The organism is Cryobacterium arcticum (assembly GCF_001679725.1).
Lineage (GTDB): Bacteria > Actinomycetota > Actinomycetes > Actinomycetales > Microbacteriaceae > Cryobacterium > Cryobacterium arcticum_A.
The window spans coordinates 2,182,521-2,296,309 of sequence record NZ_CP016282.1 but is presented as its reverse complement, the minus strand read 5'-3'; the positions used below and the strand labels follow the sequence as shown (position 1 = coordinate 2,296,309).

Annotated in this window: 109 protein-coding genes, 5 tRNA genes and 1 riboswitch (2 of these 115 cut by a window edge); of the genes, 76 read left to right on the top strand and 38 right to left on the bottom strand. The window is 69.1% G+C overall.

The genetic code is table 11. The features are described 5' to 3' along the window. Nucleotides 1-590: the 3' portion of an alpha-glucan family phosphorylase gene (glgP, locus tag PA27867_RS10325; RefSeq protein ID WP_066599631.1), read on the top strand. It extends 2,011 nt beyond the left edge of the window; only the last 590 of its 2,601 coding nucleotides appear in the window; its start codon lies off the left edge, out of view; it ends in the stop codon at nt 588-590. A 21-nt stretch (nt 591-611) separates the two neighbouring features. Here glgP and PA27867_RS10320 read toward each other — a convergent pair whose 3' ends face one another. The 3 genes from PA27867_RS10320 to glgX are packed head-to-tail and all read right to left on the bottom strand — an operon-like array spanning nt 612 to nt 4,137. Further along, nucleotides 612-1,583: a GGDEF domain-containing protein gene (locus PA27867_RS10320; protein WP_066596090.1), complete on the bottom strand. Its 972-nt coding sequence runs from the start codon at nt 1,581-1,583 to the stop codon at nt 612-614. 14 nt (nt 1,584-1,597) lie between these two features. Beyond that, nucleotides 1,598-2,083 carry a Cys-tRNA(Pro) deacylase gene (gene ybaK / locus PA27867_RS10315; RefSeq protein WP_066596087.1) on the bottom strand — a complete coding sequence of 162 codons (486 nt, stop codon included), beginning with the start codon at nt 2,081-2,083 and terminating at the stop codon, nt 1,598-1,600. Beyond that, entirely contained in the window at nt 2,080-4,137 is a 2,058-nt protein-coding gene (glgX, locus tag PA27867_RS10310) for a glycogen debranching protein GlgX (protein WP_066596086.1), read from the bottom strand. The genes ybaK and glgX overlap by 4 nt, the downstream gene beginning before the upstream one ends. A gap of 88 nt (nt 4,138-4,225) precedes the next feature. On the opposite strand from glgX, the gene PA27867_RS10305 reads away from it, so the two are divergent. The 12 genes from PA27867_RS10305 (at nt 4,226) to PA27867_RS10250 (ending at nt 18,575) form a co-directional block, all read left to right on the top strand. After that, the gene (locus PA27867_RS10305) at nt 4,226-5,419 is read left to right on the top strand and encodes a cysteine desulfurase family protein (RefSeq protein WP_066596085.1); all 1,194 of its coding nucleotides are present in this window, start codon (nt 4,226-4,228) and stop codon (nt 5,417-5,419) included. Between the two features lie 3 nt (nt 5,420-5,422). Next, complete coding sequence (gene mnmA, locus PA27867_RS10300) at nt 5,423-6,622, top strand: tRNA 2-thiouridine(34) synthase MnmA (RefSeq protein ID WP_208857250.1); 1,200 nt, start codon at nt 5,423-5,425, stop codon at nt 6,620-6,622. Then, the gene (gene ligA, locus PA27867_RS10295) at nt 6,615-8,894 is read left to right on the top strand and encodes an NAD-dependent DNA ligase LigA (RefSeq protein WP_066596083.1); all 2,280 of its coding nucleotides are present in this window, start codon (nt 6,615-6,617) and stop codon (nt 8,892-8,894) included. The genes mnmA and ligA overlap by 8 nt, the downstream gene beginning before the upstream one ends. A gap of 59 nt (nt 8,895-8,953) precedes the next feature. Next, nucleotides 8,954-9,541, top strand: a complete 588-nt coding sequence (locus PA27867_RS10290) for a winged helix-turn-helix domain-containing protein (protein ID WP_066596079.1) — start codon at nt 8,954-8,956, stop codon at nt 9,539-9,541. 9 nt (nt 9,542-9,550) lie between these two features. Next, entirely contained in the window at nt 9,551-10,876 is a 1,326-nt protein-coding gene (locus PA27867_RS10285) for an MFS transporter (protein ID WP_066596078.1), read from the top strand. 48 nt (nt 10,877-10,924) lie between these two features. Further along, a complete protein-coding gene (locus tag PA27867_RS10280; RefSeq protein WP_066596076.1) occupies nt 10,925-11,926 on the top strand; it encodes an NAD-dependent epimerase/dehydratase family protein in 1,002 nt (333 codons plus the stop codon). A 335-nt stretch (nt 11,927-12,261) separates the two neighbouring features. Continuing rightward, the gene (locus PA27867_RS10275) at nt 12,262-13,740 is read left to right on the top strand and encodes an alpha/beta hydrolase (protein WP_157109179.1); all 1,479 of its coding nucleotides are present in this window, start codon (nt 12,262-12,264) and stop codon (nt 13,738-13,740) included. Between the two features lie 36 nt (nt 13,741-13,776). Next, nucleotides 13,777-14,073: an Asp-tRNA(Asn)/Glu-tRNA(Gln) amidotransferase subunit GatC gene (gene gatC, locus PA27867_RS10270; protein ID WP_066596071.1), complete on the top strand. Its 297-nt coding sequence runs from the start codon at nt 13,777-13,779 to the stop codon at nt 14,071-14,073. A gap of 5 nt (nt 14,074-14,078) precedes the next feature. Further along, nucleotides 14,079-15,626, top strand: coding sequence for an Asp-tRNA(Asn)/Glu-tRNA(Gln) amidotransferase subunit GatA (gatA, locus tag PA27867_RS10265; protein WP_066596069.1), 1,548 nt, complete (start codon nt 14,079-14,081; stop codon nt 15,624-15,626). After that, nucleotides 15,626-17,158, top strand: a complete 1,533-nt coding sequence (gene gatB, locus PA27867_RS10260) for an Asp-tRNA(Asn)/Glu-tRNA(Gln) amidotransferase subunit GatB (protein ID WP_066596067.1) — start codon at nt 15,626-15,628, stop codon at nt 17,156-17,158. The genes gatA and gatB overlap by 1 nt, the downstream gene beginning before the upstream one ends. Then, a complete protein-coding gene (locus tag PA27867_RS10255; protein ID WP_066596066.1) occupies nt 17,158-17,469 on the top strand; it encodes a hypothetical protein in 312 nt (103 codons plus the stop codon). The genes gatB and PA27867_RS10255 overlap by 1 nt, the downstream gene beginning before the upstream one ends. Continuing rightward, nucleotides 17,466-18,575: a VIT1/CCC1 transporter family protein gene (locus PA27867_RS10250; protein WP_066596064.1), complete on the top strand. Its 1,110-nt coding sequence runs from the start codon at nt 17,466-17,468 to the stop codon at nt 18,573-18,575. Before PA27867_RS10255 ends, PA27867_RS10250 begins: the two co-directional genes overlap by 4 nt. Before the next feature lie 25 nt (nt 18,576-18,600). On the opposite strand, the gene PA27867_RS10245 is transcribed toward PA27867_RS10250, so the two are convergent. After that, entirely contained in the window at nt 18,601-19,239 is a 639-nt protein-coding gene (locus PA27867_RS10245; protein ID WP_236900683.1) for a TIGR03086 family metal-binding protein, read from the bottom strand. A gap of 122 nt (nt 19,240-19,361) precedes the next feature. After that, nucleotides 19,362-19,766: a DUF3566 domain-containing protein gene (locus tag PA27867_RS10240; protein ID WP_066596060.1), complete on the bottom strand. Its 405-nt coding sequence runs from the start codon at nt 19,764-19,766 to the stop codon at nt 19,362-19,364. Nucleotides 19,767-20,108: 342 nt separating this feature from the next. Between PA27867_RS10240 and PA27867_RS10235 the strand changes: the two genes are divergently transcribed. The 9 genes from PA27867_RS10235 (at nt 20,109) to PA27867_RS10195 (ending at nt 28,011) form a co-directional block, all read left to right on the top strand. Continuing rightward, nucleotides 20,109-21,137 carry an LLM class flavin-dependent oxidoreductase gene (locus tag PA27867_RS10235; RefSeq protein ID WP_066596059.1) on the top strand — a complete coding sequence of 343 codons (1,029 nt, stop codon included), beginning with the start codon at nt 20,109-20,111 and terminating at the stop codon, nt 21,135-21,137. A gap of 31 nt (nt 21,138-21,168) precedes the next feature. Then, the gene (locus PA27867_RS10230) at nt 21,169-21,792 is read left to right on the top strand and encodes a hypothetical protein (RefSeq protein ID WP_066596057.1); all 624 of its coding nucleotides are present in this window, start codon (nt 21,169-21,171) and stop codon (nt 21,790-21,792) included. A gap of 87 nt (nt 21,793-21,879) precedes the next feature. Further along, a complete protein-coding gene (locus tag PA27867_RS10225; protein ID WP_066596055.1) occupies nt 21,880-23,172 on the top strand; it encodes a DNA polymerase IV in 1,293 nt (430 codons plus the stop codon). A 115-nt stretch (nt 23,173-23,287) separates the two neighbouring features. Next, nucleotides 23,288-23,617, top strand: coding sequence for a hypothetical protein (locus PA27867_RS10220; RefSeq protein ID WP_066596054.1), 330 nt, complete (start codon nt 23,288-23,290; stop codon nt 23,615-23,617). 78 nt (nt 23,618-23,695) lie between these two features. Continuing rightward, nucleotides 23,696-23,806: riboswitch (TPP riboswitch) on the top strand. A 31-nt stretch (nt 23,807-23,837) separates the two neighbouring features. Next, the gene (locus tag PA27867_RS10215) at nt 23,838-24,596 is read left to right on the top strand and encodes an ECF transporter S component (RefSeq protein ID WP_157109178.1); all 759 of its coding nucleotides are present in this window, start codon (nt 23,838-23,840) and stop codon (nt 24,594-24,596) included. Between the two features lie 10 nt (nt 24,597-24,606). Next, a complete protein-coding gene (locus PA27867_RS10210) occupies nt 24,607-26,247 on the top strand; it encodes an ABC transporter ATP-binding protein (RefSeq protein WP_084020969.1) in 1,641 nt (546 codons plus the stop codon). Beyond that, nucleotides 26,244-27,038 carry an energy-coupling factor transporter transmembrane component T family protein gene (locus tag PA27867_RS10205; protein WP_066596041.1) on the top strand — a complete coding sequence of 265 codons (795 nt, stop codon included), beginning with the start codon at nt 26,244-26,246 and terminating at the stop codon, nt 27,036-27,038. The genes PA27867_RS10210 and PA27867_RS10205 overlap by 4 nt, the downstream gene beginning before the upstream one ends. After that, nucleotides 27,025-27,726 (top strand): ATP-binding protein, encoded by a 702-nt coding sequence (locus tag PA27867_RS10200; protein WP_167550834.1) that lies wholly within the window; start codon nt 27,025-27,027, stop codon nt 27,724-27,726. The genes PA27867_RS10205 and PA27867_RS10200 overlap by 14 nt, the downstream gene beginning before the upstream one ends. Nucleotides 27,727-27,735: 9 nt before the next feature. Further along, complete coding sequence (locus PA27867_RS10195) at nt 27,736-28,011, top strand: hypothetical protein (protein ID WP_066596032.1); 276 nt, start codon at nt 27,736-27,738, stop codon at nt 28,009-28,011. Between the two features lie 147 nt (nt 28,012-28,158). Here the strand turns inward: PA27867_RS10195 and PA27867_RS10190 are convergent, their stop codons facing one another. The 4 genes from PA27867_RS10190 to orn all read right to left on the bottom strand — a co-directional run bounded on the left by PA27867_RS10190 (nt 28,159) and on the right by orn (nt 30,643). Continuing rightward, a complete protein-coding gene (locus PA27867_RS10190; RefSeq protein ID WP_084020967.1) occupies nt 28,159-29,463 on the bottom strand; it encodes a D-alanyl-D-alanine carboxypeptidase family protein in 1,305 nt (434 codons plus the stop codon). Between the two features lie 22 nt (nt 29,464-29,485). Beyond that, a complete protein-coding gene (locus PA27867_RS10185) occupies nt 29,486-29,836 on the bottom strand; it encodes a metallopeptidase family protein (protein ID WP_066596026.1) in 351 nt (116 codons plus the stop codon). A gap of 65 nt (nt 29,837-29,901) precedes the next feature. Beyond that, nucleotides 29,902-29,977, bottom strand: a tRNA-His gene (locus PA27867_RS10180). 45 nt (nt 29,978-30,022) lie between these two features. Beyond that, nucleotides 30,023-30,643 carry an oligoribonuclease gene (gene orn, locus PA27867_RS10175; protein WP_066596024.1) on the bottom strand — a complete coding sequence of 207 codons (621 nt, stop codon included), beginning with the start codon at nt 30,641-30,643 and terminating at the stop codon, nt 30,023-30,025. Nucleotides 30,644-30,706: 63 nt separating this feature from the next. Between orn and PA27867_RS10170 the strand changes: the two genes are divergently transcribed. The 4 genes from PA27867_RS10170 (at nt 30,707) to nadE (ending at nt 32,294) form a co-directional block, all read left to right on the top strand. Continuing rightward, on the top strand, nt 30,707-30,925 hold the full coding sequence (locus tag PA27867_RS10170; RefSeq protein ID WP_066596021.1) for an SCO4848 family membrane protein: 219 nt from the start codon (nt 30,707-30,709) through the stop codon (nt 30,923-30,925). A 9-nt stretch (nt 30,926-30,934) separates the two neighbouring features. Beyond that, nucleotides 30,935-31,195 carry a thioredoxin family protein gene (locus PA27867_RS10165; protein WP_066596019.1) on the top strand — a complete coding sequence of 87 codons (261 nt, stop codon included), beginning with the start codon at nt 30,935-30,937 and terminating at the stop codon, nt 31,193-31,195. A gap of 64 nt (nt 31,196-31,259) precedes the next feature. Beyond that, nucleotides 31,260-31,332: transfer RNA gene (locus PA27867_RS10160), tRNA-Arg, on the top strand. Nucleotides 31,333-31,472: 140 nt separating this feature from the next. Then, a complete protein-coding gene (nadE, locus tag PA27867_RS10155; protein WP_066596017.1) occupies nt 31,473-32,294 on the top strand; it encodes an ammonia-dependent NAD(+) synthetase in 822 nt (273 codons plus the stop codon). A gap of 71 nt (nt 32,295-32,365) precedes the next feature. Here nadE and PA27867_RS10150 read toward each other — a convergent pair whose 3' ends face one another. From PA27867_RS10150 to mgrA, 4 genes are all read right to left on the bottom strand, one after another. Continuing rightward, nucleotides 32,366-33,046, bottom strand: coding sequence for a hypothetical protein (locus PA27867_RS10150; RefSeq protein ID WP_066596015.1), 681 nt, complete (start codon nt 33,044-33,046; stop codon nt 32,366-32,368). A gap of 129 nt (nt 33,047-33,175) precedes the next feature. Next, the gene (locus tag PA27867_RS10145; RefSeq protein WP_084020963.1) at nt 33,176-34,063 is read right to left on the bottom strand and encodes an EI24 domain-containing protein; all 888 of its coding nucleotides are present in this window, start codon (nt 34,061-34,063) and stop codon (nt 33,176-33,178) included. Between the two features lie 57 nt (nt 34,064-34,120). Continuing rightward, nucleotides 34,121-34,276, bottom strand: a complete 156-nt coding sequence (locus PA27867_RS20605) for a hypothetical protein (protein ID WP_236900682.1) — start codon at nt 34,274-34,276, stop codon at nt 34,121-34,123. Between the two features lie 200 nt (nt 34,277-34,476). Next, nucleotides 34,477-35,484: an L-glyceraldehyde 3-phosphate reductase gene (mgrA, locus tag PA27867_RS10135; RefSeq protein ID WP_066596014.1), complete on the bottom strand. Its 1,008-nt coding sequence runs from the start codon at nt 35,482-35,484 to the stop codon at nt 34,477-34,479. Between the two features lie 196 nt (nt 35,485-35,680). Here mgrA and ssb point away from each other — a divergent pair, with 196 nt between their 5' ends. Genes ssb through PA27867_RS10115 form a run of 4 tightly spaced genes read left to right on the top strand, consistent with a single transcriptional unit; the run spans nt 35,681 to nt 39,068 of the window. Beyond that, on the top strand, nt 35,681-36,208 hold the full coding sequence (gene ssb, locus PA27867_RS10130; RefSeq protein WP_066596010.1) for a single-stranded DNA-binding protein: 528 nt from the start codon (nt 35,681-35,683) through the stop codon (nt 36,206-36,208). A 46-nt stretch (nt 36,209-36,254) separates the two neighbouring features. Further along, nucleotides 36,255-36,848, top strand: a complete 594-nt coding sequence (locus PA27867_RS10125; RefSeq protein ID WP_236900681.1) for a DUF6993 domain-containing protein — start codon at nt 36,255-36,257, stop codon at nt 36,846-36,848. 5 nt (nt 36,849-36,853) lie between these two features. Further along, nucleotides 36,854-38,536, top strand: a complete 1,683-nt coding sequence (gene ettA, locus PA27867_RS10120) for an energy-dependent translational throttle protein EttA (protein ID WP_066596009.1) — start codon at nt 36,854-36,856, stop codon at nt 38,534-38,536. A 7-nt stretch (nt 38,537-38,543) separates the two neighbouring features. Beyond that, nucleotides 38,544-39,068 (top strand): acyl-CoA thioesterase, encoded by a 525-nt coding sequence (locus tag PA27867_RS10115; protein WP_066596008.1) that lies wholly within the window; start codon nt 38,544-38,546, stop codon nt 39,066-39,068. A gap of 10 nt (nt 39,069-39,078) precedes the next feature. Here PA27867_RS10115 and PA27867_RS10110 read toward each other — a convergent pair whose 3' ends face one another. Next, entirely contained in the window at nt 39,079-39,504 is a 426-nt protein-coding gene (locus PA27867_RS10110) for a ubiquinol-cytochrome c reductase iron-sulfur subunit (protein ID WP_066596007.1), read from the bottom strand. 35 nt (nt 39,505-39,539) lie between these two features. Further along, a complete protein-coding gene (locus PA27867_RS10105) occupies nt 39,540-40,415 on the bottom strand; it encodes an acyl-CoA thioesterase (RefSeq protein WP_066596005.1) in 876 nt (291 codons plus the stop codon). 63 nt (nt 40,416-40,478) lie between these two features. Here PA27867_RS10105 and PA27867_RS10100 point away from each other — a divergent pair, with 63 nt between their 5' ends. After that, the gene (locus tag PA27867_RS10100) at nt 40,479-41,156 is read left to right on the top strand and encodes a hypothetical protein (protein ID WP_066596003.1); all 678 of its coding nucleotides are present in this window, start codon (nt 40,479-40,481) and stop codon (nt 41,154-41,156) included. Nucleotides 41,157-41,245: 89 nt separating this feature from the next. On the opposite strand, the gene PA27867_RS10095 is transcribed toward PA27867_RS10100, so the two are convergent. From PA27867_RS10095 to PA27867_RS10065, 7 genes are all read right to left on the bottom strand, one after another. Further along, complete coding sequence (locus PA27867_RS10095) at nt 41,246-42,949, bottom strand: FAD-binding dehydrogenase (protein WP_066596001.1); 1,704 nt, start codon at nt 42,947-42,949, stop codon at nt 41,246-41,248. Between the two features lie 62 nt (nt 42,950-43,011). Further along, nucleotides 43,012-43,515 (bottom strand): globin, encoded by a 504-nt coding sequence (locus tag PA27867_RS10090; protein ID WP_084020961.1) that lies wholly within the window; start codon nt 43,513-43,515, stop codon nt 43,012-43,014. Further along, complete coding sequence (locus PA27867_RS10085) at nt 43,508-44,899, bottom strand: mechanosensitive ion channel domain-containing protein (RefSeq protein WP_236900680.1); 1,392 nt, start codon at nt 44,897-44,899, stop codon at nt 43,508-43,510. Before PA27867_RS10085 ends, PA27867_RS10090 begins: the two co-directional genes overlap by 8 nt. Before the next feature lie 170 nt (nt 44,900-45,069). Beyond that, nucleotides 45,070-47,613, bottom strand: a complete 2,544-nt coding sequence (pepN, locus tag PA27867_RS10080) for an aminopeptidase N (RefSeq protein ID WP_066595998.1) — start codon at nt 47,611-47,613, stop codon at nt 45,070-45,072. A gap of 155 nt (nt 47,614-47,768) precedes the next feature. Next, complete coding sequence (locus tag PA27867_RS10075; protein WP_236900679.1) at nt 47,769-48,506, bottom strand: exonuclease domain-containing protein; 738 nt, start codon at nt 48,504-48,506, stop codon at nt 47,769-47,771. A gap of 144 nt (nt 48,507-48,650) precedes the next feature. Further along, entirely contained in the window at nt 48,651-50,213 is a 1,563-nt protein-coding gene (locus PA27867_RS10070; RefSeq protein WP_084020959.1) for an SDR family NAD(P)-dependent oxidoreductase, read from the bottom strand. Nucleotides 50,214-50,355: 142 nt separating this feature from the next. Continuing rightward, a complete protein-coding gene (locus PA27867_RS10065; protein WP_084020957.1) occupies nt 50,356-51,933 on the bottom strand; it encodes an MFS transporter in 1,578 nt (525 codons plus the stop codon). Between the two features lie 284 nt (nt 51,934-52,217). Here PA27867_RS10065 and PA27867_RS10060 point away from each other — a divergent pair, with 284 nt between their 5' ends. The 9 genes from PA27867_RS10060 (at nt 52,218) to PA27867_RS10020 (ending at nt 61,669) form a co-directional block, all read left to right on the top strand. Further along, nucleotides 52,218-52,844, top strand: a complete 627-nt coding sequence (locus PA27867_RS10060) for a DsbA family protein (RefSeq protein ID WP_066595992.1) — start codon at nt 52,218-52,220, stop codon at nt 52,842-52,844. A 56-nt stretch (nt 52,845-52,900) separates the two neighbouring features. Next, nucleotides 52,901-53,389, top strand: a complete 489-nt coding sequence (locus PA27867_RS10055) for a ribose-5-phosphate isomerase (RefSeq protein WP_066595984.1) — start codon at nt 52,901-52,903, stop codon at nt 53,387-53,389. Between the two features lie 67 nt (nt 53,390-53,456). Continuing rightward, the gene (locus PA27867_RS10050; protein ID WP_066595975.1) at nt 53,457-54,503 is read left to right on the top strand and encodes an Fpg/Nei family DNA glycosylase; all 1,047 of its coding nucleotides are present in this window, start codon (nt 53,457-53,459) and stop codon (nt 54,501-54,503) included. A 48-nt stretch (nt 54,504-54,551) separates the two neighbouring features. After that, a complete protein-coding gene (locus tag PA27867_RS10045; protein ID WP_066595974.1) occupies nt 54,552-55,256 on the top strand; it encodes an FMN-binding negative transcriptional regulator in 705 nt (234 codons plus the stop codon). Then, nucleotides 55,253-56,734 carry an amidohydrolase gene (locus PA27867_RS10040; protein WP_066595972.1) on the top strand — a complete coding sequence of 494 codons (1,482 nt, stop codon included), beginning with the start codon at nt 55,253-55,255 and terminating at the stop codon, nt 56,732-56,734. Before PA27867_RS10045 ends, PA27867_RS10040 begins: the two co-directional genes overlap by 4 nt. Nucleotides 56,735-57,192: 458 nt before the next feature. Next, complete coding sequence (locus PA27867_RS10035) at nt 57,193-58,761, top strand: sensor histidine kinase (protein ID WP_084020955.1); 1,569 nt, start codon at nt 57,193-57,195, stop codon at nt 58,759-58,761. A gap of 62 nt (nt 58,762-58,823) precedes the next feature. Beyond that, nucleotides 58,824-59,504, top strand: a complete 681-nt coding sequence (locus tag PA27867_RS10030; RefSeq protein WP_066595970.1) for a response regulator transcription factor — start codon at nt 58,824-58,826, stop codon at nt 59,502-59,504. Between the two features lie 221 nt (nt 59,505-59,725). Next, nucleotides 59,726-60,712 (top strand): L-lactate dehydrogenase, encoded by a 987-nt coding sequence (locus tag PA27867_RS10025; protein ID WP_066595968.1) that lies wholly within the window; start codon nt 59,726-59,728, stop codon nt 60,710-60,712. A gap of 3 nt (nt 60,713-60,715) precedes the next feature. Beyond that, complete coding sequence (locus tag PA27867_RS10020) at nt 60,716-61,669, top strand: oxidoreductase (protein WP_066595960.1); 954 nt, start codon at nt 60,716-60,718, stop codon at nt 61,667-61,669. A gap of 425 nt (nt 61,670-62,094) precedes the next feature. Here PA27867_RS10020 and PA27867_RS10015 read toward each other — a convergent pair. Continuing rightward, nucleotides 62,095-62,168 (bottom strand) — tRNA-Gly (locus tag PA27867_RS10015). A 218-nt stretch (nt 62,169-62,386) separates the two neighbouring features. Here PA27867_RS10015 and PA27867_RS10010 point away from each other — a divergent pair. The 7 genes from PA27867_RS10010 to PA27867_RS09980 all read left to right on the top strand — a co-directional run bounded on the left by PA27867_RS10010 (nt 62,387) and on the right by PA27867_RS09980 (nt 68,742). Further along, nucleotides 62,387-62,463 (top strand) — tRNA-Pro (locus tag PA27867_RS10010). Nucleotides 62,464-62,516: 53 nt separating this feature from the next. Beyond that, nucleotides 62,517-63,905, top strand: coding sequence for a trigger factor (gene tig / locus PA27867_RS10005; protein WP_066595957.1), 1,389 nt, complete (start codon nt 62,517-62,519; stop codon nt 63,903-63,905). Between the two features lie 161 nt (nt 63,906-64,066). Continuing rightward, on the top strand, nt 64,067-64,666 hold the full coding sequence (locus tag PA27867_RS10000) for an ATP-dependent Clp protease proteolytic subunit (protein ID WP_066595953.1): 600 nt from the start codon (nt 64,067-64,069) through the stop codon (nt 64,664-64,666). Nucleotides 64,667-64,678: 12 nt separating this feature from the next. Next, entirely contained in the window at nt 64,679-65,365 is a 687-nt protein-coding gene (locus PA27867_RS09995; RefSeq protein ID WP_420480671.1) for an ATP-dependent Clp protease proteolytic subunit, read from the top strand. 155 nt (nt 65,366-65,520) lie between these two features. Further along, the gene (gene clpX, locus PA27867_RS09990; protein ID WP_066595934.1) at nt 65,521-66,801 is read left to right on the top strand and encodes an ATP-dependent Clp protease ATP-binding subunit ClpX; all 1,281 of its coding nucleotides are present in this window, start codon (nt 65,521-65,523) and stop codon (nt 66,799-66,801) included. Nucleotides 66,802-66,949: 148 nt separating this feature from the next. Then, complete coding sequence (locus PA27867_RS09985) at nt 66,950-67,627, top strand: GntR family transcriptional regulator (RefSeq protein WP_066595931.1); 678 nt, start codon at nt 66,950-66,952, stop codon at nt 67,625-67,627. Nucleotides 67,628-67,719: 92 nt separating this feature from the next. Continuing rightward, the gene (locus PA27867_RS09980) at nt 67,720-68,742 is read left to right on the top strand and encodes a 1-aminocyclopropane-1-carboxylate deaminase (protein ID WP_066595927.1); all 1,023 of its coding nucleotides are present in this window, start codon (nt 67,720-67,722) and stop codon (nt 68,740-68,742) included. Between the two features lie 56 nt (nt 68,743-68,798). Here the strand turns inward: PA27867_RS09980 and PA27867_RS09975 are convergent, their stop codons facing one another. Next, the gene (locus PA27867_RS09975) at nt 68,799-70,844 is read right to left on the bottom strand and encodes a M3 family metallopeptidase (RefSeq protein ID WP_066595924.1); all 2,046 of its coding nucleotides are present in this window, start codon (nt 70,842-70,844) and stop codon (nt 68,799-68,801) included. 108 nt (nt 70,845-70,952) lie between these two features. Here PA27867_RS09975 and PA27867_RS09970 point away from each other — a divergent pair, with 108 nt between their 5' ends. From PA27867_RS09970 to PA27867_RS09960, 3 genes are read left to right on the top strand one after another with little or no spacing between them, the layout of a single operon-like run. Beyond that, a complete protein-coding gene (locus PA27867_RS09970) occupies nt 70,953-71,783 on the top strand; it encodes a class I SAM-dependent methyltransferase (RefSeq protein WP_066595922.1) in 831 nt (276 codons plus the stop codon). Between the two features lie 37 nt (nt 71,784-71,820). Then, entirely contained in the window at nt 71,821-73,257 is a 1,437-nt protein-coding gene (locus PA27867_RS09965; RefSeq protein ID WP_066595919.1) for a class I adenylate-forming enzyme family protein, read from the top strand. After that, complete coding sequence (locus tag PA27867_RS09960; RefSeq protein WP_236900678.1) at nt 73,238-74,542, top strand: thiolase family protein; 1,305 nt, start codon at nt 73,238-73,240, stop codon at nt 74,540-74,542. The genes PA27867_RS09965 and PA27867_RS09960 overlap by 20 nt, the downstream gene beginning before the upstream one ends. An 85-nt stretch (nt 74,543-74,627) precedes the next feature. On the opposite strand, the gene PA27867_RS09955 is transcribed toward PA27867_RS09960, so the two are convergent. From PA27867_RS09955 to PA27867_RS09940, 4 genes are all read right to left on the bottom strand, one after another. Then, complete coding sequence (locus PA27867_RS09955; RefSeq protein ID WP_066595913.1) at nt 74,628-74,894, bottom strand: hypothetical protein; 267 nt, start codon at nt 74,892-74,894, stop codon at nt 74,628-74,630. A gap of 1 nt (nt 74,895) precedes the next feature. Then, entirely contained in the window at nt 74,896-75,342 is a 447-nt protein-coding gene (locus tag PA27867_RS09950) for a GNAT family N-acetyltransferase (RefSeq protein WP_066595911.1), read from the bottom strand. Between the two features lie 9 nt (nt 75,343-75,351). Then, nucleotides 75,352-77,934 (bottom strand): valine--tRNA ligase, encoded by a 2,583-nt coding sequence (gene valS, locus PA27867_RS09945; RefSeq protein ID WP_066595909.1) that lies wholly within the window; start codon nt 77,932-77,934, stop codon nt 75,352-75,354. A gap of 205 nt (nt 77,935-78,139) precedes the next feature. After that, nucleotides 78,140-79,648 carry an HNH endonuclease signature motif containing protein gene (locus PA27867_RS09940; RefSeq protein ID WP_066595901.1) on the bottom strand — a complete coding sequence of 503 codons (1,509 nt, stop codon included), beginning with the start codon at nt 79,646-79,648 and terminating at the stop codon, nt 78,140-78,142. A 188-nt stretch (nt 79,649-79,836) separates the two neighbouring features. Here PA27867_RS09940 and PA27867_RS21185 point away from each other — a divergent pair, with 188 nt between their 5' ends. Then, a complete protein-coding gene (locus PA27867_RS21185) occupies nt 79,837-80,574 on the top strand; it encodes a TetR/AcrR family transcriptional regulator (RefSeq protein WP_167550833.1) in 738 nt (245 codons plus the stop codon). Here PA27867_RS21185 and PA27867_RS09930 read toward each other — a convergent pair. The 4 genes from PA27867_RS09930 to PA27867_RS09915 are packed head-to-tail and all read right to left on the bottom strand — an operon-like array spanning nt 80,571 to nt 85,901. Next, nucleotides 80,571-82,337 carry a dipeptide ABC transporter ATP-binding protein gene (locus PA27867_RS09930; protein WP_236900677.1) on the bottom strand — a complete coding sequence of 589 codons (1,767 nt, stop codon included), beginning with the start codon at nt 82,335-82,337 and terminating at the stop codon, nt 80,571-80,573. The two genes, PA27867_RS21185 and PA27867_RS09930, sit on opposite strands and share 4 nt — an antisense overlap. Next, nucleotides 82,334-83,230, bottom strand: coding sequence for an ABC transporter permease (locus PA27867_RS09925; RefSeq protein WP_157109172.1), 897 nt, complete (start codon nt 83,228-83,230; stop codon nt 82,334-82,336). Before PA27867_RS09925 ends, PA27867_RS09930 begins: the two co-directional genes overlap by 4 nt. Continuing rightward, nucleotides 83,227-84,237: an ABC transporter permease gene (locus PA27867_RS09920; protein WP_084021407.1), complete on the bottom strand. Its 1,011-nt coding sequence runs from the start codon at nt 84,235-84,237 to the stop codon at nt 83,227-83,229. The genes PA27867_RS09925 and PA27867_RS09920 overlap by 4 nt, the downstream gene beginning before the upstream one ends. Next, nucleotides 84,222-85,901, bottom strand: a complete 1,680-nt coding sequence (locus PA27867_RS09915; protein WP_084020953.1) for an ABC transporter substrate-binding protein — start codon at nt 85,899-85,901, stop codon at nt 84,222-84,224. Before PA27867_RS09915 ends, PA27867_RS09920 begins: the two co-directional genes overlap by 16 nt. Before the next feature lie 165 nt (nt 85,902-86,066). On the opposite strand from PA27867_RS09915, the gene PA27867_RS09910 reads away from it, so the two are divergent. From PA27867_RS09910 to ndk, 5 genes are all read left to right on the top strand, one after another. Further along, nucleotides 86,067-86,681: a TetR/AcrR family transcriptional regulator gene (locus tag PA27867_RS09910; protein ID WP_066595898.1), complete on the top strand. Its 615-nt coding sequence runs from the start codon at nt 86,067-86,069 to the stop codon at nt 86,679-86,681. A gap of 270 nt (nt 86,682-86,951) precedes the next feature. Then, nucleotides 86,952-90,377 (top strand): isoleucine--tRNA ligase, encoded by a 3,426-nt coding sequence (gene ileS, locus PA27867_RS09905; protein WP_066595896.1) that lies wholly within the window; start codon nt 86,952-86,954, stop codon nt 90,375-90,377. Further along, nucleotides 90,370-91,740, top strand: coding sequence for a bifunctional folylpolyglutamate synthase/dihydrofolate synthase (locus PA27867_RS09900; RefSeq protein WP_066595893.1), 1,371 nt, complete (start codon nt 90,370-90,372; stop codon nt 91,738-91,740). Before ileS ends, PA27867_RS09900 begins: the two co-directional genes overlap by 8 nt. Continuing rightward, complete coding sequence (locus tag PA27867_RS09895) at nt 91,737-92,084, top strand: DUF4233 domain-containing protein (RefSeq protein WP_236900676.1); 348 nt, start codon at nt 91,737-91,739, stop codon at nt 92,082-92,084. Before PA27867_RS09900 ends, PA27867_RS09895 begins: the two co-directional genes overlap by 4 nt. Before the next feature lie 65 nt (nt 92,085-92,149). Beyond that, complete coding sequence (gene ndk, locus PA27867_RS09890; protein WP_066595890.1) at nt 92,150-92,569, top strand: nucleoside-diphosphate kinase; 420 nt, start codon at nt 92,150-92,152, stop codon at nt 92,567-92,569. A gap of 100 nt (nt 92,570-92,669) precedes the next feature. Here ndk and PA27867_RS09885 read toward each other — a convergent pair whose 3' ends face one another. After that, entirely contained in the window at nt 92,670-93,269 is a 600-nt protein-coding gene (locus PA27867_RS09885) for a vitamin K epoxide reductase family protein (protein ID WP_208857249.1), read from the bottom strand. A gap of 279 nt (nt 93,270-93,548) precedes the next feature. On the opposite strand from PA27867_RS09885, the gene PA27867_RS09880 reads away from it, so the two are divergent. The 4 genes from PA27867_RS09880 (at nt 93,549) to PA27867_RS09865 (ending at nt 99,719) form a co-directional block, all read left to right on the top strand. Beyond that, nucleotides 93,549-96,287 (top strand): Rne/Rng family ribonuclease, encoded by a 2,739-nt coding sequence (locus PA27867_RS09880; RefSeq protein ID WP_084020951.1) that lies wholly within the window; start codon nt 93,549-93,551, stop codon nt 96,285-96,287. Between the two features lie 124 nt (nt 96,288-96,411). Next, nucleotides 96,412-97,452, top strand: coding sequence for a permease (locus tag PA27867_RS09875; protein ID WP_066595887.1), 1,041 nt, complete (start codon nt 96,412-96,414; stop codon nt 97,450-97,452). A gap of 22 nt (nt 97,453-97,474) precedes the next feature. Then, a complete protein-coding gene (locus PA27867_RS09870; RefSeq protein WP_084020949.1) occupies nt 97,475-98,293 on the top strand; it encodes a TIGR03943 family putative permease subunit in 819 nt (272 codons plus the stop codon). Continuing rightward, nucleotides 98,283-99,719, top strand: a complete 1,437-nt coding sequence (locus PA27867_RS09865) for a hypothetical protein (RefSeq protein WP_066595884.1) — start codon at nt 98,283-98,285, stop codon at nt 99,717-99,719. The genes PA27867_RS09870 and PA27867_RS09865 overlap by 11 nt, the downstream gene beginning before the upstream one ends. Before the next feature lie 7 nt (nt 99,720-99,726). Here PA27867_RS09865 and PA27867_RS09860 read toward each other — a convergent pair whose 3' ends face one another. Next, nucleotides 99,727-100,017 carry a DUF4031 domain-containing protein gene (locus PA27867_RS09860; RefSeq protein WP_066599584.1) on the bottom strand — a complete coding sequence of 97 codons (291 nt, stop codon included), beginning with the start codon at nt 100,015-100,017 and terminating at the stop codon, nt 99,727-99,729. 238 nt (nt 100,018-100,255) lie between these two features. On the opposite strand from PA27867_RS09860, the gene rplU reads away from it, so the two are divergent. From rplU to PA27867_RS09810, 10 genes are all read left to right on the top strand, one after another. Then, entirely contained in the window at nt 100,256-100,564 is a 309-nt protein-coding gene (gene rplU / locus PA27867_RS09855) for a 50S ribosomal protein L21 (protein WP_066595881.1), read from the top strand. A 19-nt stretch (nt 100,565-100,583) separates the two neighbouring features. Beyond that, nucleotides 100,584-100,841, top strand: a complete 258-nt coding sequence (gene rpmA, locus PA27867_RS09850; protein WP_066595878.1) for a 50S ribosomal protein L27 — start codon at nt 100,584-100,586, stop codon at nt 100,839-100,841. An 84-nt stretch (nt 100,842-100,925) separates the two neighbouring features. Then, nucleotides 100,926-102,509 carry a GTPase ObgE gene (gene obgE / locus PA27867_RS09845; RefSeq protein WP_066595875.1) on the top strand — a complete coding sequence of 528 codons (1,584 nt, stop codon included), beginning with the start codon at nt 100,926-100,928 and terminating at the stop codon, nt 102,507-102,509. Nucleotides 102,510-102,544: 35 nt separating this feature from the next. Further along, nucleotides 102,545-103,354 (top strand): glutamate 5-kinase, encoded by an 810-nt coding sequence (gene proB / locus PA27867_RS09840; RefSeq protein ID WP_066599581.1) that lies wholly within the window; start codon nt 102,545-102,547, stop codon nt 103,352-103,354. A 75-nt stretch (nt 103,355-103,429) separates the two neighbouring features. Next, complete coding sequence (locus PA27867_RS09835) at nt 103,430-104,722, top strand: glutamate-5-semialdehyde dehydrogenase (RefSeq protein ID WP_084021405.1); 1,293 nt, start codon at nt 103,430-103,432, stop codon at nt 104,720-104,722. Nucleotides 104,723-104,859: 137 nt separating this feature from the next. Further along, nucleotides 104,860-105,066: a hypothetical protein gene (locus PA27867_RS09830; protein WP_066595868.1), complete on the top strand. Its 207-nt coding sequence runs from the start codon at nt 104,860-104,862 to the stop codon at nt 105,064-105,066. Nucleotides 105,067-105,080: 14 nt separating this feature from the next. Continuing rightward, nucleotides 105,081-105,674 carry a nicotinate-nucleotide adenylyltransferase gene (gene nadD / locus PA27867_RS09825; RefSeq protein WP_157109171.1) on the top strand — a complete coding sequence of 198 codons (594 nt, stop codon included), beginning with the start codon at nt 105,081-105,083 and terminating at the stop codon, nt 105,672-105,674. After that, entirely contained in the window at nt 105,671-106,672 is a 1,002-nt protein-coding gene (locus tag PA27867_RS09820) for a hypothetical protein (protein ID WP_157109170.1), read from the top strand. Before nadD ends, PA27867_RS09820 begins: the two co-directional genes overlap by 4 nt. Nucleotides 106,673-106,755: 83 nt before the next feature. Next, nucleotides 106,756-107,199 (top strand): ribosome silencing factor, encoded by a 444-nt coding sequence (gene rsfS, locus PA27867_RS09815; RefSeq protein WP_084020945.1) that lies wholly within the window; start codon nt 106,756-106,758, stop codon nt 107,197-107,199. Nucleotides 107,200-107,272: 73 nt separating this feature from the next. After that, nucleotides 107,273-107,345 (top strand) — tRNA-Ala (locus tag PA27867_RS09810). 179 nt (nt 107,346-107,524) lie between these two features. On the opposite strand, the gene PA27867_RS09805 is transcribed toward PA27867_RS09810, so the two are convergent. Together PA27867_RS09805 and PA27867_RS09800 are read right to left on the bottom strand one after the other, a co-directional pair. Further along, complete coding sequence (locus PA27867_RS09805) at nt 107,525-108,346, bottom strand: PspA/IM30 family protein (RefSeq protein ID WP_066595858.1); 822 nt, start codon at nt 108,344-108,346, stop codon at nt 107,525-107,527. Beyond that, complete coding sequence (locus tag PA27867_RS09800) at nt 108,343-108,963, bottom strand: hypothetical protein (RefSeq protein ID WP_066595849.1); 621 nt, start codon at nt 108,961-108,963, stop codon at nt 108,343-108,345. Before PA27867_RS09800 ends, PA27867_RS09805 begins: the two co-directional genes overlap by 4 nt. A gap of 138 nt (nt 108,964-109,101) precedes the next feature. On the opposite strand from PA27867_RS09800, the gene PA27867_RS09795 reads away from it, so the two are divergent. The 6 genes from PA27867_RS09795 to PA27867_RS09770 all read left to right on the top strand — a co-directional run bounded on the left by PA27867_RS09795 (nt 109,102) and on the right by PA27867_RS09770 (nt 113,006). Continuing rightward, nucleotides 109,102-109,452: a zinc ribbon domain-containing protein YjdM gene (locus PA27867_RS09795; RefSeq protein WP_066599576.1), complete on the top strand. Its 351-nt coding sequence runs from the start codon at nt 109,102-109,104 to the stop codon at nt 109,450-109,452. Between the two features lie 56 nt (nt 109,453-109,508). Next, entirely contained in the window at nt 109,509-110,024 is a 516-nt protein-coding gene (locus tag PA27867_RS09790) for an SOUL family heme-binding protein (protein ID WP_066595846.1), read from the top strand. 22 nt (nt 110,025-110,046) lie between these two features. After that, nucleotides 110,047-110,457, top strand: coding sequence for a YchJ family protein (locus PA27867_RS09785; protein WP_257783048.1), 411 nt, complete (start codon nt 110,047-110,049; stop codon nt 110,455-110,457). A gap of 56 nt (nt 110,458-110,513) precedes the next feature. Then, nucleotides 110,514-111,182, top strand: coding sequence for a response regulator transcription factor (locus tag PA27867_RS09780; protein ID WP_208857248.1), 669 nt, complete (start codon nt 110,514-110,516; stop codon nt 111,180-111,182). 47 nt (nt 111,183-111,229) lie between these two features. Continuing rightward, nucleotides 111,230-112,531 (top strand): sensor histidine kinase, encoded by a 1,302-nt coding sequence (locus PA27867_RS09775; protein WP_157109169.1) that lies wholly within the window; start codon nt 111,230-111,232, stop codon nt 112,529-112,531. 205 nt (nt 112,532-112,736) lie between these two features. Then, a complete protein-coding gene (locus PA27867_RS09770; protein ID WP_157109168.1) occupies nt 112,737-113,006 on the top strand; it encodes a hypothetical protein in 270 nt (89 codons plus the stop codon). Between the two features lie 52 nt (nt 113,007-113,058). Here PA27867_RS09770 and PA27867_RS09765 read toward each other — a convergent pair whose 3' ends face one another. Further along, nucleotides 113,059-113,433: a hypothetical protein gene (locus PA27867_RS09765; RefSeq protein WP_066595830.1), complete on the bottom strand. Its 375-nt coding sequence runs from the start codon at nt 113,431-113,433 to the stop codon at nt 113,059-113,061. 129 nt (nt 113,434-113,562) lie between these two features. Then, nucleotides 113,563-113,789, bottom strand: partial view of a trans-sulfuration enzyme family protein gene (locus PA27867_RS09760; RefSeq protein WP_066595825.1) — the 3' portion only. Its footprint extends 976 nt past the window's final position; only the last 227 of its 1,203 coding nucleotides appear in the window; the start codon falls outside the window, past its right edge; it ends in the stop codon at nt 113,563-113,565.

The window sequence follows — 113,789 nt, the reverse complement described above, 5'->3', positions numbered from 1 at the left end:
CCGATGGGGTGCCCGAACGCTGGGTGGCGAACATCCGCCAGACCCTCGCAGGGCTCTCGCCCGAACTGAACGCCGGGCGGATGGTGCGCGAGTACGTGGAGAAGCTCTACCGCCCTGCCGGCGTCTCCGAAGCGCGGCTCTCGGCGAACGACTACCGGGCGGCGCGCGAGCTCGCAGCGTGGAAGAGCCGCATCACCGCCGCGTGGCCCGGGGTGAGCGTCGCGCACGTGGAGTCCGGCGGCGTCGCCACGGTTCCGCAGGTGGGCGACGAACTGCACCTGCGTGCCCACGTGCAGCTGAACGGGCTCGCGCCCGACGACGTGACGGTGCAGGTGGTCTACGGCCGGAGCCTCGGCGGCGACGACCTGACCGATGTGAGCACCCAGGCGCTCGAGCCGATCGACGACGTGCAGGGCCAGGACGCGCTCGCGGATGCGACGGGAAGCCCCGCCTCCGGCATGCCGACGCTGTTCACCGGCACCGTGGAACTCGATCGGGCGGGCGGGTTCGGCTACACCGTGCGGGTCGTGCCACGCAACGACCTGCTGATCAGCCCGGCCGAGATGGGCCTCGTCGCCGTCGCGAGCTGAGCCGGAAGGGGCGCGCCGGGCTTACCGGCGTGCCTTCTTGGTCGCGTAGAGGTCCTTGTCGGCACGTTCCATGAGCAACTCGGCGGTGTCCCCGGGCTCTGCGGCCGCGAGGCCGAATGACCAGGTGTCACCCGTGAGCGGGCGGAGCCGGTCCAGCACCTCGCACGCGCCGGCCGGGTCGATCGCGGGCAGCAGGAGCAGGAACTCGTCACCGCCGACCCGGGCAATGGTGTCGAACGGCCGGAACTGGCTGCGGACCGCGCGCACGAGGTCCACCAGGATCCGGTCTCCGGCCGCGTGGCCGTGCACGTCGTTGACCTGTTTGAAGTTGTCCAGGTCCAACAGCACCAGAACGAGGGGTTGCTGCGTGCGCAGCGCCCTGGCCAGTTCCTGATCGATCCGGGCCGGCAGCCCCGAACGGTTCAGCGCGCCCGTGAGAGGGTCGGTGCGGATCTCGTGGTCGAGCTTGGACCGGAGGTGGCCTGCTGCCTCGAGGCAGAACACCGACGCCAGAGCGAGGTTGACCCAGGTGGGGAGCAGAAACGGGTGGGGAGCCAGCACCACGGCGACGCCCGAGAGAACCAGGGCCAGCGCGACGATCAGACGCGCAAGCGGCCGGGCGAAGAACCAGCCGACGTAGCACGCGAGCATGGGATACAGCACGAGATTGTTGACCGACTTGAGCCCCTGGTCGGAGGTGAACATCTGCAAGGCGGTCACGGCGACGAAGGCGAAGCAGGCCGCCACGGCGATCCAGCGGGGGAATCGCTCGGCCACGGCCACCGGGAGCAGCGCGACCACACAGGCGATCAGGGTCCACGCCCAGGTCCAGTCGGTGCCGAGAGTGTCCGGGGACGGGTTGGCCGCATCGAGAACGCCGCTGAGGGCAACGACCAGGGCTGCCGCGCTGCTCACCGACGCGAACGGGGTGGTGTGGCCGCGCCAGGCCCTCCACCGGTCGAGCAGGGCGGCAGGGCGGGTCAGGGGGATCATCCTCACAGGGTGCGCTATCGGCCGATGGGAGCCAGGATTGCGTCCGTGGCGCTGACCAGGTCGGCGGGGGACAGCTCGAGGTCCAGGCCTCGGCGCCCACCGGAGACGAAGACGGTGTCGAACAGCTCGGCCGTCTCGTCGATCACAGTGCGCAGGCTGGTCTTCTGCCCGATCGGGCTGATGCCGCCCAGAACGTAGCCGGTCTTCCGTTCCGCGGTTTTCGGATCAGCCATGACGGCCCGCTTCGCGCCGACCGCCGAGGCCAGCGCCTTGAGGTCGAGCTGGCCGGAGACGGGAACCACCGCCACGACCAGCGTCCCGTCCGCGTCGGCCACCAGCGTCTTGAACACCTGGTCGGGGTCGAGCCGCAGCTTTTCGGCCGCCTCGTGTCCGTAGCCGGATGCGGCGGGGTCGTGGGCGTACTGGTGCGCGGTGAACCGGAGACCCAGCTGCAGCAACAGGGCCGTGGCCGGCGTGCCAGCGGCATCCGGTCTGGTCATGCCTGGGCGCCCTCGGCTCTGAGCAGCAGCATCGAGGTGCCCCCCACGGTGAGCCGGGCGCCCGGAGCGTAGGAGCTCACCACCTCACGGATATCGTCGTGACTGGAGTCCCAGAGCACGGTGTAGCCGGAGACACCGGTGTGCAGCGGCAGTGTCACCTCGACCGGGGTTTCCAGACCGTGCACGATGAGGAGGATCCGGTTGAAGTCCTCGTGCTCCGGGGTGCTCGCCGCGAGGTACTGCAGGGTGCGCTCGCGGGGCGAGTTCCAGTCGCTCTCCGACATCGACGCCCCGGCGGCGTTGTACCAGTCCATTTGGCTGGCGCTCGGGGTGGTCTGACCGGTGCGGCCGAACCGCACGGGGCGCAGGGCCGGGTTCTCCCGGCGGAGGGCGAGAAGCTGCCGGGTGACCCGGTGCAGGTCCTGCTGCCAGTCGTCGAAGTCCCAGTCCAGCCAGGTGAGCTCACTGTCGTGACAGTAGGCGTTGTTGTTTCCGCGCTGGCTGCGGCCGAACTCGTCGCCGGCGGTCAGCATCGGGACCCCGGCGGAGAGCAGCAGGGTGCCGAGCAGGTTGCGCATCGCGCGACGCCGGGTGGCGAGCACCGTGACGTCCCTGGTCGGGCCCTCGACGCCGTGGTTGAAGGAGTTGTTGTCGTTGGTGCCGTCGCGGTTGGACTCGCCGTTGCCCACGTTGTGCTTGACGTCGTACGCGGTGAGGTCAGCCATGGTGAAGCCGTCGTGTGCGGTGATGAAGTTGAGCGACGCGAGCGGGCCGCGCTCCAGGGAGAAGGTATTGGCCGACCCGGCGAGCCGGGAGGCGAAGCGGCCGATACCGCTGTCCGAGGTGGCATTGCGCCGGACCGCGGCGACATCGGTCAGCCAGAAGGAACGCATCCGGTCCCGGTAGCGGTCGTTCCACTCCGACCACCCGGACGGGAAGTTGCCGGTCTGCCAGCCGCCCATGCCGACGTCCCAGGGTTCGGCGATGAGCTTCACCCCGGCCAGCGCCGGGTCGTCCCTGATGGCGGTCAGCAGGGGGTGGTCCGGCGTGTAGTGCACGTCGCCGTTGCGACCGAGGGTTGCGGCCAGGTCGAACCTGAAACCGTCGATCTGAACCTCGTTGGCCCAGTAGCGCAGCGAGTCCAGCACCAGCCGCATCGGCACCTCGTGGCCGAAGTTGACGGTGTTGCCGCACCCGGTGACGTCGATGTAGTGGCCCTGGGCGTTCTGCCGGTAGTACGTGGCGTTGTCGATGCCCCGCAGACTGGAGACCGGTCCGGCCGGCCCCTCCTCCGCCGTGTGGTTGTAGACCACATCGAGGATGACCTCCAGGCCGGCCTCGTGCAGCAGCTTGACCATGCCCTTGAATTCCCGCAACACGGCCTCGGGGCCCTCGGACTGCGACGCCTGCGTGGCGTAGTCGGCGTGCGGGGTGAAGAAGTTGAAGGTGTTGTAGCCCCAGTAGTTGGACAGGCCCTGCTTGATCAGGCGCTGCTCGGACACGAACGACTGCACGGGCAGCAGCTCGACGGCCGTGACGCCGAGGTTCTTGAGGTACGCGATGGTGCTCTCGTGGGCCAGGCCGGCGTAGGTGCCGCGCAACTCGGCGGGCATCGCCGGGCTGAGCTTGCTGAGCCCGCGCACGTGGGCCTCGTAGACCACGGTGTGGTCGAGCGGCGTGTTCGGCTTCACCGCACCGGCCCAGTCGAAGCCGCCGTCGACCATGGTGGACTGCCACTGGTCGGGGCCCACCCGGGCGAGGCCCCGCGCATAGGGGTCGACCAGGGTCTTCTCGGGGTGGAACGCGTGGGTGGGGCCGGCCGGACCGGTGACCCGGATGCCGTAACGCCGCCCCGGCGTGAGAGTGCGGGTGCGGCCCACCCACACATTGTGGCTGTCGCGCACCATGGCCACCGTGCGCACGATCCAGTTGGGATCGGTGTGGTCGAAGATGCACAACTCGATGGATTCGGCGTGTTCGGACCAGACGCGGAGTTCGCCCCCGTTGCTCGTAGCGCGGACGCCCAGGTTGCGGAGGGAGTCTGCTGGAGTCATGAGTTCTAGAGTAATGAGTGCGGGCAGTCAGTTCAGACCAGCCCGCCTGCCCGGCTCAGGGCCCGACGACCCGTAGGGAGGCCACCACATGTCCGTCTATCTCGACCACGCTGCGACGGCGCCCATGCTCCCCGCCGCCATCACCGCCTACGCCGAGGCCATGGCCGTCGTGGGCAACCCCGCATCGATCCACAGCCAGGGCCAGAATGCCAAGCGGATGCTCGAGGAGGCCCGCGAGCAGGTCGCGGCGAGTGTGCGCTCCGACCCCATCGAGGTGGTCTTCACCGGCAGCGGCACCGAAGCGGTGAACCTCGGCATCAAGGGGCTGTACTGGGCCCGCGCCCCGCGCACCCGCATCCTCGTGCCCGGGGGCGAGCACCACGCCACGGTCGACACCGTGGACTGGCTCGTCCAGCAGGAGGGCGCGCGCGTGGAATGGATCCCGCTGGACATCCTCGGACGCATCGACCTCACGGCCCTCGCCGCCGCCATCGCAACGAACCCCGAGGACGTGGCCCTGGTCACCCTTCTCGCGGCCAACAACGAGGTGGGCACGCTGCAGCCGGTCGAGGAGGTGGCGGCGCTCGCCGCGGCCCACGGGATCCCGGTGCACGTCGACGCGATCTCGGCTTACGGGCACGTGCCGATCGACTTCGCCGGCCTGCACGCGACCGGGGTCTCCGCGCTCAGCGTCTCGGCCCACAAGATCGGCGGCCCCGTCGGCATCGGCGCCCTCGTGCTCTCCCGTGCGGCCACTGTTGTGCCCCTCATCCACGGCGGCGGCCAGCAACGGCAGGTGCGTAGCGGCACCCAGGACGTGGCGGCCGCGGTGTCCTTCGCCGTGGCGGCCACGGCCATGACCGGAGAACTCGCCGCCGAGAACCGCCGTCTGGCCGCGCTGCGCGACAGGGTCATCGCCGGTGTGCTCGAGGCGGTGCCCTCCGCCGTGTACAACGGCGACCCCGACCCCGCGGGCCGGCTTCCCGGCAACGCCCATTTCACCTTCCCCGGCTGCGAGGGCGACTCACTGCTCTTCCTGCTCGACGTCGCCGGGGTGTCGGTGTCCACCGGCTCGGCCTGCCAGGCGGGCATCCCTGAGCCCTCGCACGTGCTGCGCGCCATGGGGCGCACCGAGGCCGAGGCCCGCAGCGCCCTGCGGATCACGCTCGGCCGCACGTCGACGCAGGCCGACGTCGACGCCCTGCTGGCGGCGCTGCCGGCAGCCTGGTCGCAGGCGATCGGCGCGGGAATGGCCGACTCGGCGCCGCGTGCGTACACTTAACCAGTGAAGATTCTGGCAGCAATGAGTGGTGGGGTGGATTCCGCCGTGGCCGCAGCCCGCGCGGTCGAGGCAGGGCACGAGGTGGTCGGGGTGCACCTGGCCCTCAGCCGGATGCCCGGCACGCTCCGCACCGGCAGCCGCGGCTGCTGCACGGTCGAGGACTCGATGGACGCGCAACGCGCGGCGAACATCATCGGCATCCCGTACTACGTGTGGGACTTCTCGGAGCGGTTCAAGCTCGACGTCGTCGATGACTTCATCAACGAGTACGCTGCCGGCCGCACGCCCAACCCCTGCATGCGCTGCAACGAGAAGATCAAGTTCGCCGCGCTGCTCGAAAAGGCCATCGCGCTCGGCTTCGACGCCGTCTGCACCGGCCACTACGCGTCGATCGTGACGGATGCCGACGGCAACCGCGAACTCCACCGCGCCAGTGCCTGGGCCAAGGACCAGTCCTACGTGCTCGGTGTGCTCACCAAGGAGCAGCTCGCGCACTCGATGTTCCCGCTGGGCGCCACTCCTTCCAAGGCCGAGGTGCGCGCCGAGGCCGCCGAACGCGGCTTCTCGGTGGCGAACAAGCCCGACTCCTACGACATCTGCTTCATCCCCGACGGCGACACCCGCGGCTGGCTCGGCGAGCGGGTCGCCCCGGCGACCGGCGACATCCTGGACCGCGAGGGCAACAAGCTCGGCCAGCACGAGGGTGCCGTGGCGTTCACCGTGGGCCAGCGCAAGGGCCTGTCGATCGGCACGCCCGCCGCAGACGGCAAGCCGCGTTTCGTGCTCGAGGTGCGCCCGATCACGAACACCGTCGTTGTGGGACCCAAGGAAGCCCTGGCCATCAAGGAGATCGCCGGCACCAAGTTCACGTGGGCCGGGCGGGCACCCGAGCACCCCGAGATCGAATTCGCCTGCGACGTGCAGATCCGCGCCCACGCCGACCCCGAGCCAGCGGTGGCCCAGGTGATCAGCGTTCCGGCCGACCCCGCCGCGACCCCGCCGGTCGAGGCGCACACCGAGCTCCGCATCCTGCCCACCCTGCCGCTGACGGGCGTGGCGCCGGGCCAGACCGCCGTCGTCTACGTGGGCACCCGGGTGCTCGGCCAGTGCACGATCGACCGCACCGTCAGCGCCGTGCCGGTCCCAGCAAGCGACGCCGTTGCAGGCACGGTTCCCGCCGACTCCGCTTCGGTCGATGCCTGACGCCACCGGAGCGTCACCCGCGGCCGCGCTGGCCGCGGCCGGCCAGGAGGCGTCGAGCCTGACCACCCGCATCCTCGAGGCGCGCGACGCCTACTACGAGCGCAACGAGGTGGTCATCTCCGACGCCGAGTACGACGGCCTGATTCACCGCCTCGAAGAACTCGAACGGCTCTTCCCCGAACTCGCCAGCCAGGACAGCCCCACCCAGACCGTGGGCGGCCGCGCCGAGACCACCCTGTTCGACCCTGTGGAGCACGCCGAGCGGATGCTCAGCCTCGACAACGTGTTCTCCCTTGAGGAATTCGAGGCCTGGGCGGCCAAGGTGGAGCGCGACGCCGGACGCCGGGTGCACTACCTCTGCGAACTCAAGATCGACGGCCTGGCGATCAACCTCCGCTACGAGAACGGGGTGCTCATCAGTGCCGCCACCCGCGGCGACGGGGTGGTCGGCGAGGACGTCACCGAGAACATCCGCCTCGTGCCGGGCATCCCGGCACGCCTGAGCGGCACCGGGCACCCGCCGCTGATGGAGGTGCGCGGCGAGGTGTTCTTCCCCGTCGAGTCGTTCCGTGAGCTCAACGCCGCCCAGAGCGCCGCCGGCGAGCGGGTCTTCGCCAACCCCCGGAACGCCGCCAGTGGGTCGCTCCGCCAGAAGGCCGAGAGCAAGAACGCCGACCAGCTCGCCCTGATGAAGGCCCGGCTCGGCCGGCTGCGGATGCTCGTGCACGGCATCGGCGCCTGGCAGCAGCCCGGCGCGGACTCTCAATCCGGGGTTTACGCCCTGCTCGCCGGCTGGGGCCTGCCCACCAGCCCCCACTTCAAGGTCGTCGCCGAGGCGGGCGAGGCATCCGCTTTCATCGAGTACTTCGGTGAACACCGTGGCAGCGTCGAGCACGAGATCGACGGCATCGTGATCAAGGTCGACGAGCTCGCGCTGCACGACGAACTCGGCGCCACCAACCGGGCTCCGCGCTGGGCGATCGCCTACAAGTACCCGCCGGAGCAGGTGAACACCAAGCTGCTCGACATCGTCGTGAGCGTCGGCCGCACCGGCCGGGCCACCCCGTTCGCCGTGATGGAACCCGTGCGGGTCGCCGGGTCCGTGGTACGCCAGGCCACCCTGCACAACCAGGACGTCGTCAAGGCCAAGGGCGTCCTCATCGGTGACACCGTCGTGCTGCGGAAGGCCGGCGACGTGATCCCCGAGGTCCTCGGCCCGGTGGTGGAACTGCGCGACGGCACCGAACGCGAGTTCGTGATGCCCACAGAGTGCCCGGTCTGCGGCACCCCGCTCAGGGCTGCCAAGGAAGGCGACATCGACCTGCGCTGCCCCAACGCCCGCAGCTGCCCCGCCCAGGTGCGAGGCCGGGTCGAGCACATCGGATCCCGCGGCGCTCTGGACATCGAGGTGCTCGGTGAGGTCACCGCGGCCGCGCTCACCCAGCCGACCGTGCCGGAGACCCCGCCGCTGGACACCGAGGCGGGCCTGTTCGAGCTCACCATCGACGATCTGCTGCCGATCAGCGTGGTCGTGCGCGACGCCGAGACCGGTCTGCCCCGCGAAGACGAGGACGGCACGGCGCGCCAGCGCACCCCGTTCCGCCGCAACCCCACGGCGGCCGAGAAGAAGGCCGGCCTTGAAGGTCCGCAGCCGTCCTCCAACGCCGTGAAGCTCATCGCCGAGATCGAGCTGGCCAAGACCAAACCCTTGGCTCGGATCCTGGTGGCGCTGAACATCCGGCACGTCGGACCGGTGGCCGCCAGGGCCCTTGCCACGCATTTCGGGTCGCTGGACGCCATCCGCGCCGCCAGCCGGGAGGAACTCGCCGAGGTCGACGGGGTCGGCGGAATCATCGCCGACGCCGTGATCGACTGGTTCGACGTGGACTGGCACCGCGAGATCGTGGAACGGTGGGCCGCGGCCGGCGTGCAGTTCGCGACGCCCGGGCATCCGGGCCCAGGCGCCGCAGCCGCGGCCGGGGGAGTGCTCACCGGGCTGACCGTCGTCGCAACCGGGTCGCTCGAGGGCTTCACCCGCGAGGGCGCCTCAGAGGCGATCATCGCCGCCGGCGGAAAGAACGCGTCGAGCGTGTCGAAGAAGACCGACTTCGTGGCCGCGGGCCCGGGTGCCGGCTCCAAGCTGGCCAAGGCCGAGGCACTCGGGGTGCGCATCATCGACGCCGACGAGTTCCGGATCCTGCTCGAACAGGGCCCGGCCGGGCTACCGGAACCGGTAGCTACCGTGACCGGACCGGAGGCCGACGCCGGCTAGTCCGGACGAAGTGCACAACAAGTGTTGCGCAAGAAGTCTTGTTGATATAGCGTCGGGGCATGACACCCCGTGACGACCGGCGCACAACGCTCACCTCAGCCGCCTCGATGCGCGTGCTCGCGCATCCCACCAGGCTGCGGCTGCTGGGGCTACTGCGGGAACGCGGCGCTCAGACCGCCGCCCAGCTCGGCGACGTGATCGACGAGGCGCCCGGCACCATCAGCTACCACCTGGGCAAACTCGCCTCGAGCGGCCTGATCGAGCCCGCCGAGGCGCAGAGCACCGACCAGCGCGAACGCTGGTGGCAGGCGACGACGCCGCTGACAAGCTGGGAACCCGCGGACCTCCTGGGCGACCCCGACACCCTCGCCGCGTCGTCCGCGCTGCAGAAGTCGATCGCCCAGGCCTATGCGGCCCGCTTCACCGAGTACATCGACACGGCGGCCACCCTGCCCAAGGAGTGGGTTGCGGCCGGCGCAAGCGGCGACCGCAGCCTGCGGCTCACCGCCGACGAACTGGCGACCATGCGCGGCGAACTCGAGGAGTTCGTGGACCGATGGCTGGACACGAGCGCCGCCCACGACCCGGCGGCCGCCGACGGCGCCGAGCCTGTGGTGCTGGTGTATCAGGCCTACCGGCGCCCCTGAGAGGTCGCCGTGACCTTCACAGACGCCCCGGCCCGAGGCCGTGGCGCGAGGAGCTCGCTTGTCGCGCTGCTGTCCGCGCACGCGATCTCCCAGACCGGCAACGTCGTCACCGCGTTCGCCGTGCCGTTCTATGTGCTGGGCCGGGGCGGATCGGGCGTGGAGGTGGGCCTCGCGGCCTTCTTCGCCACCGCCCCTGTCGTCCTCGGCGGGGTCCTCGGCGGGGTCGTCGTCGACAGGGTCGGTCACCGCAGGGCCGCGATCGCCGCGGACGTGGCCAGCGGCGTCACCGTGCTGGCCATCCCGGTGCTGGCCCTCACCGTTGGCCTGCCGTTCTGGGCGCTGCTGGCCCTCGTGTTCGCCGCCGGGCTGCTCGACACCCCTGGACAGACCGCCAGGCGGGTGATGCTGCCCGGCCTGTCGATGCGGGCGGGCGCACGGTTGGAGCAGAGCGTGGGGCTGCTGGACGGGTCTGAGCGATTCGCGAAGCTCATCGGGGCATCCGTCGCCGGGCTCCTCGTGGCGGTGCTGGGCCCGGTCGCCGCCCTCTTCGTGAACGCCGCGACCTTCCTGGTCTCGGCCGTGCTGACCTGGAAGGGTGTGGCCCCGATCCGGGACGTGCTCCTGCCCGGCTCCGACGCTGCCGGTACCGACGCCGCCGGCTCCGGCCCTGGCGGCGTCCCGCGGCGCACGTCGTACTGGGCTGACCTGGCCGAGGGCTTCCGGTTCGTGGTCGCCGACCCGCTCATGCGACTGGTCGTGGGCCTGGTGTTGGCCACCAACCTTCTGGACGCGGCTCGCGGGTCGACCCTACTGCCCCTGTACGCGAACGACCGGCTCGGCGGCGCGGCCGCGTTGGGGCTGCTGGTGGCCGTGATGGGCGGATGCGCGCTGATCGGCAACATCGCCTTCGGCTTCGTCGCGCACCGGGTGCCCCGCCGGGTGACCTTCGCACTCTGCTTCGCGCTGGCCGGCGGCCCCTCGAGCGCCGCATTCGCGTTCGGCGCACCGTTACCGGTGCTGGTGGCCCTGACGGCCCTCTCCGGGTTGGCCGCCGGCGCCATCAACCCGATCCTCGGCACCGTGGAGCTCGAACGGATTCCGGAGCAGCTCCGCGGCCGGGTGTTCGGCCTGATCAACGCCGGCGCCTGGGCCGGTGTGCCGTTCGGCGCCCTGCTCGGCGGCATAGCCGGGGACACCATCGGCCTCCCGCTGGCCTTCGGCATCGTCGCCGTGCTCTACACGATGATCACCCTGAGCCCGCTCACGGGCGGGACCTGGCGGCAGATGGAACGTGGGGCCGCCGCGGTCGACCGGGTACCGGCGGCGCTGTGCTGAGCGCGAACAGCGCTTGCCGCACCCGCGATGGTTCGGTTAGCTGGCCCCATGCGATTCCTCATCCTGGGCGGAACGGCCTGGCTCGGCGGCACCATCGCGACGGCCGCGCGGCATCACGGACACCAGGTCACCTGCCTGGCCCGGGGCGAGACCGGCAGCGCGCCCGACGGCGTCCGGTTCGTGACCGGAGACCGCACCCGGCCGGACGCCTATGACTCCGTGACCGCCGAAGACTGGGATGTGGTCGTGGACGTGTCGCGGCAGCCCGGCCAGGTCGCCTCCGCGGTCGCCGCGCTGCAAGAGCGGGCCGGCTCGTACACCTTCGTGTCGTCGGGCAATGTCTACGCGGAGACGGCGACGCCGGGCGGGCTCGAATCGGCCGAACTGGTCGGCGCCCTTGCCGCCGATGTGATGGAGGACATGGAGAGCTACGGCGAAGCCAAGGTTGCGTGCGAGCAGCGCGTGCTCGAGGGTTTCGGCACCGAACGCTCCCTGATCCTGCGCTCCGGGCTGATCGGCGGCCCGGGCGACATCTCCGACCGGTCCGGCTACTGGCCGGCCCGGTTCGCGCAACCTGCCACCGCCGATGGGAGCGTCCTGGTGCCCGATGTGCCCGGCCTGCTCACCCAGTTGCTCGATGTGCGGGACCTCGCCGAGTGGATCGTGGATGCGGCCGAGGACGGCACGCGCGGGGTGTACAACGTGGCGGGGGAGACCGTGTCGCTCGTCGAGTACCTCGCCGTGGCCCGGTTCGTCGCCGGCCACACCGCACGCGTCGTGGGCGTCGACCCGCACTGGCTGCTGGAACACGAGGTCGAGCCCTGGTCGGGGCCCCGGTCACTGCCGTTGTGGTTGCCGCTGCCCGAGTACGCCGGCTTCAGCGCCCGCGACACCTCCGCGGCGCGGAACGCCGGACTGGTCACCCGCCCCCTGGCCGACACCCTCGCCGACACCCTGCGTTGGGAACGACAGCGAGTGATCAACGGCCCCCGCCGGGCCGGCCTCTCCGACGCCGACGAGGTGGCGCTGTTGGCCGCCCTGGCGGCCTGACCCGCGCTCCGGCGCCGCGCAACCCGCCCCGTTCCGGACGAATGGTCCCGGCACGCCGGGACCATGTGTCCGCATGACGGGCTCCCTTCCTGACCCCCACGTGCGGCCCCTGGACGGCCACGGGCGCGGCGAAGACGGCCGCCGGAAATATGCCGGAAATATGGGCGGGCGAATTGCGGATGAATTCGCCCCGATGGCCCTGATTGAGGGGCATTCGAGCCCCTCACCACTCGCTAGGCTGAGATCGCGAGACTCGCCAGTGACGCTGGGTCTGTTCGCTACTAATCGTTCGGGAGGGGACGGGACACGTCGTGCTGTTCGAGGCCGCTGCACTGGTGACTGCCTCGCTCGCCCTGGTCGGGGTGGGCGGGACCGCAGCCGTGCCCGAATACTCCGCGATCGGCGCCTCCGCACTCGGGTCGCCCGCACTCGGTTCGTCCGAGTTCGGCGCCTCCGACCTCGGTGTGCAGGAGGCCGTCGCCGCACGCCTCTCCGACCGTCAGGGAGATGTCGGGTCGGCGCCGTTATGGGCCCAACTCGAGGTGCAGTCCGCCGCGTCGGTCGATATCGACCTGACCACCCTGCGCTCGATGACGGGGCCGAACCTGCTCGTCGGCATGTCCCAGTTGCCCCTCGCGGACCTGGCCACCTTCGCGGCCGACTTCCCCACCCACATCGACGCGCTCCTGGCCGCCCCACCACAGGCCGCCGTCGTGACGGCGTGGTGGACCATGCTGGACTCCACCCAGCGGGCCACCCTCACGGCCGCGACGCCGCAGCTCGTCGGGAACCTCGACGGCGTGCCCCTTGCGCAACGGAGCCGGGCGAACGAGAGCTTCCTCCGCGACTCGCTGGCCGAAGCCGAACGTGCCCTGGACGGCGTCCTGTCCGCCACCGAACGCAGCCGGCTGTCCAGCCAGGTGGCCATGCTCAACCAGGTGGCCGAGGCACTGCACGCCAGCGAGGACGGGCCCAAGCGCAGCCTGGTCCTGCTCGACACCACGGGATCCGGCCGGGCCGCCATCGCGCTGGGCAACCCCGACACCGCCGACTACATCGGCTACCTCGTGCCCGGCATGAACTATCAGGTGGAACCCCAGATCGTGAACTGGACCACCGTGGCCGACGACCTCTACCGCGAGCAGGCCGCCGTGCTGGCCGACGGCGCTGCCGAGCGCACCACCCCGGCACCCACCGTCGTGACTGCATCGGTGCTCCTCGGCGTCGCATCCGCCGTCGCATCCGTGTCGCCGGCCGCCGCCCCGGCCGCCGCACCCACGATCGCCACGATCGCGTGGATCGGTTACGAGGCGCCCGACCTGTTCTCCGTCGGCGGCCTCGACCGGGCCGAGGCCGGTGCGAACTTCCTCGAAACCTCCTGGGCCGGTGTGCGCGCCACCCGCGGAGGCGATCAGCCGTTCGTGTCCGTGTTCGCGCACTCGTACGGGTCGACGGTGGCCCTCCTCGCCCTGGCGAACGGGTCGGTCGAGGTGGACGCCCTCGTCGTGGTCGGTTCCCCGGGCAGCGCGATCCAGTCCGCGGCCAAGCTCAAGGTGACCGGCGAGAACGTCTTCGTCGGCAAGGCCGACTGGGACCCGGCCGTGAACTCGGCGTTCTTCGGCAGCGACCCCGGCGCCGCGTCCTACGGCGCCCGGGTGCTCGGCGTGCGCGGCGGCACCGACGCTCGCACCGGCAAAACGCTGGCCGGATCGCTCGGCCACAACGACTATTTCACCCCCGGCAGCGAGTCACTGCACAACATGGCATTGATCGGCACGGACAACGCGGAACTGGCCACCGACGACATTGAATAGAATTGAGACTTCTGCTTCGAATTACTTGGGAGTCTCATGTCTGAAATCACGGCCGAGCAGGTGGCCCATCTGGCCAACCTCGCCCGGATCGACCTCAGCTCGGCTGAAATCGATCGCCTGACGATCGAACTCGGTCAGATCGTCGACTCCGTCGCCAAGGTCGCCCAGGTCGCCACCCCCGACGTGCCGGCGACCAGCCACCCGATGCCCCTGACGAACGTCTTCCGTGACGACGTCGTGGTGCCCTCGCTCACGGTCGACCAGGCGCTGTCCGGCGCCCCCGACCGCGCCGGCGACAAATTCCGGGTGCCCGCCATCCTGGACGAGGAGTAACCCACGTGACCAACCTCATCAACCAGACCGCCGCCGCCCTGGCCGCCCTGCTCGCCGACGGCTCGGTCAGTTCCGTCGACGTCACCCGCGCGCACCTCGACCACATCGACGCCGTCGAACCCGACGTGCACGCGTTCCTGCACGTGGCCCGCGACGCTGCCCTGGCCACCGCCGCCCGGGTAGATGCCCGCCGTGCGGCCGGCGAGAAGCTCGGGCCCCTGGCCGGCGTGCCGATCGCCATCAAGGACGTGCTCGCCACCCTCGACATGCCCTCCACCGCCGGATCGAAGATCCTCGAAGGCTGGATCCCGCCGTACGACGCCACCGTCGTCAAGCGCATCCGCGACGCCGACCTCATTCCCCTGGGCAAGACCAACATGGACGAGTTCGCGATGGGCTCCTCCACCGAACACTCCGCCTACGGCCCCACCCACAACCCCTGGGACCTCGACCGGATCCCCGGCGGCTCCGGCGGCGGCTCGGCCGCGGCCGTCGCCGCCTTCGAGGCGCCCCTCGCACTCGGCAGCGACACCGGCGGGTCCATCCGCCAGCCCGCCGCCGTCACCGGATCCGTCGGCGTCAAGCCCACCTATGGCGGGGTGTCCCGCTACGGCGCGATCGCTCTGGCCTCCTCGCTCGACCAGGTCGGCCCCGTCACCCGCACGGTGCTCGACGCCGCGCTGCTGCACGACGTGATCGGCGGCCACGACCCGCTCGACTCCACCTCCCTCACGGATGCCTGGCCGTCCATGACCGCCGCGGCCCAGGCTGGCCTGAAGGACGGCGCCCTGAAGGGCGTGCGTGTCGGCGTGATCAAGGAGCTCAACGGCGCCGGCTTCCAGGCCGGGGTCAAGCAGCGCTTCGAGGAGACCCTGGCGCTGCTCTCCGCCGCCGGCGCCATCGTCAGCGAGGTGAGCGCCCCGAACTTCGAGTACGCGGTCTCGGCCTACTACCTGATCCTGCCGGCCGAGGCGTCCAGCAACCTGGCCCGCTTCGACTCGGTGCGCTTCGGCATCCGCGTCAACCCGGAAGACGGCCCGCTCACCAGCGAGCGCGTCATGGCCGCCACCCGCGACGCCGGATTCGGCGACGAGGTCAAGCGCCGCATCATCCTGGGCACCTACGCTCTCAGCGCCGGCTACTACGACGCCTACTACGGCAGCGCCCAGAAGGTGCGCACGCTCATCCAGCGTGACTTCGCCGCCGCGTTCGACCAGGTCGACCTGCTCGTCTCACCGACCGCGCCGACCACGGCGTTCAAGTTCGGCGAGAAGATGGACGACCCGATGGCGATGTACCTCAACGACATCACCACCATCCCGGCCAACCTCGCCGGCATCCCCGGCATGAGCCTGCCGATGGGCCTCGCGCCCGAAGACGGCCTGCCCGTCGGCCTGCAGGTGATGGCCCCCGCCCGCGCGGATGCCCGCCTGTACACGTTCGGCGCCGCCGTCGAGCAGCTGCTCGAGGCGCAGTGGGGGCACACCCTGCTCAGCCAGGCGCCCCAGCTGGCCCACACCGAAATGTTCGCAACCGAAGGGGGCGCCGTCTGATGGCGAAAGCCGAATTGATGGACTACGACAAGGCCCTCGAACTGTTCGAGCCGGTGCTCGGCTTCGAGGTGCACGTCGAACTCAACACCAAGACCAAGATGTTCTGCGGCTGCGCCAACGAGTTCGGCTCCGGCGCCAACACCAACACCTGCCCCACCTGCCTCGGCCTGCCCGGCGGGCTGCCGCAGGTGAACCGCCAGGCCATCGAATCGTCGATCCGCTTGGGGCTGGCGCTCGGCTGCGAGATCGCCGAGACCAGCCGGTTCGCCCGCAAGAACTACTTCTACCCCGACACCGCGAAGAACTTCCAGACCTCGCAGTACGACGAGCCGATCGCGTTCAACGGCCAGCTCACCATCGAACTGGAGAGCGGCCGCCAGGTCACGGTCGACATCGAGCGCGCCCACATGGAGGACGACGCCGGCAAGCTCACCCACATGGGCGGCGCGGCCGGACGCATCCAGGGCGCCGACTACTCGCTGGTGGATTACAACCGCGGCGGCGTGCCGCTGGTGGAGATCGTCACCCAGATGATCGAGGGCGCCGAAGCCGACGCCCCGGAGATCGGCAAGACCTACGTCGCCGCCATCCGTGAGATCGTCAAGGCGCTCGGCGTCTCCAACGCGCGCATGGAAGAGGGCAACGTGCGCTGCGACGCGAACGTGTCCCTCCGCCCGCGCGGCTCGAACATCCTCGGCACCCGCACCGAGACCAAGAACGTCAACTCGCTGCGCAGCGTCGAACGCGCCGTGCGTTACGAGATCCAGCGCCAGGCGGCGCTGCTCACCGCTGGCGGCACGATCACACAGGAGACCCGGCACTGGCACGAGGACACCGGCGTCACCTCCGCCGGCCGGCCCAAGAGCGACGCCGACGACTACCGCTACTTCCCCGAGCCCGACCTGGTGCCCGTCGCCCCGTCACGCGCCTGGGTCGAAGAGCTGCGCGCCACCCTGCCCGAGCCGCCCGCGGCCCGCCGCAAGCGCCTGCAGGCCGACTGGGGTTTCGTGAACCTCGAGTTCCAGGACGTCGTCAACTCCGACCTCCTCGACGTTCTGGAGGCCACCATTGCCGCCGGCGCGCCCGCCCAGGCCGCCCGCAAATGGTGGACCGGCGAGATCGCCCGCCTGGCCAACGCCGCCGGCGTCTCCGCCGAGAGCCTGGTCACTCCCGTGCAGGTCGCCGCGCTGATCGAGCTGATCACCGACGGCACCCTCACCGACCGCCTGGCGCGCCAGGTGCTCGAGGGCGTCATCGCGGGGGAGGGCACGCCCAGCGAGGTCGTCGCCAGCCGGGGACTCGCCGTCGTGAGCGATGACGGACCCCTCGTCATCGCCATCGACGAGGCGCTCGCCTCGCAGCCCGACGTGCTCGCCAAGATCCGCGACGGCAAGGTTCAAGCCGCCGGCGCTGTCATCGGCGCGGTCATGAAGGCCATGCGCGGCCAGGCGGATGCCGCCAGGGTGCGCGAACTCGTGCTCGAACGAGCCGTGTCGACATCGGCCGAGTCCGCACAGGAGCCGGCCGAATAATGGCCCTTTTCAAGCGCCGCCCGGTGGACGCCCCCGACACGACGGGGGCGGCCGCCGCGTTCGGCGTCGGCATGCAGGTCGTGGTGCGGCTGGACCGCAGCCGCTACCCGGACTCGATGATCGAGGACCCGGTCGGGGTCATCACCGCGCCGGGCGAACTGGTCGGCTCGGCCCTCTACGCCCCCGTCGTGGGTCGAGAAGCCATCTGGGTCGTGCACTTCGAGGAACCGTTCTGGGGCCTCGACGGCTCCGGCCCGCACGAATCGGCCCGGGTCTCCCAGCGCTCCCTCGAGCTGGCACCGCAGTCATGATCGCCGTAGCGGATTCCAACCAGCCGCGCGACGCCGACATCCGCCGCTGGCGTCAGTACCTCGCCGACGAGCAGGCCGAGGCGGCCGTGTACCGCGACCTTGCCGGTCGCCGCAGCGGCGAGGAACGCGAGATCTTGCTGGCCCTGGCCGAGGCCGAGGGCCGGCACGAGGAGCACTGGCGCCAGCTGCTCGGCGACCGGGTGGGCTCGCCGAAGAAGGGTGCGCTGCGCACCCGCATCCTCGGTCTCCTGGCTCGCCGATTCGGGTCGGTCTTCGTTCTCGCGCTCGCTCAGCGGGCCGAGGCCCGCTCGCCGTACGACGGGGATGCCGACGCCACGAGCGCCATGGCCGCCGACGAGCGCATCCACGAAGAGGTCGTCCGCGGACTGGCCGCTCGGGGCCGTCAACGCCTGTCCGGCACTTTCCGGGCCGCCGTGTTCGGCGTCAACGACGGCCTGGTGAGCAACCTGGCCCTCGTGCTGGGCATCGGAGCCACCGGTGTGCCCGCCGCGACCATCCTGTTCACCGGTATCGCGGGCCTGCTCGCCGGGGCGCTGTCGATGGGTGCGGGGGAGTATGTTTCGGTACGGTCCCAACGCGAGCTCCTGGACGCGTCCACGCCCAATCCGGCCACCCGGAGCGTGCTCTCGCACCTCGACGTGGCCGCGAACGAGCTCACCCTCGTCTACCGTGCGCAAGGCATGACCGCGGCGGAGGCCGAGGTGCACGCCCGCGAGGTGTTGCGCACCGTGGCGATCGCCACAGACGCGCTCGACCTGAGCAAGCTCACGGTGGCCACCGAGCCGGAAATCGACGAGCACGAGGCCATCGGCACGGGCATGGGCGCCGCGGTGTCGAGCTTCTGCTTCTTTGCCTCCGGTGCGCTCCTTCCGGTGCTGCCGTATCTGTTCGGGATGCAGGGCATCGCCGCGATCATCGTCGCTGCCGTGCTGGTGGGCCTGGCCCTGTTGGCCACAGGGGCCGTCGTCGGCCTGCTCTCCGGCGGTCCGCCGCTCAAGCGTGCGCTACGCCAGCTGGCCATCGGCTTCGGGGCCGCCGGCGTCACCTACCTGCTCGGCCTGCTCTTCGGCACCTCCATCGGCTAGCGCTCCGCCGGTCGCGGCGTGTCCGTCAGCGGCGGTCGTCGCGCCCGGTGAGGGCCAGGAGGCGCGACTGCAGGGGTGCGTCCTCGGGCATCGGAACGGGCGAGTCGAACAGGCCGCTGGCTTCCAGGGCGTCGCGCTGCGGTTCGAAGACCGTCCAGACCGCGCCGACCAGGGTGTGGTCCAGACCCTCGTCGGCGTCAGTGGCCCTGGCCAGGTCCCAGGAGTGGATCGTCACGTCGGACACCTGCTCGCGCAGGTAGTCCAGCACCGTGACGGTGTCGTAGGAGAGCTGCACCGGGGCGTCCGCCGGCGCATCCTGCCAGGCCTGGGTGGCGCGTGCCGAGTAGGTGTGCCACTCCGCGGCCAGGTCGTCGCCGAGCGGTTCGACCTGACGCCTGGCCTCGGCGAGGGTGAGACCGGCCAGGAGCGGCGGAATCCATTGCTGCTCCTGCACGACGTGGCGTACAAGGTCGCCCACATTCCATTCGACGTCCGGGGTCGGGGCGCTCCAGTCGTCGATGGCGGCCACGCGCACGCTGAATTCATGATGGGCCTGCTTCTGCAGGGCGAACCAGTCGATGTCGGCTGTGCCCGGTGACGCGTCCGTCATGGCCGTCGAGGATGCGGTTGTGCCGTCGGTGTCGGTTTCTGAGTTTGTAGTCACTGTGTCTGTGGTCACGCAGGTCTCAATTCTGTGCTGGTCACGCGTCATCCGCCGAGAACTGATCGTCTCTGTGGGTCTAACGACATCGTGGCCGCGGGCATTCCTCCCCGGACGGGCGGATGCTACGGGTTGCGGAACCCGGTCAGGGTACCGCCGGTGGCGCGCACGCTGAGGTTGAACAAGACCGCGTAGATAGCGCCGGAAGCTGTCACCAGCACAGTGTTGAGCACCACGACGGCGGCGGCGAAACCCGCCACCGTGTTGCCGTCAAGGATCACGCTGAGGTTGAGTGTCTTCGTCGTGAGGTCCTCATACGAAGAGGTGAGGGTCTTCACCACGTCGGCGTCGCCCAGCAACTGGGCGACGCCGAAGATGAACGCCACCGTCACGAGATTCAGGCATACCGAGACCACCAGGGCGAGTTTGGTGCTGGACCACACCCCGATATGGGCGAGGGTCAGCTGCATCTGACGCGTTGGCGTGCCGTGCTCCGCCTTGCGCGCGAGCTTCTCGGCCACGTCGGTCACCGGGTCACCGCGCCCAGCGCCTCGGTCCGGCCCGGCCGTGTCCCCCCGGACCACGCCCGTCCCCCATCCGGCTGAGTTCCCCCGAACTGACCGTCGCCGGACCGTGCACCCCCGAGTAGCTCTGTTCCCCTGGCTTCCGAGCCGTACCGCTGCATAATTCCCCCGAATCGGTTATCCCCTTAGCTATGAATGTCCGGCAGGTGCGGATTCGTCTCACCCGCCCTCAGAAACTTTTTCCGTCGATTCGGCGTGCATCACCCGTGCCGCCCGGACCGGACAATAGATTCGTGAGTGATGCAGCGCCGCAAGGGCGCCGCCGTCCCCGGTTGAGATGAGGAACCCATGTCCGGTGCCATTGCCGTGATGCAGCCACGCGACCTGCCCGCCGCGAGTTTCGTGCCCTTCGCCCGGCGCGCGGAGGAACTCGGTTTCGACGAGATCTGGGTCGTCGAGGACTGCTTCTTCCGCGGCGGAATCGCCCAGGCAGCAGTGATCCTCGCCGCCACCAGCACAATCGTCGTGGGCATCGGTATCATGCCCGCCGCGGCTCGCAACCCTGTGTTCGCGACCCTGGAGGTCTCGACCCTCGCCGAACTCTTCCCCGGCCGGTTGCGGGTGGGCGTGGGCCACGGCATGCCCGGCTGGATGAAACAGGCCGGCATCTGGCCGGCGAGCCCCCTGGGCATGCTCGCCGAGAATCTCGACATGATGCGCGCCCTCCTGCGCGGCGCGAGCGTGACCGAGTCCGGCCACTACACCCGGGCGGATGCCGTGAGCCTGGCCGGGCCGCCGGCGAGCGTTCCGCCGGTCCTCGCGGGGGTGCGCGGACCCAAGTCGCTCGCCCTGGCGGGCGGGGCCGCCGACGGAGTGGTGCTGGCCGAACCCGTCACCCCCGAATACCTGGGAGAGGCCCTGGCTGCCCTCGACGCCGGGCACACTGCCGAGCCGTCCGCTTTCGGCTTTCCCGGCATCCGCCCGCCGGCTCCGGCGCCGACGGCACGGCACGTGGTCGCCTACAACATGGCCGCGGTCGACGAAGACCCAGGGCGGGCCAGGGACGCGGTGCGGGCGGCACTCGAGTGGATCGGGGAGCCGGACTGGGCTCCCCACATCCGGGTGCTTCCCTTTGCCGCCGAGTTCACGGCCCTGCGGGCGTCGAGCCCCAGCCGCGGCGAGTTCGCCCGTGCCCTGCCGGACTCCTGGGTCGACCAGCTGGCCGTCGTCGGCACCCCCGCGGCCGCGCGCCGCCGGATCGACGAGCTGCACGCGGCCGGGGCGACGAGCGTCGTCTTGATCCCGGCCGGCGACGACCCTGTGAATGCGCTGGAGTCGCTGTCCGCGGTCCTGTCCGCGGACCCGGCCGACGCCTAGGCTGGGGAACCCGCACAGAAGGAGAACGCACATGGGATTCCTCGATCGCCTCTTGGGCCGCCCCGAAGAGCCCGAACAGCCCCGGCGCAACACAGCCCCGGGCGGCACGGCAGCACCTCGCCGCACCGAGGATGAGATCGCGGTGGAACGCTATCGGTACCTCCTGCGCACTGCACCGCCGGAGACCATCGAACAGGTGCACACCGAGGCGTTCAGCAAGCTCACCGACGAACAACGTGACCTGCTCTTCCGCCAGCTCACGGACAACGCCATGGAGGGCGAGCGCCCTGCCAATGCAGAACCGGCCACCCTGGCGAAGTCCGCCACCCGTGCCGAGCTGCGCCAGCCCGGCACCCTGGACCGCGCCTTCGGCGGCGACCAGCCCGGCGGCCGCCAGGGCCCGGGCTTCGGCAGCATGCTCGGCGCCTCCCTGCTCGGCACTGTGGCCGGATACGTCGTGGGCTCGGCCCTGGTCAGCACCTTCCTTCCCGACGCCGGCGGCGAAGCGGATGCTTCCGCCGACGCGGGATCCGAGGACTCATCCGGTGACTCCGGTGCCGACGCATCCGCTGACCCGGGTTCCGACGCCGGCGGGGACTCCGGCGGCTTCGGTGACTTCGGCGGCGGCGACTTCGGCGGCGACTTCGGCTTCTGACCAACGTTCGGCCCCGTCCGGCCGCGCAGCCGTTATTATCGAAGGTAGTTTCGAACTCGCGGCCTGGGCGGCAGAAAGGTACGCTGCATGAGCAAGCAGGACGGCAGTGACCGGCAGACGACGGGGATCGACGTCGATGACAGCACGGCCACCATGCTGCACATCGACATGGATGCGTTCTTCGCCTCCGTCGAGCTGCTCGACCACCCCGAGCTCGCCCACCTGCCCGTCATCGTGGGTCACCGTTCCGGCCGCTCGGTGGTGACGGCGGCGAACTATGTGGCCCGCAAGTACGGCGTCAACTCCGCCATGCCCATGGCGGTCGCCCTGCGCCGTTGCCCGGCCGCCGTGGTCCTCGAACCGCACATGAGCCGCTACGCGGAGGTGTCCAGGCAGGTGATGGGCATCTTCGCGGACATGACCCCGCTGGTCGAGCCGCTCAGTATCGACGAGGCCTTCCTCGACGTCGCCGGCGCCCGCCGCCTGCACGGGTCGCCCGCCGAGATCGCGCAGAAGATCCGAGCCCGGGTGTTCGCCGAGACCGGGTTGACCTGCTCGGTGGGAGCCGCCTCCACGAAGTTCGTGGCCAAACTGGCCTCCGGCCGGGCCAAGCCCGACGGCCTGCTGGTGATTCCCGCCGACGACACGATCGGGTTCCTGCATCCGTTGCCCGTCGGAGCACTCTGGGGCGTCGGTGCCACGACCGAGCAGGCCCTGCTGGCGCTCGGGCTCCGCCACGTGCGCGACATCGCCCACGCCTCCCGCGAGACGCTCGAACGCGCCGTCGGGGTGGCCGGCGCGCAGAAGCTGCACGACCTGTCCTGGGGCATCGACCACCGCTCGATCAACCTGGAGCGCGAGGAGAAGAGCATCGGGCACGAGGTCACCTTCGAGCACGACGTGACGGATGTCGCCCGGTTGCGCAGCGAACTGCTGCGGCAGTCGGACGCCGTGGCCGCGAAACTCCGCGGCAATGGTCTCGTCGCGCGCACCGTGGTGCTCAAGCTGCGGTACGCGGACTTCAGCACCGTGACCCGCTCCCGCACCCTCGCCGACCCCACCAACGTGGGCCGGCGCATCTACGAGGAGGTCGCCGCGAGCTTCGATGTGCTCGCCGCGCGGGGCATCCGGGTGCGCCTCATCGGGGTTCGTGCCGAGCAGCTGGGCAACGGCGACGGGTCCGGGCTCGGCCTCTGGGACGACGACGATGATTGGCGGGAGGCCGAACTGGCCGTCGACACCGTCACCGCGCGCTTCGGCCGGGGCATCGTGCGCCCGGCCTCCCAACTGGGCGGGGGCAGCGCGCCGAAACGGGACGTGCACCCGTTCGGCACCCCGGATGCCGGACCCGCGAGCCGGCCGGATCAGAACCGGCCGTGACCTGCGGGCGTCACATCCGTCCGTGACATCCGGGCGTGACATCCGGCCGTGACATCCGGCCCGGCGCGGCGGGCTGGTCCTGACCGGTTCGGGGGAGTGGGGGTAGCCTTTCAGCATGACTAATCTCGCCTTGAAGCTCGCAGAAAACGCTCGGTACATCGGTGTGCGGTCGGCCTACGGAGACCCCGTGCAGATCGAGGGCGTCACGATAGTGCCCGTCGCCCTCGTGCAGTACGGCTTCGGCGGCGGTGGCGAGGGCGACGACGCCGAGGGCGCGGCGGGCGGCGGCGGCGGCGGCATGGCCATCCCGATCGGCGCCTATGTGAAGTCGGGCGGGGCCGCCCGGTTCGAGCCGAACGTGATCTCCCTGCTTGCCGTCGGCATCCCCTTCGTGTGGGTGAGCGGCAAGGCCATCGCGCGCATCATCCGCGCGCTCAAGCGCTAAGCCAGGGCCGGCACGGCCCGCGCGGGGGAGCGGAGACCGCCTCCCGCCGCTTCGCCGTGCCCGCAGCCGGTCTATACTCGAATCGAACACGGGAGTCCGGTGAACCGGGCTGAGAGGAAGCTACTTCAGCTTCGACCGTCGAACCTGATCTGGATCATGCCAGCGCAGGGAGGCTTCTCAATCCCGTGCCCTGTATTCATCTACGGAAAGGGCACGACCAGTGCATGCATCAACCAAACGTCTGACCGCGTCGACACCCCGCACGCCTCGGGTGCTGAAATGGCGCGTCGTGGACATCGTCGTGGCCAGCGTCATCGGCGTCGCCAGTGGCGTCATCTTCTGGGCGTGGGGACTGGCCTGGTCGCCGCTCAGCGCCCTGCTCGCCTTCACCCCCGGCCTGGAGGGACTGCTCGCCGGCGGCTGGCTGTTCGCCGGCGTTCTCGGCGGACTGATCATCCGTAAGCCCGGAGCGGCCGTCTACACCGAGGTCGTCGCGGCGGTCGTCTCCATGCTGATCGGAACCCAGTGGGGATTCTCGACGCTGATCTGGGGCATCATCGAAGGACTCGGGGCCGAGATCGTCCTCGCGCTCTTCCTCTACGCGAACTGGCGGCTGGGCGTGGCCCTGCTGGCCGGCGCCGGCGCCGGCGTGGCGGTCGGCCTGCTGGACACGACCTTCACGAGCTATGCCGCCCTCGACGTCGGCTACAAGGCCGTCTACATCGTGTCCGCCGTCGTGTCGGGCACCGTGCTCGCGGGCCTGCTGTCCTGGCTTGCCGTGCGGGGATTGGCCCGCACGGGCGCGCTCAGCCGGTTCGCGGCCGGTCGGGAGGCGAGCCGGGTCGGCCAGACGGGCCAGAACCCGTCTGGCCAGAACCCGTCTGGCCAGCACCCGTCTGGCCAGGACCCGTCTGGCCAGGACGGGCCTGGCGAGAGCGCTCTGCGGCAGACCGAGACCCCGTCGCAGACCACGCGGTGAGGGTGGGCGGATGCCTGCTCCGACGCCGCGGGATGAGCGCGTGACCGGCGCGAGGGTCACGGCCTCCGGCTGGGGCTGGCGGCACGCCGGACGCAGCCGGCCGGCGGTCTCCGGACTCGATCTTGACATCCGCCCCGGCGAGCGAGTACTCGTACTCGGACCCAGCGGGGCCGGCAAGAGCACCCTGATGCACGCCCTGGCCGGGGTGCTCGGTGACGACGAAGACGGCGACGAGACCGGCGAGCTGCTCATCGACGGCATCCGGCCGCGTCAGGCGCGCGGCCGGGTCGGTCTCGTGCTGCAAGACCCCGACTCGCAGGTGGTCCTGGCCCGCGTCGGCGACGATGTCGCGTTCGGCTGCGAGAACCTGGGTGTGCCCAGGACCGAGATCTGGCCGCGGGTCACGCAGGCCCTCGACGAGGTCGGGCTGGACCTGCCGCTGCGGCATCCGACCAGCGCGCTCAGCGGCGGCCAGAAACAGCGGCTGGCCCTGGCCGGGGTGCTCGCCATGCGACCGGGCCTGGTGCTGCTCGACGAACCGACCGCGAACCTCGACCCCGCCGGCGTCGTGGAGGTGCGCGATGCCGTGCACCGTTCGGTGCAGGCCTCGGGCGCGACCCTCATCGTGATCGAGCACCGGGTGGCGGTCTGGCAGGACATCGTCGATCGCATCATCGTGCTCGACCCGGCCGGCGGTATCTTGGCCGATGGGCCCACCTCCTCGGTGCTCACGGCGGAGGGCGCCAGGCTGGCGGCCGCGGGAGTGTGGATCCCGCGTTTCCCGCCCGCTCGTCCCCAACGGCGCCCGCTGCCCGAGCGCACCGGCGAGGTGCTCCTCAGCACCGCCGGTCTCGCTGTGGGACGGGTGCCCTTTGCCCGCCGGCACCCCATGGTGGCGGCCGAAGGGATCGACCTCGACGTGACGGCGGGCACCGCGACGGCGATCACCGGGCCCAACGGTGTTGGAAAGTCCACGCTCGCGTTGACCCTGGCCGGGCTCCTGGCACCGGCCGGGGGACAGCTCACCGCCACGGCCGCCCTGACGGCAGTCGCCGCAGGCGGCCCCGTGCGCGCAGCCGGACGCGGACCCCGGCGCGGAAGCATCCCGGGTGCCGACCCGCACTCGTGGCGCTCCCGTGACCTCCTCGAACGCATCGGCACTGTGTTCCAGGATCCTGAACACCAGTTCCTGGCCGGATCCGTGCGGGACGAACTCGCCATCGGCCCGCGCGCCCTCGGCCTCGGCGACGCCGCCGTGGCCGACCGCGTCGACGGCCTCCTCGACCGGTTGCGCCTTGAGCACCTCGCCGATGCCAACCCCTTCACTCTGTCCGGCGGCGAAAAGCGCCGGCTGTCGGTGGCGACAGTGCTGGCCACACGGCCCCGGCTCCTGATCCTGGACGAACCCACCTTCGGACAGGACTCCCGCACCTGGTCGGAACTGGTGCGGCTGCTTGCCGAACTCCTTGACACGGGCACGGCCGTGGTCGCCGTCACCCACGACGACCACTTCGTCGACGCCCTCGCGGATGCCCGGTTCGTGATGGCGCCCGCAGCCGGCCCCGCATCGGCCGGCGCAATCTCGACCGGCACGATCGTGCCCGCATCCGCTGCGACGCCGACGACGCCGGCCGAGACGGGCGCGCCATGAGCATGATGACCCCCGAGATCCGTCCCAGTGCCATCGCCCGGGTGAACCCGGTCGCCAAACTCGCCGTGGCCCTCCTGATCAGCTGTGCGTTGATGCTCTCCATCGACTGGGTGTCGGCGGCGACGGCGCTGCTGCTGGAGGCCGTGCTGCTGGCCTGGTGCGGGTTGAACGCCCGGCAATTCTGGTTGCGCACCGCCCCGGTCTGGATCGCCGCTCCCTTCGGGATGCTCACCACGGTGCTCTACGGGCAGGATTCCGGTGCGGTGCTGTGGGGCGCCGGCCTCGTCACGATCACCGAGGGGTCGGTTGCGCTCGGACTCGCGATCGGTCTGCGGGTGCTGGCCATCGGCATCCCGGGCATTGTGCTGCTCGCCACGACCGACCCGACCGACCTCGCCGACGGGCTGGCGCAGGTAGTGCGCCTGCCCGCACGATTCGTGCTCGGCGCCCTGGCCGGCCTGCGGCTCGTGGGCATGTTCATCGACGACTGGCACTCGCTCGCCCTGGCCCGACGGGCCAGAGGGGTGGGCGACGGCGGCGGACTGCGCGGCCGGGCACGCCGGTTTGCCGGCTTGGCGTTCGCCCTGCTGGTGCTGTCGGTGCGCCGGGGCAGCAAACTCGCCACGGCCATGGAGGCCAGGGGCTTCGGCAGTGACGAACCGCGCAGCTGGGCTCGGGAGTCGGTCTTCGGCCGCCGTGATGTCGTGGTCGTGGCCCTGGGCCTCACCATCGCCGCCGCGGCGATCTCGGCGGCCGTGCTGGCGGGAACGTGGCGTTTTGTCCTCGCCTGATCTGTGCGCTGCGGCGGCGGTGCCGCCCGGCCCCGGCGCGCCCGCCGATGCGACGGGTAGCGGCGCCCTGCTGGCCCCGGTGCTTCACGCGATGCGGGCCCTCGGCCGCCACCGGGCGGGCGGGCGTGCCGTGGTGCTCATCGACGGTCCGAGCGGGGCGGGCAAGAGCACCCTCGCGGATGCCCTCGTGGCAGCCTGGCCGGGACCGGTCGCGCCGACCCTGGTGCGGCTCGACGACATCTACCCGGGCTGGGCCGGGCTGGAGGCGGCGATCGAGCACATCCGCACGCAGGTCCTCGTTCCGCGCCACGACGGGGCCCCGGCTCGGTGGCGCCGGTTCGACTGGGGGACCGAGGCTGCGGCCGAGTGGCACGCCGTGCCCGCCGACCGGCCGCTGATCGTCGAGGGTTGCGGCACCTTGGCCCGTGCCCACGCGTCCGTGAGCGATGTGCGGGTGTGGCTGGATGCCGACGACGGCATCCGCAAACAGCGCGCTCTGGCCCGGGACGGCGGGGTGTTCGAGGCACACTGGGACCAGTGGCAACGGGATTGGGCGGGCTACCGCGACCGGGAGACACCCGAACGGCAGGCCACGGTGCGGCTGCTGGCCACTCCGCCGCGCTCGCGCCCTCAGACGGCTGCAGCGGACACGCCGTGGAACCCAGCCGAAAACGCGTCTCCGCAGTAAGTTGGGGGTATGACAACACCCCAGAGCGAGAACACCGAATACACCGTCGAGTTCGTGGACGGCCCCCTGGAGGGTCAGACCGACACCCGCGTGCTCCTGCACGGCAAGCACGACGAACGCATCAGCATGGTCGCCGCCGTCGACAGCATGGAATCGCTGTTCTGGTACGACGAGGTCGACGCCCGCGAGGTGCAGGGCAAGCTGCACGTGCGCTACGCCTTCGACTCCAGCGACAGCGACCCCGTCGAGTCGAACGACGAGCCCGATCGGGGCTCAGCTCTCTAACACCACAGCAGGTCAGCGCCGGTCCCGGGATACCCGGGCCGGCGTTTGCTGTATCGGCGCTGTGTCATATCGGCACCGTGTCATGTCGGCGCCGTGTCATATCGGCGGCGTGTTGTACAAGCGCTGCCGCTCGGTGTCTGCGGGGTGCTACTGGGAGTCGATGAGCGCGGTGATCAGCGGAATCGGGTGCAGCAGGCGCCAACCCGGACCGGGGTCGGTCAGGGTTCTCTCCAGTTTGAGGTTCGACGAGACGCTCTCACCGAACGCGTCCACCGTGACCCGGCCGACACTGCTGCCCGCGCGCCCGGTGGCCACGGCGTCGAGGTCCACGACGGCTTCGCCCGGGGTGGCGGCCTGCCAGCCGAAGCGGGTCTTGGGCGTGCCGACCACGGCATCGGCGGTGTCGCCCCACGCTGTCGTCAGGGTGGCGTAGGCGTCCCCCTGGGTCAACACCGGCAGCTGGGTGATCCCCGCGCGGGCCGAGGCCATCAGGGCCGTCAGATCGGCGGTGAGCGTGTCGTAGTCGGGTTCGCCGAGGAACGCGCCCGCGAACGTGAAGGTCTCCGTGTCGACGGTCACCGCGGCGGTGAAGAGGAAGCAGACGCCGCCGGCATCCGTGTAGCTGCGCGAGATGCCGGTGATGCCCTCGTCGGGCAGGTAGGCGGTGGTGTTGTTGACCCCGCGCTGGCCGACCAGCGCTGAGGCGGGCTTGGCGATGATGTCCGCGATGACCGGGTTGGTCGCGGCGAGGGCCGCGATGCGGGCCAGGTCGGCGCCCGTGCCGGCGCTCCCGTCGGACAGCCCATTCGCATCGACGACGGTCGTGTCGCCCATCCCGTTGGCGGCCAGCCACTCGTTGGCGGCGGCGAGGTAGGCGTCGACGGAACCGAAGGCCCACCGGGCGAGGGTATCGGCATGGTTGTTGCTGGAGCCCAGGATCATGGCCTGCAGCATTTCGCGTTCCGTCCAGCTCTCCCCGGGGAACACGATGACGGTCCGGGCGTCCTCGGCGGTGTAGTCGAGGTAGTCCTGGTAGTCCGCGGTGACGAGCGAGTAGGCCGGGCCGGCCTCGCCCACCGCGAGGGGCTTCGCGTCGAGCACCACGAGCGCGGTGATGATCTTGGCGGCGGATGCCATCGGCAGGGCTTCCGCGCCCCCACCGGTCGCGATCGGGGCCGCGCCCAGTGCCGCGGCGCCGTCGGTCGCGGCGGCCGTGTCGGTGTCAGCGGCGTCGGCGGCTTCCGAGACCGGGGTGAGGGCCAGGATGCCGCTCGTTCCGGCGGCCGGAAGCGCCGGGGTGGATGCCGCGACCGGAGCGTCCGGTGTCATGAGCGTCACGGCGGCGGTGGGCAGCGGGCCCAGCAGGGTGGCGGGTCCGTAGACTCCGATCATCAGGATCACGAGCGTTCCCACCGAGATACCGATCACACGGCCGGGACGAAATCTGCTCATGGTTCAGGGTAGCCGGTCCGGGTCAGGCCCAGCCGAGCTCGTGCAGCCTGTCGTCGTCGATCCCATAGAAATGCGCGATTTCATGCACCAGGGTCACGTGCACCTCGTCCCGGAGCTCCTCGAGATCGGCCACGATTGCCAGCAGGGGCTCGCGGAAGATGATGATACGGTCGGGCATCTCGCCGAAGCCGTACTGGCCCCGTTCGGTCAGGGCCACGCCGTCGTACAGGCCGAGGGTGTCCAGGCTGCCGTCTTCGGGGCGGTCCTCCACCACGAAGATGACGTTGTCGAGGCCGTCGACCATGTCGTCGGGGAGCAGATCGAGTTCGTCGATGACGAGACGTTCGAAGTCGTCGTGGCTGAGCATGAGCATCCACTCAGCATGGCACGCGTTAAAGCAGAAAGTCCCGGTCTGTTGAGACCGGGACTGTTCTGACGTGGGGTGAGTAACGGGGCTTGAACCCGCGACCTCCTGGACCACAACCAGGCGCTCTACCAGCTGAGCTATACCCACCATGTGCTGCTTCCCTCTGTCAGCGAAGGCAACTCAAGAATTCTATTACACGTTTTGGGCGAAGATGTTCACAACGGCCGCTGCGTGCGATTTTGCTTCGGCACTCGTGGGTCCGGGGTCGGCCACGAAGACGCTCTGGCGGTAGTACGCCAGCTCGCGAATCGACTCGAGGATGTCCGCGAGGGCCCGGTGGCCGCCGTCCTTGGCGGGAGCGTTGAAGTACGCGCGCGGGAACCAACGGTGGGCGAGTTCCTTGATGGAGGAGACATCCACGTTGCGGTAGTGCAGCTGCTTGTCCAGGCGCGGCATGTACCGCGCCAGGAAGGCACGGTCGGTGCCGATGGAGTTGCCCGCGAGGGGAGCGCGCTGGTCCTCTGGCACAAAACGCAGCACGTATTCGAGCACCTGATACTCGGCCTCGGCCACGCTGACGCCGTTCGGGATCTCCTCGATGAGCCCGGAGGAGGTGTGCATGTTGCGCACGAAGTCGCCCATGTTCTCCAGGGCGGAGGCATCCGGCTTGATCACGATGTCGAGCCCGGGGTCGAGGATGTTGAGGTCGAAGTCGGTGACGACCACCGCAATCTCCACGAGTTCGTCGGTATTGATGTCGAGCCCGGTCATTTCACAGTCGATCCACACCAACCGGTCACTGCTGTTTGTCATGGGGCGAGTCTAGCGGTGGGCCCCGACAGCTCATCGGGCCGGTTGGCTCGTAGACTTGCCCCGATGCTTACAACACTCGCCGTCCTGCTGCTCATCAACGCCGTGTGGAACGTGGTGGTCTGGCCGCGATTCTACAAGCGGGTCAGCCAGGACGACCGCGCCCGGGATGCGTCGGGCAAGCCGACGCGCTTCCTCATCGTTCATGCCGTGCTGGTGGGTGTCTCCCTGTTTCTCGCCGCCGTGTCGGCCGTCGTGGCCGTCATCGCGCTGGTCAACGGTTAGGAGCCGCACATGGAACTGATCTTCTTCTCCTCGGCGTTCTGCGAGCCGTGCCTGCAGACCCGCGCGATTCTCGCCGAGGTCGAACGACTCGTCCCCGCCGCGAGCGTGCGGGAGCTGGACGTGGCCAGGGACAACGCCGAGGCCGAAGCGGCCGGCATCCGCAACACCCCTACGATCGTCGTGCGGAACGCGGCCGGTGACGAGGTGTTCCGCGCGTCGGGTGTGCCCACGCTCGCGCAGGTCCTGGTCGCGACCGCGAAAGCCCTCTAGACCGCACTGTTCGCGCCGCGGGCGAGGTCGCGGGCGCGACTGCGGTATCGTTGAAGCGCTATGCGCCCCCGTAGCTCAGGGGATAGAGCAGGAGCCTTCTAATCTCTTTGTCGCAGGTTCGAATCCTGCCGGGGGCACAGCACAACCCCGCCGGCTGGTCCGGCGGGGTTGTTTTCTTCTGCGGTAGCGGTGCACGGACGTGCAATGCGGCACTCGCCCGCGAGGCTCACAGCCTGGATATGGCAGCCCTCGCGGCTTGACTTGATAGATTCGTGGCATGCGAGAACAACAGGCGCGAATCATCGCGGAACTGCACGTCACCCCGACTATCGACCCGGCTGCCGAGATCCGTCGCCGTGTGGACTTCCTCAAGGATTACCTGTTGGCCAGCGGCGCGAAGGGTCTGATCCTGGGCATCAGCGGCGGCCAGGACTCGTCTCTGGCCGGACGGCTCTGCCAACTCGCCGTCGAGGAGCTCACCGTGGAGGGGCACACCCCGCGGTTCGTGCCCGTGCGGCTGCCGTATGCGGTGCAGCGCGACGAGGACGATGCCCAGCTCGCCCTGGAGTTCATCGGCGCGGAGTCGAACCTCACCTTCAACATCCAGCGCGCCGTCGATGGCTTCGAGGCCGAGTTCGCCGACAGCACCGGCGCGCCCATGCCCGACTTCGACAAGGGCAACGTGAAGGCCCGTTCGCGGATGATCGCGCAGTACGCCATCGCCGGAGCCAACGGGTTGCTTGTGGTCGGAACCGACCATGCCGCTGAGGCCGTCACCGGGTTCTTCACCAAGTACGGTGACGGTGGCGCTGATCTGCTGCCGCTGACCGGCCTCACCAAGCGCCAGGGCCGGGCCCTGCTGATGGAGCTCGGCGCGCCCGAACACCTGTACCTCAAGGCGCCAACGGCCGACCTGCTCGACGACAACCCCGGCCAGACCGACGAGGCCAACCTCGGCATGCAGTACGAGCACATCGACGACTTCCTCGAGGGCAAGGACGTCGACGCTGATGTGGCCGAAGCCATCGAGCGGCGGTATCTCAGCACCGAGCACAAGCGCCAGGTTCCGGCATCCCTCTTCGACGACTGGTGGAAGTAGCGGAACAGAAGTTGCCGTGACAGCAGAAAGGCCGGGCCGCTCGAGAGCGGACCGGCCTTTCTGCGTGGTGGTTACGGGTTGGGCAGCGGAGCCGGACGTACCTCGAGGGCCTGCACGTCGTCCAACAGACGCTGCGTCTCCGTGGACGGGTACGCCGTCGCACCCGCGGCCGGTGCGGAAGTCGACGCGGGAACATACCCGAGGGGCTGCGGGCTGGAGGTCGACGGCGTGGCCGGGGCGGCGTGCTGGTCGTGGTGCTGCTGGGCCACCCAGGCGTCCTGCTCGGCCAGGAGGTTCTTCTCCGTGGTCGTGTTCTGCGTCTTCCACCGGTCCAGGTCGCCCTGGAAGATCTTGCGGGCGCGAGACGGCTTGTTCTGCCAGTCGATCAGGCGGTCGCGGAACTCCACGAGAGCCGGCTCGAGCTGGTAGCCGAACGTGGCCGAGCTGCGCTTGAGCTCGGCGAGCTGGTGGGCGGCCCAATCGGCCGCGATGTTGGCGCCCTTGATGGGCAGCAACCGCACCTGGATGTCGGCCAGGCCGACGGCGCGGTCGTTCAACACCTGCTCCTGCGGAGTCAACGAGTTCCAAACCGACGCCTCGGTCGCGGCATCCACGATGGTGCCGATGGCCGAGGCCTTGAGCGCACGGTCGTGCTGGGCGATCAGGCGCTTGATCGCGCCACGGGCGATCCAGGCCGCCAGGAGGCTGGCCACGATAATGGCGACGATCAGCACGACGGCGCTGAAAATCACGGGCTGGTTCCTGGTCGCTGAGAGCCAGGTTACGAAATCATTCCACCACTGCATGTGCGGAAGCGTACCGGCCAGAACCGGTGCGGGCCGGGAGCACCCACGGCGTGGCAGAACTCGCCACCCATTTGGCTACTGCCGGGCCGGCGCGATGCCGAGGGTGTCACGGCTGAGCATCGCGGCGCCGGCCACGGCCGCGGGCATCGCCACCACGGCGACGAACGGGATGAGGAAGAGCAGGTACGTGGCCGCCCCGAAGCCGATGGCGACCGGCCGGCGGGAACGGAGTGCTCGCCGCCGGTCCCTGAGGGTGTACCCGCGGGCGTCGAAGGCCAGACCGGTGAGCTCGACGCTCAGCAGCCAGCCACCGAGCACGGCGCCGAGTACGGCCACGACCACCGGTCCCACGAGCGGCACGAAACCGCCGGCGAGCAGCAGCAGACCCACGCCGACGGCAGGCAGGAGCAGCCGCAGGGCGTCGCCGACGGCACGCCCCAACGAGCGCCAGAAGCCGCGTTGGACGGCGGCCGGCGGGTTGCCCAGCCTGGACTCCACCTCGGTCCAGATGCGCTCGTAGAAGGGGTCGCCCACCACCAGCGTCACCGCCGTGAACGTGTAGACGGCCACGAGGGCGGCCACGACCACGAAGACCAGAGCGGCTGCCACCCGGGTGGTGAGGATGAGGGGTTCGGCCCAGCGGTCGGCGAAGGGTGTGGCCCAGATCACGACGGTGTCGAGGTTGACCAGCAGCACGACGATCCCGGCCAGGTAGACGATGCCGACGAGGAACGCCGGCAACGCGCCGAGCAGCATCAGCCGCGGCGACGTGATCCACAGGCCGAACCCGCGGCCCAGGAACCCCGCGCCGGTCAGGAGATCGCCGAGCAGACCGCGTCGGGTGCGTGCGGGCGGCGCAGCCGGTGTGGCGGGGGAGCCGGGCAGGGGCCCGGCGGGAGGCGTGCCGTCGGGCCCGCCTGCCGGGGGTCTGGCGGCGGGCTCGGGCGTCGACTCGGGCGGCATCGTGTCAGCGTACCGGTGGCCGGCCCGGCCCGGCCAGTCAGGCGCAGAGGCACTCGCTCAGCGGAAGCAGTCCGCGGCGTCGTCGATCCGCCAGAACGCTCCCAACTCGATGCGCCGCGACGCGCCGAGCAGCCGGCGGGCCAGGTAGCGTTCGGTGTCGCCGTGACCCTCTCGTTCGATGTGGCCGAGCACGGCCCCCGATCTGTCGACCACACGCCATAGTCCGTCGCGAACGGACACGAGGCTTGGCCCGTGGCGGCGCGTGGGAGTGGGACGGGCACTGTTCGGGCGGGTGTCTGCTGACAACGTGATCATCGGGATCTCCACTGCGACGGCGGGTCTGAATTGCGGATGCCCTCACGGTAGAGGCGACCACCGACATCCACCCGGATGCCGGCAGCCGCCGCCTCGTACTAGTTCATGCCGGTGCCGTGCACGGCGTACGGTTCGATGCTGGCGATCTCGTCGGCGTCGAGAGCCGGTGCCTCCAGGGCGGCGACGGTCTGCTCGAGCTGGCCGATGCTGCTGGCGCCCACGAGCACACTGGTCACCTGCGGCTGGCGCAGGATCCAGGTCACTGCGAGCTGGGCGAGGGTCTGGCCGCGGTCCGCCGCGATGGTGTTCAGGGCGCGGGCGCGCTCGAGATAGGTCTCGCTGAGCGAGTTCTCGTTGAGGAACCGGCTGGTGGCCACCCGGGAGTCGGCCGGAACGGTGCCGCCGAGGTAACGGTCGGTGAGCAGGCCCTGGGCGAGGGGGGAGAAGACGATGCTGCCCATGCCGAGCCGGTCGAGCACCGGGAACAGGCCCTCTTCGATGTGTCGGTCGAACATGGAGTAGCGCGGCTGGTGGATCAGCAGCGGGATCTTGTGCTCGGCCAGGGCGGCGTATGCGGCGACGGTCTGCTCCGGGCTGTAGTTGGAGATGCCGGCGTAGAGCGCCTTGCCGGACTGCACTGCCGTGGCCAGGGCGCCCATGGTCTCCTCGATGGGGGTTTCGGGGTCAGGCCGGTGCGAGTAGAAGATGTCGACATAGTCCAGGCCGAGGCGGCCGAGGCTCGCGTCGAGGGAGGAGAGCAGGTACTTGCGGGAGCCGAAATCGCCGTAGGGGCCCGCCCACATGTCGTAGCCGGCCTTGCTGGAGATGATCATCTCGTCGCGGTACGGGCGGAAGTCCTCCGCGAAGATGCGACCGAAGTTGGTCTCGGCCGAGCCGGGAGGCGGGCCGTAGTTGTTGGCCAGGTCGAAGTGGGTCACGCCAAGGTCGAACGCCCGGCGCAGGATGCCGCGCTGGGTGTCCAGGGGGCGTTCGTGGCCGAAGTTGTGCCAAAGCCCCAGGGAAAGCGCGGGGAGCTTCAGGCCGCTCTTCCCGGTTCGGCGGTACGGCATCTCGGAATAGCGGTTCTCTGCAGCAGCGAAGGTCATGAAGTCACTCTAGAACCGCCCCTCCTCCACAGCGGAACAGTCAGTGCTCGTGACCACACCTGCGGATGCGATGGCGTCGGGCGTGGGCTCCTGGCAGAGAGTGGACGGAGCGCGGTCCCGGGCCACGAACCCGGCACGAGGACTGACCCGGGGCCGCGCCCGCCAGCCAACCGCCTCGTGCCAACTGGAGAGAGAAGTGACCGACACCATCGCCCTGACCGGAATCGTGGCAACCACCCCGCGCCATCTCGTCACCAGTTCCGGTCTGGCCATCACCTCGTTCCGGTTGGCGTGCCGGCAGCGCCGGTTCGACCGGTCGAAGAACTCCTGGGTCGACGCCGACACCAATTGGTACACGGTGTCGAGCTTCCGGCAGCTTGCGCAGAATGTGGAACAGTCTGTGCGGAAGGGCGAGCATGTCCTGGTGACGGGGCGTCTGCGCATCCGGGACTGGGAGAACCAGGACCGCTCGGGAACCTCCGTCGAGGTGGAGGCCGATGCCGTCGGTCACAATCTCAGCTGGGGAACGACCAGCCTGGTGAGAAGTGCTCCGCCCGCTTCGGCCGAGCAACCCGGTGCCGAGCAGCCCGGTGCCGAGCAGCCCAGCGGCGACCAGCCGGGCGCTGACCGGCACGACGGTGACCCGTACGGTGCAGCCCAGCCGAGTGCCGGCCAGCCCGCTGCGGCATGGCCGTCGACCGATATGGAAACACGGCCCGCATAGACTCGTAGCCTTGGTCGCAGGGCGCGGCCCTGGGGGAGGACGACGCGTGGCCCGCATTCTCGACGCACATACCGGAACCCGACCACTGAGCGTGATCGGGGCGACGAACGTCCTGGGATCGCGCCTGGCCGGATCGCGCCTGGCCGGATCACGCCTGACCGGATTGCGCCTGGCCGGGGTGGGCCTGATCGGGTTGGCCCTGGCCGGCTGCTCCGCCGCACCGGGCGATCCCGCCGGCACTCCCACCCAGACGGCGGTCGAGACCCCGGACACGTCGGCGGCACCGGCTGCACCCGAGGATGCCGCCCCGGCCCTCGTCGCCGACGGAACCGCCGCCGACAACCTCGGCTACTTCGACTCGGTCATCGCCGCCATGCTCGCGACGGAACCGAACCCCGTCGGGCGCAGCTACATCGACGCTCTGGTGGCCGCCGGATTCGACAAGTCGGCCATGGAAGTGACCAGCGACACCACCACCAAGGGCGTGCCGGTCGACTCCATCCAGTTCTCCGTGCGGATCACCGACGCGTGCATCGTCGGGCAGAACGGCCCATCCTCAGGCGGTTACCACAGCATCGTGGCGCCGACGCTCGCAACCGGAACGTGTCTCGTCGGAGCCACGCGCCAAATAGACTGGTAAACACTATGGCTGAATTCATTTACTCGATGGTGCGCGCGCGCAAAGCCATTGGAGACAAGCTCATTCTCGACGACGTCACAATGTCGTTCTTCCCCGGAGCCAAGATCGGCGTGGTGGGCCCCAACGGTGCCGGTAAGTCCACGATCCTGAAGATCATGGCCGGGCTCGACACCCCCAGCAACGGTGAGGCCCGGCTCTCGCCCGGCTACTCCGTCGGCATCCTGATGCAGGAACCGGAGCTCGATGAGAGCAAGACGGTTCTGGAGAACGTGCAGGAGGGCGTGGGCCCGATCAAGGCGAAGGTCGACAGGTTCAACGAGATCAGCGCCGCCCTGGCCGAACCCGACGCGGACTTTGACACGCTCCTCGAAGAGATGGGCACTCTGCAGGAAGAGATCGACGCCGCCGACGCGTGGGACCTCGACTCCCAGCTCGACCAGGCGATGGACGCGCTGCGCACCCCGCCGGGCGACTACTCGGTGGCCGACCTCTCCGGTGGTGAAAAGCGTCGTGTGGCGCTCTGCAAGCTGCTGCTGCAGAAGCCCGACCTGCTGCTCCTGGACGAACCGACTAACCACCTCGACGCCGAGAGCGTGCTCTGGCTCGAGCAGCACCTCGCCAAGTACCCCGGCGCCGTGCTAGCCGTCACCCACGACCGGTACTTCCTCGACCACGTGGCCGAGTGGATCGCCGAGATCGACCGCGGACACCTGTACCCGTACGAGGGCAACTACTCGACCTACCTCGAGAAGAAGCAGGAGCGCCTGCAGGTGCAGGGCAAGAAGGACGCCAAGCTGTCCAAGCGCCTCGCCGAGGAACTCGAATGGGTGCGCTCCAACGCCAAGGGACGCCAGGCCAAGTCGAAGGCGCGTCTGGCCCGGTACGAGGAAATGGTCAACGAGGCCGAGCGCGGACGCAAGCTCGACTTCGAAGACATCCAGATCCCCGTGGGCCCGCGCCTGGGCGCCCAGGTCATCGATGCCAAGAAGCTCAAGAAGGGCTTCGGCGACCGCGTGCTGGTCGAGGACCTCTCGTTCACCCTGCCGCGCAACGGCATCGTCGGCGTGATCGGCCCGAACGGTGTCGGTAAGACGACCCTGTTCAAGACGATCGTGGGCCTCGAGCCGCTGGATGCCGGGGAGCTCAAGATCGGCGACACCGTCGACATCTCCTACGTCGACCAGAGCCGCGGTGGCATCGACCCGAACAAGTCGCTCTGGGAGGTCGTCTCCGACGGCCAGGACTACATCCAGGTCGGCAAGACCGAAGTGCCGTCCCGCGCCTACGTGTCGACCTTCGGATTCAAGGGCCCCGACCAGCAGAAGAAGGCCGGTGTGCTCTCCGGTGGTGAGCGCAACCGCCTGAACCTGGCGCTCACGCTCAAGCAGGGCGGCAACCTGCTGCTGCTCGACGAACCGACTAACGACCTGGACGTCGAAACGCTCGGCTCACTCGAGAACGCGCTTCTGGAGTTCCCCGGTTGTGCCGTGGTCATCACCCACGACCGGTGGTTCCTCGACCGCATCGCCACGCACATCCTCTCGTATGAGGGCACCGCGGAGGACCCGGGTAACTGGTACTGGTTCGAGGGCAACTTCGAGTCGTACGAGCAGAACAAGATCGAGCGGCTCGGCCCGGACGCGGCCAAGCCGCACCGGTCCGCGTACCGCAAGCTGACGCGCGACTAGGAGACCCATGCGGCTGCACGTTCCCATCCGACTGCGCTGGTCGGACCTCGACGCGTACGCCCACGTCAACAACGCCGAGATGCTGCGCCTCCTCGAGGAGGCGCGCATCGAGGCGTTCTGGTCGAACGACGAGCCTGGGACCGCCGTGAGCGCGTCAGCCGATGCGCTACGCGCATCCGTACCCGCCTTGACTGGCACCGGCCAGAGCACCGCGGTACTCGACGGACGCCCCGGCGCGGCGACGCTCACACTGATCGCGCGCCTGGAGATCGAGTACCTGGCCCCGATCCCGTACCTGCGTGCCCCGATCGACGTTCAGTTGTGGATCGGCAAGCTCGGCGGCGCGAGCCTGGACGTCTGTTACGAGGTGCGTGGCCCGGTCGGGCAGGAACCCCAGCGGCTCTACGCCCGCGCCACCACCACGATCGTTCTGGTGGATGCGGCAACGGAGCGTCCCCGCAAGATCAACGCGGTGGAGCGGGCCGCCTGGACCCCTTACCTCGAGTCCCCGGTCGACTTCACCCGCAAGTAGCCTTCCCGGGCTAGCCGGCTATGACTTTGTCGCCGTCGAGGGTGACTTTGACCTCGGGGAGCGGGTCGGTGGCTGGGCCTGTGAGCACCGCTCCGGTGGCCGTGTCGAAGAGGGAGCCGTGACAGGGGCACGCGAGTCCCTTCTTCTCCGGCGCCACGATGCAGCCCTGATGGGTGCAGATGGCGCTGAACGCCACGACGGTGCCCTCGGCGGGCTGGGAGACGATGATCTGCGACCCGTTAAGCATCACTGCTTTTGCGCCGCCGACCGGTATGTCCGTGAGCGTGGCGACCTCGGTGGGTGTGGTGGTGCCGGCGTCCGGCGTCCCCGTGGTCGGGCTCGTGGCGTCCGGGGCGCAGGCCGCGAGGGCGAGGGCTGTCCCCGCTCCTCCCGCGACGAGAAGGGTGCGGCGGGTGAGGTTGATGGCCGGGCTCATGATTCTCCTCGGGTCAGACGGATACGAAGACGAGGTTAGTCGCGGGGCTTGGGAACCCGCACCATGCCCTCCTGGGCGACGGTCGCGAGCAACAGTCCCTCACGGCTGTAGATGCTGCCGGTGGACAGGCCGCGGCCGCCCTGGGCGGAGGGGGAGTCCTGCACGTACAGCATCCACTCGTCGACCCGGCCGAAGCGATGCCACCACATGGCATGGTCGAGGCTGGCCACCTTGAGTCCGGGCGTCGCCCAGGCCAGCCCGTGGCGCCGCATCACGGGTTCCATGATCGAGTAGTCGCTCACGTAGGCCAGGGCGGCACGGTGCAGGTCGGGATCGTCGGGGATGGGCTCGAAGGTCTTCATCCAAATCATCTGCTTGCTGGTGTGCTCGCCGTCGACCGTCAGGTAGATCGAGGAGGGCACGTGCCGCATGTCGAATGGACGTTCGTTGGCCCAGTGCCGGGCGAAATCATGGTCGATGTGACCGAGGGTGTCGGCGGTGGTGGGCAGCGATTCCGGGTCGGGCAGATCCGCGGGCATGTCGAGGTGGTGTTCCAGGCCCTCGTCGTCGTCCTGGAACGAGGCGATCATCGACAGGATCGGCACGCCGTTCTGGTACGCCTGGGTGCGGCGGGTGGAGAACGACCTGCCGTCGTGGATGCGGTCGACCGAGAACGTGATCGGGTGGTTGACATCCCCCGGGCGCAGGAAATAGCCGTGCATCGAGTGCACGTGGCGCTCGTCTGAGACGGTGCGCATGGCGGCCACGAGGGACTGCGCGAGCACCTGCCCGCCGAAGACCCGGCCCTGGGGCATCCACTGGGACGGACCGGTGAAGATGTCCTCGCTGGTACGGGCGCCGGTGTCGGTCAGGTCGAGAGCGGCCAGAAGGCCCTCCAGTGGTGCGTGCATACTGCCTCCTCGTTCACGGTCGGGTCCGGAGACGCCGACGTACCTTGGTAGTTTAGACAGCAGATGAGCCAGTCATTTTCCCTCTCAGATTCCCTGTCCCTCGGCGACCTCCAGGTCTACCTTTCGCGCGCCAGCAGGGTGGAGGACGGCTCGGTGCGTCTGGTGTCCGCCGCCGGCGTCCTGGCCGTGTACACCGCGATCCTGTACCCGCGTGGCTTGCTCGACACGAGCCCCACGGTGTTGGGCCTGCGTACCTTCGCACTGACCGAGCCGGTGGAGCTCGACGTCGTCGTTCCGGTGCGGTCGCTCCTCGACCGCCTGGTGCGTCTCGAGGCCGCCGTCACCGATGTGGATGCCCCGGTCACCGTGACCGTGCCGTTGCAGGTGTCGTCGGTGACCTGGGCCGGCATCACGCCGCCCCGCGGCGGCTGGAAATCGCAGGGCAGCGCATCCGCCGGCGTTCTGGAGGACGCCGCCCGGGAGGGTATCGCCGAGGTCGCCGCCGCGATCCCGACGGGCACGGGCGAACAGCTTGTGCAACGGGTGCGCTCAGAGGTCTGGGGCCGGCCCATCGAGGCGCTCGATTTTGTTCCCACCGGCGCCGGGTTCGCTGCGGTGAGCCTCGGTTTCCTGTCGGCGGATGAGCCGGTGCAGCTGTTCGGGACGGGCCCCTGGACCCGGCTGAGCACCACCCGGGGCCACATCCTGGTGCGTCGCAAACCCTGGACCCTGCGCGCCTAACACCCCTCCCGTCCCGCGAACTGTGACTGAACCCCCGGAAGTCTGCGATTTGTGGGCAACGCCCACAGTTCGCGGGAGGAGTAGTGGGGCTAGAGGGCGGCCGCGACCGCGCGGCCGGCCGTGCGGCCGGAGAAGAGGCAGCCACCGAGGAAGGTCCCCTCGAGAGAACGGTAGCCGTGCACGCCGCCGCCGCCGAAGCCGGATGCCTCGCCCGCGGCATAGAGGCCGGGCACGGGTTGTCCGTCCGCCGACAGCGCCCGGGCCGAAAGGTCCGTCTCGATGCCGCCGAGGCTCTTGCGGGTGAGCAGATGCAGTTTCACGGCGATCAGCGGCCCGTTCGAGCGGTCGAGCAGCTTGTGCGGGCTCGCCACCCGGATGAGCCGGTCGCCGCGGTAGTGCCGCGCCTGCCGGATCGCATTGATTTGGGCGTCCTTGCCGAAGTCGTTGTCGAGGGCCCGGTCGCGGGCCAGCACCTCGCGTTCCACCCGGGCCGCGTCGATGCGCACCTCGGGGGAGCGTTTCTGCATGCCGGCGATCAGGTCGTGCAGGGTGTCGGCCACGACGAAGTCCTCACCCTTGCTCTTGAACGCCTCGACGGGCCCGGGTGCGCCTGGTGCGACCCGTTTGGCGAGCAGCCGGAGGTCCTTGCCGGTGAGGTCCGGATTCTGCTCGCTGCCGGAGAGAGCGAATTCCTTCTCGATGATCTTCTGGGTGAGGATGAACCAGCTGTGCTGGTACCCGGTCGTCATGAGGTGTTCGAGGGTGCCCAGGGTGTCAAAACCGGGGAACAGGGGAGCGGGTAGGCGTTTTCCCGTCGCGTCGAGCCACAGTGACGATGGGCCGGGCAGGATGCGGATGCCGTGCCGGGCCCAGACCGGGTCCCAGTTGACGATGCCCTCCGTGTAGTGCCACATGCGGTCGCCGTTGATGAGCCGGGCGCCGGCGGTCTCGCTGATCGCGAGCATCCGCCCGTCGACGTGGGCCGGAACCCCGGAGAGCAGGTTGGTGGGGGCAGTGCCAAGCCGGGCCGGCCACTGGGCTCGCACCAGGTCGTGGTTGCCGCCGATTCCGCCGCTCGTGACGATGACCGCCGACGCCCGCAGCTCGAATTCGCCGATCACGTCGCGGTTGCTGGCTTCTCCGCGCGCCGCGGTGCTGGGGGCGAGGACGCTGCCGCGCACACCGACGACGGTTCCGGTGCCGCCCGCGTCAACGCCGTCGACCAGGAGTTCGTCGACCTGGTGCCGGTGCAGCGCGGTGACCAGGCCTGCGCGCACACCGTCACGCACCCGGGTGATGAACGGCTCGAGGATGGCCGGACCGGTGCCCCAGACGATGTGGAACCGGGGCACGGAGTTGCCGTGCTGCAGGGCCGTGTAGCCGCCGCGTTCGGCCCAGCCGACGACGGGGAAGAACGAGACGCCGCGTTCGCGCAGCCAGGCCCGCTTCTCTCCGGCCGCGAAGTTCAGGTAGGCCTCGGCCCACCGGGTGGGCCAGTAGTCTTCGGTCCGGTCGAACCCGGCGCTGGCAAACCAGTCCTGCCGGGCAAGCTCGAGGGAGTCCTTGACCCCCATCCGGCGTTGCTCGGGCGAGTCCACCAGGAACAGCCCGCCGAACGACCACCAGGCCTGCCCGCCCAGGGAGGCGGCAGGTTCCTGGTCGACGAGCAGCACCCGTTTGCCGGCATCCACGAGTTCGGCGGTGGCGACCAGGCCGGCAAGGCCCGCCCCCACCACGATGACGTCGGCGGATGCGGCATCCTGCGCGGGCAGGCCGGGACGAGAGGGGCTCATGATGACTCCGTTGTCAGCGAGGGACCGCGGGGATGGGCCGCGGCAGGGGTGTGGCTCGTAACTTAGTCGTCGAAGGTGTTGACCATAGCGTGCGCCGCGCGCTCCAGGTAGTCCCAGAGCGTGGCGCGCTGCAGCGGCGGCAGGTCGCAGGAGTCGACGGCGGCCTTCATGTGCAACAGCCAGCGGTCCCGGGCATCCGGATTGACCTTGAACGGCTGGTGCCGCTGCCGGAGTCGGGGGTGGCCGCGTTGTTCGCTGTAGGTGCCGGGGCCGCCCCAGTACTGCTCCAGGAACCCGGTGAGGCGCTCGGCGGCCGGGCCGAGGTCCTCCTCCGGATACATGGGCTTGAGCACCGGGTCACCGGCCACACCGCGGTAGAACTCGGTGACGAGTTTCTCGAAGAACGGCCGCCCGCCGACCTCCTGGTAGAACGACGGGCCGAGCGACGCACCGTTCTCACCCGAGCGCAGGTGAACGCCGGAGGGCCCAGTGGCGGGGATCAACACCGGCCCCGGGGTGGCGGATGCGGCGGCGCCGGCCGGCTCGGTGGGTCGCGGGTCAGTCATCGGAGTCTCCATCGCGTGCTGTGGGCTGGTCGGGGCGCGCCTGGTCGTGCTTGTCGATCGGCCGGGTGCGGGGTTTGGCCTGCTTGGCGGCCGGCTTCGTGGTCGCGGCGGGATCCGGTGCGGTGGGCACTTCGGCGGTCGGGTCGGTGGGAGCGTCCGAGAACGCGGGGGAGCCGTCCTGAATCGGCAGGTGCACGGTGCGGGGTGCCCGTGGTGCCTGATTGCGGGCGATGGACGGGATGCGGGTGGGACGGACGGTCGCGCCCGGCCCGGCCGGGGACTGCGTGCTCGTGTCGCCGGCGGCCGAGGGTGGGGCAGTCGGCGCTGCTGGTGACTTGGTGGCGCGTGGAGCGGCCGGGCGTTCCGCGGCCGGGGCCGGAGCCGCAACGGTCGCGTTCGCTGCCTCGAGGGCCTCGGCGGCCTTCTGCGCCCGGGTCTTGCGGGGAGCCTTCTTCGCCGGAGGGGCGATAACCGGCAGCGGGGTGGTGCGCGGCGGGCGGGCGCCCTGCACACTCGCGGCACCCTCGAAGCCCGTGAGCACGATGCTGGAGAGCGAGGGAAGCTCCACGCCCATGGCGTCGAGCGCCTTCTTGAGCCGGAGGCGCAGCTCGCGCGCCACGTCGTCCTTGGCCGAGGTGCGGGTCTTGATCACGATCCGGATGACGATGGCATCCTCCGCGATCGATTCGATGCCCCAGACCTCGGGCTTCTCGATCACGCGGGAGCGCCACTTCGAGTTGGTGGCCATCTCCACGGCCACGCGGAGCATCTCGGCCTGCACGGCATCAACGTCGGTTTTGTACGGCACGGCGAGGTCGATGATCACACGCGCCCAGCCCTGCGACATGTTGCCGACCCGCAGGATCTCGCCGTTGCGAACGAACCAGAGGGTGCCGTTGACGTCGCGCACCTGCGTGATGCGGATGCCGACGGCTTCGACGACTCCGGTGGCGGGACCGAGGTCGACGACGTCGCCCACTCCGAGCTGGTCTTCCATCACCATGAAGAGGCCGTTGAGCACGTCCTTGACGATGTTCTGGGCGCCGAAACCGAGACCGGCGCCGAGGGCAGCCGTGAGGAGCGCGAACGAACTGAGGATGGTGGTGTCGATCGCGTTCACGCAGAGCAGGATCGCCACGATCACGACGAGAACGTTGACGATATTGGTGAGGACCGAGCCGAGCGTGCGGGTGCGCTGCACCGTGCGCACCGCCGAGAGCGGGGAGACGTTCAGAGACTGCGTGTCATCGACATTCTGGGTCTTCTTGACCCCGGACACGATCTGCGTCACGACGCGCCGGATCACAAAGAGAAGAATCCAGCGCGCGATCAGCGAGAAGACGACGATGGCCGCGATCTGAACGATGTCCCAGTTCCAGATCATGTCGGCAGTTTTCCAAAATATGTTCCAGTCCATAGCCCGCCAAGTCTATCGAGCGGCGACTCCGGCGTTCCTGAAGGCCAAGGCACGCGCGTCAGGGCACGCTGGTCGAGCTTGTCGAGACCCGGTGCGGGATCTCGACAAGCTCGATCAACGACCGGCGTCGGGAGGTGTTACTCCTTGTCGCGTGCCTGAACGCGCAGGGAGCGCTCCACTCCGGCGAGGTTCTCCACCACGAGACGGCGCAGGGCGGCCGGCTCCGGGTTGGCGTCGAGCCAGGCGCGGGTCGCGTCCACCAGTGCCTGGTTCGACAGCGGCGACGGGTAGAGGCCCGTGATGAGCTTCTCCGCGATGGAGTAGCTCCGCTCGGCCCAGACCGTCTGCAGAACGTCGAAGTACTGGGCGACGAACGGCTCGAGCAGGCTCGTGTCGTGGGCGCGCAGGAACCCGGCGGCGGTGACCCGCACGATGGTGTTCGGTGCGGTGTCCACGTCGATGAGCGACGACCAGGCGGCCTGCTTCGCGTCGAGCGTGGGGATCGCGGCACGCGCGTTCGCGGCCGACTGGGCGCCGGTGGCGGTGTTGTCCGCGGCCAGAGCGGCGGCGATCTCTTCTTCCCCGGCTTCTCCGCCGGCCACCAGGGCGGCGAGCAGCTCCCAGCTCAGATCGGTGTCGATGGTGAGGCCGGGCAGGGCGAAGGAACCCGTGCGAAGGCCCGCGATCGCGGCCAGCTGGGCCGGCGTCTCGGCGACGGAGGCGAAGAACTTGACGAACTGGAACTGCGCGTCGCTGCCGGCCTCCGCGCCCTGGGCCAAGGTCCAGAGAGCATCGCCGACGGCGATGACGGTGGCGTCCCGGTGCTCGGGGGCCACGTAGTACTGCGCGGCGAGCGACACCTGGCCCAGCACGGTGCGCAGCGTCGTCGACTCGGTTTCGGTGGCGACGTTGCCCAGTACCAGACGCACGAAGTCGCGCGGCGAGGTCTCCGCGTCGCGGGTCGCGTCCCAGACGGAACCCCAGACCAGCGAGCGGGCCAGGGGGCTTTCGATCGCGGCGAGGTGCTCGAGGGCCACGGCGTGCGAGGCCGGGTCGAGCCGGACCTTGGCGTAGGCGAGGTCGTCGTCGTTGAGCAGGATCAGGTCGGCGCGGGTGCGGCCGACGAGCTCCGGGACATCCGTCTGCACGCCGTCGACGTCGAGCTCGACACGGTGGGTACGGACAAGGGCACCGTCGACGAGGTCGTAGAACCCGATCGCGAGGCGGTGCGGGCGGATGGTGGGGTAGTCCTCGGTGGCGGTCTGCAGCACGGCGAACGCGGTGATGACTCCCGCGTCGTCGACCTCGATCTGCGGGCGAAGGGTGTTGACGCCCGCGGTCTCGAGCCACAGGGCGGCCCAGCCGGAGAGGTCGCGGCCGCTGGCGGCCTCGAGCTCGACGAGCAGGTCGGTGAGCTCGGTGTTGCCCCAGGCGTGCTTCTTGAAGTAGGAGGCGACGCCGGTGAAGAACGCGTCGATGCCCACCCAGGCGACGAGCTGCTTGAGCACCGAGCCGCCCTTGGCGTAGGTGATGCCGTCGAAGTTCACCTGCACGTCTTCGAGGTCGGTGATGGTGGCCACGACCGGGTGCGTCGAGGGCAGCTGGTCCTGGCGGTACGCCCAGCTCTTCTCCATCGCGGCGAAGGTGGTCCACGCCTCGGTCCACTCGGTGGCCTCGGCGGTGGCGATGGTCGACGCCCACTCGGCGAACGACTCGTTCAGCCACAGGTCGTTCCACCACTTCATGGTGACCAGGTCGCCGAACCACATGTGTGCCAGCTCGTGCAGGATCGTCACGACGCGGCGTTCCTTGATCGCGTCGGTGACCTTGGAGCGGAACACGTAGGTCTCGGTGAAGGTGACCGCGCCGGCGTTCTCCATCGCGCCGGCGTTGAACTCCGGCACGAACATCTGGTCATACTTGTCGAACGGGTACGGGAAGTCGAACTTCTCCTCGAAGTACGCGAAGCCCTGGCGGGTCTTCTCGAAGATGTAGTCGGCGTCGAGGTACTCGAACAGGCTCTTGCGGCTGAACAGGCCCAGCGGGATGATCCGGCCGTCGCTGGAGGTGAGCTCGCTGCGCACCACGGCGTACGGGCCGGCGACGAGCGCGGTGATGTAGCTGGACATGGTGTGGGTGGGCTCGAACGCCCAGGTCTTGTTGCCGTTGCCGGCATCCGTGGGCTCGGGCGTGGCCGAGTTGGAAATGACCTCCCAGGCGCCGGGCGCGGTGACCGTGAAGCTGAACGTGGCCTTGAGGTCGGGCTGCTCGAAGACCGCGAAGACGCGGCGGGAGTCGGGCACCTCGAACTGGCTGTACAGGTACACCTCGTCGTCGACGGGGTCGACGAAGCGGTGCAGTCCCTCGCCGGTGTTCGTGTACGCGGCGTCGGCGACGACGGTGAGCACGTTTTCGGCCGCGAGACCGTCGAGCTGAATCCGGATGCCGTCGCTGACGACGGCCGGGTCGAGCTCGGCACCGTTGAGGGTGACGCTGTGCACGCTTTCGGTGATCGCGTCGATGAAGGTCGAGCTGCCGGCCACGGCGCTGAAGGCGACGGTGGTGGTGCTGGCGAAGGTCGTCGGACCCGTCGTCAGGTCAAGGGTGACGTCATAGCTGGTCACGCTGACGAGCGCCTTGCGCTCCTGGGCTTCGATCCTGGTGAGGTTTTCTCCGGGCAACGGTATTCTCCATCTTCGTTTCGCGGCGCTTCTGGCGCTGTCGCGTAGAGAATAAGCCTAGCCATGATCCGATCAGCCGACCGGACGCAGCATCGCGGCCGGGCGGTCGACCGTGAGTGGGCCGTGACGCCAGGCCGTGACGTCAAGCCGTGACGTCAGAGTGCGGGAACCGGGGCCCGGTCGGCGCCGGCGCGGATCGGCCAGGCACCGTCGATGACGATGAGATCGTCACCCTTGGACTTGCGCAGGTATGACTGGAAGCTCTCGGCCTGCTCGAGCGCCCAGCCGACCTGTCGGGTGTGCAGGGCGTGCAGATCGGTCTCGTCGGTCTTGGCCAACAGGGCCCAGGCCACGCGCCCGGTGGCCACGGCATCCGCCTCGGCGTCGTGCGCGCCCTCGAGCAGCACCCCGTAGAACTCGGCAGTCACCACGAGGGTGCGCTTGCCCTTGCGGTAACGGTCGATGGCCTTGTCGATGACGTAGGGGTCGATGACCGGCCCGAAGTCCACGATCGGTTCGAGGCCGTAACGGCGGGCCTCCGCGTTGAGCATGGACAGGTCGAAACTCGCGTTGTACGCCACGATCGGGCGGCCCCCCGCGATGCTGCGACGGAGTACCGTGAGCATCTCGGCGATGGCCGTGGCCGGGTCGACCCCGTCGCGCTGGGCGACCTCGTCGGTGATGCCGTGGATGGCTGAGGCTGAATCGGGGATGGGGATACCGGGGTTGAGCAGCCAGCTGTACGACCCGTTCACGGTGCCGTCGCGCATGACACGGCCGATGAAGCACGTGACGATGCGATCCTCGTCGGTGTTGACCCCGGTCGTCTCCAGGTCGAAGACACAGAGCGAGGGGATCTCGGCGATCATGGTGGGCCCGATTGATGTCTGCACGCTCCAGACACTAGCGGTGCCCTCCGACACTGCCCGTCAGGCGCCCGGGAGTGCCGTGCATCCGTCCCGCGAGCCGTGAGTCAAGCTCCGGAAATCCGGCATTTTCGGGGTTTAGCTCAGAGTTCGCCGGGGACGGGGCGCGGGCTACCAGGTGCCGGGCTTGTAGTCCTTGAGGAAGACACCGTGGATATCTTCGCCGGCCTCGCCGCGCACGATGGGATCGTAGACGCGGGCGGCGCCGTCGACCAGGTCGAGCGGCGCGTGGAAGCCCTCCTCGGCCAGGCGGATCTTGGTGGGATGCGGGCGCTCGTCGGTGATCCACCCGGTGTCGACGCTCGTCATCAGGATGCCGTCGGAGAGCATCTCCTTGGCGCTCGTGCGGGTGAGCATGTTCAGCGCGGCCTTGGCCATATTGGTGTGCGGGTGGCCGGGCCCCTTGTAACCTCGCCCGAAGACCCCCTCCATGGCCGACACGTTCACAATGTAGGTACGCCGGGCAGCGGATGCGGCCATCGAGGCGCGCAGACGGCTCACCAACAGGAACGGCGCCGTCGTGTTGCACAGCTGCACCTCGAGCATCTCGAGCGGGTCCACGTCTTCGACGTTGGCCGTCCAGCTGTTCTCCTCGTGCAGGTCGGGCACCAGCCCACCGGCGTCGATCGCGGTTCCGGCGGCGAGCCGGGCCAGCGAGGAGGAGCCGGGCGCGAGGGCCAGCGCCGTGAGGTCGTCGGCGGTGAGTGCCGCTCCGGTCGCGGCGGCGGCCAGGATCGGGTGGCTCGCCACGGAGGCCGCCAGCGCGGTGGGGTGGGCGTCGTTGGTGTGCCCGAACGAGACGATCTCGGGCAGGTCGCCGTCGGGCAGCGGCGACGATTCGGCCTCCACCAGCGGGGAGTAGGAACCGGGGGAGCGGCGCACGGTCTGCGCGGCGTTGTTGATCAGGATGTCCAGGGGACCGGCAGCGGCCACGGAGTCGGCCAGGCCGATCACCTGGGCCGGGTCGCGGAGGTCGATCCCCACCACGCGCAGGCGGTGCAGCCAGTCCTTGGAGTCCGGCATGGCGCTGAACCGGCGCACGGCGTCGCGGGGGAACCGGGTCGTGATGGTGGTGTGCGCGCCGTCGCGCAGCAACCGCAATGCGATGTACATGCCGATCTTCGCGCGGCCGCCGGTGAGGAGCGCCCGCTTGCCGGTGAGGTCGGTGCGCGCGTCGCGCTTGCTGTGGCTCATCAGGGCGCAGCTCGGGCAGAGCTGGTGGTAGAACGCGTCGACGAGGGTGTATTTCTGCTTACAGATGTAGCAGGCCCGAGGCACGAGCAGCTCGCCGGCACTGGGGCGGTCGGTGCCCAGGCGCAGCTGGGCGCCGATGGTCTCGTCGTCGATCCGGGTGGGGGCGCCCGTGGCGGTCGCCGCGATGACCTCGCGGTCGGCGTCGGCGATCAGCTGCCGCTTCTCGTGCCGGCGCACGGTCTTCACCGACTTGAACATCTTGGCGGTGGCCTGGCGGACGGTGACGAAGTCGGGGTCGTCCGGGTCGATGGTCGCCAGCGACGCGAGCACGCGCAGCGCCACCTCGAGGTCCTGCGGGTCGATGGCCGGGACGGCGGATGCGGCGGCCTGGCCTGGTCCGGTCTCAGAAGCGGATGCGGCGGCCTCGGCTCGTGCGGCGGGATCAGCGGGTGCGCTCTGCGGGTGTTGCTCGGTGGTCATCAGAGAATTCTACGACGGCGCATCCGCCGGTGGTTTCAGAAACAGGCCACACGTCGGTCGAGCCTGTCGAGACCCCGGGACATGCCTTGCGGCGCGGGGGTTTCGACAGGCTCGACCAGCGGTGCGGCTCGGTGCCGGAAGGTTAGACCTTGGCCGGCTCCGCGTCGGGATCCGCGGTCTTGAGCGCGCTCAGGTCCATCGACGAGGTCGGCGGCTCATAGGTGGCATCGAACGGCATTTCGTCGGTGTCCAGCAGCGGGTTGTCGTCCTGGCCGGCGACGAGCTCGCGGGCCTCCTCTTCCGATTCCACGCTCGGCATGGAGCCGGGCAGCGGGCGGTTGGCCGATTCCTTGAGCCAGAAGATGCTGATCGCACCGATGAAGGAGGTGGCCATGAGGTAGTAGGCCGGCATCATGTCGTTGCCGGTACCCGCGATGAGCGCCGCGATGATGAACGGCGTCGTGCCACCGAAGATGGCGACGGCGAAGTTGTACGCGATGCCCATGGCGCCGTAGCGGCTGGCGGTGGGGAAGAGCGCCGGCAGCGCCGAGGCCAGGTTGGCGACATAGAAGGTGACCGGGAACGCGATCAGGGCCAGGCCCAAGAGCGTGGTGAAGATCGTGCCGACGCCGATGAGCATGAACGCGGGGATCGAGAGCACGACGGCGCTGATGGAACCGATCCAGAGCACCGGGCGGCGGCCGATCTTGTCGGAGAGCCGGCCGGTGAGGGGGATGCAGCAGGCCATGATCACGAGGATCGGGATGGTCAGCAGGGTGCCGTGCAGCTCGTCGTACCCCATGGTGCTGGTGAGGTAGGTGGGCATGTACGAGGTGAGGGCGTAGCCGACCGTGTTGGCGGCGGCGACCAGGATCATCGCGAGCAGGATGCCGCGCCAGTAGTTCTTGAAGATCGCGAGCGGCCCCTTGGGGATGCTGTCGTCCTCGACGAAGTTGGGGTCCTTGGAGTTGACCTCCTGGGCGTCCAGGCTGGCCTGGAACGCGGGGGACTCCTCGATCTTCATGCGGAAGTAGATCGCGATGAGACCCAGCGGACCGGCGATGAGGAACGGGAGGCGCCAGCCCCATTCCTCCATGGCGGCCTGACCTAGGGTGACCTGCAGGATCGACACGAGCGCGGCGCCCATGGCGAAGCCCAGGTAGCTGCCCATGTCGAGGAAGCTGGCCAGGAAGCCACGGTTCTTGTCCGGGGCGTGCTCGCTGACGAAGGTGGTCGCACCGGCGTACTCGCCACCGGTGGAGAAGCCTTGGACGAGCTTGGTCAGCACCAGCAGGGCCGCGGCCCAGATGCCGATCTGCGCGTAGCCGGGCAGGATGCCGACCACGAAGGTGGAGGCGGCCATGATCATCAGGGTCATGGCGAGCACCTTCTGGCGGCCGACCTTGTCGCCGAGCCAGCCGAAGAAGACTCCGCCGAGAGGGCGGGCGATGAAGGTGGCGGCGAAGGTGCCGAGGAGGAACAGCGTCTGCACGGTCGGGTCGGCCTCGGGAAGGAAGACCGGGCCCATGGTGGTGATGAGGTACCCGAAGACACCGACGTCGTACCATTCCATGGTGTTTCCGACGATGGTTCCGCCGAGAGCCTTCTTCAACATGGGGCGATCGACGACGTTGACGTCGGACACTTTCAGGCGTCGCCGAAGCAGGGGCTTCTTGATCTTCTTCGCGGCGCGATCTGCGCCATTAATAGCGTTAGACATGAGTCACTTTCTGACAGTAGAGATGCCTCTTGTGGAGGTCATGACATGACTCTTGCGCAGACATGGCCAACCTCGATGTGGAGGTCGGCAGATGCCTCAGATGGAGGTCATGTGCCCCGGATGCGGGGCGGCCCGTCAGCGGGCATAAGACTCAATTTTAGCGCAATATGGGGCTGAATCAGGCATTTCATTTTCGATAGCGGCTCTGGACAGGGCTTTAGCCGGGTTCCGGTCGCCCGCGAAACTGGGCATTCCGGGGCCAGCGGCTCGCTTAGGCTGGACCAATGAGCGACTCTGTGACCTTCTGGTTCGACCCCTCCTGCCCGTGGGCCTGGATGACTTCTCGTTGGGTGGACGAGGTGAGCAATCTGCGCGGATTCGAGGTGACCTGGCAGGTGATGAGCCTTGCGGTGCTGAACGAAAACAACGATGTGTCCGAGGAGTACCGGGCCTTCTTCCCCCGGGCACTCAAATACACCCGACTCGTGCAGGCCGCACAGGAACTGCACGGCCAGGAAACCGTCAAGGCCCTGTACGACGCCCTGGGTACCCGCATCCACCACGAGGCCAACTCGGATGCCGATTCCGTGATCCCCGCGGCCCTCGCCGAGGTGGGCCTGCCGGCCGACTTCGCCCGGTACGCCGAGAGCGACGAGTTCGACGTGCAGATGCGCGCGAGCCACTTCGACGGCATCAACCGAGTGGGCCAGGATGTCGGTACCCCGGTGATCGCCGTGAACGACGTGGCCTTCTTCGGCCCGGTCATCTCTCCGGCACCCATGGGCGACGCCGCCCTCGCGCTCTGGGACGGCGTCGTGGCCGTGGCCGCGTACGACGGCTTCTTCGAGATCAAGCGCAGCCGCACCCGCGAACCGATCTTCGCCCCCGCGGTCACCGTCGCCGCAGAATAGCGCCGGCGCAGCCCGGGCGGAGCGCCGCCCGGGCTCGACAAAATAGACTGCTCAGCATGCGCATCCACATCGCCACCGACCATGCCGGACTCGACTTCAGCAAGCACCTGATCAGCCACCTGGGCGACGCCGGCCACGAGGTCATCGACCACGGGCCGACGAGCTACGAACCGCTCGACGACTACCCGGCGTTCTGCATCAGCGCCGCCGCTGCCGTGGTCGCCGACCAGGCCGATGGCGTCGAGGCCCTCGGTGTGGTGTTCGGCGGGTCAGGCAACGGCGAGCAGATCGCGGCGAACAAGGTGCGCGGTGCGCGGGCCGCTCTGGTTTGGAACCAGGCGACGGCCACGCTGGCCCGGGAGCACAACAACGCCAACGTGATCGCGATCGGCGCCCGCCAGCACCCCATCGACGATGTCATCGCGTTCATCGACACCTTCGTGGCCACGCCATTCCCCGGCGAGGAGCGCCACCAGCGCCGCATCAACCAGTTGGCCGAGTACGAGCTCACCGGCAGCATCGCCGGCACCGTGCTCGACCGCTGACAGCCGAGCGGACACACCGTAAGCCGCACACACGCAGACCCAGCCATCCATCACAAGGAGCGTCGCCGTGCCAGAGGGACATTCGGTCCACCGCATCACCCGTCAGTTCGCGCGTAATTTTGTGGGCCGTCGAGTCTCGCTGTCGAGCCCGCAGGGCCGGTTCGCCGCCGGGGCGGCACAGCTGGACGGCCATGTCATGACGGATGCCCGAGCGGTGGGCAAGCAGATGTTCCTGGAGTTCGACAACGGCCTGTGGCTACGCGTGCACCTGGGCATGTACGGCGCCTGGGACTTCGCGGGCGACATCATCATGGACGCCACCATCGCGTCGAGCAACGGACGGATGGGGCAGACCAACCAACGCGGCACCGACCTCAGCGCCGGCAGCGACACGCGCAGCGACACGGCGGGCGACACCGGGGGAGGCTCGCTGCCCGGCCCGGTGCTGGACTCCGCCGGCGAGAACTCGCTGCACAGCATCGGCGCGCCCCGGCGCACACGGGTGCGCATGGCCGAGCAGGAACGCGAGATCGACCAGCTCGAGACCTTCCCGCCCGAACCGGTCGGGCAGGTGCGGGTGCGCCTTCTCACCGACACCGTGTCGGCAGACCTGCGCGGCCCGACCGCCTGCGAGGTGCTCGACCCGGCCCAGGTGGATGCGGTGATGAACCGGCTCGGACCCGACCCCCAGCTGGACGACACACCCGAGGCCGAACAGCGCTTCGTCGACACCGTGCGCAAGAAGCCCACCCGGATCGGGCTCCTCCTGATGGACCAGTCCGTCGTCAGCGGCATCGGGAACGTCTACCGGGCCGAGCTGCTGTTCCGGGCCCGGATCAACCCGCACGCGCCGGGCAAGTCGCTCAGTGAGGAGAGCCTGCGCGCCCTGTGGCGGGACTGGGCGCACCTGCTCGCCATCGGCGTGGCCACCGGCCAGATGATGACCATGGACGACCTGGGCGCCGACGCGTATGTGCTCGCGATGAAGAACCGGGCCGACCGGCACTGGGTCTACAAGCGGGAGGGCCTGCCCTGCCGGGTGTGCGGCACCCACATCACCCTCGAGGAGATGGGCGCCCGCAAGCTCTACTACTGTCCGTCCTGCCAGGCCTGACCTGCCGCATCCGCCGCCGACCCCACACCGCACTCCAGGAGCCAGCCCGTGAGATCCAATCCCAGCTTCGCCCTCGACCAGGTCGACGAGGTGCGGCACCTGATCCAGGAGCACCCGTGGGTCACCCTCGTCAGCCACACCGACGCCGGCGAACTCGTGGCCTCGCACTATCCGGTCATCCTCGACCCGACAGCGGCCGACGGTGAGATCGTGCTGCTCAGCCATGTGGGTCGTCCGGACGAGCAGCTGCACGAACTCGGCGCGCATGAGCTGCTCGTGATCGTGCAGGGTCCGCACGGCTACATCTCCCCGGGCTGGTACGACGCCCGGCCGGCCGTGCCCACCTGGAATTTCGTCACCGCGCACCTGCACGGCACCCCGGAGATCCTCTCGGACGCCGAGAACCTCGGTGTGCTCGCCGCCCTGGTCGACCACTTCGAAGACCACATGCCCGAGCCGCGCCGCATGAACGGCACCGTCGAGAACGCCGACTACGCCGCGCGCATCGTCTCCGGCACGGTCGGGTTCCGCCTGCGGGTCACCCGGTTCACGGCCAAGGAGAAGATGAGCCAGAACAAGCCGGCCGAGACGCTCGAGCACATCATCACCGAACTCGACGGCGACGGCCCGTTCGCCAGCCCGGCCCTCGCCGCCCGGATGCGCCGGGCCCGCGACCGCGCAACGGCCGAGCAGCGTTCACCGGAGCAGCGTTCACCGGAGCAGCGCGCATCCGAGGCCCGGTCCGCCGAATGAGCCTGATCCTCCGCAACGGCCGGCTGCCGGGCAGTGACGACCTCGTCGACGTGCGCATCGACAACGGTCTCATCACCTCGATCGGCTACCTCGCGCCCGACGCCGCCGCGACCCGTTCCGTCGACCTCGCCGAACGGTGGATCATCCCCGGGCTCTGGGACAACCACGTGCACTTCAGCCAGTGGGCGCAGACCTCGAGGCGGTTGGACGTGTCCGAGGCGACCAGCGCCGCCGACGCCGCCCGGTTGGTGGCCGACCGGCTCGCGGCCTTGGCGGCGCTGCCGACCGCGGGCGATCAGGACCGGCTCGTCGGCTTCGGCTTCCGGGACGGACTCTGGCCGGATGCGCCCACCAGCTCCCTGCTCGACGCCGCGTCAGGGCCGGTGCCGGTGGTTCTGGTCAGCGGCGACCTGCACAGCTGCTGGCTGAACTCGGCCGCTCTGGCCGTGTACGGCTTCATCGGCCACCAGACCGGTCTGCTCCGTGAAGACGACGCCTTCGCGGTGGAGCGCGCCATCGACAACGTGCCCGATGCCGACCTGGACGCCTGGGCCGACGAAGCCGCCCGGGCCGCTGCCGCCCGTGGCGTGGTGGGGATCGTCGACCTGGAGATGACCTGGAACCTCGACGTGTGGCAGCGTCGCATGGCCGCAGGGCAGGACCGGCTGCGTGTCGACTTCGGCTTGTACACCCATCATCTCGACGACGCGATCGAGCAGGGTCTCACCAGCGGCCAGGTCATCGAAGGCACCGGGGGACTCCTCACCGTGGGTCCGTACAAGGTGATCACCGACGGCTCGCTGAACACCCGCACGGCCTACTGCTTCGACGCGTACCCCGGGCTCACCGGAGAGCACGACCGTGGCATGCTCACGGTGCCCACCGACGAGCTCACGACACAGATGCGCCGGGCTCACGCCGCGGGCATCCGCCCGGCCGTGCACGCCATCGGCGACAGCGCCAACAGCCTCGCCCTCGACGCTTTCGAGGCCGTCGGCTGCACGGGCAGCATCGAACACGCCCAACTCCTGACCGAGGCCGATGTGGCCCGGTTCGCCCGGCTGGGCGTGACGGCGAGCGTGCAGCCGGAGCATGCTCTCGACGACCGCGACGTGGCCGACCGGTATTGGGCCGGACGCACCGATCGCGCGTTCCGGCTCGCCGACCTGCTGGCGGCCGGCGTCACCCTGGCGCTCGGCTCGGACGCGCCGGTTGCGCCCCTCGATCCGTGGTTGGCCATCGCGGCCGCGGTCGGACGCACCCGCGGCGACCGCGCCGCCTGGCATCCCGACCAGGCGATCTCACGGCAGGCAGCGCTGGCGGCATCCGCCCGGGGCCGGCACACTCTCGCCGTCGGTCAGCCGGCCGACCTCGCGATCTGCGAGATCGACCCGTTCGTCGCCTCGATTGACGACCTCCGCCGGATGCCCGTGGCCGCGACCCTGCTCGCTGGTCGGTTCACCCACAACACGCTCTAACCCTCCGGGGCCGCCCAGTGCGTTGGTCGAGCCTGTCGAGACCCCGTGACGTGCGTGTGTGTCGTGGCCGTGCGCTGGTCGAGCCTGTCGAGACCCCGCGACGTGCGTGTGTGTCGTGCCCGTGCGTCGGTCGAGCCTGTCGAGACCCCGTGACAGGTGCAGGGTCGCGCCCGCGACATCGGCCCGCCAGGTTTCGACAAGCTCAACCAACGGCTGGGTCGCGCCCACTCGTCGGTCGAGCCTGTCGAGACCCCGTGACAGGTGCAGGGTCGCGCCCGCGACATCGGCCCGCCAGGTTTCGACAAGCTCAACCAACGGCTGGGTCGCGCCCACTCGTCGGTCGAGCCTGTCGAGACCCCGCGACGTGCGTGTGTGTCGTGCCTGCGGGGGATAACCCCCAGCCCGATCCGGCGGCTGGGGGGATGTGCGCCGTCGACGCCGCCGGGCACGCTGGAACCATGACGAACGCCACGCTCAACTCCGCAGACAGCCCAGCCGGTTCCGGCCCCGGTGACACCCCCGACAGCACCACCGATCTCACCACAGACCTCAACACCGAACGCCTGAACTCTGCCACGCTGGGCTTCGTGCAGCCCGCCAGCGATCCGTCCACCAGTCCAACCGGCGCGCCCGCAGGCAGCCCTGCCGGGCGAGAGCCCGTCGACGCGTCCGACACCCTGTCGTCCGCCGGGCGTGGTTACCTCGGCCTCTGGGCGAGAACACCGCGGGAGCTCGGCTTCCTGCTGCCGACCCTGCCCGTCATCGTCGTCGCTTTCTCGGTCCTCGTGACCCTTTTCTCCACTGGCCTGAGCCTGGTTGCCCTGTTCGTGGGCCTGTTCATCGTCGTGGCCGCCCTGTACGCCGCGCGCGGCTTCGGGGTCGTCGAACTCACCCGGCTGCGCTGGGCCGGCCGGCCCGCCATCACCGCCCCGCAGTGGACCCCGCGGGGCGAACCGGCCACGCCGTTGCGCGCCATCCTCGGCCCGCTGGTGTCGGGGCACTACTGGCTCTACCTGCTTCACGGCATGGTCGTGAACTTCATCGTCGGCCTCGTGTCGTGGTCGCTCACCATCGTCTGGGTGTCCGGCGCGCTCGGCGGCCTCACCTACTGGCTCTGGAGCTGGTCGCTGCCGGCCGACAACGACTCCGTCGGCCTCTACGGCCTGTGGACAGGAGCCTACGGTCCGGGCAGCACCCAGAACCTGGCCGCCGAGAACATCGTGAACGCCGCACTCGGCCTCGCCTTCCTGCTCACCCTCCCGTTCCTCACCCGCGCGTTGGTCATGATGCACCAGGGCATTGCCGTCGTGATGCTGGGCGCGTGGTCGTCCGAGGCCCTTCAGCGCGAGGTCGCCGACCTCAGTGCCTCCCGCGGTGCCGCGGTCTCGGCCGAGGACCAGTCGCTGCGCCGGCTCGAACGTGACATCCACGACGGCCCGCAGCAGCGCCTGGTGCGACTGCAGATGGACCTCGCCAGCGCCGAACGCCGTCTCGACGATGACCCCGAAGCCGCCCGGCGTCTGCTGGTGGAGGCCAGGGACCAGGCCAGGGACACGCTCGAGGAGCTGCGGGCGCTGTCCCGTGGGCTCGTGCCGCCCATCCTGCAGGACCGCGGACTGATCGTGGCCCTGGAGTCCCTCGCGGCGCGCAGCACCGTCCCCGTGCAGTTGGAGCTCCTGGTGGACCGGGACCTGCGCCTGCCCTCCGAGATCGAACGCAACGCGTACTTCATCGCCGCTGAGCTGCTCACCAACGTGGCCAAGCATGCCGGGGCCTCCACCGCCCGGCTGCACCTCGAGCTGCGCCGGGTGCCGGAGGACGACTCGACCTGGCTGGACCTCTGGGTGATCGACAACGGTCACGGCGGCGCGGTGCTGCAGGGCGGCCACGGCCTGGCTGGCCTTGACGAACGCCTGCGCGGCCTGCGCGGCGTGCTCTCGGTGCGGAGCCCCGCCGGCGGGCCCACGGCGGTCGGAGCGCACATCCCCTTGGTCAGCGAACTGCGCGGTTCGATTGTGAGTCCGTGACGGCGCTCAGGACCGCCGTCCATCCCGAGGTCTCACGCCTCCGGGCCCCGTATCCTGAGGGCATGAGCTCCCTCCAGCACCCGCACCAGGCCCCGTCCCCGCGACTGCGCCTGGTGCTGGCCGAGGACTCGGTTCTGTTGCGTGAGGGCCTGGTGCGCTTGTTCGCCGAGGCCGGCTTCGACACCGTCGCAGCCTACGGCGATGCCGACACGCTGCTGGCCGAGGTCGATCGGCTGCGGCCCGACCTGGCCGTGCTCGACGTACGGATGCCGCCGACTTTCCGCGACGAGGGCGTGCGGGCGGCCATCGAGCTGCGGCGGCGGCAGCCGGGCATCGGCATCCTGCTGCTGAGCCAGTACGTCGAGGGCACCTACGTGCAGGAGCTGCTCGCCTCGGGCGAGGGCGGCCTGGGCTACCTGCTCAAGGACCGGGTCGCCTCGCTCGACGAGCTGCAGGATGCCGTCTCCCGGGTGAGCGCCGGAGGCACGGTGCTCGACCCGCAGGTGGTGCGGGAGCTGCTCGCCCGGCGCAGCAACCCGTTGGCCGCCCTCACCCCGCGGGAGCGCGATGTGCTGGGGCTGATGGCCGAGGGCCGCACCAATGTCGGCATCGCCGAACGCCTGGTGATCGGGGTCGGCGCGGTGGAGAAGAACGTCACCGCGATCTTCCAGAAGCTCGGGCTGGACGACACAGGCTCCGACCACCGGCGGGTGCTCGCGGTGCTGGCCTTCCTGCAAGCCTGAACCGAGACACTCCGCGAGTTGCGGCACGAGGCCACTTCGATGCCCGGGAAGCGGCACTGTGCCCGAAGTCGGCGCAGCACGGCTTCGCGAGGTGCGTCGGAGTGCCCCCAGGGAGCCGGCGAGAGGGCACTGTGTCCCCGGTCGGTGCGTGGGAGGGCGCGGCGCGCATCCGCCGGAGCCGTGGTGTCCGGGGCTCCTCCGGGATGGAGGACACTAGGACCATGAGCGTGATTGAGAACTCCAAACTGGCCATCGTCGGCGCCGGTGCCGTGGGCACCTCGCTGGCCTACGCCGCCCTGATCCGGGAGTCGGCCCGCGAGGTGGCCCTCTACGACATCAACTCCACCAAGGTTGCCGCCGAGGTGCTCGACCTCGCACACGGCACTCAGTTCACCGGCGCATCCCGGGTCACCGGCGGCGACGACCTCGACGTGGTCAGCGACGCCAACGTTGTGGTGATCACGGCCGGCGCCCGCCAGCACCCCGGCCAGTCGCGGCTGGAGATGGCCGGCGTGAACGTGGAGATCCTCCGCGACCTGATGCCCAAGCTCGTCGAGCGGGCCCCGGACGCCATCTTCGTGCTCGTCACCAACCCCGTCGACGTGCTCGCGGTCGCCGCCCAGCAGTTCAGCGGCCTGCCGCCGGCCCGGGTGTTCGGCTCCGGCACGGTGCTCGACTCGTCCCGGTTGCGCTGGATGCTCTCCGAGCGAGTGGGCGTGGCGATCTCCAATGTGCACGCGCTCATCGTCGGCGAGCACGGTGACTCCGAGTTCCCGCTCTGGTCGCAGGCCCGGATCGGCCCGATCTCCCTGGCCGACTGGATGCTGACCCGGAGCGCCGGCGGTTCCGCGTCGTCGTCGGGGTCGGTGCCGTTCACCGAGGCCGAGTTCGAGTCGATCGCCGAGGACGTGAAGAACGCCGCCTACCGGGTGATCGAGGGCAAGGGCGCCACCAACTACGCCATCGGGCTCTCCGGGGCCCGGATCGTCGAGGCCGTTCTGCGCGACGAGGGCGCGATCCTGCCGGTCAGCTCGGTGCTCACCGACTACCGCGGCGTCAGCGGGGTGGCCCTGTCTGTGCCCAGCGTGATTGACGCCAGTGGCATCGCCCGCGTCATCGACGTGCCCTTCTCGCCCAAGGAACAGGCCCTGTTCGAACACTCGGCCGCCACCCTCCGCGCCTCCCTCGACACTCTCGGATTGGCCTGACCCATGGAACCCAAGCTCGGCTACGGCTGGACCGAAGACAAGATCGGCGACCTCACCGGCGTCACCGCGATCGTGACGGGCGCCAATTCGGGTCTCGGGTTCGTGACAGCGGCGCAGCTCGCCGCACACGGCGCATCCGTGACGCTGGCCGTGCGTGACGCCGCCAGGGGAGAGGCCGCCGTCGAACGGATGCGCGACCGCCTGCCCGACGCCGACCTGGCGGTGGGTGTGCTCGACCTGGCCAGTCTCGACTCGATCGCGGCGTTCGCCGGACGGTTCGCGGACAGCACCGGACGGCTGGACCTGCTGGTCAACAACGCCGGGGTGATGAACCTGCCCCAACGACAAACGGCTGACGGGTTCGAAATGCAGTTCGGCACCAACCACCTGGGCCACTTCGCACTCACCGGGCGACTGCTGCCGCTCCTCACGACGAGCCCGGATGCCCGCGTGGTCACGCTGTCCTCCACCGTCCACCGCATCGGGAAGATGAACTTCGACGACCTGATGGGCGCAAAGCGCTACCGGGCGTGGCCGGCGTACGGGCAGAGCAAGCTCGCGAACCTGCTGTTCACGAGCGAGTTGCAGCGCCGGGCGACGGCCGCGAAAGTACCGCTGCGGGCCATGGCGGCGCATCCGGGATTTGCGCTCACGAACCTGCAGAGCACCGGACCGGCCATGCGCGGAGCCAAGACAACCACGAGGCGGGCCCGGTTCACGGCCGCGGTCATCCGCGAACTCGCCCAGCCGGCGGTGTGGGGCGCCCTGCCGACGCTGTACGCGGCAACCGTGCCCGGCCTGGCCGGTAACTCGTTCGTGGGTCCGGAGGGGTTCGGGCAGCAGCACGGGCATCCGGTTCCGGTGACCCGCTCCAAGCGCTCCCAGAACACCGAGGATGCCCGCAGGCTCTGGACCGAGAGCGAGCGCCTGACCGGCGTCACCTACGCCTTCGCTTGACGGCGACTCGCTCGCTCCTAGGTACCCGTCACCCGAACCGAGCGCGCCAGCCGTCAGTTGGTTGAGCCTGTTGAGACGCCGCGAGAGGACCTCACGAACGCACCGAGACGTCGGTCGAGCCTGTCGAGACGACGTCACCGGGTCTCGACGAGCTCGACCGACGATCGGCGGCGACGTTTACGCACTTCACCGGGTCTCGACGAGCTCGACCGACGATCGGTGGCGACGTTTACGCACGTCACCGGGTCTCGACGAGCTCGACCGGCGATCGGTGGCGACGTTTACGCACGTCACCGGGTCTCGACGAGCTCGACCGACGCGTGGGCACGACGCATCCGCACGTCACTCGGCCTTGACAAGTTCGACCGGCGAGATGGTTGCGGACCGTGGAAAAATCGCCGACGGGGCCTACTGTGCGGGTGTTTTGGAGGGGATGACGGGAATCGAACCCGCGCCATCAGTTTGGAAAACTGAGGCTCTACCATTGAGCTACATCCCCATGTGCCACGCGGAGCGGCACTCGAATATCGTAGTACAGGTTTCGGCGCACGTTTTCCCGCAAGCCCCCAGCCGCACCGAAATCGGCCCGGGAACGGGCCTTGAATGCGTTCAGGGACACCCCGGGCTTCGGGTCGTGCACTAGACTGACGGAGGTCAATCCGCCTGTCGTGTGAGTCTGCGCGCCAAGCTGGTGGCCCCAACGGGTGAGATGACATCCGGGGCGTAGCTCAGCTTGGTAGAGCGCTCGGTTTGGGACCGAGAGGTCGCAGGTTCGAATCCTGTCGCCCCGACCATCACCCCCCTGAACATCTGACGAACATAACTGTCGAACACAGGAGATTTAAACGTGAAGTCCACGGTCGAAAAGCTGAGCCCCACACGCGCCAAGGTCACCATCTCGGTGACCCCTGAGGAGCTGAAGCCCAGCATCACCCACGCCTACGGGCACATTGCCGAGGACATCAACATCCCCGGCTTCCGCAAGGGCAAGGTTCCGCCGCCCATCATCGACCAGCGCGTCGGCAAGTCCGCCGTGCTGGAGCACGCCGTCAACGAGAGCCTCGACGGTTTCTACCGCAAGGCCGTCGACGAGCACAAGCTGCGCCCGCTCGGCCGCCCCGAGGCCGACATCGTCGAATGGCCCAGCGACAAGGACTTCTCCGGCGACCTGCTGCTGGCCATCGAGGTCGACGTGCGCCCCGAAATCGACCTGCCCGCCTACGAGGGCCTCAAGCTCACCGTTGACGCGGTTGACATCTCCGATGACGAGGTCACCGAGGAGCTCAACACCCTGCGCAGCCGCTTCGGCACGCTGATCACCGTCGACCGTCCCGCCACCACCGGTGACTTCGCGCAGATCGACCTCGTCGCATCCGTCAACGGTGTCGAGGTCGACAACGCCAGCGGCATCTCCTACGAGGTCGGCTCCGGCGACCTCATCGAGGGCATCGACGAAGCACTCGAGTCCCTCACCGCCGGTGAGACCACCACCTTCGCGTCGAAGCTGCTCGGCGGCGACCACGAGGGCGAGACCGCTGAGATCACCGTCACCGTCATCGCCGTGAAGGAGCGCGAGCTTCCCACCGCAGACGACGACTTCGCTCAGATCGCCAGCGAGTTCGACACCATCGCGGAGCTCACCGAGAGCCTCAAGGTTCAGGTCGGCCGCTCCAAGGTCTTCGGCCAGGGCAACCAGGCCCGCGAGCTGCTCATCGAGCAGCTGCTCTCCTCCGTCGAGGTCCCCATCCCCGAAGCGATCATCGCCGACGAGGTGCACCGTCACCTCGAGGGTGAGAACCGCCTCGAAGACGAGACCCACCGCGCCGAGGTCACCGAAGCCAGCGAGAAGACCTTCCGCCAGCAGATCCTCCTCGACACCATCGCCGAGGCCGAGAAGGTCAAGGTCAGCCAGGACGAGCTCACCCAGTACCTGATCCAGGGTGCCTCGCAGTACGGCATGGACCCGAGCGAATTCGTTCAGGCCCTGTCCGGCAACGGCCAGATCCCCTCCATGGTCGCCGAGGTCGCCCGTAACAAGGCCCTCGCCATCGCCCTGGGCAAGGCAGTTGTCACCGACTCCAACGGTGCCACCGTCGACCTGTCCGAGTTCACGGCCGTCGTCGACGACGAGCCGGCAGCGGATGAGGCCACCGACGAGGCAGCTTCTGACGAAGCCGTCGAGGAGGCACCGGCCGCCGAGGCGAAGCCCAAGAAGAAGGCTGCAGCCAAGAAGTAGCATCCCGCCGTCAGGCGAAGAACGGGTCGGTTGTCCACGGACAGCCGGCCCGTTCTGCGTACCGGGTCCTGCGCTGAATCTGCCGAGGGCGAACACAGCCTTTCCCGCGCGTTGGACCCTATAGATTCATTCCTGAAGCGACAAGTGAAACGGAGCGCGACATGGCCGAAATGGCACTTACACCCGGCGTTTTTGACCGGCTGCTTAACGACCGCATTATCTGGCTCGGCTCAGAAGTGCGCGACGACAACGCCAACGAGATTTGTGCCAAGATCCTGCTGCTTGCAGCAGAAGATTCTCAGCGGGACATCTTCCTCTACATCAACTCACCCGGCGGATCGATCACCGCGGGCATGGCCATCTACGACACCATGAAGTTCGTGTCGAACGACATCGTCACCGTGGGAATCGGACTGGCGGCATCGATGGGCCAGTTCCTGCTGTCCTCCGGCACCAAGGGCAAGCGTTACATCACCCCCAACGCCCGGGTGCTGCTGCACCAGCCGTCCGGCGGATTCGGTGGCACGGCCGCCGACATCCAGACCCAGGCCAAGGTCATCCTGGACATGAAGAAGCGCATGGCAGAGCTCACCGCCGAGCAGACCGGCAAGTCGGTCGAGCAGATTCTCATCGACAACGACCGCGACAACTGGTTCACCGCCCAGGAGGCTCTGGACTACGGTTTCGTCGACCACCTGCGCAAGTCTGCGACGGAAGTGGTCGGCGGCGGCGGCACCGACGACTCAGTGAACAAGAAGTAGGACGGGCAGATCATGGAATTCACCAACTTTGGCCACGGTGCCGGCGGAATGACCGCCGGCGGAATGGCTCCGCAGGCACCCGAGTCGCGCTACATCCTCCCCACCTTCGAGGAGCGCACCGCTTACGGCTACAAGCGCCAGGACCCGTACGCCAAGCTCTTCGAGGACCGCATCATCTTCCTCGGCGTGCAGGTTGACGACGCATCCGCCGACGACGTCATGGCCCAGCTTCTCGTTCTCGAGAGCCAGGACCCGGACCGCGACATCGTTATGTACATCAACTCGCCCGGTGGCTCGTTCACCGCCATGACGGCGATCTACGACACCATGCAGTACATCCGTCCGCACATCCAGACGGTCTGCCTCGGCCAGGCGGCCTCCGCCGCTGCAGTGCTGCTGGCCGGTGGCACGCCGGGCAAGCGCCTCGCGCTGCCCAACGCCCGCATCCTCATCCACCAGCCCTCGGCCGGCGGCCAGGGTGGCGGCCAGGCGTCCGACATCGAGATCCAGGCAGCCGAGATCCAGCGGATGCGCGAATGGCTCGAGGAGACTCTGGCCCACCACTCCAACCGCAGCCAGGAGCAGGTGCACAAGGACATCGACCGCGACAAGATCCTCGGCGCGCCCGAGGCGCTCGAGTACGGTCTGATCGACCAGATCCTGACCAGCCGCAAGAACGTTCCGACGCTCGTCAAGTAACGAAAGGCGCCGGGCATCCGTTCGGCACCCGGTAGTTTCGGGAACGGCGCGCTGCCTTCGGGCGGCGCGCCGTTTCGCTTTGTGGGGTGGTGCACCTATCTGTCACACGCACAAGCTAGGCTCGTTTCAGCGTCATTGATGGAGGAGGCTCACGGATGGCACGAATAGGCGAGAGCGCCGACTTGTTGAAGTGTTCTTTCTGCGGAAAGAGCCAGAAGCAGGTGCAGCAGCTCATTGCCGGACCCGGCGTGTACATCTGCGATGAATGCGTTGAGCTCTGCAACGAGATCATCGAGGAGCGTCTGGCCGAGGCCGGCGCAGAAGAAGCCGGCAGCGAGTTCGAACTGCCCAAGCCCCGGGAGATCTTCGGATTCCTGGAGGAATACGTCATCGGTCAGGAATCCGCCAAGCGGGCCCTCGCCGTCGCCGTCTACAACCACTACAAGCGGGTGCGCTCGCGTGCCACGCTGACCGCGGCCGACGCCATCCACGATGACGTCGAGATCGCCAAGTCCAACATCCTGCTCATCGGCCCGACCGGTTGCGGAAAGACCTATCTCGCCCAGACCCTCGCGAAGCGGCTCAATGTGCCGTTTGCGGTAGCGGATGCGACGGCGCTCACCGAGGCCGGCTACGTGGGCGAGGACGTGGAGAACATCCTCCTCAAGCTCATCCAGGCCGCCGACTACGACGTGAAGCGCGCCGAGACCGGCATCATCTACATCGACGAGATCGACAAGATCGCCCGTAAGGCCGAGAACCCGTCGATCACCCGCGACGTCTCGGGCGAGGGTGTGCAGCAGGCCCTGCTGAAGATCCTCGAGGGCACAGTGGCTTCCGTGCCGCCGCAGGGCGGGCGCAAGCACCCGCACCAGGAGTTCATCCAGATCGACACCACCAACGTGCTGTTCATCGTGGCGGGCGCTTTCGCCGGGCTCGACGACATCATCTCCCAGCGCGCGGGCAAAAAGGGCATCGGCTTCGGCGCCCCGCTGCACAGCAAGGGCGACGACATCAACCTCTTCAGCGAGGTGCTGCCGGAGGACCTGCACAAGTTCGGCCTGATCCCCGAGTTCATCGGCCGGCTCCCCGTGGTGACCACGGTCACTCAGCTCGACCAGGTCGCACTCATGCAGATCCTCACCGTGCCCAAGAACGCCTTGGTGCGTCAGTACCAGCGCATGTTCGAACTCGACGGGGTGGAGCTCGACTTCGAGCAGCCGGCCCTCGAGGCGATCGCCGACCTCGCCGTGCTGCGCAAGACCGGTGCTCGCGGGTTGCGCGCCATCATGGAAGAGGTCCTCGGGCCGATCATGTTCGAGGTGCCCTCCTCCACGGATGTAGCCCGCGTCGTGGTCACCCGCGAGTCGGTGCTCGAGAACGCGGCGCCGACCATTGTGCTGCACACTGCTCGCCGCGAAGACAAGTCGGCCTAGGCCGTCGGCAGCCGTACATGAACCGCCCCCGATTATTCGGGGGCGGTTTTGCGTGCTGGACAATCGCGGATGTACTCGCACCGAGTGCGTCCCCCGGCACGCCGAGCGGGAGTTGACAGAAGACGACTGGGGATATCTAATATATTGCATGCCGGTTCCCGTTCCTGATTCCTCACACCGCCCTGCCTCGCTGCGCGACTACGCCTATGAGTCACTCCGCACCGCGATCGTGGACGGCACGCTGGCACCGGGGGAGAAACTGCGCGATGCCGAACTCGAGTCCTGGCTCGGCGTGAGCCGCACACCCATCCGCGAGGCGATCGCCCGCCTCGAGACGGCGGGCCTGGTGCGCACCGAGCGCGCCCGGCAGACTATCGTGGCTCCGCTGGACGAACGGGCCGCTCTGAACGCGCAGGCCATCGCCGCTTCGTTGCACGAACTCGCAGCGCGGGAGGCCGTCGCCCAGCTCACCGCCGCCGATCTCGCCCAGATGACGGCCGCCAACGAGCGGTTCAGGCTGGCCCTGGCCGCCAACGATGTGGCCGCCGCCATCGCGGCGGACGACGACTTCCATGCGGTCGCCGTGCGGGCCAGCGCCAACGAGCTGCTGCCGGCACTGCTCGAGCAGGTCACGCCCACGCTCAGACGCCTCGAGCGGGCCCGATTCTCGTCCCTCGCCGGGCGCGCCTCGGTGGCCGACCACGAGCGCATCATCCGTTTGTGTGCGGATGGACTGGCTGTGGAGGCCGGCACGGCGGTGCGGGAGAACTGGTTGACCCTGGGCCGGATGCTCGCGACCGCACACCTCGCGGATCCTGCCGACTGAGCCTGGGCCTCACCGCACGGTTGCGCCCAACCACGTTCTCTTCCCCCTCACCACACCCGATCAACCCACACCCGATCAGATCAAAGGACCCCATGGCACTGCGAGATTTTCCCCGTCACCCGCTCACCTTCGGCCCGAGCCCGATTCATCCGCTCGACCGGCTGAGCGACCACCTCGGTGGCGCCCGGATCTGGGCCAAGCGTGAGGACGTCAACAGCGGTCTGGCCTTCGGCGGGAACAAGACCCGCAAGCTCGAATACCTCATCCCCGAGGCGCTGGCCCAGGGCGCAGACACCCTGGTCTCGATCGGTGGCATCCAGTCCAACCACACCCGGCAGGTGGCCGCGGTGGCCGCGCACCTCGGGCTGAAGGCCGTGCTCGTGCAGGAACAGTGGGTGGATTGGCCGGACAGCGTGAACGACAGGGTCGGCAACATTCTGCTCTCCCGCCTCACCGGGGCGGATGTGCGCATCTCCGCCGACGGTTTCGGCATCGGCTTCAAGGACTCCTGGACGCAGGCCATAGCCGATGTCGAGGCGTCGGGCGGCACGCCGTACCCCATCCCCGCCGGCGCCTCCGACCACCGGCTGGGCGGTCTCGGATTCGCCAACTGGGCACACGAGGTTGCCGAGCAGGAGGCCGCGCAGGGCGTCTTCTTCGACACCATCGTGGTGTGCAGCGTCACCGGGTCCACTCACGCGGGCATGATCGCCGGATTCGCCGACCTGGAGGCCAACTTCGGCGGTCGCCGGCGCCGGGTCATCGGCATCGACGCCTCCGCCAAGATCGAGGCGACGCGCGAGCAGGTCGCCCGCATCGCCCGCAGCACCGCGGAGCTGATCGGTGTCGGCCGGCCGATCGCCGATGACGAGATCACCGTGCTCGAGGGCTGGGCCGGGGACTACTACGGGATTCCCGTCGAGTCGACGAACGCCGCCATCCGCCTCACCGCGAGCCTGGAGGGCGTGATCATCGACCCGGTCTACGAGGGCAAGTCGATGGCCGGCCTGATCGATCTCGTCAGCTCCGGTGACATCGGACCGGACAGCACGGTGCTCTACGCCCACCTGGGCGGGCAGCCGGCCATCAACGCGTACAGCGCGCTGTACCACTGAGCCGCGTCGCTCCCACGGGCTGACCGGGCTGCGGCCGGACCGGGCTGCGGGGAGGGCTAGTTGAGGCCCCGGCGGTCGAGGAGCGGCTGGATGTGGGCGTCCCGGCCGCGGAAGTCCCGGTACGCGGCCAGCGGGTCACCGCTGCCGCCTACGCCCAGCAGCCGGGCGCGGAACCTGTCGCCGTTGGCCCGGGTGAGGCCGCCGTTCTCGGTGAACCAGGCCACCGTGTCAGCGTCGAGCACCTCACTCCAGATGTAGGAGTAGTAGCCGGCGTCGTAGCCGCCGGAGAAGGTGTGGGCGAAGTAGGTGCTCGAATAGCGGGTGGGCACCGCCGGGTTGTCGAGCCCGACAGCGGCCAGTGCGGCGGCCTCGAATTCGGCCACATCCGTCACGGTGTCGTCGGCGCCGATGCGGTGCCAGGCCTGGTCGAGCAGTGCGGCGGCGAGGTACTCGCTGGTGGAGAAGCCCTCGTTGAAGGTGGCGGATTCACGGATGCGGTCCACGAGTTCCTGGGGCATGGCCTCGCCGGTGCGGTAGTGCCTGGCGTAGTTCTCCAGCACCTCAGGCCAGAGCATCCACATCTCGTTGACCTGGCTGGGGAATTCGACGAAGTCGCGGTACACGTTGGTGCCCGAGAACCGCGGATAGGTCACCCGGGCGAACAGGCCGTGCAGGGCGTGGCCGAACTCGTGGAAGAGCGTGTTGACCTCGTCGAAGCTGAGCAGGGTGGGGGACCCGGCGGCGGGCTTGGACACGTTGAGGTTGTTGGTCACGATGCTGGGGGTTCCCAGCAGGCTGGACTGCGAGACGAGCGAGTTCATCCAGGCCCCGCCACGCTTGGAATCGCGGGTGTAGAAGTCGGCGATGTACAGGCCGACCGGGCTGCCGTCCTCGTCGGCGACCTCGAAGACCCGCGCCTCCGGGTTCCACGCCGTCAGGTCCGGACGCTCGGTGAAGGTGACGCCGTACAGGCGGGTGGCGGCGTAGAAGACGCCGCCCTGCAGAACGCGTTCCAATTCGAAGTACGGACGCATGTCGCTCGTGTCCACGTCGAACGTCGCCTGGCGCACCTTCTCGGTGTAGAACGCCCAGTCCCAGGCGGCGAGGTCGAAGTCGGCGCCGGACTCGCGCACCGCCGCCTGCAACGCCTGCTGCTCGGACTGTGCGTTCCGCGCTGCCGCGGGGGCGAGCCGGCCGAGCATGTCGGCGACGGCGTCGGGGGACTTCGCCGTCTCATCCGCCGTGACGTACGCGGCGTGACTGGCGAAACCGAGCAGGCGGGCCCGCCGGGCGCGCAGCCGGGTGATCTCGAGCACCAGGTCACGGTTGTCGTGCTCGCCGCCACGGATGCCCCGGGACCGCGACGCCGTGAGCAGGCGTTCCCGCACGGCACGGTTGCTCAGCGACGCGAGGTACGGGTGGCTGGTGGGCAGCACCAGGGTGATGACGTACTTTCCGGTGAGACCGCGCTCCCTGGCCGCCTCCGCAGCGGCCGAGATCTCGCCGTCGCCGAGGCCGTCGAGCTCGGCGACATCGTCGATGACGACGGCGAGGTCATTGGTGTCGGCGAGCAGGTTCTTCTCGAACCGGGTGGTGAGGGTGGACAGTCGCATGTTCAGCTCGCGCAGGGTGTCCTTGTCGGCGTCGGAGAGTCCAGCTCCGGCGAGGGTGTACTCGGTGTAGTACCGCTCGAGCAGGTAGGCGGTCTCCGGGTCCAGGCCCAGCGCGTCCCTGCGCTCATAGAGGTCGGCGATACGCGCGTACAGGGCCTGGTCGAGACGGATGGCGTCGGTGTGCGCCGCCAGCAGCGGAGCGAGCTCTTCCTCGAGGGCGGTACCGAAGTCGGTGGAGTCGGACGAGCTGAGCGAGAAGAACACCGTGGCCACGCGCGTGAGCACCTGGCCGCTCCGCTCGAGAGCCACGAGGGTGTTCTCGATGGTCGGGTCCGCCGGATCCTGGGTGATGGCGGCGACCTCGGCGAGTTGCTCGGCCATGCCGGCGTCGAACGCCGGGCGGTAGTGCTCGTCACGAATCTCCGCGAACGGTGGCAGCTGGTACGGCAGGGTGCTGGGAGCGAGGAACGGATTCGAGGGGACGGCCATCGCCCCAGCCTAGTGTCGGCTCGGGTGCAGGTGCCGGTGCGACTGAGGGTCGGCGCGCGGGTGCGGTGGGCGGGTGCGGTGGGCGGCGCATCGTCATAGGATCTGGCCATGAACGACACCCCCGAGCGTCAGGAGACCGCCCCGCGAGACCTGCCCCCGCTCGGGCACGATCACCTGCAGCGGGTGCTCACGTGGCGCACCGTGGAGAATTCGGCCGCCTACCTGGTGCCGCACCTGAGTCCTGGACTCAGCCTGCTCGATGTGATGTGCGGGCCGGGCACGGTGACGGTCGACCTGGCCCGCCGGCTCGCTCCCGGCCGGGTGATCGGACTGGACTCCTCGGCCACGGCGGTGGAGTACGCGGCCGGTCTCGCATTCGACGCGGGTCTGTCCAATACGAGCTTCCTGGTCGGCGATGTTCACGCTCTGCCGCTCGCCGACGCATCCGTGGACATCGTGCACGCCCACCAGGTGCTGCAACACGTCGACAATCCCGTGGCGGCCATGCGAGAGATGCGTCGGGTGCTGAGGCCCGGCGGCATCCTCGCCGCGCGCGACGCAGACTACGGGGGAGCCGCCTGGTACCCGAAACTGCCGGCCCTGGCAACGTGGATGGCGGCGTACCGCGCGGTGCACACCATGAGCGGTGGCGACCCAGACACCGGCCGGGCGCTCAAGGCCTGGGCACGGCAGGCAGGATTCGCCGAGGTCACCAGCAGTGCGTCGGTGTGGTGCTTCGCCTCGGAGGCCGAGCGGGAGTGGTGGGGAGAGTCGTGGGCGCAACGCGCCACCGAGGCCGACTTCGTAGCCCGGGCCATCGAGGCCGGGGTGGCACGGCTGGCGGACCTGCACGAGATCGGTGGCGCCTGGCGGCACTGGGCGCTGGATCCTGACGGCTGGTTCGTGCTCACGCACGGTGAGATCATCGCCGTACGGTAGCGTCGTGCGATAGCGTCGTGCGGTAGAAAGGGTAGTGATGCCCATGCTCTCCGCGGTTCAGCACTGGGCCGAGACGAACCCTCAGCAGCTCGCCGTGCAGATCGGAGACGATCGCCTGAGCTACGTCGAGCTGCGCGATGCGGTGTTGCAGCGGTTCGGTGGAACGCCGCCGGGCACAGACCGGCCGAACGGCCCCACTGTCATCGGCCAACCCAACGGCCTCGAGTTCGTTGTGCGATTCCTCGCCGGTGTCGCCGGCTCCGGCAGCGTCGCCGTGCTCGACCCTGGGTGGCCGGCGGAGCAGCGTGCCGACGTGCTGGCCCGGCTCAGCGGACTCAAGAGTACGAACGTGGTCCCCGAGACCATGACCGACGGGCCGGCGGACTCCACCTTCCTGTACGGGTTCACGTCGGGCACGACGGCGGTGCCCAAGGCGTTCCGGCGCACTCGGCGTTCGTGGCAACAGTCGTTCCCCCGCAGCGCCGGGGTGCTCGGCCTCACCCGGCACGACAGCACCCTCGCGCCCGGACCGCTCAGCGCCAGCCTGAATCTCTATGCCCTGGCCGAATCCCTGCACGTCGGGGCGACCTTCCACACACTGCCGGGTTTCGATGTGGCTGCGGCGCTCGAGCGCATCGAGAACCACGGCATCACCCGCCTGGTGGCTGTGCCGGCCGTGCTGCGGCTGCTCGCCCAACGGGGGTTGGCGTCGGACCGGTTGTGCCGGGGGATCACCGGCATCGTCAGCGGGGGAGCCAAGCTCGACCTCGACACCACTGTGCTGCTGCAACGGTGGGCGCCCGCCGCGACGGTGTCCGCCTACTACGGTGCCGCCGAACTCGGGTTCGTCTCCGCGACGGTCCTGGCACCCGGTCAGCCTCCGGAGCCCACCGGGACGGCCGTCGGGCTGCCCTTCCCAGGGGTGCGGATCCGGATCGTCGACGACCAGGACGCCGTCGTCGAACCCGGGGTAGCCGGAACCATCCAGGTTTCCAGCGATCTGGTGTGCGACGGCTACCTCTGGGGAGACGACGGGGCGGCCTTTCAACGCCTGGGCACCTGGTGCACGGTGGGTGACCACGGCTTCCTCGACGGAGCCGGTGTGCTGCACCACCTGGGTCGCAGCCACGACATGATCCTGAGCGCCGGCAGTAACGTCTACCCGCAGGAAGTGGAGGCGGCCCTGCAGGCGGTTCCCGGCGTGCGGGCCGCCGTGGTGACAGGCCTGCCCGACTCGACCCGCGGCCGCAGGGTGGTGGCCGCGGTGCTCGGTGACACGGACCTGGTCGCCGGCACCGACCTGGATGCGGTGAGCCTGCGCGCCGCGTGCGGCGCAGCGCTGGTGGCTCCCAAACGGCCCCACGCCTATTACCGGTTGAGCGAACTGCCCCTCACCCCGGCGGGAAAGGTCAGCCGCAGTATGCTCGGCCGCTGGATCGAACAGGGGGACTCGCGTGTCGTTCGACTCCGCTGACCCGGCTGGCAGCACCACAGCCGGCGGCACCACAGCCGGCAGCCTCGCAACCGGCAGCCTCGCAACCGGCAGCCTCGCAGCCGGAAGACGCCCGGACGGCAAGACCCCGTCCGAGGCCGACCGGGAGCCGGTGATCCTGCTCGGCCGCCGAACCGCCTTCGCCCGACGTAACGGCGCGCTGGGCACCGTCACCCAGGAGAACCTTCTGGCTCCGGTGCTTGCGGCCGTGCTGGCCGACACCGGAATCCCTGCGGTCGAGGTGGATGACGTCATCATCGGCAATGCGGTCGGCGGCGGCGGCAACGTGGCCCGACTGGCCCTGCTGATGGCCGGCCTGCCGGTCACGGTGCCGGGGCAGACCATCGACCGCCAGTGCGGGTCGGGGCTCGAGGCCATTGTGCTGGCCTGCCGACTCGTTCAGGCCGGCGCCGGCAGCCTCTACCTCGCCGGTGGGGTCGACAGCACGAGCACCGCGCCCCTCCGCGCCCACCGCCTCAGCTCCGCGCCCGACGCGCCCGACTTCTACGACCGGGTGAGGTTCGCCCCGGATCACCTGGGCGACCCGGACATGGGTGTCGCAGCCGACACCGTCGCAGCGGCCTACGGCATCACCCGCGAACGCCAGGATGCCTTCGCGCTGCGCAGCCATCAGCTCGCCGTGGCGGCGAGAGCGGCAGGGGCGTTCGAGGACGAGATCGTCGCCGTCCAGACACCGGCCGGACCCGTCGCGGTTGACTCCGGTCCGCGCGCGGGGCTGGGGGAGAGTCTCCTGGCTCGGTTCCCGGCCGCGTTCACCCCCGGTGGATCCGTCACTGCCGGGAACTCCTGCGCCGACGCCGACGGTGCGGTGGTCGTGGTCGTGACCAGTCGCACCCAAGCCGACGCCTGGGGCGCATCCGGGTACCTGAGTTTCGTGGATGCGGTCCCGGCAGGCGTCGACCCGACGCTGCTGGGGGTGGGCGGGGCAGCGGCCGGGCAGGCGCTCTTCGCCCGCACGGGAGTGTCTCCCGGCGATGTGGGTCGGGTCGAGTTCACGGAAGCGTTCGCGGCCCAGGTGTTGGCCTCGCTCGACCTGATGGGCCTGTCGGCGGAGGGGGCCAACCGCCAGGGCGGGGCGCTGGCCCTCGGGCATCCCTACGGCGCCTCCGGCGCGATGCTGGTGCTTCGGCTCCTGCAGCAGGCGCGAAGCGGCGCGTCACCGGGAGAACTGGGCCTGACCGCACTCAGCATCGCGGGCGGTCTCGGCTTGGCCGCCCTGTGGCGGTGGGAGACGCCGAACGGTTGACGGGATCAGGTCAGATCCGGTCGCCTCGTCCCAGCCACCTGAGATCGAGGCGCCCCGGGGTCCAGCAGCCCCGGGATCCAGCCGCCTAGATCCAGTCGTCCTCGTCGTCGATGACGACGGCCGGCTGCGTGATGGTGGCGCTGTCTTCCTTCGGGTCGAACCGGATGACGGTGCCGTCGTCGAGTTCGATGACGGGATTGCCCTCGAGCCAGGTGAGCGTCCAGCGCCACCCGCTGGTGTCGTCGGGGAGGGCAGCGAGGTCGCCCTCCACCGCCTGCAGGGCGATGAGGACGACCTCAGGCAGGCCAGCGGGCGGCGTGGCGCCGAGTGACCAGCGGGTTCCGAGCTGCATGTTAGACCTCGGCCTCGTAGGTGACCCAGCTGGTGCGGGTGCCGACCTCGTCGTAGAGCTTCTGCGCGGTCTTGTTGTCCGCGGCCGTGACCCACTGCAGGGAACGGTAGTTGTGCGCCTTGGCGTACTCCTTGGCGAAGTCCATCAGGGCGCGACCGGTGCCGGCGTCGCGGGCATTCGGTGCCACGAAGAGGTCGTCGACGAAGAGGCCGACGTCACCGCTGAGGGTGCGCGGAACCGCACGGTAGAGGGTGAAGCCGACGAAGTCACCATTGTCGTCAACCGCGACAGCGCCGTCGAGGTCGTGGTTCTTGTCGATGATCCAGCTCCACACGCGCAGAGCCTTCTCGTCGGTGAGGTCGCTCTTATAGAACTCGCTGTAGCCCTCGAAAAGACCCAGCCACGGGAAGAAGTCCTTGTCGCCGAGCGGGCGGACCTGTACAGACATGCGTTCTCCTTAAATTTCCGACACCGTGGCGAGCACGATATCAGTCACGACCAACTCGGCGGCCTCGACGAAGGTCAAGTCCTCAATCCGGCCTACTGCTTTCAAATCGGCGGCTACCTGCCCGAGCAGGGCCACCTCTGCCGCTGGGCCTCCGATGGTGGCGGAGGTGACCGCGGACTTCTGTGACGCTTTGGCGTCGGTCTTGGCTCGACGGATGCCCGTGAGGGCACGGCTGGCGAGATCGAGCAGGGCGAGCGAGTCGGCATCCGCCGGCGTCGAGCCTGCGACGGGCCACGGAGCGCGGTGGACCGAGCCGTCGTTGGACCAGGACCAGGCCTCTTCGGTGGCGAACGGAACGAACGGCGCGAACAGCCGAAGCAACGTGGACAGGGCCTGACGCAGGGCGGCAACGGCCGACGCCTGCTCGGGGCCGGGCTCGCCGTAGGCGCGTTCCTTGACCAGCTCGAGGTAGTCGTCGCAGAAGGTCCAGAAGAAGCTCTCCGACACTTCCAGCGCACGAGCGTGGTCGAACGCGTCGAACGCGGCCGTGGCCTGGGCCACCACCACGTCGAGTCGGGCGAGCATGCTCGCGTCGATCGGCTCGGTGACCGGCGCGGAGTCGTCGCCGGCGAAGCCGAGGATGAACTTGCTCGCGTTGAGGATCTTGATCGCCAGGCGGCGACCGATCTTGATCTGGGTGGGGTTCTTGGGGTCGAACGCCGCGTCGGTGCCGAGGCGGGACGAGGCTGCCCAGTACCGCACGGCATCCGAACCGTGCTGCACGAGCACGTCGGCCGGGGTGACCACGTTGCCCTTGGACTTCGACATCTTTTTGCGGTCGGGGTCCACGATGAAGCCCGACAGTGCGGCGTGCTTCCACGGTGATTCGCCGTGTTCGAGTTCGGCGCGCAGCAGCGTGGAGAACAACCAGGTGCGGATGATGTCCTGGCCCTGCGGGCGCAGCGAGTACGGGTAGACCAGGTCGAAGAGCTCAGGGTCGGTTTCCCAGCCGCCGGCCAGCTGCGGGGTCAGCGAGGAGGTGGCCCAGGTGTCCATCACGTCGACCTCGCCGACGAAGCCGTTGGCGGCACCGCGCTGCTCGGCCGTGTAGCCGGGAGCCACATCGGAGGACGGGTCGACCGGGAGCAGCTCGCGGGTGGCGATGATCGGCTGGTCGAAGACCGGGTTGGCGTCGGCATCGAGTGGGTACCAAACCGGGAGCGGCACGCCGAAGAACCGCTGCCGGGACACCAGCCAGTCACCGGTGAGACCGTTGACCCAGTTCTCGTAGCGCACGCGCATGAACTCAGGATGCCACTGCAAAGCGGTTCCGTGTTCGATGAGCCTGGTCCGCAGTGCTTCGTCGCGTGCGCCGTTGCGGATGTACCACTGACGGGTGGAGACGATCTCGAGGGGCTTGTCGCCCTTTTCGAAGAATTTGACCGGGTGCACGATCGGCTTGGGCTCGCCGATCAGGTCGCCGGATGCGCGGAGCAGGTCGACCATGGCCTGCTTGGCGGAGAACACCGTCTTGCCGGCGAGCTGCGCATACGCGGCTTGCGCGTCGGGAGTGGTGATGACGTCGGGCGCTTCGGCGATGATGCGGCCGTCGAAGCCCATGATCGCGCGGTTGGGCAGGTCGAGTTCGCGCCACCAGACCACGTCGGTGACATCGCCGAAGGTGCAGATCATGGCGATGCCCGAACCCTTGTCCTTCTGCGCGAGGTGGTGCGCCAGGATCGGCACCTCGACGTCGAACACCGGGGTGCGCACGGTGGTGCCGAAGAGTGGCTTGTAACGGTCGTCGTCCGGATGCGCCACAAGTGCCACACACGCCGCGAGGAGTTCCGGGCGGGTGGTCTCGATCTCGATGGTCGAGCCGTCCGGCTTGTGGAAGGAGACCCGGTGGTAGGCAGCGGGCATCTCCTTGTCCTCGAGCTCGGCCTGGGCCACGGCCGTGCGGAAGGTGACATCCCAGAGCGTCGGCGCCATGGCCTGGTAGGCCTCGCCTCGGGTGACGTTGCCCACGAACGCGAGCTGCGAGGCGAAGATCGACTCCGGGGCGATGGTGCGGTAGCTCTGGGTCCAGTCGACGGAGAGGCCGAGGGTGCGCCACAGCTCTTCGAACTGCTTCTCATCCTCCACGGTGAGGCGTTCGCACAGCTCGATGAAGTTGCGACGGCTCACGGGGAGCTGGTCGGCGGCCTTGGTGCTCTTGCCGTCGCCACCCTCGAAGGGTGGCACGAAGTCGGGGGTGTACGGCAAGGACGGGTCGCAGCGCACGCCGTAGAAGTTTTGCACGCGGCGTTCGGTGGGCAGGCCGTTGTCGTCCCAACCCATCGGATAGAACACGCTCTTGCCGCGCATGCGCTGGAATCGCGCGACGACATCGGTGTGGGTGTAGCTGAAGACATGGCCGATGTGGAGGGAACCGGATGCGGTGGGCGGCGGGGTGTCGATCGAGAAGATCGACTCCTTCGTGGCAGCGGCCCGGTCGAACCTGTAGGTGCCCTGAGCCTCCCAGCTGGCTTCCCATTTGGCTTCGAGCCCTTCGAGGACTGGCTTTTCGGGAACGCGGTCAGCGTTGCTCATGACTCTCCGATTCGTGTTTCAGCGGCACCGTGTCGATGGTGAGGTGCCTTCAGTACTGCTGAACCAATCTAGCCGATGCTCCGCCCCGACCAGCACGACGACCCTCCGAACGGGCTGATCCGGGGCTTGTTTGGGAGTCTTCTCAGGAGCGTGGGCCGATCAGGAGCCGCGCCGACCACACCTGACCTGCGCAGGCCCCGACTGGTTAGAACGGCGGCTCCTCGGGAGGATCCTCGGGAAGCTGCCCGGCCGTGCGGGACTCTGCTGGTGTTCCGGGTGGCACTGGCTGTGTCGGCGGTTGGGTGGGCGGTGGTCCGAGGGTGGTTTCGGGGTAGGTGCGGTGGGTGGCCCCGGCCGGCGAGGTCCAAACGAGCACTCCGCCGGGCTCCTGCACGACCGACCAGAGGGTTTGGTGCTTGAGTCTGTGGTGCGGTGCGCACAAATGGGCGAGGTTGTCGTAATCGGTGGGGCCGCCGGCTTCCCAGGCTGTGGTGTGGTCGATGTCGCTGCGGGTGGCGGGCCGGGTGCACCCGGGGAACCGGCAGGTCCCGTCTCTGAGCCGCAACCAGCGGCGCAGATCGGCGGGGACCGTATACCGGTCCTTCCCGACGGAGAGAACGGCGCCGGTCTCGGGATGCGTGAGCAACCGGGCGAAGCTCGGCGCTCCCGCGGCGATCTCGCGGGCCGCATCCGCTGGGATCGGCCCGTACCCGTCGAGAAAACCGGGCTTGTCGCTGGTACCCATTGCGGTGAAGACTGGCACGGTGACGAGCACCTGGCCCTGGATGCCGCCGCCGGTACCCGACGGGGTGACGCCGTCCAACACCAGGTCGGCGAGTGCGTCGGCGCAGATCTGGCCGATGGTGCGCCTCTGGCCTTCCGGGATCGACTCGTCCGCACGCTCGTGAACGCGGGTGGCTTCGGCGATGCGGATGAGCCTGTCGTGAGCGGCCTGGGTCTGCTGCGCGGTGCCGTACCAGGTGAGGGTGCCCATGCCGTCTGGTCGCCCTTCCCACCAGATACCGCGCTCCGCGACAGCGGCGGCGGCGCGCGTGGTGAGGGTTTCCGGGTGCCGTCGCTCCCGCAGCCGCCGGGCCTTGACCCTGAGTTTGCCCGCGGTGAGGTCTTTCGCCGCGGGCAGCAATTCTGCTTCCAGCTCGGCCGCTTCCTCGAACGGGACGAAGCTGAGTTGCTCCATCAACACTTGACCGTGCCGGTAACTGATCTCACCCGCACCCATGGCCGTCAGTGTGGCCCTCATCGGGCCGGCGAACATGGCAGATTCCCCAATCAGGTTCTCCGCAGTGCGTTCGGCCAGGCGCAGGGCACAGGCGACCTCGCTGGTCACCGTTCGCCGGGCGACCTCCTGGTCCTCCCACGCGGCGATCTTTCGCGGACTCGCCTGCGCGTCGGTGAGCACCGGACCGCGCGTATCTGGGAAGGCACGCGGCTCCTCGAAGGCATAGTCGGGGTTGAGGAGTTTCGCGTTCACCGGGTCGCTGCTCCACTGCTGCAGATCGGCCATATCTCGTGCCCGTCGCGCGGTGGCCGTGGCGATCTTGCGGTGCGATTCGGCCGCGCGGGCGACCTTCTTCGCAAGCGTGGCCTGCGCCTGCTCCTGCAGGGTGCGGCGGCGACGGAGCGCGTGCGCGTCGTGACGCGGGTCATCCGGGTCATCTGGTTCGGCTGGGAACTGCTCTACTGGACTGCTCATGCCGTGATAATCGCACCTGCCACTGCCACCCGAACCTGCACATAAAGCGCTGTGGAAAACATTCCTGACCAGCCTGTTGTGGAGGAGGGGCGGTCGTGATCCACAAGCATCACAGGCCTTCTGGAGCCGTGGTCTTCGGGGATCTGGACCTTGCCCCCCGGGGTGGCGTTGTGTGGCACGATGGCTCTGTGACAGACCACGCCGTGCAGCCCCGTGCCGAACGAGGCCGGCCTCGTGCGGCGGCGGCCCATCGACCCGATCTGTCGGCGACGGAGCAGATCCTCGACGCGGCAGCCCAGCTGTTCGTCGAGCGCGGCTTCGCGGCCACCTCCACCCGCGCGATAGCTGACCGCGTGGGCATCCGACAGGCGTCGCTCTACTATCACTTCCCCAGCAAGGAGCAGATCCTCAAGGTCCTGCTCATGCGCACGGTGGAGCCCTCCACGCGAGTGGCCGCCTACCTGGACGCCGCACCCGCCTCGGCTGTCGTGCGCCTGGCCGCCCTCATCAGTTTCGACACCGACCAACTGGCCAGGTCCGCGCACAACCTGGGCACCCTGTACTTCCTCCCCGAGATCCGCAACGACCTCCTGGAGCCCTTCCGGATCGAACGGGCCCGTCTGCGCGACACATATGCCGCGTTGATCGCAGCCAGCGTGGAGGCCGAGGTGCGCGCCGACCTGGGTCCGGCCGGGAGCGCGGGGTCCGAGTCGGGTCTCGACTATCTCGTCGACGTGGTCTTCGGACTCGTGGAAAGCGTCATCGCTATCCGTGCCGACCGCCCCGACGAGGACGCCGACGCTCTGGTCGCCACCATCCTGTACAGCTGCCTGCGGGTACTCGGTCACGACGGCGCGGGCGGGCGGCGCATCACCGAGCACGCCCGGGAGTTGCTGGAAGCACGTCCGGCCGAGTCGATCCCCTAAAGTCGGGGCACCGCCGTGAGTAAGGCCTGCGTGTACGGATGCGCCGGTGCCTGGAAGACCTGCTCGGCCGAACCCGTCTCGACGATGCGGCCCGCGTGCATGACGGCGACCTGGTCGCTGACGTGCTGGATCACACCCAGGTCGTGCGAGATGAACAACAGGCTCAGCGCCAGCTCTCGTTGAAGCTCGTCGAGCAGGTCGAGCACCTGGGCCTGCACGCTCACATCGAGCGCGGACACGGGCTCATCGCAGATCAGGATCTGCGGCCGGGAGGCCAGTGCGCGGGCGATGCCCACCCGCTGTCGTTGCCCTCCCGACAGATCGGTCGGCCGACGGTCGAGCAGGGCGGCCGACAGGCCGACATCGTCCAGAAGGGCGCCCACCCGCGCCTCGCGGGCCCCGCGGGTGGTGCCGTCGCGCCCGTCGGGTGCGGCGACGGCCACAGCGTGCCGCAGGATCTCTCGCACGCTCAGCCTGGGGTCGAAGGAGGCGAGCACATCCTGGTACACGGCACCGACCAATCGGCGCCGAGCGCGGCGCTGTTTCTCGGGCAACGCGCTCCACGGTTCGCCGAGGAGCCGCACCTCGCCCGAGTCCGCCGGCGTGAGCGCCAGGGCCAGCCGGGCCGTGGTGGTCTTGCCCGAGCCGGACTCGCCCACGATGCCCAGGGTGCGGCCGCGTGGCAGGCTGAAGTTCACGTCGTCGACGGCATGCTGCGCGGTGCCGTGCGGACCGCGGAAGGTCTTGTTCAGCCCGATGCCCTCCAGGGCCAGGTCGGGACTGGACGTCGTCCGGGCGTCGGGAGCGGCGCCCGGGTAACCGGCGGTCACCTCCGTCGCCGCCGCACTCGGGCGTTCGGTCACGTGCAGACGCCCCGCCCCGGCGGTCGCCCCCGGTGTGAGTGACGGTTCCGGCGCGGGCGCCAGCCTGGTTCCCCGCGGCTTGTCCACGGGAACCGCGGCGAGCATCCGCCGGGTCTCGGGGTGGCTGGGGCGACCGAGCACCTCGTTCGGCGTTCCGGTCTCGACGATGCGGCCGTCGTGCATGACCGCGATCCGGTCGGCGATGCGGCTGACCACGGCGAGGTCGTGGCTGATCAGCAGGATGGCGGTGCCGCGGTCGCGGATCTCCTCGAGCAGGTCGAGAACCTGGGCCTGCACGGTGACGTCGAGCGCCGTAGTGGGCTCGTCGGCGATCAACAGCGGGGGATCGAGGGCGAGCGCGGCCGCGATGAGCGCCCGCTGGCGCTGGCCACCGGAGAGTTCCCCGGACCGCCGGCCTGCATAGAGTTCGGGGTCGGGCAAGCCGACGGCGGTGAGGACCTCGAGCACCCGTCTGCTGCGCTCGGCACCGTCGAGCTTGGTGTGCAGCCGGAGCGAGTCACCGATCTCCCGCGCGATCGGGCGGAGGGGATCGAGCGAGGCGAGGGCATCCTGCAGCACCAGTCCCACGTCGCGGCCGCGGCGTCGGCGCCAGGCGGACTCGCTGAGGCCGAGCACCGACTCGCCGGCCAAGCTGAGTTCGTCGGCGCTGACCTGCGCGCCGGCGCCGGCGAGGCCCAGCAGGCTGCGGGCGGTGACGCTCTTGCCCGACCCGGACTCGCCGACGATCGCCAGGCACTCGCCCGGTGCGAGCTCAAGGGACACTCCGCGCACCACAGCCTGCGACCCGAACCCGACCGAGAGATTCCGAACTGTAAGGGCCGGCACGGGCGATGGGCCGCCCATCGGCGCGGCCATCCGGGTGGCGTCGGCGGCGCTCATGCGTGCCTCATCCGGCGTTCGATCGCTCGGCCCAGGGCGGTGGCGCACACTGCGGTCAGCACAATGAACAGACCGGGGAAGAAACTCATCCACCACGCTGACGTGATGTACGTGCGGCCGGCGGCGAGCATCGCGCCCCATTCGGCGGCCGGCGGCTGGGCGCCCAGACCCAGGTAGCTCAGGGCGGCGGCCCAGACGATGGCCTGGCCCACACCGAGGGTGCCGAGAACGAGCAGGGGCGCCAGGGTGTTGGGCAGGATGTGCCGGCCGAGGATCCGGCCGCGGCCCAGGCCCTGCACCGTCGCGGCCTCGACGAACGCCGAGGAGCGCACTCGCAGCAATTGGGCGCGGATGATGCGCGCGTAGCCCGGTGCGGTCGACAGTCCGACGGCCACGATCGCGCTGCCCGCCCCCGGACCGAAGACGAGGATGAACAGGAGCGCGAGAAGCAGGCCGGGGAAGGCGAACAGGACCTCGAGGAACCTGTTGACCGTGAAGTCCACGGCGGCGCCGAGCGTGCCGGCGATGGTTCCGAGCACGGCGCCGAGGCCCAGCCCGATCAGGGTGGCCGAGGCGCCGATCACGAGCGAGTCGCGGGCGCCGTCGATCACCCGGGTATAGATGTCCCGGCCGGACTCGTCGGTGCCGAACCAGTGCGTCCAGGACGGCGCACCGAACGCCGACAGCGGGTCGATCGCGAGCGGGTCACCCGGAGCCAACAGGCGGGGGGCTACTGCCGCGACGAGCAGGACCAGGGCCAGCAGGCCGGCCGCGATCTCGACGACGCTGGGCCGGGCCCGCGGACCGCTGGACTGAGCACCTGGTCGGCCGTCCTGCTGGTCGTCCGGGTCACCCGGCCGTGCGGATGCGGCGGTGATCTCGAGTTCGCTCACTGGGCGCCTCCGGCGGTACTGGTGGTGGGGCGCGGATCGGCCAGGCGTGAGGCCAGGTCGGTGAGGATCGTCATGAGGATGTAGGCGAGTGCGACGACCATCACGACGCCGATCACCACGGGCACATCGCGCACGGTGACCGCGTTGAGGAGGGTGCGGCCGAGGCCGGGGCGGGCGAAGACGGTCTCGACCACCACGGCACCGCTGATCAGCGAGCCGAAGGCCCAGCCGGACAGTCCGATGGCGGGCAGGGCCGCGTGCCGGAGAGCGTGACGCCAGAGCACTCCGCGCTCGCCCTCGCCGCGGGCACGGGCGGAGAGCACGAACGGGGACTCAAGGGCCGTGGTCAGGCTCTCCCGCATCACTTGGCCGAGGAATCCCGCCAGCGGGATGGCCAGGGTGAGCACCGGCAGCACCAGGCCGCGCGCATCCGCGGTGCTGATCGGCGGCAGGATGCCCCACCAGACGCTGGCGACCACGATGAGGGTCGTGGCCAGCCAGAAGTGCGGCAGTGCCGCCGCGACGATCTCCAGGCCGGATCCGATGCGCCGGGCTACCCGGCCACGCCCGGTGGACCAGGTGGCCAGCCCGAGGGCGAGAATCCAGGCGACGGTGAGGGCGAGCACCGCCAGGATCAGGGTGCCGCCGAGCTGGCTGAGCACCAGGGGACCCACGTCCATGTTCAAGGCGTACGAGCGGCCCAGGTCGCCCGTGGCGAGGCGGCCCAGCTGGGCGAGGTACTGCAGGAAGACGGGCTGGTCGAGACCGTACTCGGCGCGCACCGCCGCGAGGGCCTCCGGCGAGGTCTGCGACCCCGGCCCGCCGAGGATGGCTTCGGCAGGGTCGCCGGGAATCAGGCGGACGGCGAAGAAGGTGAGCGTGGCCACCGCCCACAGCACGAAGACGGCGCCGCCGACCCTCCGTGCGAGGGGCCAGCCGATGCGCGAGCCAAACCCCCGGACGCGCTGCCCGCCGGTGCTGCGGGCATCCGTCAGCGGTTCAGCCATGCGTCGTAGAAGGTGGGCGTCGACACCGTCGGCAGGGCGCGGGCGCCCTGGACGGCCGTGCCGAGCAGGAAGTGGTTCTGCTGGTCGTAGAGCGGCAGGATGTAGAAGCCCTCGAGGATGAGGTCCTGCGCGTCGGCGTAGAGCGCGGAGCGTTCGTCGGCGTCATTGGTCTGGTCGGCGAGGGTGAGGAGCGAGTCCAGCTCCGGGTCGTTCACCTGGGCGTGGTTGGCGAAATAGCCGCTCGGTGCCGGGGTGATGCCATCGGAGTGGAAGAGGATTCTCAGTACGTCCGGGCCGACCTTGGTGTACGGCGCGCTCACGGCGTCGTAGGCGTTGCTGCCGAGGGCCGTGTACCAGCTGGAGAGATCGAGCTTGGTCAGCTGCACGTCGAACCCGGTCGCCTTGGCGGTCGCCTGGATCTGCTCGAACAGGGACTGCTCGGCCGGGATGGACTGGTTGGTGCTCACCGGGAAGACCACGGTGAGGCGCACGCCGTCCTTGGTGCGGTAGCCGTCCGCGTCCTTCTCGGACCAGCCGGCGTCATCGAGCAGGGTCGCCGCCGCCGCGGGGTCGTAGTCGAAAAGCTCGGGGCGTGAGATTCCGAGGGGCTCGACACTCGACAGGGCCGAGTAGGAGCGTTCCGCACTGCCCTGGAAGAGGGACGCGACGGCGTCATCGACATTCGCCGAGCGGATGAACGCCTCGCGCACGGCCGCATCGTTGAACGGCGTCTTGCCGGAGTTGAGCTCGATCCGGTTGGAGGCGCCGGGCCGAGGCGCATCCAGGTGCACGATGGAATCGCTCTGCTCGGCCTGGGCGATGGTGTCCGGCTGGGCATTGTCGATCACGTCGACCTCGCCGGCCTGCAGCGCGGCATAGCGGGAGGCCGAATCGGGGATGAAGCGCCAGACGATCTTCTCGAGATAGGCCGGGCCGTCGTGCTCGGCGTCGGCGGGCGGGGACGTGTAGTCGTCGTTCCGCACCAGGGTGATGGCATTCTGCTTCACCCAGGAGTCGACGACGAACGGGCCGGTGCCAACGGGGGCGGCGCAGTTGTCGTCCTGGCTGCGCTCGAGCGCGGTGGGGGACTCGATGCCCAGCCACGGCTGGGAGAGGGACTCGAGCAGGGCGCCGTCGGGCTGCGCAAGGGTGAGACGCACGACAGAGTCGGAGACGGCCTCGGTGCCGGTGACCTTCGCCAGGGCCAGGTAGCCCGTGGACGACCCGGTCGCCGGGTCCTGCAGGTGCGCGATGTTGGCCTGCACGGCTGCGGCGTCCAGTGGCGTGCCGTCGGAGAAGGTGACGCCGTCACGCAGTGTGAACTCCCAAGTCAGGCCGTCGTCGCTGACGGTCCAGCTGTCGGCCAGCCAGGGGATGACCGTGCCCTCGGAGTCGAGGGAGACCAGCGATTCGAGGTACTGGGTGCTCACCAGAGCCTGCGGGTAGTTGCCGCCCACGTGCGGGTCGAGGCAGGTGGGTTCGGCGTCGCCGGAGGCGTAGGTGAGAGTTCCGCCTGCCGTCGGCGTCGACGAGGCCTGCGGGGCGGCGCTGGTGCAGCCCGTGAGCGCGAGACCGAGCACGGTGACGCCGGCCGCGAGGGCCACACCGAGCGGACGCCGGGTCGAGAGGGGCGGTACGGATCGAACGAGTGCCGGACGGGGCATGCGATGGGCTCTTTTCACGGGTGCGGAATGCTGGGGGAGACGGGCGTCGACGGTCGGGCGGCCGGGGGACCGGCCACGATGTCTGCTTCGACGGCTGCTGTGCCATTATTGGACTCGGTCCAAAAACCGAAGACGTCGAGTCCCATCGTAGAACACGAAAGAACCATGAACGATTCCCGCACCGTCGGCCGCCCCCGCGGGTCCTCCCGGGCAATGCTCGAAGAGGCCGCCGCCGAGCTGTTCCTCGAACAGACCTACGCCAAGACCACCATCGGTGACATCGCCCGGAGAGCCGGTGTGAGCCGCAACACGTTCTTCAACTACTTCTCCGCCAAGAGCGACCTGCTCTGGGTGGATGTCGACGCGGGACTGGCCGCCCTGCCCGGCGCGTTGGCCGACTGCGACCGCAGCGCCGGCGTGACCGGGGCGGTCCGCCAGGCGCTGCTGCGGGTGGCCGCGGGGTTCGGGCCCGGCCGGGTGCCCTGGTCCGTCACCCAGTACGAGCTGATGAACACGGCAAGCGAGCTGGAGGCATCCGCCCTCGCCCGGTTCCTGGTGCAGGTGGGCCTGGTGGGGGAATACGTGGGCGCGCGGCCCGGACACTCGGCCGACACGGACCCGGTGGGGCGAGCCTTCTCCAGCGCCGTGGTGGCGGCCGCGGCCGCTGCCGCCACGGAGTGGGCCGGCGCCGGTGTGGCGCGCGGCGACCTGACCGCCTATGTGGATGCGGCGATCACTCCGGTCTGCGCCGGGTTCGCACCGGGTCTCGATCACGGCTGAACCGCCCGGCGCCGGAGTTGACGGGAGCGGTAGTATTAACCGACGTTGATCCGGCCATCACCGGGGAGTCTTCGGAAGAACAGTGGAATCGTGCCCCGGTGCGAGACCAGCCAGTAGAGCCGAACGGGTCGGGCCCGTCACAGCCTTTGTATGAGCGGTCGTTCGCCTGCACGGGAACGGCAAGCGAGGTGGTACCGCGCATCGTCCTGTCGGGGCGGGCGTCCTCGTGGAATAGGCCGGCGACTCAACACCGCCTCGTCCAGGAGAAGCATGACGTACCCGAAGTCCCCCGAAGACAACCAGTCCGATTCGGCCAGCCCCGACGCTGCCGTCGTTCCCTCACCGAACTTCCCGCAGATCGAGGGCGAAGTCCTCGACTTCTGGGCGAAGGACGGCACCTTCCAGGCCTCCATCGACAACCGCGAGGGTGCCCCGGAGTGGGTCTTCTACGACGGCCCGCCCTTCGCCAACGGCCTGCCGCACTACGGCCACTTGCTCACCGGCTACGCCAAGGACCTGTTCCCGCGATTCCAGACCATGCGCGGCAAGCAGGTGCACCGCCGGTTCGGCTGGGACACCCACGGCCTGCCGGCCGAACTGGAGGCGGAGCGGAAGCTCGGCATCACCGACAAGAGCCAGATCGAACAGATGGGCCTCGCCGCGTTCAACGCCGTCGCCCGCGAATCGGTGCTCGAGTACACCAAGGACTGGGAGACCTACGTCACCCGCCAGGCCCGTTGGGTCGACTTCGAGAACGACTACAAGACCCTCGACATCACGTTCATGGAATCGGTGATCTGGGCGTTCAAGGAACTGCACACCAAGGGACTGGCCTACGAGGGCTACCGGGTGCTGCCGTACTGCTGGCGCGACCAGACCCCGCTGTCCAACCACGAGCTGCGCATGGACGACGACGTCTACAAGATGCGCCAGGACCAGACCGTCACGGTCACCTTCCCGCTCGTGGGCGCCAAGGCCGAGACCCTCGGCCTCACCGCCGTGCGCGCCCTGGCCTGGACCACGACCCCGTGGACCCTGCCGACAAACCTCGCGCTGGCCGTTGGGCCGGACATCGTCTACGCCGTCGTCCCCGCCGGCCCCAACGGCACCCCGGATGCCGAGGTGTTGCGTGAACAGGCCGGCGCCGTGTCCGGCACCGAGGTTCTTGGCGGCGAGTACCTGCTGGCCATCGACCTCGTCGGCAGCTACGCCAAGGACCTCGGCTACGAGAGCGCCGCCGACGCGACGGCCTCCATTAGCCGCACCATCACCGGACGCGAGCTCGAAGGCGTCTCCTACGACCGCCTCTTCGACTACTACGCCGACGAGAGCGAGTGGGGCACCCAGAACGCTTGGCGTTTCGTCGTCGCGGACTACGTCACCACCAGCGACGGCACCGGCATCGTGCACCAGGCGCCCGCCTACGGCGAGGAAGACCAGACGGTCTGCCAGGCCTACGGCATCCCGGTGATCCTGTCCCTCGACGACGGCGGCAAGTTCCTGCCCGAGGTGACCGAGGTCGCCGGGCAGCTCTGGAGCGACGCCAACAAGCCGCTCACCCAGCTGATCAAGTCGCAGGGCCGGCTGCTCCGCCAGGCCAGCTACGAGCACTCCTACCCGCACTGCTGGCGCTGCCGCAACCCGCTGATCTACAAGGCCGTATCGAGCTGGTTCGTGCGCGTCACCGACTTCCGCGACCGTATGGTCGACCTCAACCAGGAGGTGAACTGGGTTCCGGAGAACGTCAAGGACGGCCAGTTCGGCAAGTGGATCGGCAACGCCCGCGACTGGTCGATCAGCCGCAACCGTTACTGGGGCTCGCCCATCCCGGTCTGGAAGAGCGACAACCCGGCCTACCCGCGCATCGACGTCTACGGTTCGCTCGACGAACTCGAGGCCGACTTCGGCGTGCGCCCCACCGACCTGCACCGCCCCTACATCGACGAACTCACCCGGCCCAACCCCGACGACCCCACCGGGCAGTCCACCATGCGGCGCATCGAGGATGTCCTCGACGTCTGGTTCGACTCCGGATCGATGCCGTTCGCCCAGGTGCACTACCCGTTCGAGAACCGCGAATGGTTCGAGTCGCACAACCCGGCCGACTTCATCGTCGAGTACATCGGGCAGACCCGCGGCTGGTTCTACCTCCTGCACGTGCTCTCCACCGCGCTGTTCGACCGGCCCGCCTTCAAGAACGTCGTCAGCCACGGCATCGTGCTCGGCAACGACGGCCAGAAGATGAGCAAGTCGCTGCGCAACTACCCCAACGTCAACGAGGTCTTCGACCGCGACGGCTCCGACGCCATGCGCTGGTTCCTGATGAGCTCGCCCGTGCTCCGTGGCGGCAACCTCATCGTCACCGAGGAGGGCATCCGCGAAGGCACCCGCCAGATGCTGCTGCCGCTCTGGAGCACCTGGTACTTCTTCTCGCTCTACGCCAACGCCTCCGGCTACACCGCCACCTGGCGCACCGACTCCACCGATGTACTCGACCGCTACCTGCTCGCCAAAACCCGCGACCTCATCGAGGACGTCACCGGCGACCTCGAACGGCTCGACAGCACACTGGCCGCCTCGCGCCTGCGCGACTTCGCCGACGTTCTCACCAACTGGTACGTGCGGCGCTCCCGCGACAGGTTCTGGGGCGGCGTCGCCGCCGACGGCTCCGGGTCGGAAGCCTTCGACACCCTGTACACCGTGCTCGAGACCGTCACCCGGGTGGTGGCGCCGCTGCTCCCGCTGGTCACCGAGCGCATCTGGCAGGGCCTGACCGGCGGCCGCAGTGTGCACCTCACCGACTGGCCCGACGCCACGGTCTTCCCCGCCGACCCCGGACTGGTCACGGCCATGGACCAGGTTCGCCTGATCAGCTCCACCGTGCTGTCGCTGCGCAAGAAGGCCGGCCTGAGGGTCCGCCTTCCGCTGGCCAACCTCACCGTGGTCACCACCGACACGAGCGCCCTGGCCGGGTTCGAGGGCATCCTGCGCGACGAGTTGAACGTCAAGGCGGTCACCCTCGTCGAGCAGGAGGCCGACAGCGCCGAAAGCTACGGCATCACCTCCAAGCTCACCGTCAACGCCCGGGCCGCCGGCCCGCGGCTCGGCAAGCAGGTGCAGCAGGTCATCAAGGCCGCCCGCAGCGGAGACTGGTCCGAGACTGACGGTGTGGTCACGGCCGGCGGTATCGCCCTGGAGGCGGGGGAGTACGACCTGGAGTTGCAGGCGGCCTCCACCTCGGCCGACGCCGAGTCGGTGCTGCACAACGCCGCCCTCGCCCTGCTCACCGGCGGTGGCTTCGTGCTGCTGGAGACCACCACCACACCTGAGCTGGAGGCCGAGGGCCTGGCCCGCGACCTCATCCGGGCCGTGCAGGACACCCGCAAGTCCGCCGGCTTCGAGGTCAGCGACCGGATCCGCCTCGACCTGGTCTTCTTCGACGACGCGGATGCGGCCACCTTCGGCCTGGCCTCTGGCGTCGACGTGGCCGGCGAGACCCTGGCCATCCGTTTCGGTACCCACTCGACAACCAGCGTCGCCGCCGACGTGCTGAGCAGCGGAACCCCGTCCGAATGGCTGCCGGGCCTCACCGGCTCCGCCGTGGAGCACTACGTGCGCTTCGAGGCCGACCACTACGCGAACCGAGGACCGGTCATCGTGGCCGTCGCCCGCGATAAAGGAACCATCAATGTCTGACGATTACTTCCCCGACGAATTCCGTGACGCCGGCGACGCCGTCTTCGCCGCCCTCCTCGACCGGGTGGGCGAGAGCGCCCCGCAGCCGCGCCTGCAGGCCACCCGGCGCGCGGTCGAGCTGCTCGGCGACCCGCAGAGCTCCTACCCGATCATCCACGTCACCGGCACCAACGGGAAGACGAGCACGAGCCGCATCATCGAGAGCATCCTGCGCGCCTACGGTCTGCGCACCGGGCTGCTGGTGAGCCCGCACCTCGTGCGGCTCAACGAGCGCATCGTGATCGACGGTGCCCCCATCAGCGACGAGGCCCTCGCCGCGAACTGGGCCGACATCCAGCCCTATCTCACGATGGTCGATGCCGAGCTCGAGACCGCCGGAGAGGTGCCGCTGACCTTCTTCGAGGCCCTCACCGTCCTGGCGTTCGCCTGCTTCGCCGACGCCCCCGTGGACGTCGTCGTGCTCGAGGTGGGCATGGGCGGCGAATGGGACTCCACGAACGTGGCCGACGGCCAGGTCGCGGTCTTCACCCCGATCGCCCTCGACCACACCAAGCGGCTGGGCAGCACCGTCACCGAGATCGCGCGCACGAAGTCGGGCATCATCAAGCCCGCCGCGGCCGTGGTCACCGCCGCCCAGACACCGGAGGTACTCGCCGAACTGTCCCGGGCCGCCGAGCTGACCGAGTCCACTTTGGTGGGCGAGGGCGCCGACTTCGCCCTCCTCGCCAGCCATGTCGCCGTCGGCGGGCAGCTCATCTCGGTGCGCGGCATCGCCGGCACCTACTCGGAGCTGTTCCTGCCGCTCTACGGCACCCACCAGGCGCAGAATGCCGCCGTGGCCATCGCCGCTGTCGAGTCATTCCTGGGTGCGGGCAGCCAGGCCCTCGTCGAGGACATCCTCGTGGAAGGCCTCGCCACAGCGACCTCGCCCGGCCGCCTGCAGCTGGTCGGCATCGAGCCGACCGTGCTCGTGGACGCCGCGCACAACCCGCACGGGGCACTGGCGCTTACCGCAGCGTTGCAGAGCTACTTCGACTTCGACGAGATCACCGTTGTGGTGGGCATCCTCGAGGACAAGGACGCCGCCGGCATCATCGAGGCCCTGCGCCCCGTCGCGACCCGGTTCCACGTCACCCAGTCCCACTCCGAACGGGCCATCCCGGTCGACGACCTGGCCGACCTCGTCGACGAGATCGCCGGATCCTCCGCCACCTTCCGCTACGGCGATCTCGCTCAGGCGCTCGACGCGGCGCGCGGCTGGGCCCAGGACGAACCCAAGCGCGCGGTGCTCGTGGCCGGATCGATCACCCTGGTCGGCGACGCCGTGGCTCTGGCCGACTCCGGGGACTGGATGACACCGTGAGCGCCGCCCGCGCCTCCTCGGTGCGCCGGTCGCTCGCCTCGATCGTGCTCGGCTTCGAGCTCATCGTCGTGTTCCTGGCCACCCTGGTGATCTTCGGCCTCAGCGACCTGCCGCCCTGGGTCACCCTGGGCGGGGGAGCGCTGCTCTGCCTGATCATGGTGGCCACGCTCGGCTTGCTACGGTTCACCTGGGCCTATGCGGTCGGATGGGCCATCCAGGTCGTCATCGTCGCCACCGGATTCCTCAACCCCGCCATGTTCGTGGTGGGGGCGTTGTTCGCCGGCATGTGGACCTACTGCATGATCAGCGGTTCGCGGATCGACAGACAGAACAACGCCGCCTGACCAGGCGCACCCATCCACATCACAGCCAACTCGACCAGCACAGACCGACAGCACAAGGAGAACACATGACCCAGGTCCAGGAAACACTCGTATTGGTCAAGCCCGACGGCGTGGCCCGCAACCTCTCCGGCGAGATCCTCCGCCGCATCGAGGCAAAGGGGTACTCCCTCGTCGACATCAAGCTCGTCCAGGCCGAGCGCACGCTCCTGGCCGAGCACTACGCCGAGCACGCCGGCAAGCCGTTCTTCGAGCCGCTCGTCGAATTCATGGAGAGCGGGTCGATCCTCGCCCTGCGTATTGCCGGTGACCGTGTGATCGAGGGCTTCCGTGCCCTGGCCGGCACCACCGACCCCACCACGGCCGCTCCCGGAACCATCCGCGGTGACCTCGGCCGCGACTGGGGCCTGAAGGTTCAGCAGAACCTGGTTCACGGCTCCGACTCGCCCGAGTCGGCCGCCCGCGAACTGGCGCTCTGGTTCGCCTAAACGACCCGACTACCCGCGCCGTCCCTCCCGCGAGCGGCGCGAGCTGGCGAAAAGCCCCGAAAACGTCATGTTTTCGGGGCTTTTCTCGGTCCGCGAGCGTTTAGAGACGGTGCAGGAAGTCCATCTGCAGCTGGGCGACCGTCGCGGCGACCAGGTAGCAGGCGATCGTGATCACGAAGATCCAGGAGTAGGCGACCGCCGCGAGGCGGCGCACCCGTGCCGAACCGGGGATGATGCCGGTCTTGAGGTTGTACAGGGTCACGGCCAGGAACACCGGGATCGTCACCACCCAGGTGACCATGCACCATGGGCACAGCACATCGAGCACGAAGAAGCTCTGGCCCATCAGCCAGATCACAAAGGCCAGCGCGCCGGTCACGCCGACGTTCAGGCCCAGCCAGAACCACCGCGCGAACCGGGCACCGGACAGGATGGCGGCTCCGATCGTGATCACGACGCTCCACGCCGCCACCCCGATCAGCGGGTTCGGGAACCCGAAGAGAGCGCCCTGCCAGGAGCCGAGGTTGGTGCTGCAGCCCACCAGAACACTGAAGTTGCACGACAGTTGGGCCGTCGGATCCTCGAGCATCGTGAACTTGTCCAGCGTGAGCGCAAAGGCCGCGGCGAAACCGATCGCCCCCGCCACGATGAGGAAGACGGCGAGGCCGACGGGAGGCTTTTTCGACGAGGTCAGGTGCACATTCGGATTATGTCATGTGTCGCGCGCGAGTCTCTGGGAATGCGTGCGATAATCGAAACAGTCGTTTGAGCCGCGCTCAAACCGATGCCAAAAGGCTTAATGGGCGACACTCGCCCAGATTCATTGGTCGTAGACCAAAGGTATTAGCAACCAGAGCCACGGGCCGGTTGCGTCAACGCAATAGGATTCGCGGGGTTGTCGCGTAAGCGGGAACGTCGCACGAGAGAGTAACCGGATGGGTGGCGCGGTCGCCCACACCGGTCAAGGAGCGCACCAGTGATGGTGGAAGACAACGAAAACAAGAAGCGCAAGGGCCTATTCGGCACTCGCAAAACCACCAGGAAGGCGGCACCGGCTCAGCAGACTCCGGTCGAGCAGGTTCCCCCGCAGGCTCCGAGCCTGCCGGAGCCCGTTGCAACGCCCGTCACGGTCGACGAGCCCGTGGACCAGCCGGTCGCTTTCCCCGCCCTGCCCACCCCGTTCGACGAAACCGTCGAGGTGGTTCGCCGTCCCACGACATCGCTGATCTTCCAGGCGCCGGCGATCCTGCCCGCCCCGGTCCGGTCCGGCGGTCGCCAGCTCGACGACGAGGATGACGACGCCGACGAGAGCTCAACGGTGCGCCGTCGTGCCCGCCGACGCACCGGCGAGGAGGGTCGCAGCGACGACCCGGCCAACACCGTTGTGCGGGTGCGCACCCCGCGCGAACCCGAACTCATCACCGAGCCGCAGCGCATCAAGGGCTCCACCCGCCTCGAGGCGAAGAAGCAGCGCCGCCGTGACGGCCGCGACGCCGGACGTCGACGCCCGGTCATCACCGAGGCCGAGTTCCTCGCCCGCCGCGAGTCCGTCGACCGTGCCATGGTCGTGCGTGCCAAGCACAACAAGATCCAGATCGGCGTGCTCGAAGACGGCGTGCTGGTCGAGCACTACGTGGCCAAGAACCAGGATGCGTCGCTCATCGGCAACGTCTACCTCGGCCGGGTGCAGAACGTGCTGCCCAGCATGGAAGCCGCATTCGTCGATATCGGCCGCGGACGCAACGCCGTGCTGTACTCCGGTGAGGTCGACTGGGACGCCGCCGCGGTGAACTCGCCCGGTGGCACCCAGACCCGCCGCATCGAACTTGCCCTCAAGCCCGGCGACAAGGTCCTCGTGCAGGTCACCAAGGACCCCGTCGGACACAAGGGTGCCCGGCTGACCAGCCAGGTCTCCCTGCCCGGCCGCTACCTCGTCTACGTGCCCAACGGCTCGATGAACGGCATCAGCCGCAAGCTGCCCGACACCGAACGTGCCCGGCTCAAGAAGATCCTTAAAGAGGTCCTGCCCGACAACGTGGGCGTCATCGTGCGCACCGCGGCCGAGGGCGCGACCGACGAGCAGCTCACCCTCGACGTGAACCGGCTGACCGCCCAGTGGGCGTCCATCGCCAAGCAGGTCGACACTGTGTCGGGTCCGGCCCTGCTGCACAGCGAACCCGACCTGCTCATCAAGATCGTTCGCGACGTCTTCAACGAGGATTTCCACAAGATGGTCATCTCAGGCGACGACGCGCAGGAAGTCATCGAGTCCTACCTGCGCCAGGTAGCCCCCGACCTCGTCGAGCGCGTGCAGCGCTACGAGGGCGAGCGCGACGCGTTCGACGAATACCGCATCTCCGAGCAGATCGAGAAGGCGCTGGACCGCAAGGTCTGGCTGCCCTCCGGCGGTTCGCTCGTGATCGACCGCACCGAGGCCATGACCGTGGTCGACGTCAACACCGGCAAGTTCGTCGGCTCAGGCGGCAACCTCGAAGAGACCGTCACCAAGAACAACCTCGAAGCCGCGGACGAGATCGTCCGCCAGCTGCGCCTGCGGGACATCGGCGGCATCATCGTCGTCGACTTCATCGACATGGTGCTCGAGTCCAACCGTGACCTGGTGCTCCGCCGCCTGGTCGAATGCCTGAGCCGGGACCGCACCAAGCACCAGGTGGCCGAGGTCACCTCGCTCGGTCTCGTGCAGATGACCCGTAAGAAGCTCGGCCTCGGCCTGCTGGAGTCGTTCAGCGAGAACTGCGAGACCTGCGCCGGCCGCGGAATCGTCATCCACCACGACCCCGTCGTCAAACACCGCCAGACCGCGCAGCCGGCCCAGGAGCGACGCCCGCGCAGCAAGTCCACCGGCAACGGCAACGGCAACGGATCGTCCCACCAGGACGGCGGCAACTCCGGTCAGCGCGGCGGCCACACCCCGCCGGCTGCCCACACCGACGCCGCCAAGGCCGGCCACGGCACTCACGGCATCACCGAGGACGCCAAGCACGCCCTCGCGCTGATCGCCGCGCGCACCATCTCCCGCTCGCTCACGGGGTCCATCCCCGTGATCGCGCCGAACGAGACGGATGCGACGGCTGCGGTCCTGCCCGCCGCCAACGAGCCCGCCGCCACCGAGCCGGCCGGCACCCCGGCAACGAGCACAGCTCAGGCCGGCAGCGCTCAGGCCGGCAGCGCTGAGACCGGCACAGCTCAGACCGGCAGTGCGACGCCGGTCGCCGAACCCGGCATCGACAACGCACCGTCGGGGGAGTCCGCAGCCGTGGACATCGCCGCCGAGCCGGCCACTGACGGCGCTCCTGCCTCGCGCGGCGCGTCCCGGAACCGGTCGGGTGGCCGTTCGGGCAGCCGCACGGACAACAACCGCTCCGGCGCCCGCACCCCAGCGACCGAGGCCTCGACGGGGCAACCCGCCGAGGACCTGGCCACAGGGGAGCACACCGGTGTCGAGGCCCAGCAGCCCGCCGCTGTTGACGGGTCCGAGGGCGTAGCGATCCTCGACATCCCGGTGAAGAAGTCACCGCGCAGTCGTCGTCCGGTCAGCAAGCAGGTCACCGATCAGCTGCTCGATTCGGTGCTGGACTCACTGCCCGAGCCCAAGCAGCCCGGTCAGGGCCGCTCGCGCAGCCGGCGCGTCACGACGGCCGGCGGCTCGACGACCTCGGTGCAGCCCATCGTGGTGCCCACGACCGACCAGAAGTAGCAGCGGCACACACGCCCTAGCGGCGCCACCCTCGCGGGCGGCGCCGCTATCGGTGTCTCTGGGGTCGGCGCCGACGGTTCCGGAGCTCGGCCGTCCGGGGTTTTCGGCACGGTAAGCTCGACCCATGCACAGCGATCGGGGGGCCGTGTCGCGTGTGCCCACCGGCCTCATCGTCGGTGTCATCCTGGTCGCACTGGCGTTCACCGTCCGTGCCGTGAGTCCGGCCTTCGAGGGCTGGGGACTCCCGGACCGCGCGCAGGACACCGTCACTCTGGCGCTGAGCGTCATCATCGAATCCGCGCCGTTCGTCTTCCTCGGCATCCTGCTGTCGACAGTCGTGCAGGTGTGGCTGCCGCACGGCTTCATCACCCGGTTCCTGCCGCGCCAGCCGCTGCTCCGCCGCGCCTGCATCTCGCTCCTGGGCATGTTCTTCCCGGTTTGTGAGTGCGGAAACGTGCCACTCGCCCGCGGATTCATGGTCGGGGGCTTCACGGTGCCTGAGTCGATCACGTTCCTGCTCGCCGCGCCTATCCTCAACCCGATCACGATCATCACCACCCACCAGGCCTTCGGGTTCAGCGACGGGATCCTGATCACCCGTATCGTGGCGGGTTTCGTGATCGCCAACGTGATCGGCTGGCTCTACAGCCGCCACCCCGATCCTGACAGCCTGCTCACCCGCACGTTCGCAGCCTCGTGTGCCCGACCGGATGCCGGTCACGACGAGCACGACGGCCACGGCCACGGCGCGGGCCCCCGCCAGGGGCGCTTCGAGAAGTCGGTCGACCTGTTCACCCGGGAGACCGCCGTGATCATGCCCGCCCTGTTCGTCGGCTCGCTGATCGCCGCGCTCACCCAGGTCTTCGTGCCCCGGTCGGTGCTGCTGGCCCTGGGCAGCAACCCCGTCTGGTCGGTGCTGGCCATGATGGGGCTCGCCTTCATCGTGGCGGTCTGCTCCAACGTGGACGCCTTCTTCGTGCTGTCGTTCGGCAGCACCTTCATGCCGGGCGGCATCGCCTCCTTCCTCACCTTCGGAGCCATGATCGACGTCAAGATGCTCGCCCTGATGCGCACCACCTTCACCACCCGCACCCTCGTGCAGATCACGGCCCTGGTGGCCCTGATGAGCGCCGCCGCCGGATTGTTGCTGAACTATGTCGCCTGACGCAGAGAAGGCGTCCAGGCGAATGCCCGGGCCCAACGACGGCGTGCCACCAGCCGCGGGGGCGCCCACGAGCCCTCGCCCATTGAGCTCCGTTCCCGGCTATCTGGCCGAACGCTGGCGCGGCATCGGCCTGAGCCTCGTCGTGGTTGTCGGTACCATCTGGCTCGGTGTCACCGGTCAGTTGGGGCTCTATATCCATCCGCGGTACTTCGTGTTCACCGTCGTCATGGCCGCGCTCGGGCTCATGTTCGTGGTGGCCAGCTTCGTGGTCCGCACCCCCGCGGGTGCCGGCCCGCTGTCGGCCCGCCGAGGTGCGCTCGCCCTGACCGGCAGCGGACTGTTGCTCACGATCGCCGCGATCGCAGTGCTCGGCCTGCCTCCGGCCACGCTCACGAGCGCCACCGCCACCCAGCGTGAGGTCAACTCCGGCGGCCTCGACAGCGAAGCCTCGTCGGCGCAGGCCGCCGCCCTGGTGGGCACCGGGGACTACGAGCGGTTGAGCGTGAAGGAATGGGTGTCGCTGCTGGCCCAATCGAGCGACCCGGGTCTGTACGCCGACAAGACGGCCCGGGTCACCGGTTTCGTGCTGCCGGATGCGGCGGACCCCGACAACGTCTTCTACGTGGCCCGGTTCGTGGTCACCTGCTGCGCCGTGGACGCCCAGCCGATCGGCCTGGCGGTCTTCCAACCGGGTTGGAAGGCGAGCTACGACACCGACGACTGGGTCGAGGTGACGGGAACGTTCCGGCCCAACCCGAGCGTGCGATCGACCGATGCGCTCGCCCTGCAACCCACGGACATCACGCCCGTTGAGCAGCCGAGCGACCCCTATGTCTACTGAGACGCCGTTCACGGCCGGCCCCGAAGATCCGGGCGGAGCGCGTCGGTTCCGCCGCACTCTCGGGATCCTCCTGACCGGGTTGATCGTTCTGTGCCTGGCGCTCGTGGCGGTGAACCTGCTGGGCGGCCCCCGGCTCACGGGATCCGACGTCGACACGACAGCAGTGGTCTCGGCCGCCGGGCAACGCCTGGTCCTCTCGACCAACCAACAGCTCGCCGAGGTCAGCGCGGACCAGGTGCAGATCAGACCGGCCAGCCCGGTCGACGTGCAGACCTCGAACGATTCCGTTGTCGTCGTGTTCCCCCAGCCGCTGGCCTACGACACCGAATACACCGTGCGGGTCAACGACGTCTCGGGAGCCTTCGGCGACCGGAGCAGCGACCTGGCCGTGACTTTCCGCACCGGGGAGGCACCCCTCTTCGTCCTCAGCCGGGCGCCGGCGACCCCGGGGGAGTCGACCAAGGCTCCAGATCGCATCCTGCGCACCGCCGTCGGTTCGCCGGAGAGCACCGATGCCTTCACGGCGCCCTACATCCAGTCCTTCGTGCCCGTGGGGGACGAACTCGTGGTCGTCACCCTCGCCGACGACCTCAGCAGCCGGCTGAGCCTGGTCTCCGCCGACGGGCAAGCCGCCGAACTCACGCTGCCCGGCACCGGAATCGTGCAGGACCTGCAGGCCTCACCGTCCTCCAGCACCGTCGGGTTCCGGTTCAGCAGCGCGCCGGGAGCCGCCGGCACCGTCTACGACAACACCCTGTTCCTGCTCGACCTCACCCGCGGCACCGTCGACACCGTCACGGGCCTGGACAAGAAGCCCATCCAGGCCATCGCCTGGGGATTCATGCCCGCCCGGTCCGAGCTCGTCGCACAGCTCTTCGACACCACCCTTCTGCTCGTCGACCCGCGAGCCGACACCGCCCCCATCCCGATCGGGCAATTCCCCAATCTCAACGCCTTCGCTCCCGACGGCGTCAGGATCGCGGTCTCCGATCAGGGCAGCCAGTACATCCTGGACCTCTCGACGGGCTCTGAGGCCGCCATCGTGCCCCAAGACGTGGCCGGAACCACCCCGTACACGGCGGAGCTGCGCTTCCTCACCGGGGGCGAGGGCTATGTGCAGCGGGTCGCCGAATTCGACCAGGCGACCGGCCGCGTGCGCCAGTACCTCACCCTCGTCACCGGCGACCCCGACGCCCCCACCAGTCGGGTCGTCTACGAACCGGTGCTGCCCAATGAGACCATCCTGGGCTTCGTGATCTCACCGAACGACCAGTACCTGGCGATCCAGACCGTGCCCAACAGCCAGACCCAGGTCAGCGATGACTACCCGGTGGGGGCCCAGGCGACCACGGCGACCACGATCATCGTCGACCTGGCAACGGGCGCCATCAGTCGCAGCATCGTGGGGATCGACGCCACCTGGTGACGCCCCGTCAGCTGGTGGCGCCTCCGGGCCTCGAACGGCGTTCCCGGCCGCTCACCCGCAGGCCGCTTGCGCGCAAGCGGGTGACCAGCCCGCGAAAGTCCACGGGCACGGCTCCAGCGGCCACCAGGCTGTCGTACCGGGCCTCGGGCACGTCGTAATGGTCCAGGTCGAACCCGCGGCGGGGGATGCCCTGAGCAGACGCGAACGCGTGCAACTCCTCGAGGGATGAATCGCTCACCAGGTGCGACCAGAGCGTTCCATGGGCCGGCCAGGCAGGCTGGTCGATCAGTATGCTCATCCTGAAAGTGTAGGGACTGAATCGGATGCCGGCAGACCCGTCGCGACACACCCCCGCCGAATGGTTTGACCGGGGCTATCCGATCCGCTAAAGTCGAGTGTTGGTGTGCGGTGGACTATGTCCACGCAACGCCCAAGGTTTTCTGACGTGAGATGGTCCGACTTGGTCCATTTGCACTCGGTAACTTTCCATCATAGGAATCGGAGCCCCCGGGGTTCCCCAGAGATAGGTACGTAAAGTGGTTTACGCAGTTGTGCGCGCCGGTGGGCGGCAGGAGAAGGTAGAGGTCGGGACCATCGTAACGATGGACCGAATCAAGGCTGACAAGGACGGCAACGTCGAGCTGGCCGCCGTGCTTCTCGTCGACGGCGACAAGATCACCTCTGACTCGACGTCGCTGGCCAACGTCAAGGTCACCGCCGAGGTCCTCAACGACCTCCGCGGCCCGAAGATCGTCATCCAGAAGTTCAAGAACAAGACCGGTTACAAGAAGCGTCAGGGGCACCGTCAGGAGCTCACTCGCGTTCAGGTCACCGGCATCGCCTAAGGCCTGAGGAGAAGAACAAATGGCACACAAAAAAGGCGCGAGTTCCACTCGCAACGGTCGTGACTCCAACGCACAGCGCCTCGGCGTGAAGCGCTTCGGCGGTCAGGTTGTCGGCGCGGGCGAGATCATCGTCCGTCAGCGTGGCACCCACTTCCACCCCGGCGTGAACGTCGGCCGTGGCGGCGACGACACCCTCTTCGCCCTCGAAGCCGGCTCGGTCGAGTTCGGTGCAAAGGGTGGCCGCAAGGTCGTCAACATCGTGGTAGCTGCCGCTTAGGCATCCACACAGCTTTTCAGCATGAGGGCGGGCTTCGGCTCGTCCTCATGTTTGTTTTTATCGCCACCTGAAAGGGGCATTCCCATGGCCACGTTCGTTGACCAAGTCACGCTGCATCTGCGAGCGGGCAACGGAGGAAACGGTTGTGTCTCGGTCAAACGCGAGAAGTTCAAGCCTCTCGCCGGCCCCGATGGCGGAAACGGCGGCAACGGTGGCGACATCGTCCTCGTCGCCGACCCGCAGGTCACCACCCTGCTGTCCTTCCACCGCTCCCCGCACCGCAGCTCCGCCAACGGCGGACCCGGCATGGGCGACCACCGCAACGGCTACAGCAGCGACATCATCGAGCTGCCGGTCCCGCTGGGCACCGTGGTCAAGGACGCCGAAGGCAACGAACTCGCCGACATGACGGAGCCCGGCTACCGCATCGTCGTCGCTCCCGGCGGACAGGGCGGGCTCGGCAACGCCGCCCTCGCCTCGACCAAGCGCAAGGCCCCCGGCTTCGCCCTGCTCGGCACCTACGGCTACGAGGGTGACGTCTACCTCGAGCTGAAGACCGTGGCGGATGTGGCCCTGGTCGGCTACCCCTCGGCCGGCAAGTCCAGCCTCATCGCCGCGATCTCCGCCGCGCGGCCCAAGATCGCCGACTACCCCTTCACGACCCTGCAGCCCAACCTCGGCGTCGTCGATGCCGGTGAGGTGCGCTACACCGTCGCCGACGTCCCCGGGCTCATCGAGGGCGCCAGCGAGGGCAAGGGCCTCGGTCTCGAGTTCCTGCGCCACGTGGAGCGTTGCACCGCACTGCTGCACGTCCTCGACTGCGCCACGCTCGACCCCGGTCGCGACCCGATCAGCGACCTCGACATCATCCTCGGCGAGCTTGCCGCGTACCCGGTGCCCGAGGGCCAGACGCCGCTGCTCGAACGCCCGCAGCTGATCGCCCTGAACAAGATCGACGTCCCAGAGGGCCGCGAGCTCGCCGCCTTCGTCAAGGCCGAACTCGAGGAACGCGGCTACCGCGTCTTCGAGATCTCCACGGTCAGCCACGAGGGCCTGCGCCAGCTCAACTTCGCCCTGGCCGAGACCGTCGAAGCCGGCCGTCTCAGCAGCGCAGAGGCCGCAGCTCTCAAGCCCCGCATCGTCATCCGGCCCAAGGCCGTCGACGACAGCGGCTTCATCGTGCGCGTCGAAGGCGGATCGTTCGGCAACATCTTCCGCATCCTCGGCGCCAAGCCCGAGCGCTGGGTGCAGCAGACTGACTTCAAGAACGACGAAGCCGTCGGCTTCCTCGCCGACCGCCTCGCCAAGCTCGGCACCGAAGACGAACTCTTCAAGGCCGGTGCCGTCGCCGGCTCGACCGTCGTGATCGGCCCGGGGGACGGGATGATCTTCGACTGGGAGCCCACTCTCACGTCCACCGCCGAGCTGATCACCGCCCCGCGCGGAACCGACAGCCGGATGGACGACTCCAAGCGCCGCACCAGCAACGAGCGTCGCGAGGAATACCTCAAGCGCATGGACGCGAAGTCCGCCGCCCGGGCCGAACTCATCCGCGAACGCGAGGCCGGCATGTGGTCGACCGGCGAGGAAGAGTACAACGGCGGCGCCGACGAGGTCACCGAGAACAACGCTGCCCGTCGCCGCACCCGGGAGGGCGACTCCGAGTGACCGATGGAGGGGTGAGCGGCGCCGCCCGGCGCCGCCTGGAGCGCAGCGGCATCGCCACGGCCAGACGCATCGTCGTCAAGGTCGGATCGTCCTCGATCAGCGGCGCCAACGTCGGCCAGATCGCACCCCTCGTCGACGCCCTGGCGTCGGCGCACGGGCGCGGCGCCGAGGTGGTCCTGGTCTCCTCCGGCGCCATCGCCACCGGCATGCCCTACCTGCAGCTCGACGAGCGCCCTACCGATCTCGCGACCCAGCAGGCCGCGGCGTCGGTGGGCCAGAACCTCCTCATCTTCCGGTACCAGGACAGCCTCGACCGGTACGACATCATCGCGGGCCAGGTGCTCCTCACGGCCGGGGACCTCGAGAACGCGTCGCCGCGCAGCAACGCGCAGCGCGCCATGGAGCGCCTGCTCGGGCTGCGTATCCTGCCGATCGTGAACGAGAACGACACCGTCGCCACCCACGAGATCCGGTTCGGCGACAACGACAGGCTCGCCGCCCTCGTCGCCACGCTGGTGAAGGCCGACCTGCTCGTGCTGCTCAGCGACGTGGATGCCCTGTACACCCGGCCGCCGCACCTGCCCGGCGCCGAGCGCATCGACCACGTCGCCGTGGGTGACACCCTGCCCGATGTGGAGTTCGGCTCCTCGCTGTCCGGCGTGGGCACGGGAGGAGCGGGCACCAAGGTGTCCGCCGCCCGGATCGCCCAGGATGCGGGAACCGCCGTGCTCGTGACCTCCACGGCGCTCGTCGCCGAGGCGCTCAGGGGAGACGCCATCGGCACCTGGTTCGAGCCTGCTGAACCCGCTGTCGGCGGGCGTACCGCCGGACACGAGCTGTCCTAAACTAGGGGCATGTCGCAGACCCGCCCCGTCGCCCTGCCGCCCACCGAGGACCAGGCGGGGACGGTGCCGGACGCCATGCCCGCACGCGTCGGGTCCGGCGACCGTGGCGTCTCTGACACCGCGGACGGCCTCACCGCTCTGCTCACCGCGGCACGCCAGGCCTCCCTGGCTCTCGCCTCAGCGCCCACCCAGGTGAAGAATCGCGCCCTGCGCGGCATCGCCCAGGCGCTCCGCGACAACGTCGCCGGGATCGTCGCGGCCAACGCGGTCGATCTCTCTGTCGGCGCGGACAACGGCCTGAGCGCGGCACTGCTGGACCGACTGACGCTGGACGAGGCCCGCATCCGCTCTCTCGCCGACGCCGTGGCCGAGATCGAACTGCTCACGGACCCGGTCGGCGAGGTGGTGCGGGGCAGCAGCCTGCCCAACGGCGTCAAGATCAGCCAGGTCCGTGTGCCGTTCGGTGTGGTCGGTGTCATCTACGAGGCGCGGCCCAATGTGACCGTCGACATCGCCGCCCTGGCCCTCAAGAGCGGCAACGCCGCGGTTCTCCGCGGCGGATCGGCCGCCGAGAACTCGAACCGGGTGCTCGTGGACCTGATTCAGCAGGCACTCGTCGCGGCCGGGCTGCCGGGGGAGTCCGTGCAGACCATCGACCCGTACGGCCGTGCCGGCGCCACTCGTCTGATGCAGGCCCGCGGATTCGTGGACGTGCTGATTCCCCGGGGCAGCGCAGGGCTGATCCAGGCCGTCGTGACCGAATCCACCGTGCCCGTCATCGAAACCGGAGCCGGCGTGGTGCACATCTTCCTCGACGACTCCGCGAATCTCGCGTGGGCCACGGACATCGTGCACAACGCCAAGGTGCAGCGACCCAGTGTCTGCAACGCCGTCGAGACCGTGCTCGTGCACGAGGCCGCGGCCGCGCGGCTGCTGCCGGCTGTTCTGGGCCGACTCGCCGAGGCCGGCGTGACCATTCACGGGGATGCGGCGGTGCGTGCCCTGTTCCCGGCCGCGGTGCCGGCCACCGAGGAAGACTGGTCCACCGAGTACATGAGCCTGGACCTGTCCGTGGCGGTCGTCGCCGACCTCGACGAGGCCATCGCGCACATCCGCCGGTACTCCACCGGTCACACCGAGTCGATCATCACCAACGACATCGTCAACGCCGAACGCTTTCTGGGCGAGGTGGACTCCGCCGCCGTGATGGTCAACGCCTCAACCCGCTTCACCGACGGGGGCGAGTTCGGCTTCGGCGCCGAGGTCGGTATCTCCACCCAGAAGCTGCACGCGCGGGGGCCCATGGGCCTGCCGGAACTCACGAGCACCAAATGGATCGTCCGCGGATCCGGCCAGATCCGGTCCTAGCGTGTCTTCGGCGCACCGACGGCGCCGTGCGGGAGCCCCTCCCGGTGCGGGCGGGTCGCCCCGCTAGACTGGTCGCGGTACCGGTGCCGCCCGTCGTGGCTTCCGATTGACCCCACGCTTCCCCGAACGGAGATTCCATGTTGTTCCTGACCGCTGTCCTGGCCGAGGTCGAGCACGCCCAACTGCCCGTGCCCACCTGGGTCTACGGCCTGGTGGCCCTCGTGATCTTCGCGGCCCTCGGTTTCGTCCTGTGGAGCTTCCGCGACGTCGCCAACCGCCACAGTGCAAAGGCGAACGCGTACGCGGCCGCGCACGGTGGCGCGTCCAGCCACGGCGGCCACTAACCGAACGGCCGACTGTGACCCGGCACCGCCCACGCATCGGAGTGATGGGCGGAACCTTCGATCCGATCCACCATGGGCACCTTGTGGCGGCCAGCGAGGTCGCGCAGAGCTTCGATCTCGACGAGGTCATCTTCGTGCCGACCGGGCAGCCGTGGCAGAAGCACGACGTGACCGTGGCCGAGCACCGCTACCTCATGACCGTGATCGCCACGGCGTCAAACCCACGCTTCACGGTGAGCCGGGTCGACATCGACCGTACCGGCCCCACCTTCACCATCGACACGCTGCGAGACCTGCACGCGGAACGTCCGGACGCCGAACTCTTCTTCATCACCGGAGCCGACGCCATCACCCAGATCCTGGGCTGGAAGGACGCCGCCGAACTGTGGAAGCTGGCGCATTTCGTGGCTGTGAGTCGACCGGGACATGATCTGAGCATTTCAGGTTTACCTAACCAGGACGTAAGCTTGTTGGAGGTTCCGGCTCTGGCCATTTCGTCCACCGACTGCCGGGAACGCGTGAACCGGGGATTCCCGGTCTGGTACTTGGTCCCCGACGGGGTTGTCCAGTACATCTCAAAGCATCACCTGTATCGGAGTGTGGCATGACGTTGGGTAATAGCCCGCAGCCACTGACGCGACGACAGTTGCGCGAGTTGGCCCGGGAAAACGAACCGGTCTCTGCAGAGGACCGTTCGAACGACGAGTCGCCCGCGTCCCCCGAACCTCGCCCCACCTCCTCCCCGGCGCCGATCGAGCCCGACGAACACCACTCCCGGCACACCGCGCCGCCCGTCGAACGTGCTGAACCTGCCCGCCCCGCTCCGGCTCCATTGCCGATCCCCGAGCCTGCCATGGTGCAGGACACCGGCCGCACTCTGAGCCGCCGCGAACTGCGTGCTCTGCAGGCCGCGGCAACGGCGAGCACCGACGGTGCAGATGACGGGCATGCAGCCGATGAACGTGCAGCCGACGACCATTCAGCTCACAACGGGACTCCCGACGAACGCCAGCTGGCGCCGGCGGCTGTCCCCGCGAACCGGGACGCCGGCACCGACGACGCGCCATCGCTGAATCCCGCCCCCGCATCCAGCGGGCTGCACCCGCCCATCGGCCACTGGTCGGTCGACCGCGAAGACGACAGCCACATCGAGACCATCGGCCGTCGCGACGACCAGACCTTCGACGACCTCGTCGGTCGGGGCGTCGGGGCGGGCGGAATACCGACGACGACCAACGCCCTGATCCTGCCGTCGATCCCCAGGCAGGGCCCGGCCGGTCCGATCACCAGCACCGGCGAGATCATGATCACCGGTTCCATCGACCTGCCGCGCAGCCTCGGCGCCACTGGCCAGCACCCCAACCTCTTTGACTCGTCCGAGATGGACCGGATGCTGGACCAGCTCGACGAGGGCGGCCACCACAACGACGTCGCTCCCGTGAGCGCGAGCCGCGCCGTCAGCACCCACACCTCCACCCGCGGCGTCATGACGCCGCCGCGCAAACGGGGAGCGTCACTGCCGACGGTTCTCGCCATCACCGCGGCGGTGCTCGCCATCGGCGTGCTGTCACTCTTCGTGGTCGGCTACGCCTTCAATATCTACTAGTGATCCATGCTTTCCGGTGACCGACTAGTCTCGTTTCTTCTTATGCCATCCTTTTCGCTTTTACTAACTCAGGGATTCAATCGATGACCGCTTCTGCCCACGCTCTCGAGCTCCTCAAGGTGGCTGCCGCCGCCGCCGACTCGAAAGCGGGGGAGGACCTCGTAGCTATCGACGTTTCCAACCCGTTGCCGTTGGCCGACATCTTCCTCATCGTCACCGGACGCTCCGAGCGCAACGTCGTCGCGATCGCCGGCGAGATCGAGGACAAGCTCATCGAGGCCGGCTACAAGCCGCTGCGTCGTGAGGGGCGTGCCGAGGGCCGCTGGGTCCTCGTCGACTTCGGCGACCTGGTCGTGCACGTGTTCCACGAAGAAGAGCGGGTCTACTACTCCCTCGAACGACTCTGGAAGGACTGCCCGGTCATCCCGATCGATCTGCCCAGCGCACGTGCCCTCGACGAGCCCGTCGTGGAGCCCGCAGTGGCGTCCCCGACCGAATCCGTGGTCGAAATTGATGCCGCGGACTAGCGTTTGGTTCGCGACCACTCAAAACATGTAGTAACCTAATGAAGTTGTTTCGGAGGAATTCGAAACAAAGTCTGGGTCCGTGGCGCAGCTGGTAGCGCACCTGCATGGCATGCAGGGGGTCAGGGGTTCGAATCCCCTCGGATCCACAACAAAATACAAAAACCCCCGATGACAGTAGTCATCGGGGGTTTTTGCATGCCGCTGCAGACCCGGTGGGAAAAAGATTTTCAGAGAATTTTCCGCACGCATCGAGGAGACTGTCGACCGAGCCGGACGGCCCGTCGGTCATCGCAAGGACGGGGGCGTGGGCCGGGACGCACCCGGCCTACCCGGCGGCAGGCCCACGGCCGATACTGAGCCAGCCGTCCGGTCCGTTTCCGGCCGCACCACCCGCTGTGCCACCCGCCGTCGCGCCTGTCGCGCCACCCGTCGAACCTGACGGGGTGCCGCCGGCTGCCGCGTCCTTCATCGCCTGCAGCTGGCGTTCGACATCCGCGCGGGTGGCGCCGGAGGAGAGCTGGCGCTCCAGGTCGTCGTCCGGCGGCGCCGTCAGATCGTTCAGCGCCCCGCTGGCGAGCAGCTCGTCCGTGGCGGCGGCCCTCGCCTTCATCTGGGCCACCCGGTCCTTGGCCCTGTCGAGGGTGACGCCGACATCGCTCATCTCGGAGCCGATCCCGGCCGCGGCCTCATTGGCCCGTGCCTGGGCTTCGGATGCCGCGTAGGTGGCCTTGATCGTTTCCTTCTCGGTGCGGAACGCGGCAACGCGGTCGGCGAGGCGACGCTCGTTGGCCTGCAGACGCTCCTGCTGCTGCTGTAGCGCCGTGTACTGGTCCCGGAGCGAGGCCACCTGTCCCTCGAGCAGAGAACGGCGCTCAAGGGCCGTGCGGGCGAGGTCCTCGCGGCCCTGGGTGAGGGCCTCCTGCGCCTGGTCGCCCAATCGGCGGTGCCGGGCGCCCATCTCCTGCCCCTGGAGTTCGAGCCGTTTCTTCGCCGTGGCCACATCGGCCAAACCGCGTCGCACCTGCTGCAGCATGGCGACGAGTTGCTCGTAACTGTCGTCGAGTGCTTCGCGTGGGTCTTCCAGCCGGTCCAGGGTGTGGGAGGCCTTGCTGCGGAAGATCACGCGGAGCCGTGAAGTGAAGGTCATGAGTGGTTCCCTCGGTCAAGGTGGGTATCCAGGTGGCGAGACGACGCTTTCGACGGCGGCTGCGCATCCGGATGGTTCAAGGTGTGCAACTGCGCCATGCCGGCGTCGAGGGCGGCGATCTCCCGGTCGACCTCGAGTTGCAGGGTGAGAAGGGCGTCGTCGCTGAACCCGCCGAGTCCGGCGGCGACCGCCGCGCGCACCTTGCGCACCAGCCCGGTCACCTGGTCGACCCGGTGAACGGCCAGCGGCAGGGCTCCGCGCAGCACCTCGGGTTCGGTCTCCGAGGACAGCAGGAGCAGATGGGCATCCACGGTCTCGGCTTCGCCCTCGATCCGGCGGAACAGCCGTTTCAGTTCGCCGTGCGGACCGGCGCTGCGACCCGCGATATCGAGGGCGGCATGCCCGCTGTACAACGAATCCCGCAGCCGCACCCGCTGCGCCAGGATCTCGTGCTGCGGCCCAACGCTCAGAGTCGCCCGGGTGCGAAGCAGCCCACGGTTCACCGCTCGGCTGCGGCGCATCCGCGTGAAGACCGTGCGGCCGATCAGCACCACCGTCAACGTCGACACGAGAACGATGGTTCCCAGTGCGGCCAGGACCTCGATGAGCACACCCATTGCTGCCTCCCGAATTCTGCTGGGCGAGTCGCGCCAGCGAACACGGCACGATCTACCCGGTAAGGTACGCCGGAAACTGGGGAATTGTCAGGGAATCACGTGGCGGAGCCGTCACCACGCGCGCCCTACGATGAGGAGGTGAATGAGACCCTGCCCCCGTGCCCGGAATGCTCCAGCGACATGTCCTATGAGATGGGGGCACTGCTGGTCTGTCCGCTCTGCGGCCACGAGTGGACGGCCGAGTCTGTCGCCGTCGATGAACCGGCACAGGACGCTGTCATCACCGATGCGTTCGGGACCGTCCTGGCCGACCACGACTCGGTCACCATCATCAAGGACCTCAAGATCAAGGGCAGTTCCAACGTGATCAAGGTCGGCACCAAGGTGCGCGGCATCAGGCTGCGCCAGGGCGTGGGCGACCACGACATCGAATGCCGGATCGAAGGCGTGTCCATGCAGCTCAAGTCCGGGGTGGTCAAGAAGGCCTGATCGGGAGCGAACCCGATTCCACCCCCATCCGGGGCACCTGGATTACACTCCGTGGCATGACCGAGCCTCAGCCGTACACGGTGGTGCGGGCATTCCCCGGTTTCGACGTCCGCCGCTATCCCGACAGCATCCAGCTGCAGGTGCGGGTGCGCGGAGACGTCACGGGAGCGGCGGGCCGGGGCGTGCGGCCGTTGCTTCGGTATCTCCGGGGCCACAACAGCTCTGCGACCCGGTTCGCCCTGACGGCCCCGGTGCTGCACGAGGAGGCCGGCGAAGACACCCATCTGGTCAGCGTGGTGCTTCCGGGCCAGCTGGACCCACGCGCCGTTCCGTCGCCGTTGGATGACGCGGTGACCGTGCGCGCAGTGCCCGCATTCGAGGCGGCCGCCCTGCGCTTCCGCGGCGGCTGGAGTACCCGCCGGTTCGTCGACCGCGGGCTGCAACTGCTCGGGCAGGTGCTGGCGGCCGACCTCCTGCCCGACGGCCCCGTGTACTACGCCCGCGTCGACCCGAAGCCCGCCGCCGGCCTCCTCACCCGCCACGAGGTCTTGGTGCGGGTGACCTCGGCGTAACCCGATGACGGAGAATGGCTCTGTGACCCTCTCCGATCCGTCGTCGTCGTCTCCCACCCCGGACCGTTGCCCCTGCCTGAGCGGGATGAGCTACGCCGACTGCTGTGGGCGGCTGCATCTCGGCGACGCGCGGGCGGCCACGGCCGAGGCGCTGATGCGATCACGGTATGCGGCCTTCGCCGTCGCGGATGCCGACTACCTGCTGCGCACCTGGCATCCGAGCACCCGGCCGGAGACCCTGGAACTGGACCCCACGCTGCGCTGGGTGCGGTTGGACATCGGGCGCGCGGTGCGGGGCGGACCGTTCGACACCGAGGGGAGCGTGGAATTCACGGCGCACTATCGGCAGGACGGGCAGCCCGGTGAGCAACACGAGGTGAGCCGTTTCGCCAGGATCGACGGTAGCTGGCTCTACCTGGACGCGCTCGACTGACCGCCGGACGCGACGCCGTGACACCTACCGGCCTGCAGAAGGCGCATACTTTGCTCATGGAAGACGATCCGCGCATCCTGGTCGTCGAAGACGAGGCTCGGCTCTCCGGCATGCTCCAGGAGCTGCTCGGCAGCGAGGGATACGTCGTGACCGTTGCCAGGGACGGGCAGCGTGCGCTGCATGCCGGGCTGACCCAGGACTTCGATGTGATCCTGCTGGACCGTGGCCTGCCCGTGATCAACGGACTGGACGTTCTCACGAAACTCCGCGCGGGCGGCGTCCTGACCCCGGTGCTGGTGCTCTCGGCCCTGGGCAACCCTGCCGATCGGGTGGAGGGGTTGGACCGGGGCGCCGAGGACTACCTGGCCAAGCCGTTCGACCTGGATGAGCTCCTGGCGCGTCTGAGGGCTTTGCGTCGGCGGACGGTCTCGACGGTTCCCGTGCTGCGGGTTCCCCGAGGCCAGCTCAGCGTCGCCGACCGCGAGGTCACCCTCGACGCGGGCGGAACGGTGACCCTGTCCGAACGCGAGTGCGATCTTCTGGAGAGACTCGCCCGTCGTCCGGATCAGACGTACCCGCGCGAGGATCTGCTCAGCGTGGTCTTCCCTGACGCCGACGACGAAGGCGTTGTCGACACGTACGTGCACTACCTGCGCAAGAAACTGGGCCGCGATTGTGTGCACACCGTGCGCGGTATCGGCTACCGGATCGGACGCCCGCTGTGAACCGCGCGGACACCGGCCGGCCACGCACGGCCCTGGGCAGGACGGCCATGCTGTCAACCGGCGCGCGGACGGACCGCACGGACGATCCTGAGCTGCGCCTGGCCGCGCGGCGTCTCGCCATGCAGTTCACCGGCCTCATTGTGGTCCTGCTGCTTCTCGTGGGCGGGCTCGTGCTGGGCATCGTCAGCGCGGGCCAGCAGGAGGCATCCGATCAGGAGCTGCGCAACAGCGCCTCGATCGACTCCCCGGACGAGGCTCCCGACGGCGTCTACCTCATCGTCGTCGACGACGGCAGGCTCCGCACCTCCCGGGACCTGCCCGCCCAACTTCCCGACGAGGACGCCCTGCGGTCCGTCGCCGAGACCGGGAAGCCCGTGGAGAGTTCCGTGAGCATCGACGGACACGACTACCGGGTGCTCACCAGCCAGGACGGTCCGCACCTCACCCAGGTGGCCGTCGACCAGCACCAACGTGATGAGGAACGGGGCCGGCTGATCCTGGCACTCTCCGTGTCCGGCATCCTGGCTGCCGTCGCCGCGTGGTTCCTGGCCACCTGGATGGCGCGGCGCGCTATGCAGCCCCTGGCCGAGGCCCTCGCCCTCCAGCGCAGGTTCGTCGCCGACGCCAGTCACGAACTCCGCACCCCGCTCACGGTCCTCAGCACCAGAGCCCAGATGTTACGGCGCCGGCTCCCGGCGCTGACCGGGCCCGACGACGACGGAGCCCCGGGAGCATCGGCCCAGATTCGCGGACAGGTCGACGAGATCGTGCAGGATTCACGGATGCTCACCGAAATCCTCGAAGACCTGTTGATCGCGGCCGATCCGCGCGAGGTCCTCGAGCAGCAGCCGCTGGACATCGCCGCACTCGCCGACGAAGCGGTCGCCTCGTTGAGGCCGGCCGCCGAGCACCAGAACCTTACGCTGGAGCGCACCGGGTCCGCCGCCCCGGTCATGGTGAACGGCGCGAGAATCGCCCTGCACCGGCTGTTCACGGCACTGGTGTCCAACGCCGTGGACCATGCCGTGCACAGCGTGCGGGTGGACGTGCAGATCGTCGGCGCGAACGCGGTCATCCGGGTCAGCGACGACGGTCCCGGTTTCCCCGCCGGCACGGACGCGCGCGCCTTCGAACGATTCGCCAGCACCCGTGCCGGGGTACCGGCGGGCGCCGCCGCGCCCACAGCCGCGGTCGCAGATGCAGATGCAGATGCAGCCGCTCCACGGCACTACGGCCTGGGCCTCGCCCTGGTCGCCGAGGTGGCGGCACGGCACGGCGGCTCCGTCTCCATTGAGCCGCTCAGCGGCAGAGGGGCGACCGTGGCCGTGTCCCTTCCGGCCCGGCGCTGACGGGAGACCCGACGGTGTCCCGGCAGCCGAGGGGTGTTGCCCACGGGTTCCTGCACAAGGCTGCCCTCGACCGGTTCTGCACAGGCTTCGCGACCTAAGAATCCTGGAAGAAATCCGTCGCATGCTCGACGGAGGACCGGTCCGAGGGATGTTGCCCTCGAGCATGGACGCCGTCGCGGTCGTCCGGGTCGGAAAGGGATTCGTCATGAGCATCAGAAGCACAGGCAAGGCCGCCGCGCTGGCCGTGACCGTTGTCGTCGGCGCTGTCAGCGTCGTCGGCGGGGGCGTGGTCGCCGGCCTCCTCTGGGTGGCCGGTGCGGGCACATCCGGTGCGGGCACGAGCAGCTCCGACCCATCCGTGCCGTCCGATTCGGTGCCGGCACAGCCTGCACCAGTACAGCCCGCACCAGTACAGCCCGCACCAGTACAGCCCGGCCAGGGCCAGGCGCCGCACGCCCAGTCGTCGGGTTCCTGAGCGCCGTGCCCCGCGAGCGGGCCTCACCGGCCCCAGGCCCCAACCGGTGAGGCTAGGCCAGGAACACCGCGGCCAGCAGGGCGATGTACACGATCACGAATATCGCGGGCGTCAGGAATCGAACCACGTTCAGCCAGGGGGCCGACGCGATGACCCGACGGCTGAGGGCCGACGGTGCGCTCACCAGTGCCAGGTCCTCGATGATCGCCCCGCCCTCATTCGCGGCGGCGATCTGCGCAAGAGCGCCCAGGATTCCGGAGGCGAGCAACACGCCGGCGGCGGCGATGCGCACGCTGACGGGGGTGTCGCCCAGCCCCAGCGCGGTGAACCCGATCAGGGCGGTGAGCAGGAAGGTGGGTGCCAGCTGGGACACGATGATGTGCCACCGGGCCGCGGCCCAGCGAGTCAGCAGATCGGCTTCGGTCATGATCGCTCCGTTCGTGCGGGCGGCCGGACAGCCCCCGATATTCCCCCAGTGTGACCCCAAACGCGAGGGAACATCGCGCGCCGCACCGATCGCACGGGGCGATCCACGGGCCGACGGATCGGCCTGACGTCAGGCGAAGGTCTCGTCGAGGGCGGCCGCGAGATCCCCGATCAGGTCGGCGGCGTCCTCCAGCCCCACCGAGAGCCGCAGGTGCCCGAGCCGCTGGAATTCCTCCGGGCAGTAGGCGGCCCGCGCCCCGCTGCCCGACACATGCACGATCAGGCTCTCGTCGTGGCCGAGGGAGACGGCGGAGGTGATCACCCGGAGCCGGGCCACGAACCGGTTCTGGGCGTCGG

Coding starts and splice junctions, on each gene's coding strand:
- PA27867_RS10020 (WP_066595960.1), top strand. CDS start 60,716: ATGGAACCCAAGCTCGGCTACGGCTGGACCGAAGACAAGATCGGCGAC.
- PA27867_RS10280 (WP_066596076.1), top strand. CDS start 10,925: ATGCGATTCCTCATCCTGGGCGGAACGGCCTGGCTCGGCGGCACCATC.
- ybaK (WP_066596087.1), bottom strand. CDS start 2,083: ATGACCAGACCGGATGCCGCTGGCACGCCGGCCACGGCCCTGTTGCTG.
- PA27867_RS10110 (WP_066596007.1), bottom strand. CDS start 39,504: ATGAGCCCGGCCATCAACCTCACCCGCCGCACCCTTCTCGTCGCGGGA.
- PA27867_RS10320 (WP_066596090.1), bottom strand. CDS start 1,583: ATGATCCCCCTGACCCGCCCTGCCGCCCTGCTCGACCGGTGGAGGGCC.
- PA27867_RS09770 (WP_157109168.1), top strand. CDS start 112,737: ATGAGCATCAGAAGCACAGGCAAGGCCGCCGCGCTGGCCGTGACCGTT.
- ettA (WP_066596009.1), top strand. CDS start 36,854: ATGGCTGAATTCATTTACTCGATGGTGCGCGCGCGCAAAGCCATTGGA.
- PA27867_RS10230 (WP_066596057.1), top strand. CDS start 21,169: ATGGGATTCCTCGATCGCCTCTTGGGCCGCCCCGAAGAGCCCGAACAG.
- PA27867_RS10000 (WP_066595953.1), top strand. CDS start 64,067: ATGGCCGAAATGGCACTTACACCCGGCGTTTTTGACCGGCTGCTTAAC.
- ligA (WP_066596083.1), top strand. CDS start 6,615: ATGCCTGACGCCACCGGAGCGTCACCCGCGGCCGCGCTGGCCGCGGCC.
- gatC (WP_066596071.1), top strand. CDS start 13,777: ATGTCTGAAATCACGGCCGAGCAGGTGGCCCATCTGGCCAACCTCGCC.
- orn (WP_066596024.1), bottom strand. CDS start 30,643: ATGACAAACAGCAGTGACCGGTTGGTGTGGATCGACTGTGAAATGACC.
- PA27867_RS09880 (WP_084020951.1), top strand. CDS start 93,549: ATGGTGGAAGACAACGAAAACAAGAAGCGCAAGGGCCTATTCGGCACT.
- PA27867_RS09820 (WP_157109170.1), top strand. CDS start 105,671: ATGACGTTGGGTAATAGCCCGCAGCCACTGACGCGACGACAGTTGCGC.
- PA27867_RS10190 (WP_084020967.1), bottom strand. CDS start 29,463: ATGAGCAGATTTCGTCCCGGCCGTGTGATCGGTATCTCGGTGGGAACG.
- PA27867_RS09970 (WP_066595922.1), top strand. CDS start 70,953: ATGAACGACACCCCCGAGCGTCAGGAGACCGCCCCGCGAGACCTGCCC.
- nadE (WP_066596017.1), top strand. CDS start 31,473: ATGCGAGAACAACAGGCGCGAATCATCGCGGAACTGCACGTCACCCCG.
- PA27867_RS09870 (WP_084020949.1), top strand. CDS start 97,475: ATGCCCGGGCCCAACGACGGCGTGCCACCAGCCGCGGGGGCGCCCACG.
- PA27867_RS10235 (WP_066596059.1), top strand. CDS start 20,109: ATGTCCGGTGCCATTGCCGTGATGCAGCCACGCGACCTGCCCGCCGCG.
- PA27867_RS10305 (WP_066596085.1), top strand. CDS start 4,226: ATGTCCGTCTATCTCGACCACGCTGCGACGGCGCCCATGCTCCCCGCC.
- PA27867_RS10195 (WP_066596032.1), top strand. CDS start 27,736: ATGACAACACCCCAGAGCGAGAACACCGAATACACCGTCGAGTTCGTG.
- PA27867_RS10145 (WP_084020963.1), bottom strand. CDS start 34,063: ATGCCGCCCGAGTCGACGCCCGAGCCCGCCGCCAGACCCCCGGCAGGC.
- PA27867_RS09765 (WP_066595830.1), bottom strand. CDS start 113,433: ATGACCGAAGCCGATCTGCTGACTCGCTGGGCCGCGGCCCGGTGGCAC.
- PA27867_RS10040 (WP_066595972.1), top strand. CDS start 55,253: ATGAGCCTGATCCTCCGCAACGGCCGGCTGCCGGGCAGTGACGACCTC.
- PA27867_RS10065 (WP_084020957.1), bottom strand. CDS start 51,933: ATGTCTAACGCTATTAATGGCGCAGATCGCGCCGCGAAGAAGATCAAG.
- PA27867_RS09930 (WP_236900677.1), bottom strand. CDS start 82,337: ATGAGCGCCGCCGACGCCACCCGGATGGCCGCGCCGATGGGCGGCCCA.
- PA27867_RS10210 (WP_084020969.1), top strand. CDS start 24,607: ATGCCTGCTCCGACGCCGCGGGATGAGCGCGTGACCGGCGCGAGGGTC.
- rpmA (WP_066595878.1), top strand. CDS start 100,584: ATGGCACACAAAAAAGGCGCGAGTTCCACTCGCAACGGTCGTGACTCC.
- PA27867_RS10090 (WP_084020961.1), bottom strand. CDS start 43,515: ATGACTGACCCGCGACCCACCGAGCCGGCCGGCGCCGCCGCATCCGCC.
- PA27867_RS09805 (WP_066595858.1), bottom strand. CDS start 108,346: ATGACCTTCACTTCACGGCTCCGCGTGATCTTCCGCAGCAAGGCCTCC.
- PA27867_RS10060 (WP_066595992.1), top strand. CDS start 52,218: ATGAGCGACTCTGTGACCTTCTGGTTCGACCCCTCCTGCCCGTGGGCC.
- PA27867_RS10290 (WP_066596079.1), top strand. CDS start 8,954: ATGACACCCCGTGACGACCGGCGCACAACGCTCACCTCAGCCGCCTCG.
- gatB (WP_066596067.1), top strand. CDS start 15,626: ATGGCGAAAGCCGAATTGATGGACTACGACAAGGCCCTCGAACTGTTC.
- PA27867_RS09780 (WP_208857248.1), top strand. CDS start 110,514: ATGGAAGACGATCCGCGCATCCTGGTCGTCGAAGACGAGGCTCGGCTC.
- PA27867_RS09975 (WP_066595924.1), bottom strand. CDS start 70,844: ATGGCCGTCCCCTCGAATCCGTTCCTCGCTCCCAGCACCCTGCCGTAC.
- PA27867_RS10185 (WP_066596026.1), bottom strand. CDS start 29,836: ATGCTCATGCTCAGCCACGACGACTTCGAACGTCTCGTCATCGACGAA.
- PA27867_RS09915 (WP_084020953.1), bottom strand. CDS start 85,901: ATGCCCCGTCCGGCACTCGTTCGATCCGTACCGCCCCTCTCGACCCGG.
- PA27867_RS10055 (WP_066595984.1), top strand. CDS start 52,901: ATGCGCATCCACATCGCCACCGACCATGCCGGACTCGACTTCAGCAAG.
- PA27867_RS10035 (WP_084020955.1), top strand. CDS start 57,193: ATGACGAACGCCACGCTCAACTCCGCAGACAGCCCAGCCGGTTCCGGC.
- PA27867_RS10115 (WP_066596008.1), top strand. CDS start 38,544: ATGCGGCTGCACGTTCCCATCCGACTGCGCTGGTCGGACCTCGACGCG.
- PA27867_RS09910 (WP_066595898.1), top strand. CDS start 86,067: ATGAACGATTCCCGCACCGTCGGCCGCCCCCGCGGGTCCTCCCGGGCA.
- PA27867_RS09980 (WP_066595927.1), top strand. CDS start 67,720: ATGGCACTGCGAGATTTTCCCCGTCACCCGCTCACCTTCGGCCCGAGC.
- PA27867_RS10095 (WP_066596001.1), bottom strand. CDS start 42,949: ATGAGCCCCTCTCGTCCCGGCCTGCCCGCGCAGGATGCCGCATCCGCC.
- PA27867_RS10105 (WP_066596005.1), bottom strand. CDS start 40,415: ATGCACGCACCACTGGAGGGCCTTCTGGCCGCTCTCGACCTGACCGAC.
- PA27867_RS09800 (WP_066595849.1), bottom strand. CDS start 108,963: ATGGGTGTGCTCATCGAGGTCCTGGCCGCACTGGGAACCATCGTTCTC.
- PA27867_RS09920 (WP_084021407.1), bottom strand. CDS start 84,237: ATGGCTGAACCGCTGACGGATGCCCGCAGCACCGGCGGGCAGCGCGTC.
- rsfS (WP_084020945.1), top strand. CDS start 106,756: ATGACCGCTTCTGCCCACGCTCTCGAGCTCCTCAAGGTGGCTGCCGCC.
- PA27867_RS09900 (WP_066595893.1), top strand. CDS start 90,370: ATGTCTGACGATTACTTCCCCGACGAATTCCGTGACGCCGGCGACGCC.
- PA27867_RS09835 (WP_084021405.1), top strand. CDS start 103,430: ATGCCCGCACGCGTCGGGTCCGGCGACCGTGGCGTCTCTGACACCGCG.
- PA27867_RS09790 (WP_066595846.1), top strand. CDS start 109,509: ATGACCGAGCCTCAGCCGTACACGGTGGTGCGGGCATTCCCCGGTTTC.
- clpX (WP_066595934.1), top strand. CDS start 65,521: ATGGCACGAATAGGCGAGAGCGCCGACTTGTTGAAGTGTTCTTTCTGC.
- PA27867_RS10255 (WP_066596066.1), top strand. CDS start 17,158: ATGGCCCTTTTCAAGCGCCGCCCGGTGGACGCCCCCGACACGACGGGG.
- PA27867_RS09985 (WP_066595931.1), top strand. CDS start 66,950: ATGCCGGTTCCCGTTCCTGATTCCTCACACCGCCCTGCCTCGCTGCGC.
- valS (WP_066595909.1), bottom strand. CDS start 77,934: ATGAGCAACGCTGACCGCGTTCCCGAAAAGCCAGTCCTCGAAGGGCTC.
- PA27867_RS10070 (WP_084020959.1), bottom strand. CDS start 50,213: ATGACCACCGAGCAACACCCGCAGAGCGCACCCGCTGATCCCGCCGCA.
- glgX (WP_066596086.1), bottom strand. CDS start 4,137: ATGACTCCAGCAGACTCCCTCCGCAACCTGGGCGTCCGCGCTACGAGC.
- ileS (WP_066595896.1), top strand. CDS start 86,952: ATGACGTACCCGAAGTCCCCCGAAGACAACCAGTCCGATTCGGCCAGC.
- PA27867_RS09950 (WP_066595911.1), bottom strand. CDS start 75,342: ATGTCTGTACAGGTCCGCCCGCTCGGCGACAAGGACTTCTTCCCGTGG.
- PA27867_RS09860 (WP_066599584.1), bottom strand. CDS start 100,017: ATGAGCATACTGATCGACCAGCCTGCCTGGCCGGCCCATGGAACGCTC.
- PA27867_RS09995 (WP_420480671.1), top strand. CDS start 64,679: ATGGAATTCACCAACTTTGGCCACGGTGCCGGCGGAATGACCGCCGGC.
- PA27867_RS10250 (WP_066596064.1), top strand. CDS start 17,466: ATGATCGCCGTAGCGGATTCCAACCAGCCGCGCGACGCCGACATCCGC.
- PA27867_RS09940 (WP_066595901.1), bottom strand. CDS start 79,648: ATGAGCAGTCCAGTAGAGCAGTTCCCAGCCGAACCAGATGACCCGGAT.
- ndk (WP_066595890.1), top strand. CDS start 92,150: ATGACCCAGGTCCAGGAAACACTCGTATTGGTCAAGCCCGACGGCGTG.
- obgE (WP_066595875.1), top strand. CDS start 100,926: ATGGCCACGTTCGTTGACCAAGTCACGCTGCATCTGCGAGCGGGCAAC.
- PA27867_RS10220 (WP_066596054.1), top strand. CDS start 23,288: ATGACTAATCTCGCCTTGAAGCTCGCAGAAAACGCTCGGTACATCGGT.
- PA27867_RS10225 (WP_066596055.1), top strand. CDS start 21,880: ATGAGCAAGCAGGACGGCAGTGACCGGCAGACGACGGGGATCGACGTC.
- PA27867_RS10165 (WP_066596019.1), top strand. CDS start 30,935: ATGGAACTGATCTTCTTCTCCTCGGCGTTCTGCGAGCCGTGCCTGCAG.
- mgrA (WP_066596014.1), bottom strand. CDS start 35,484: ATGACCTTCGCTGCTGCAGAGAACCGCTATTCCGAGATGCCGTACCGC.
- PA27867_RS10170 (WP_066596021.1), top strand. CDS start 30,707: ATGCTTACAACACTCGCCGTCCTGCTGCTCATCAACGCCGTGTGGAAC.
- PA27867_RS10085 (WP_236900680.1), bottom strand. CDS start 44,899: ATGATCTGGAACTGGGACATCGTTCAGATCGCGGCCATCGTCGTCTTC.
- PA27867_RS10100 (WP_066596003.1), top strand. CDS start 40,479: ATGAGCCAGTCATTTTCCCTCTCAGATTCCCTGTCCCTCGGCGACCTC.
- PA27867_RS09875 (WP_066595887.1), top strand. CDS start 96,412: ATGCACAGCGATCGGGGGGCCGTGTCGCGTGTGCCCACCGGCCTCATC.
- PA27867_RS09955 (WP_066595913.1), bottom strand. CDS start 74,894: ATGCAGCTCGGAACCCGCTGGTCACTCGGCGCCACGCCGCCCGCTGGC.
- PA27867_RS10030 (WP_066595970.1), top strand. CDS start 58,824: ATGAGCTCCCTCCAGCACCCGCACCAGGCCCCGTCCCCGCGACTGCGC.
- PA27867_RS10025 (WP_066595968.1), top strand. CDS start 59,726: ATGAGCGTGATTGAGAACTCCAAACTGGCCATCGTCGGCGCCGGTGCC.
- PA27867_RS10205 (WP_066596041.1), top strand. CDS start 26,244: ATGAGCATGATGACCCCCGAGATCCGTCCCAGTGCCATCGCCCGGGTG.
- PA27867_RS09865 (WP_066595884.1), top strand. CDS start 98,283: ATGTCTACTGAGACGCCGTTCACGGCCGGCCCCGAAGATCCGGGCGGA.
- PA27867_RS09830 (WP_066595868.1), top strand. CDS start 104,860: ATGTTGTTCCTGACCGCTGTCCTGGCCGAGGTCGAGCACGCCCAACTG.
- PA27867_RS09775 (WP_157109169.1), top strand. CDS start 111,230: ATGCTGTCAACCGGCGCGCGGACGGACCGCACGGACGATCCTGAGCTG.
- PA27867_RS09965 (WP_066595919.1), top strand. CDS start 71,821: ATGCCCATGCTCTCCGCGGTTCAGCACTGGGCCGAGACGAACCCTCAG.